The organism is Asticcacaulis sp., assembly GCF_047605585.1.
Classification (GTDB): Bacteria; Pseudomonadota; Alphaproteobacteria; order Caulobacterales; family Caulobacteraceae; genus Asticcacaulis.
Genome location: NZ_JASGFK010000007.1, coordinates 57,672 through 173,014 on the forward strand (window position 1 = coordinate 57,672; position 115,343 = coordinate 173,014).

Annotated in this window: 73 protein-coding genes (2 of these 73 cut by a window edge); 44 read left to right on the forward strand and 29 right to left on the reverse strand. The window is 59.9% G+C overall.

What is annotated here, in order from left to right; translation table 11 throughout:
* From mdoH to QM647_RS15535, 4 genes are all read right to left on the reverse strand, one after another.
* Window positions 1–854 carry the start of a glucans biosynthesis glucosyltransferase MdoH gene (gene mdoH, locus QM647_RS15520; protein WP_414996454.1) on the reverse strand. The gene continues 1,072 nt to the left of window position 1, outside the view, so the window shows 854 of its 1,926 coding nt (coding positions 1–854); it begins with the start codon at window positions 852–854; its stop codon lies beyond the left edge, outside the window.
* The gene (locus QM647_RS15525) at window positions 830–2,356 is read right to left on the reverse strand and encodes a glucan biosynthesis protein (protein WP_414996455.1); all 1,527 of its coding nucleotides are present in this window, start codon (window positions 2,354–2,356) and stop codon (window positions 830–832) included. The genes mdoH and QM647_RS15525 overlap by 25 nt, the downstream gene beginning before the upstream one ends.
* Before the next feature lie 298 nt (window positions 2,357–2,654).
* Window positions 2,655–3,155 carry a hypothetical protein gene (locus QM647_RS15530; protein ID WP_414996456.1) on the reverse strand — a complete coding sequence of 167 codons (501 nt, stop codon included), beginning with the start codon at window positions 3,153–3,155 and terminating at the stop codon, window positions 2,655–2,657.
* A gap of 22 nt (window positions 3,156–3,177) precedes the next feature.
* A complete protein-coding gene (locus QM647_RS15535; protein ID WP_414996457.1) occupies window positions 3,178–3,972 on the reverse strand; it encodes a DUF4198 domain-containing protein in 795 nt (264 codons plus the stop codon).
* A gap of 168 nt (window positions 3,973–4,140) precedes the next feature.
* Here QM647_RS15535 and QM647_RS15540 point away from each other — a divergent pair, with 168 nt between their 5' ends.
* Complete coding sequence (locus QM647_RS15540) at window positions 4,141–6,234, forward strand: TonB-dependent receptor domain-containing protein (RefSeq protein WP_414996458.1); 2,094 nt, start codon at window positions 4,141–4,143, stop codon at window positions 6,232–6,234.
* A 101-nt stretch (window positions 6,235–6,335) separates the two neighbouring features.
* Window positions 6,336–7,019, forward strand: coding sequence for an energy transducer TonB (locus tag QM647_RS15545; protein ID WP_414996459.1), 684 nt, complete (start codon window positions 6,336–6,338; stop codon window positions 7,017–7,019).
* 35 nt (window positions 7,020–7,054) lie between these two features.
* Here the strand turns inward: QM647_RS15545 and QM647_RS15550 are convergent, their stop codons facing one another.
* On the reverse strand, window positions 7,055–7,798 hold the full coding sequence (locus QM647_RS15550; protein WP_414996460.1) for an FCD domain-containing protein: 744 nt from the start codon (window positions 7,796–7,798) through the stop codon (window positions 7,055–7,057).
* A gap of 735 nt (window positions 7,799–8,533) precedes the next feature.
* Between QM647_RS15550 and QM647_RS15555 the strand changes: the two genes are divergently transcribed.
* From QM647_RS15555 to QM647_RS15570, 4 genes are all read left to right on the forward strand, one after another.
* Entirely contained in the window at window positions 8,534–11,557 is a 3,024-nt protein-coding gene (locus QM647_RS15555) for a TonB-dependent receptor (RefSeq protein WP_414996461.1), read from the forward strand.
* Between the two features lie 216 nt (window positions 11,558–11,773).
* Window positions 11,774–13,279 (forward strand): tryptophan halogenase family protein, encoded by a 1,506-nt coding sequence (locus QM647_RS15560; protein ID WP_414996462.1) that lies wholly within the window; start codon window positions 11,774–11,776, stop codon window positions 13,277–13,279.
* Window positions 13,280–13,301: 22 nt separating this feature from the next.
* Window positions 13,302–15,476 carry a GH92 family glycosyl hydrolase gene (locus QM647_RS15565; RefSeq protein ID WP_414996463.1) on the forward strand — a complete coding sequence of 725 codons (2,175 nt, stop codon included), beginning with the start codon at window positions 13,302–13,304 and terminating at the stop codon, window positions 15,474–15,476.
* 112 nt (window positions 15,477–15,588) lie between these two features.
* Window positions 15,589–16,548 carry a family 43 glycosylhydrolase gene (locus QM647_RS15570; RefSeq protein ID WP_414996464.1) on the forward strand — a complete coding sequence of 320 codons (960 nt, stop codon included), beginning with the start codon at window positions 15,589–15,591 and terminating at the stop codon, window positions 16,546–16,548.
* A gap of 39 nt (window positions 16,549–16,587) precedes the next feature.
* Here the strand turns inward: QM647_RS15570 and galA are convergent, their stop codons facing one another.
* Entirely contained in the window at window positions 16,588–19,089 is a 2,502-nt protein-coding gene (gene galA / locus QM647_RS15575; protein ID WP_414996465.1) for a beta-galactosidase GalA, read from the reverse strand.
* Between the two features lie 241 nt (window positions 19,090–19,330).
* Between galA and QM647_RS15580 the strand changes: the two genes are divergently transcribed.
* Window positions 19,331–22,147: a glycosyl hydrolase 115 family protein gene (locus QM647_RS15580; RefSeq protein WP_414996466.1), complete on the forward strand. Its 2,817-nt coding sequence runs from the start codon at window positions 19,331–19,333 to the stop codon at window positions 22,145–22,147.
* Window positions 22,148–22,159: 12 nt separating this feature from the next.
* On the opposite strand, the gene QM647_RS15585 is transcribed toward QM647_RS15580, so the two are convergent.
* The gene (locus QM647_RS15585; protein WP_414996467.1) at window positions 22,160–24,505 is read right to left on the reverse strand and encodes a family 43 glycosylhydrolase; all 2,346 of its coding nucleotides are present in this window, start codon (window positions 24,503–24,505) and stop codon (window positions 22,160–22,162) included.
* Between the two features lie 5 nt (window positions 24,506–24,510).
* A complete protein-coding gene (locus QM647_RS15590) occupies window positions 24,511–25,632 on the reverse strand; it encodes a glycoside hydrolase family 43 protein (RefSeq protein WP_414996468.1) in 1,122 nt (373 codons plus the stop codon).
* Between the two features lie 492 nt (window positions 25,633–26,124).
* Here QM647_RS15590 and QM647_RS15595 point away from each other — a divergent pair, with 492 nt between their 5' ends.
* The 3 genes from QM647_RS15595 to QM647_RS15605 all read left to right on the forward strand — a co-directional run bounded on the left by QM647_RS15595 (window position 26,125) and on the right by QM647_RS15605 (window position 29,939).
* Window positions 26,125–27,315, forward strand: a complete 1,191-nt coding sequence (locus QM647_RS15595; protein ID WP_414996469.1) for a mechanosensitive ion channel family protein — start codon at window positions 26,125–26,127, stop codon at window positions 27,313–27,315.
* A 454-nt stretch (window positions 27,316–27,769) separates the two neighbouring features.
* Entirely contained in the window at window positions 27,770–28,447 is a 678-nt protein-coding gene (locus QM647_RS15600) for a flagellar hook assembly protein FlgD (RefSeq protein ID WP_414996470.1), read from the forward strand.
* 31 nt (window positions 28,448–28,478) lie between these two features.
* Window positions 28,479–29,939 carry a flagellar hook protein FlgE gene (locus tag QM647_RS15605; RefSeq protein ID WP_414996471.1) on the forward strand — a complete coding sequence of 487 codons (1,461 nt, stop codon included), beginning with the start codon at window positions 28,479–28,481 and terminating at the stop codon, window positions 29,937–29,939.
* A 161-nt stretch (window positions 29,940–30,100) separates the two neighbouring features.
* On the opposite strand, the gene QM647_RS15610 is transcribed toward QM647_RS15605, so the two are convergent.
* Window positions 30,101–32,506 (reverse strand): TonB-dependent receptor, encoded by a 2,406-nt coding sequence (locus QM647_RS15610; protein WP_414996472.1) that lies wholly within the window; start codon window positions 32,504–32,506, stop codon window positions 30,101–30,103.
* A 462-nt stretch (window positions 32,507–32,968) separates the two neighbouring features.
* Between QM647_RS15610 and QM647_RS15615 the strand changes: the two genes are divergently transcribed.
* Entirely contained in the window at window positions 32,969–33,184 is a 216-nt protein-coding gene (locus tag QM647_RS15615; RefSeq protein ID WP_414996473.1) for a hypothetical protein, read from the forward strand.
* 34 nt (window positions 33,185–33,218) lie between these two features.
* On the opposite strand, the gene QM647_RS15620 is transcribed toward QM647_RS15615, so the two are convergent.
* Both QM647_RS15620 and QM647_RS15625 read right to left on the reverse strand, forming a co-directional pair.
* Complete coding sequence (locus tag QM647_RS15620; protein ID WP_414996474.1) at window positions 33,219–33,812, reverse strand: FMN-binding negative transcriptional regulator; 594 nt, start codon at window positions 33,810–33,812, stop codon at window positions 33,219–33,221.
* Window positions 33,813–33,844: 32 nt separating this feature from the next.
* The gene (locus tag QM647_RS15625; protein WP_414996475.1) at window positions 33,845–34,051 is read right to left on the reverse strand and encodes a hypothetical protein; all 207 of its coding nucleotides are present in this window, start codon (window positions 34,049–34,051) and stop codon (window positions 33,845–33,847) included.
* A 105-nt stretch (window positions 34,052–34,156) separates the two neighbouring features.
* Here QM647_RS15625 and QM647_RS15630 point away from each other — a divergent pair, with 105 nt between their 5' ends.
* The 11 genes from QM647_RS15630 to QM647_RS15680 all read left to right on the forward strand — a co-directional run bounded on the left by QM647_RS15630 (window position 34,157) and on the right by QM647_RS15680 (window position 47,739).
* A complete protein-coding gene (locus QM647_RS15630) occupies window positions 34,157–35,545 on the forward strand; it encodes a P1 family peptidase (RefSeq protein ID WP_414996476.1) in 1,389 nt (462 codons plus the stop codon).
* Between the two features lie 114 nt (window positions 35,546–35,659).
* Window positions 35,660–37,846: a TonB-dependent receptor gene (locus QM647_RS15635; RefSeq protein ID WP_414996477.1), complete on the forward strand. Its 2,187-nt coding sequence runs from the start codon at window positions 35,660–35,662 to the stop codon at window positions 37,844–37,846.
* A gap of 75 nt (window positions 37,847–37,921) precedes the next feature.
* On the forward strand, window positions 37,922–39,259 hold the full coding sequence (locus tag QM647_RS15640; protein WP_414996478.1) for a peptide MFS transporter: 1,338 nt from the start codon (window positions 37,922–37,924) through the stop codon (window positions 39,257–39,259).
* A 12-nt stretch (window positions 39,260–39,271) separates the two neighbouring features.
* Entirely contained in the window at window positions 39,272–40,261 is a 990-nt protein-coding gene (locus QM647_RS15645; RefSeq protein WP_414996479.1) for a LysR substrate-binding domain-containing protein, read from the forward strand.
* 187 nt (window positions 40,262–40,448) lie between these two features.
* The gene (locus tag QM647_RS15650) at window positions 40,449–41,606 is read left to right on the forward strand and encodes a serine hydrolase domain-containing protein (RefSeq protein WP_414996480.1); all 1,158 of its coding nucleotides are present in this window, start codon (window positions 40,449–40,451) and stop codon (window positions 41,604–41,606) included.
* Window positions 41,606–43,006: an aspartate aminotransferase family protein gene (locus tag QM647_RS15655; protein WP_414996481.1), complete on the forward strand. Its 1,401-nt coding sequence runs from the start codon at window positions 41,606–41,608 to the stop codon at window positions 43,004–43,006. The genes QM647_RS15650 and QM647_RS15655 overlap by 1 nt, the downstream gene beginning before the upstream one ends.
* A gap of 1 nt (window position 43,007) precedes the next feature.
* On the forward strand, window positions 43,008–44,480 hold the full coding sequence (locus tag QM647_RS15660) for an NAD-dependent succinate-semialdehyde dehydrogenase (protein ID WP_414996482.1): 1,473 nt from the start codon (window positions 43,008–43,010) through the stop codon (window positions 44,478–44,480).
* Window positions 44,481–44,516: 36 nt separating this feature from the next.
* Window positions 44,517–44,888 carry a RidA family protein gene (locus tag QM647_RS15665; RefSeq protein ID WP_414996483.1) on the forward strand — a complete coding sequence of 124 codons (372 nt, stop codon included), beginning with the start codon at window positions 44,517–44,519 and terminating at the stop codon, window positions 44,886–44,888.
* 12 nt (window positions 44,889–44,900) lie between these two features.
* Window positions 44,901–46,154, forward strand: a complete 1,254-nt coding sequence (gene gabT / locus QM647_RS15670) for a 4-aminobutyrate--2-oxoglutarate transaminase (RefSeq protein ID WP_414996484.1) — start codon at window positions 44,901–44,903, stop codon at window positions 46,152–46,154.
* The gene (locus tag QM647_RS15675; protein ID WP_414996485.1) at window positions 46,151–47,053 is read left to right on the forward strand and encodes a 3-hydroxyacyl-CoA dehydrogenase NAD-binding domain-containing protein; all 903 of its coding nucleotides are present in this window, start codon (window positions 46,151–46,153) and stop codon (window positions 47,051–47,053) included. The genes gabT and QM647_RS15675 overlap by 4 nt, the downstream gene beginning before the upstream one ends.
* An 11-nt stretch (window positions 47,054–47,064) precedes the next feature.
* Window positions 47,065–47,739 carry an aspartate/glutamate racemase family protein gene (locus QM647_RS15680; protein WP_414996486.1) on the forward strand — a complete coding sequence of 225 codons (675 nt, stop codon included), beginning with the start codon at window positions 47,065–47,067 and terminating at the stop codon, window positions 47,737–47,739.
* Between the two features lie 39 nt (window positions 47,740–47,778).
* Here QM647_RS15680 and QM647_RS15685 read toward each other — a convergent pair whose 3' ends face one another.
* From QM647_RS15685 to QM647_RS15715, 7 genes are all read right to left on the reverse strand, one after another.
* Window positions 47,779–48,579 (reverse strand): hypothetical protein, encoded by an 801-nt coding sequence (locus tag QM647_RS15685; protein ID WP_414996487.1) that lies wholly within the window; start codon window positions 48,577–48,579, stop codon window positions 47,779–47,781.
* Window positions 48,580–48,650: 71 nt separating this feature from the next.
* On the reverse strand, window positions 48,651–49,706 hold the full coding sequence (locus QM647_RS15690; protein WP_414996488.1) for a LacI family DNA-binding transcriptional regulator: 1,056 nt from the start codon (window positions 49,704–49,706) through the stop codon (window positions 48,651–48,653).
* Window positions 49,703–51,280, reverse strand: a complete 1,578-nt coding sequence (locus tag QM647_RS15695; RefSeq protein WP_414996489.1) for a tryptophan halogenase family protein — start codon at window positions 51,278–51,280, stop codon at window positions 49,703–49,705. Before QM647_RS15695 ends, QM647_RS15690 begins: the two co-directional genes overlap by 4 nt.
* Window positions 51,281–52,194: 914 nt before the next feature.
* Entirely contained in the window at window positions 52,195–52,794 is a 600-nt protein-coding gene (locus tag QM647_RS15700) for a hypothetical protein (RefSeq protein WP_414996490.1), read from the reverse strand.
* 366 nt (window positions 52,795–53,160) lie between these two features.
* On the reverse strand, window positions 53,161–54,033 hold the full coding sequence (locus QM647_RS15705) for a family 16 glycosylhydrolase (RefSeq protein ID WP_414996491.1): 873 nt from the start codon (window positions 54,031–54,033) through the stop codon (window positions 53,161–53,163).
* A gap of 108 nt (window positions 54,034–54,141) precedes the next feature.
* Window positions 54,142–56,112, reverse strand: coding sequence for a PAS domain S-box protein (locus tag QM647_RS15710; RefSeq protein ID WP_414996492.1), 1,971 nt, complete (start codon window positions 56,110–56,112; stop codon window positions 54,142–54,144).
* 102 nt (window positions 56,113–56,214) lie between these two features.
* Window positions 56,215–57,825: a sulfotransferase gene (locus QM647_RS15715; protein WP_414996493.1), complete on the reverse strand. Its 1,611-nt coding sequence runs from the start codon at window positions 57,823–57,825 to the stop codon at window positions 56,215–56,217.
* 550 nt (window positions 57,826–58,375) lie between these two features.
* Here QM647_RS15715 and QM647_RS15720 point away from each other — a divergent pair.
* From QM647_RS15720 to QM647_RS15770, 11 genes are all read left to right on the forward strand, one after another.
* Window positions 58,376–61,165, forward strand: coding sequence for a TonB-dependent receptor (locus QM647_RS15720; RefSeq protein ID WP_414996494.1), 2,790 nt, complete (start codon window positions 58,376–58,378; stop codon window positions 61,163–61,165).
* A gap of 374 nt (window positions 61,166–61,539) precedes the next feature.
* A complete protein-coding gene (locus tag QM647_RS15725) occupies window positions 61,540–63,168 on the forward strand; it encodes an alpha-L-fucosidase (protein WP_414996495.1) in 1,629 nt (542 codons plus the stop codon).
* Window positions 63,169–63,231: 63 nt separating this feature from the next.
* Complete coding sequence (locus tag QM647_RS15730) at window positions 63,232–65,880, forward strand: beta-mannosidase (protein ID WP_414996496.1); 2,649 nt, start codon at window positions 63,232–63,234, stop codon at window positions 65,878–65,880.
* A gap of 4 nt (window positions 65,881–65,884) precedes the next feature.
* Complete coding sequence (locus QM647_RS15735) at window positions 65,885–68,473, forward strand: glycoside hydrolase family 3 C-terminal domain-containing protein (protein ID WP_414996497.1); 2,589 nt, start codon at window positions 65,885–65,887, stop codon at window positions 68,471–68,473.
* A gap of 10 nt (window positions 68,474–68,483) precedes the next feature.
* A complete protein-coding gene (locus QM647_RS15740) occupies window positions 68,484–70,349 on the forward strand; it encodes a glycoside hydrolase family 35 protein (RefSeq protein ID WP_414996498.1) in 1,866 nt (621 codons plus the stop codon).
* 2 nt (window positions 70,350–70,351) lie between these two features.
* Entirely contained in the window at window positions 70,352–71,782 is a 1,431-nt protein-coding gene (locus QM647_RS15745; protein ID WP_414996499.1) for a glycoside hydrolase family 125 protein, read from the forward strand.
* Window positions 71,782–74,073, forward strand: coding sequence for a GH92 family glycosyl hydrolase (locus tag QM647_RS15750; protein ID WP_414996500.1), 2,292 nt, complete (start codon window positions 71,782–71,784; stop codon window positions 74,071–74,073). The genes QM647_RS15745 and QM647_RS15750 overlap by 1 nt, the downstream gene beginning before the upstream one ends.
* 10 nt (window positions 74,074–74,083) lie before the next feature.
* Window positions 74,084–75,100 (forward strand): N(4)-(beta-N-acetylglucosaminyl)-L-asparaginase, encoded by a 1,017-nt coding sequence (locus tag QM647_RS15755; protein WP_414996501.1) that lies wholly within the window; start codon window positions 74,084–74,086, stop codon window positions 75,098–75,100.
* 22 nt (window positions 75,101–75,122) lie between these two features.
* The gene (locus tag QM647_RS15760; RefSeq protein WP_414996502.1) at window positions 75,123–76,241 is read left to right on the forward strand and encodes a tetratricopeptide repeat protein; all 1,119 of its coding nucleotides are present in this window, start codon (window positions 75,123–75,125) and stop codon (window positions 76,239–76,241) included.
* A 50-nt stretch (window positions 76,242–76,291) separates the two neighbouring features.
* Window positions 76,292–78,631, forward strand: coding sequence for a hypothetical protein (locus QM647_RS15765; RefSeq protein ID WP_414996503.1), 2,340 nt, complete (start codon window positions 76,292–76,294; stop codon window positions 78,629–78,631).
* 253 nt (window positions 78,632–78,884) lie between these two features.
* Complete coding sequence (locus QM647_RS15770) at window positions 78,885–82,178, forward strand: TonB-dependent receptor (protein ID WP_414996504.1); 3,294 nt, start codon at window positions 78,885–78,887, stop codon at window positions 82,176–82,178.
* Between the two features lie 87 nt (window positions 82,179–82,265).
* On the opposite strand, the gene QM647_RS15775 is transcribed toward QM647_RS15770, so the two are convergent.
* The gene (locus QM647_RS15775; RefSeq protein ID WP_414996505.1) at window positions 82,266–84,632 is read right to left on the reverse strand and encodes a hypothetical protein; all 2,367 of its coding nucleotides are present in this window, start codon (window positions 84,630–84,632) and stop codon (window positions 82,266–82,268) included.
* A gap of 400 nt (window positions 84,633–85,032) precedes the next feature.
* Here QM647_RS15775 and QM647_RS15780 point away from each other — a divergent pair, with 400 nt between their 5' ends.
* From QM647_RS15780 to QM647_RS15805, 6 genes are all read left to right on the forward strand, one after another.
* Window positions 85,033–87,369, forward strand: a complete 2,337-nt coding sequence (locus QM647_RS15780; protein ID WP_414996506.1) for a glycosyl hydrolase family 95 catalytic domain-containing protein — start codon at window positions 85,033–85,035, stop codon at window positions 87,367–87,369.
* A 146-nt stretch (window positions 87,370–87,515) separates the two neighbouring features.
* Window positions 87,516–90,074, forward strand: a complete 2,559-nt coding sequence (locus tag QM647_RS15785) for a TonB-dependent receptor (RefSeq protein ID WP_414996507.1) — start codon at window positions 87,516–87,518, stop codon at window positions 90,072–90,074.
* Between the two features lie 85 nt (window positions 90,075–90,159).
* The gene (locus tag QM647_RS15790; RefSeq protein WP_414996508.1) at window positions 90,160–91,458 is read left to right on the forward strand and encodes a hypothetical protein; all 1,299 of its coding nucleotides are present in this window, start codon (window positions 90,160–90,162) and stop codon (window positions 91,456–91,458) included.
* A gap of 90 nt (window positions 91,459–91,548) precedes the next feature.
* The gene (locus tag QM647_RS15795) at window positions 91,549–92,310 is read left to right on the forward strand and encodes a FadR/GntR family transcriptional regulator (RefSeq protein ID WP_414996509.1); all 762 of its coding nucleotides are present in this window, start codon (window positions 91,549–91,551) and stop codon (window positions 92,308–92,310) included.
* 84 nt (window positions 92,311–92,394) lie between these two features.
* Window positions 92,395–93,657, forward strand: a complete 1,263-nt coding sequence (manD, locus tag QM647_RS15800) for a D-mannonate dehydratase ManD (protein WP_414996510.1) — start codon at window positions 92,395–92,397, stop codon at window positions 93,655–93,657.
* 76 nt (window positions 93,658–93,733) lie between these two features.
* Window positions 93,734–97,186 carry a malectin domain-containing carbohydrate-binding protein gene (locus QM647_RS15805; protein WP_414996511.1) on the forward strand — a complete coding sequence of 1,151 codons (3,453 nt, stop codon included), beginning with the start codon at window positions 93,734–93,736 and terminating at the stop codon, window positions 97,184–97,186.
* Between the two features lie 6 nt (window positions 97,187–97,192).
* Here the strand turns inward: QM647_RS15805 and QM647_RS15810 are convergent, their stop codons facing one another.
* From QM647_RS15810 to QM647_RS15840, 7 genes are all read right to left on the reverse strand, one after another.
* Entirely contained in the window at window positions 97,193–99,409 is a 2,217-nt protein-coding gene (locus QM647_RS15810) for an endo-beta-N-acetylglucosaminidase (protein WP_414996512.1), read from the reverse strand.
* 17 nt (window positions 99,410–99,426) lie between these two features.
* Window positions 99,427–101,514 (reverse strand): alpha-L-fucosidase, encoded by a 2,088-nt coding sequence (locus QM647_RS15815; protein WP_414996513.1) that lies wholly within the window; start codon window positions 101,512–101,514, stop codon window positions 99,427–99,429.
* A 191-nt stretch (window positions 101,515–101,705) separates the two neighbouring features.
* Complete coding sequence (locus QM647_RS15820; RefSeq protein ID WP_414996514.1) at window positions 101,706–102,434, reverse strand: GntR family transcriptional regulator; 729 nt, start codon at window positions 102,432–102,434, stop codon at window positions 101,706–101,708.
* 190 nt (window positions 102,435–102,624) lie between these two features.
* A complete protein-coding gene (locus tag QM647_RS15825; protein ID WP_414996515.1) occupies window positions 102,625–103,365 on the reverse strand; it encodes a GntR family transcriptional regulator in 741 nt (246 codons plus the stop codon).
* 20 nt (window positions 103,366–103,385) lie between these two features.
* On the reverse strand, window positions 103,386–104,156 hold the full coding sequence (locus QM647_RS15830; RefSeq protein WP_414996516.1) for a copper homeostasis protein CutC: 771 nt from the start codon (window positions 104,154–104,156) through the stop codon (window positions 103,386–103,388).
* Window positions 104,153–105,067: a BadF/BadG/BcrA/BcrD ATPase family protein gene (locus QM647_RS15835; RefSeq protein ID WP_414996517.1), complete on the reverse strand. Its 915-nt coding sequence runs from the start codon at window positions 105,065–105,067 to the stop codon at window positions 104,153–104,155. Before QM647_RS15835 ends, QM647_RS15830 begins: the two co-directional genes overlap by 4 nt.
* A 209-nt stretch (window positions 105,068–105,276) precedes the next feature.
* Window positions 105,277–106,884 carry a sodium:solute symporter family transporter gene (locus QM647_RS15840; RefSeq protein WP_414996518.1) on the reverse strand — a complete coding sequence of 536 codons (1,608 nt, stop codon included), beginning with the start codon at window positions 106,882–106,884 and terminating at the stop codon, window positions 105,277–105,279.
* A gap of 529 nt (window positions 106,885–107,413) precedes the next feature.
* On the opposite strand from QM647_RS15840, the gene QM647_RS15845 reads away from it, so the two are divergent.
* Together QM647_RS15845 and QM647_RS15850 are read left to right on the forward strand one after the other, a co-directional pair.
* Window positions 107,414–109,315 (forward strand): S9 family peptidase, encoded by a 1,902-nt coding sequence (locus QM647_RS15845; RefSeq protein ID WP_414996519.1) that lies wholly within the window; start codon window positions 107,414–107,416, stop codon window positions 109,313–109,315.
* Window positions 109,315–109,842 (forward strand): mismatch-specific DNA-glycosylase, encoded by a 528-nt coding sequence (locus QM647_RS15850; RefSeq protein ID WP_414996520.1) that lies wholly within the window; start codon window positions 109,315–109,317, stop codon window positions 109,840–109,842. The genes QM647_RS15845 and QM647_RS15850 overlap by 1 nt, the downstream gene beginning before the upstream one ends.
* 402 nt (window positions 109,843–110,244) lie before the next feature.
* Here the strand turns inward: QM647_RS15850 and QM647_RS15855 are convergent, their stop codons facing one another.
* Window positions 110,245–110,481: a hypothetical protein gene (locus QM647_RS15855; RefSeq protein ID WP_414996521.1), complete on the reverse strand. Its 237-nt coding sequence runs from the start codon at window positions 110,479–110,481 to the stop codon at window positions 110,245–110,247.
* A 181-nt stretch (window positions 110,482–110,662) separates the two neighbouring features.
* On the opposite strand from QM647_RS15855, the gene QM647_RS15860 reads away from it, so the two are divergent.
* The 3 genes from QM647_RS15860 to QM647_RS15870 are packed head-to-tail and all read left to right on the forward strand — an operon-like array spanning window position 110,663 to window position 113,618.
* The gene (locus QM647_RS15860; RefSeq protein ID WP_414996522.1) at window positions 110,663–110,926 is read left to right on the forward strand and encodes a hypothetical protein; all 264 of its coding nucleotides are present in this window, start codon (window positions 110,663–110,665) and stop codon (window positions 110,924–110,926) included.
* Entirely contained in the window at window positions 110,926–112,815 is a 1,890-nt protein-coding gene (locus QM647_RS15865) for a glycine betaine ABC transporter substrate-binding protein (RefSeq protein WP_414996523.1), read from the forward strand. The genes QM647_RS15860 and QM647_RS15865 overlap by 1 nt, the downstream gene beginning before the upstream one ends.
* Entirely contained in the window at window positions 112,812–113,618 is an 807-nt protein-coding gene (locus QM647_RS15870; protein ID WP_414996524.1) for an ATP-binding cassette domain-containing protein, read from the forward strand. Before QM647_RS15865 ends, QM647_RS15870 begins: the two co-directional genes overlap by 4 nt.
* Here QM647_RS15870 and egtD read toward each other — a convergent pair.
* Together egtD and egtB are read right to left on the reverse strand one after the other, a co-directional pair.
* Window positions 113,615–114,802: an L-histidine N(alpha)-methyltransferase gene (gene egtD / locus QM647_RS15875; protein WP_414996525.1), complete on the reverse strand. Its 1,188-nt coding sequence runs from the start codon at window positions 114,800–114,802 to the stop codon at window positions 113,615–113,617. The genes QM647_RS15870 and egtD overlap by 4 nt on opposite strands.
* Window positions 114,803–114,826: 24 nt before the next feature.
* Window positions 114,827–115,343 carry the 3' portion of an ergothioneine biosynthesis protein EgtB gene (egtB, locus tag QM647_RS15880; protein WP_414996526.1) on the reverse strand. The gene runs 416 nt beyond the window's last position, so the window shows 517 of its 933 coding nt (coding positions 417–933); its start codon lies off the right edge, out of view; it ends in the stop codon at window positions 114,827–114,829.

The window sequence follows — 115,343 nt, forward strand, 5'->3', positions numbered from 1 at the left end:
CGCGCAAACAGGGTCTTCTGGTTGATCAGGCGCGGCGCTGTCTGGATCAGGCCCACGCCCGGATGCGCTTCCATGGCGCCGGCCAGCCGGACCAGGGTATCGCCGGTCATCAGGCTGTCGGCATCGAGCAAGACCATGTGGGCATAGGCCCCGCCGAAGCGCGTGACCCAGTCAGCAATATTGCCGGTCTTGCGGTCGGTGTTGACCAGTCGGCGGCGATAATAGACGGGCAGTTCCCTGTCCGTTTTTGAGAATACACGCAATGCGATGCGCTCGGCCTCAAGGGCTTCGGCCTCGCGGGTATCGCTCAGGACGAAGATATCGAACTGGCTGCCCTGACCGGTACGCGACAGCGAGCGGCGCATGATTTCCAGACGTTTCACCACGCCTTCAGCGTCCTCATTGCAGATCGGCATGAGGATGGCGGTCCGGCGCCTCAGGGCTGGAATGGCGGATTGCGGCGTCAGACCAAGATCGTCGGCCTCATAATGCTGTGCCCAAAGACCCAGACAGAAGGACAGGAAAGCGAAGGCCATCCAGGTAAACAGGAAGGCAAACAGGACGATAAAGGCGACTTCAAGCGGCTCCCAGCCATGCCAGCTCAGGGAATCACCAACGATCCACGTGCCCAGCGCGCCGAGGCTTATGGCGGCGCCGAAGATGAAGATACGGCGAAGGTTTATATCGGCGGGCGAGGTCGCCGGCGGGTGGGCATAGAGCTTGCCACTGCCGAAATCCTGCGCGGGCATGAGGCGCGGGGCCTCGGGCGGGAGCCAGGCACCGGCGCTGTCCACGGCTATTGGGGTTGCGCTCGAGATTTCGGCCAGTTTCAGGTCGTCCATCTGAATACCCATGTCTCCGTTACCGCTACGTCATTCCGGCACAGAACCAGACGTAGGTCGGCGTTTTGAACATCTGCCGGCGCACCCGCCGGCGGTGTGAATAGAAATGAGGCCCGGATATGACCGGGTTGATCCTGCGGCTGCAGCCGGACCGGACCGGCGCTCCCCGATGAGACTGTTAATCTAGGGGTCAATTGTGCGGATTCGGTGGCGGGTAAGACAAAGTCGACAACGAACTGGCGCGCCTCGGGCACGTTAACGGCGCGACCTGCCCGTGTTTTAACAACTTTTCCCACTGGCGGCGGAGCAATATTCGGCCCACCCCAGGTAATATTATACTTATAATCGTAGCGCTTTCCGGCCTGCAGGGGTGCCGTCGGTCGCCAAAAAGCCACGATATTATCCGCCGTTTCCTCACGTGTCGGCAGCTCGAAGAGATGGACAGATCCCTTGCCCCAAGATGTGGCGGGCTTGACCCAGGCGCTGGGGCGCAGCTGGTAGCGGGCTTCGTCGTCATCATAGGCTTCTGGGGCTGTTTCACGCTGCATCAGGCCGAAACCGGCCGGGGCCTGATCGGCGAAGGCGCTTTCCTCGACACGGGTGGGGTTTTCCAATTGTCGCCAGATGTATTCACCCTTGCCGGTGGTCATCTGCAGACCGTCGGAATCGTGTACTGCCGCGCGGAAATCGTCGAAGCGGCCCGGACTGGAGGGACCGAAGAGGTACATGCTGGTCAAGGGCGCGATGCCAATCTGGCTGATCAGCTTGCGTGGAAACAAGACCGATTGCACGTCAAAGACCGTGGCCGTTCCGGGTGTGATGCGGAAGCTGAAGGCGCCAGCGATGCTCTGGCTGTCCAGCAGGGCATGAACGCGCATGGCGGTTTCGCCCTGGCCCGGCCGCTCGATCCAGAAGCTGCGGAAGACGGGAAATTCTTCGCCCGCCGGATCGCCGGTGGCAATGGCCAGTCCGCGGGCTGACTGGCCATATTGCTGGCCACGTCCCAAAGAGCGGAAATAGCTGGCGCCGAGAAAGGTGACAATTTCGTCGAGATCGACGCCGTTCTGCGAAATGATGCGGAACCCGGCGAAACCGGTATCGGCGGGCAGGGGTGTTTCCAGGGGCGGGTCGTAGAGGAACTGCTCGGGGCGATAGGTCAGAAGGGTCGCCTGGCCGGCCGCCACTTCATAAAGGTCGATCTTTTGCGTAAAAAGCCCGCCACGATGGAAGAACTCGACGCGGAAAGCCAATCCGTCATTAACCCACAGGGCCTGCGGGTGCAGGAACTGAATACGGCGATAGGCATCATAGCTTAATCCGTCCAGTTCTTTTGGGAGCTTGGTATCTGGGGGAGAAAACGGACGGTCGGCCAAATGCCGCGCCTGATCAATCACCGTGTCGAAAGAGAAGGCGCGCGCCTTTACCGAATTGGCTAAGGCCGATGGGATGTGGCTTATAGAAGCAAGGCCGGCCGCGCCGGCGGCCACAATCAATTTGCGCCGATCCATTTTCATGCGCGGTCGCTGCCTGTATCGATCTTGATGTGTCTGTAAGACAAAAACACCTACCTGCCTGCCTTCTTTGCACCGGCTGTTGATAAATCTCGCACGAGCAATAAATTTTCGATGTTGATTGTGTGCACAGCAACATGTTTCGGCATCGCAAAATAACCGGGAAAGTGTCGGCAATGGGGCAAAGGTTAATTTTGTTTACGCTTTTTAAGAGAAAAACACGCAGGTGAGGCGCCCTTAAAAAGAATAAAGCCCGGTTCGCATGGCGGCGGACCGGGCCTTATTCTTATTCAGATGGCTCTCAGGGTGTGATGAAATCGTCGCCCTTGCCGTCCTTTTCCGCCTGCTCCAGCAGGACGCGATCCTTGTCGGTGACGAAACCATCCTTGTCGCGGTCATGGTGCTCGAACATTTTCACACCGGAGGCCAGGTACTCATTATAGTCGATGAGACCGTTCTTGTCAGTGTCCAGCACACCGAAGCGGACATGAGCCTGGCGCATCTGGCGCTGCTGTTCCTCGGTACGCTTTTCCGGATCGGCGATCTTGCTGAGCTGCAGCATCAGACGGCCCTCATATTCGCTGACATATTCGACCTCTGTCAGGCTGCCGCTTTCATCGAAATCGGCCTTTATGAAGCCGACCTGGCGGCCGGCCTTCAGTTCGGCCATGGAGACCTTGCCGTCACCATTCAGATCCTGCTCTTCGATGAAGGTGGTGATGGAATGCGAGGCCGCCTGGGCCAGGGGGGCGCTTGCCAGAAGCGGCAAGGTAAGGAGGGCCATGGAGATAGAGGGTTTCATTATAAGACCTTGTTTTTGTGGCTTATTGGGGAAGGACTTCGAGGGTGAGGGTGGCGGTATTGCTAAGCCACAGTCCGGGCGTATCCGGTGAGGCGCGACGCACGCGTGTCTGGATCAGATAAAGGCCGGCCCTGGACGGTGTGAAGCTGGTCTGGCCGGAGGCATCGGTCTTCAGTTCAAGATCGGGGGTTTTGCCATTATAGGTTTCGCCGTCGGCGATCACGGTCACCTCGGCCTCTGCTAGCCCCTTGCCGTTTTCACGCACGGCCAGCTTGAAGGGTTCACCGGCATAGGCGTCGTAGGGCGCGGTCACGGGGTGGATTTCGACGCCGGCCTCGGTCGTGATGTCCTTGTAGGCCGGAGCGCCGCGGGTGACATAGACATCGGCGCGGGTGATGCTTCGGACATCGACGGCGGTCTCGCCGGGATTGAGGGCGCCGCCGCCTTCAAGGAAGCGCACCTGTCCGTCTTTCAGGGCCGCCTTGGCTACGCGGCCCTGACGGACACCGGACGTAATCAGCCAGGTACCGTCGGCTGTCAGCGGGACCTCGAGGAAGGTGGCGTCCGAAAGTGTGGCGGCCGGGGTGAGCGGTGTGACCTGGCCATCGGGCGAGACGGCATGGAAGGCGTCGGACTTCATGGCAACATCGGGACGCAGATCGCCTTCGGCGAAGGATGCCTCAACCGTGACGTGGGTGCGTTTGCTGTCCGGCGTGAAGGTGTTGGGTTTCATATAGGGCGAGTGCGCCAGGGCGGGCGCGGCCATAAGAGCGGCTAGTGTCAGGGTAAGCAGGCTGGTCCTCAGATTACGCATCATGTGTGTGACCCTTTTCGGTCTGTGGCGGAAATGTCAGGTTTAAATACTGCGAATGATTCTTATTGGCAATGCTGTTGACATTGTGGCCGCTATCGTGAATGAGAATTATTCTCATATACCGGCCGTTGCCGCCGTAACAAGTTTTATTTTCGATCTGAGGAGTTTTAGATGTCCCCCCTTAAACACGTCCATCTGATGGCAAGTACCGCACTGGTTCTATGCCTGGCATCCGCACCCGTCCTGGCCCAGGAAGATACCAGCCAGACGACGACCACCGACGCGACCACCCAGTTGTCGCTCGGCAAGATTGTCGTTTCGTCCGGCAAGGAAAAGGTAGCCATTGATACGCCGCAATCCGTGACCGTGCTTGATCAGGAAGACATTGATAACGCCCAGGCGGGTACGGTTGGCGACCTGCTCGAAGACGTGGTCGGCGTCGATTCGGCTGGCGGTGTGTCTTCGCTGGGGCAGGGGCTCAACATCCGCGGCATGGGTACGGCCCTGTCAGAATCCGACAGCCGCGTGGTCTTCACCATTGACGGCGTCACCAAGTTCTTCGAAGGCTACCGCATGGGCAGCCTGTTCACCGATCCGGAACTCTATAAGCGTGTGGAAGTGCTGCGCGGGCCGTCGTCCTCGACGATATATGGCACGGGCGCCCTGGCCGGCACAGTCAATTTCACGACCAAGGACGCCTCGGACTTCCTGAAGGGCGATGACCGCTTCGCCCTACGCACCAAGGTCGGTTATGTCAGCAATGGCAATGGCACGCTGGCCTCGCTGATCTCGGCGGTGAAGCCCACCGATAACCTCGACCTCCTGATTATGGCCAACAGCCGGACTTCCGAAGATTATACCGATGGCAATGGAGATACGGTTTCGCCCTCGCAGGCTTCCGGCGCCTCGGCTCTGGTCAAGACGCGTTACTATATTGGCGGCAATCGTAAGCACAGCGTCTGGGCTTCGGCGCAGAAGTGGCGCAGCGATTCCTGGCAGATGTACGACCAGCAGGCCGCCGCTTTCACCAGCATGGTGCGCCGCCAGACCGAGGACACCAACTATGTCATCGGCTATGACAATGACTTTGCCGGCAATGACTGGCTGGACCTGAAGGCCCAGATCGCCTTTGATGAGTCGGCCACTGACCAGACCGACAATGAGTTTGCGCCGACCTCGCTCGGCTACAGTTCGCAGTACATCTATAAAACCGTGCAGGCGAAGATTGAGAATGTCTCGACCTTCAAGACCGGTCCGCTCGATCATTTCCTGACCGTCGGTGTGCAGACCTATGATCAACAGCGCCGGAACCCGCGTTACAGCGCTACCGGCACGGTGACCAACGGCGCCACCACCCACCCGGAAGGCGACATGAACCGCGTCAGCTTCTATGTGCAGGACGAAATCCTGGTCGGCAGCAAGCTGACCCTGATACCCGGCGTGCGCTATGACCATTCCGACCTGAAGCCCGGCGCCGGCACCTATGAATACGGTACGACCGGCACGGCGTCCGAGGTCGAACTGGACGCCTTCTCGCCCAAGCTGGCCGTGCTCTATGCCGTGACGCCGCGCATCAATATCTTCGGCTCGCTGTCGCACACCGAGCGCTTGCCGATCCTCGACGAGATCTATACGCGTGGCACCACCCAGACCATCAGTCTGAACCTTAAACCGGAAGTGTCGGAAAACAAGGAAATCGGCGCCTCCTATGCACACCGGGGGCTGTTTAGCGATAATGACGGCCTGAACCTCAAGCTGACCATCTATCAGAACGACATCACCAACCTGATCACGCGAACCTCGACCACCGCCTCGGCCTATACCAATGTCGGAGAAGCGCGCTATGCTGGTGCCGAACTGGAAGCGGAGTACGCCGCGCGCCGGTACTATACCCGCGCCTCCTGGTCGACGGTCAACGGTTATAACAAGGACACGGGCATCGCCTTCAACACCATTCCGGCCGAACAGCTGAACCTGACGGCCGGCTGGGTCGTGCCGACCTGGAGCCTGTCCTTCGGCTGGCGCGGCGAATTCGCCGGCCGTCAGAATTCCTATTCCTCCACGACCGGCATCGTGTCATCGACGGCGGATTCCTACGATGTGCAGAATCTCTTCCTGACCTGGCGGCCACAAAACGGTGCCCTGGCCGGAGTGGATGTGCGCGTGAACTGGGACAACATCTTCGATGTCTATTACAAGCCGCAGCTCAGCTACCTGCCGGCCGCCGGTGAGACGCTGCGCGTGACCATCGGCAAGACCTTCTAAGCCGAATGGTATCGCCCAAACGACTGATCTGGGCGACCGGGGGCTCCGTTGCGATCAACGGGGCCCTTCTGGCCTTGCTTGTCCTCACCCTTCCCAGGACAGTGGCCCCTGCCGTAGATGATACCCTGTGGGTATCTCTGGAAACGGCCGCCCAGACCCAGACCGCGGGCGAACCGTCCGAGGCACCGCCGGCCCCGAAGCCGGCACCAACTGCGGCCCCAATTCCAGCGAAGAGTGCCGCCTTGGCACCGGCCCCTTCCAGCGCGCCGGCAGCGCCGGCAGCGCCGGCGCAAATGGCCGCCCCGCCGCCGTCAACACCTTCGGAAAACAAGCCTACTCCGCCGGTCAGTCCCGCCAGTTCCGGCGCTGGACCCAACGTGCCTGCCGGCCCGCCGGCAGCGGCTGGATCGATGCAAGGGGGGGCTCGTGCGCCAGCCCAGACCTCCGTTCAGGCAACCGCGTCGCCGCCCGCTGCCTCCGGTGGCGCAAAACAGGCCGCCGGCTATGCCGCCAGGGTGCGCGCCCATATCGAAAGCTTTAAAGTCTATCCGCCCCAGGCCCGCCGCCGTCACCAGACCGGTACGGTCGGTTTTGCCTTCACCATCGATCGGCAGGGCAGGGTCCTTTCAGCGCGCGTGACCAGATCCTCGGGCGTGCCCGCGCTCGACCAGGCCGCGCTTGACATGCTGGCCGCCGCTCAGCCCCTGCCAAAGCCGCCCCCTGACGTACCCGGCGAGCCGATCGGCATGACTTCACTTGCAGAGTTTGGCCTTGCCGAGCAATAAATTATGGGAACGTTGCTGGTATTAGTCTTGAGATCTCAACCGGCTTCGCTGCCGTCATTCATCTGGGATTCCAGGAATTTGCGGACATTTTCGATGTGACGCCACATAGCGACATAGGCCCCCTCGGCATCGCGTCGCAGTAAGGCTTCCACCAGTTCGTTGTGATCCATGACCCAGCGGTCGCGATAGTTCGGGTCGCGGATGCGCTCGCTGAGGCGCGCCCACAAAGGGTTATTTTCCCGGCGATTGCGGAGTTGCTGGACCACAGCCACCAGTTCCATATTCTGGGTGGCGCGCGCGATCGTCAGGTGAAAGCGGATGTCCATGGCTTCTTTGACTTCGCCATAGGGCGCGCGCTGGTGATCTTCGTAGGCTTCGGCAATAGCTTTCAGGTCGAAATCGGTGGCGTAGGTGGCAGCCAAGCGGGCAATGTGACTTTCCAGCCATTGCCGCGCCTGCAGAAGTTCGAAGGGGCCCGCGGCGGGCAAGGCATCCGGCATTTGACTGGCGGGTATGTCATCAAGCTGGAGCGCCTGGGCTTCCCAGGCACGGCGTGTGACGTATATGCCCGAACCTTGACGCACTTCGACCAAGCCCTTGACCTCAAGCATGACCAGGGCGTCGCGGATAACCGCCCGGCCCACATCATAGGCTGCTGCGAGCTCGCGCTCACTTGGCAGACGTTCCACAGCCTTGAACTCACCAGCCATGATGCGTTCAATCAGGTTCTGTCCCACAGCCTGATAAAAGCGGGGTTCCTTTTCGGGTGATGTGATCATTTGTGCCTTTTGCGGGCTTGAAGCGGACTTTCGCCCACGGGCATTTGCCTCTGCCGCAGGTGTCGTTGGCAATATGGCGTGTCCCTCGGGCGCATACAATGGTCTTTTTTGTGAACCGGTCATCCAGTTTTGCCCTGATCAATGCGCGATTTGCGAAACTCATGTGCAGGGCACCGGCAGAATCGTATCGGCATTTCTGAAATTTTTGGTTGAACTGTTATCGCTCACATTGGATTGCGATGCAACAGAGTGGGTGTCTGGATAACCAATTGTCGGAGCGTGTCAAGACTGTGTCAATTTTTTAAAACGACGCTATTTTTCATAATGCATTGAAATATATTATATAAATAATATGTCGTCAACCAATTATGGCTTTTTTGAAATTGAAATTACTGGTTGACCGATTTTTCGAAAATCGTATATTGTGTGACAAAAGAATGAAATGAAACGGGATAGCCAGAAAATGGTCGGAAACAAGTCAGGATAGTCTCTGTAAAATTAAATTTCGGTCGCTTGCGTCATTGTAGCGATCGCTTTGTGGCGCCAAGCATCCAAATTGGTCGATGTATTGCGCTCATTTTTTCAATCAAATCTCCAGCCTTGAGTCTGGCTCTCGGCGGCAAGCATGGTGAAGGCCCTCGCACTGCGACGGGTCAGCGTATTGGCTCAACCTGAATGTCCTTCCGATCTGTTTGGCGGGCACAGTTCAGGGCGAAAAAGAAAAAGGGAACAAAAATGCTCAAGAAACAAATAATCCTGGCGGGTGTAGCGACAACGGCTTTGCTGATCGGCTCCTCTGCCTATGCCCAAACCGATACGAGCGCTCCGGCAGCGACCGCTCAAGCCTCACAATCCGAACCGACGGAAGTTGTGGTAACCGGTTTCCGCAAGTCTTACGCGGACGCGGTCAAATCGAAGCGTAACAATATCGAAATCACCGATGGCGTGTCGTCGGACGGTTTGGGCCGTTTCCCGGACCTGAACGTCGGTGAGGCCCTGCAGCGCGTGCCGGGCGTCCAGATCAACCGCGAAGCCGAAGGCCGTAACGCCACCATCAACCTACGCGGCATGCCGGGCTCCTATGCCCGCACGACGCTCAATGGCGAAGCCTTCGCCGAACCGCCGGCGCTTGATTCGGATTCGAGCGGCCCGCTGGGGGCCTTCAACTCCGATATCTTCAGCGCCTTCGTCGTGGAAAAGTCGCCGATGGCCAATGCCCAGTCCGGTGGCCTGAGCGGCAATATCGACATGCAGATCGCACCAGCCCTGTCACGTAAGGACGGTGGTTTTGCCAAGGCGTCCTATGAATATAATACCTTGGGCGATCTCGGTTCACCGGCGTTTACTGTTGGATATAACAAGCATCTGTCGAGCAATTTCGCCATGTTCGGCACCGTGGCCTATAAGCGCGAAAAGTTCCGCCGCGACACGCTGCGCTTCAACACCTATAGCCGTCTGGAGCCGACTATTACGGGCCTCAGTAACGCCGATTTTGCCTCGACCTATGGTCAGTACTACTCAGCTGACGCTTGTTCCAGTGGCACCTTCTGTCAGTCGCTGGCCAGCGCGCTCGGTATGACGCAGGCGGCGGCCGAAGCCGCCGGCTACATCACAAGCACGACGGGTTCGAAGGGCAATTCCGGCGCCTGGGCTGACAGCGCTATTCGCCAATATAGTCGCATGAACGATGGCACGCTCTGGACCGCCTCGGCGGGTATGGAGTGGAAGCCAAACGACAACACCAAGGTGGGTTTGATCGGTTACTATTCTGATCGCGACCTGCCGAAAACCACTCAGTATTTCCTCATTGACGCGGTCTGGGATGGGGCCGGCATCATGACCCCGAACGGTGATCCGGTGCAGACCTCCGATGGTCGCTGGGTCTATCCGGAAGTGACATATACCAACTATCCGGCCAAGTCCTCGACGCGTCTCTATTCGCAGCACCAACAGTCGAAGGGCTTGATGGCCAATTTCGACTGGCATAACGATCAATGGCACATCACAGCCGTGGCGACGAAGTCGCAAGGCTCGAACTCCTCGACCGAAACCGAACTCGATCTGCAAACCAATTCGACCACGGCTGGCAATGGTCTGACCGCAAGCCTCAACACCGGCCTGGGTGATCTCGATAACTTCTCCTACAGCGTCACGCCTGATCAGCGTAATTTCCTGATGGAAGACTGGACGACCTGGTCGGCCAGCGATCCGGAGAACTGGTACACGACCGACAAGGCCTACACGCTCAACATCTCGGGCAGTGAAAGCTTTGCCACCAATGATGTGACCTCGGCGCGCTTCGATGCCGAACGCTACGTTTCCTGGGGGCCGATCACCAGCATTCAGGGCGGCGTTCGACTGGAGCAAAATCGCTTCAAGTCGACCGGTTTCCGCAACATGGCCTATGGTGCCCAGCTGGATAATCTGACGGCGGATATGCTGATCAATTCGCCAACGGCCAGCAGCTTCATGGAAGGGGATGCCAATATCAGCACGAACTGGCCGGCGATCGATGCTGAGAAGTTCATCGCCGCGGTGACACCGGTCGCAGTCTATAATGGTGGCGGTCTGACGGCGGTCGGCTTCAACATCAAGTATACCGACGGTGCCTTCGCGAACTACAACTACACCAATCAGAATGATTTGACCGAAGCCTACATCCAGGCCAAGTTTGAGACCGCCATGAATGGTCGCCGCATCCGCGGTAACTTCGGCGTGCGTTATGAAGACACCCAGAACAAGATCAATACGCTCGATCAGGTCGTCAACTTCGCCAGCGGCGACGGTGTTGGCTCGCTGGATAACTTCGCGGTCAACAGCCTGACCAACAAGTACCATCAGTGGCTCCCATCGGCGATTTTTGCCGCTGACCTGACGGACGACCTGGTTCTACGCGGTGCCTATTACAAAACCTATGTGCGCCCGCAGGCTCGTCAATATTCACCGGTGTCGCACTTCTACCAGCCGATCTTGAACGGCAGCATGACGACCTCGACCCTGTCCGTTTATGATGCGACGGTGACACTGGGTAACAACAAGCTGCACCCATACCTGGCCGACTCGGTTGACCTGTCACTCGAATGGTACAACCGCCCCAACAGCGTCATGTCGCTGGCATGGTTCAAGAAGAAGATCACCGGTCGTATCGTGGCCACGAGCGATCCCGCGATCCTGTGTCCGTCGGACGGCGGCGGCTGGGGCTATGGCGCTTTGAGCTGGGATGGCACCTATTGTACGGCCACCGAGCTCACCACGGCCAGTTCGGTTACCCACGTGAATGCATCTGGCGCCTATAACCTGGATTCTCCGACCTATGTTGACGGTATCGAGCTGAACATCCAACAGAACCTGGATTTCCTGCCGGGCTTCTGGAAGAATTTCGGCGGTAATTTCAACTACGCCTATACGACCTCGAAGAGTGACGCGATCGCGCCGTTCCCCGGCATCTCGAAGCACGCCGTCAACCTGATCGGTTATTACGAGACGACGAAGTTCGGCATCCGCGCCGTCTATAACTGGCGCTCGGCCTATGATCTGAACGCGAATGGCACCTATACCGGCGGCGCTCGTTCGGTTCGGGCCCGTGGCCAGCTCGACATGTCGGCGTCCTACAATCTCAATGATCGCGTCACAATCTCGCTGGATGGTTACAACCTGACCAACTCTCTGCGTTATGAGTACGAAAACGACGAAGCGATCGTCCGTAACATCGACTATGACGGTCGCACCTACACCCTGACCGTCAAGACGAACTTCTAGTTTCGCGTTTCTTTCGCGGATGGCGCTCCCTGGCATCCGCATATTTGGGACCTCCCAGCCTCAATCCGCCCATCTCCCTGGATTGTTGCTTACCTTCCCAGAAGCCTGGCTCCCTTCCCCAGGGGCCAGGCTCTTTTTTTAGTGTTTAAAGCGACGCTTTTGGTCGTGCTTTGTCTTTGGATGTCGTCCACAGTCGGGAAATCGACAGGAGCCTGAATGCCCGAGCCTATCCGCAAACTTGTGATCGCCGGCGGTGGCACGGCCGGCTGGATGACGGCGGCCTGGTTTGCCCGTCTGCTACACGGTGCGCCGGTTGAAATCGTTCTGGTGGAAAGCGACGAGATCGGCATTGTCGGGGTAGGGGAAGCGACCACGCCCTATATGCACCTGTTCGACAGAGCGCTGGGCATAGACGAGAACGACTTCCTTAAATTTACCGGCGGCACTTTCAAGCTCGGCATCGAGTTTGTCGATTGGGGCCGGATCGGGAACGCCTATCATCATTCCTTCGGCATGCCGGGCCGCGACTACGGCCCCATGCCGTTTCACAGCGTCTGGATGCGGAACGCTCTGTCCGACCCGGCGGACACGCTGGCCGCCTATAACCTGCAAACTCAGGCGGCCCTGCATGGCAAGTTCATGCGGCCCAATGGCGCCAATTCGCCGCTGGCCGATATCACCTACGCCCTCCATTTCGATGCGGCTCTCTATGCCAAATATCTGCGCGGCCTGGCGGAAGACGCGGGTGTCCGGCGCATCGAAGGCCGGATCGAGCAGGTCCGCCTGACGGCTGATGGATCGATTGAAGGCCTCTCCCTGACGGAAGGCCGATCGATCGACGGCGATCTCTTTATCGATTGCACCGGCTTCCGTTCGTTGCTGCTGGGTGAGGCGCTTGGCATAGGCTTCGAGGACTGGTCGCACTGGCTGCCCTGCGATCGGGCCTGGGCCGTACCAACCGCACGCGAAGGGGCGCCGCTGCCGTTCACGCGGTCCACGGCCCGCTCGGCCGGCTGGCAATGGCGTATCCCTTTACAGCACCGCGATGGCAACGGCCTGGTCTTCGCCAGCGCCTTCATGGACGAGGCAGAAGCGGTCGATCAACTGGTGGCCAATCTGGAAGGTCCGCCCCTGGCCGATCCGCGCCTGATCCGCTTCCAGACCGGTCGGCGCAAAAAGGTCTGGGAAAAGAACTGCGTCGCCATTGGTCTCGCCGCAGGTTTCCTTGAGCCGCTGGAATCGACGGCTATCATGCTGATACAGAAGGCCATCACCTATCTGCAGTATCTATTCCCCGATCAGGGTTTTTCCGCCGCGGACCGCGATCTCTATAATGCCGACATGAGTCGCGAATATGAGATCGTGCGCGATTTCCTCATCCTGCATTACCGCGCAAATGAGCGTTCGGATTCTGAGTTCTGGCGTTATTGTTCATCCATGCCCATTCCCGACAGTCTGGAAAACCGCATCGACCTGTTCCGCTCACGTGGCCGCATCCTGGAAGTGCCCGGCGAACAGTTCCGCGTGCCGAGCTGGCTGGCCGTCATGTGGGGGCAAGGGTTGCGTCCAGCGGCGCCCGATCCCCTGGCCATGACCCTCAATGAAACCGAAGTGACGAATTGGCTGGCCGGTATGCGCGATGTCATCGCCCGTTGCCGCGATCACATGCCGGATCATGCTGACTTCATCGCCCGTCACTGCGCGGCGCAAACCGCACACTAAATCCTTGTCTGGAACATCATCTATGAAAACCGCCCTGTTATGTGCCGCCGCTTGTTTGACCTTTTCATGGACGCTGCCGACCTATGCCGGTACCCCGCTCTACACCTATGTCAATCCGATGGTCGGGGTGGGAAATGATAATGAAGGCGACACGGTGCCGGGACCAGCCCTGCCGTCGGGCTCCATCCATCCCAGTCCGGAAACCCTGACGGGCAGTAATGCCGGCTACGATCCGGCGACACAGATCAGCGGGTTCGGTCAGTTGCATACGCAAGGCTCCGGCGGTGTCACCACCTACGGCACCTTCCTGGTGTCGCCGCAGGTGGGGGCGCCGGTCTTCGATGAGGCTGCGCATCTCTCCGATAAGTCGGGCGAGCAGGCCGCCGCCGATCTCTATGCGGTGACGCTCGATCGCTACCAGACGCGGGTAGAGGTCACGCCCTCGCATTACGCCGCCATCTATCGTGTCAGCTTCCCCCAGACGGATCAGGCGCAGCTCGTTTTCGACATTACCCGCAAGATCAAGGGGCTGGTCGCTTCCGACCAGGCCGATGTGACGCTCTATCCAGAGGCAGGCAAGATCATCGGCCATGTGAAGGCCAAGGGCTATTGGAACCCGGCCCTGGTCGATATTTGGTTCTGCGCCGAGGTCGATCAGAAGCCCACGGCCTGGGGTGTTTTCAAGAATGGCGAAACCCTGACCGGTGCGACCTCAGGCGCCACCCCCGCCGATCAGCGGCTTGGCGCCTGGTGGAGCTTCGATACGCAAGGTAAAAAGCCGGTGCTTATGAAGATCGCCGTCTCCTTCATCTCAGCCGAAAAGGCTGAAGCCCTGTTGGATCACGACATCCCCGCCTGGGATTTCGACGGCGTGCGTCAGGCGGCGCAATCGGCATGGGACGCCTCGCTCAGCAAGATCGAAATTTCCGATGTGCCGGAAGCGGACTTGAAGCGCTTCTATACAGCGCTTTATCACACGGCCATCCAGCCGCGTGACCGTTCGCTCGATCAGGCTGATGGCGATCTCGGCACACCGCACTGGGATGACTACTACACCTTGTGGGACACCTACCGCACCGAGTTTCCGCTGATGTCGCTGATCCGCCCGCGTGACTATGCCGGCAATATCGCCTCCATCGTCCATGCCTTTGATCGCTTCGGCGCCTTCGATACCGCCTTTATCGCCGGGCAGAACTATCATGTGGGGCAGGGTGGCGACGAGGTCGATAATGTTATCGGCGAGGGACTGATCCGCGGCGTGCCCGGTGTCAACTGGCAGGACGCCTACCGTGTGACGCACTTTAACGCCTTCCAGCGTCGTAGCCCGCGTTACCTGAGCCATCTCTATTTCGCGGTGGGTGACAAGAGCCCGGAGCCGGATAACCAGCGCGCCCGCTCAGGCTCATCGACCATCGGCTTTGCGCTCAATGACTTCTATGCCGGCAAACTGGCCGAGGTTGCAGGCCACACGAACGAGGCGGCCGTGCTGGCCTCGCGCGCGAAGATGTGGCGCAATGTCTGGAACGCAAAGGCAGAAAGCGACGGCTATACCGGCTTCATCCTGCCGAAACAGGTCGATGGCGCCTTTCAGGATATCGACCCGAAACTCGGTTGGGATGGCAAGACCTATAACAATGTCGGCTTCTACGAAGGCACGGCCTGGATCTATTCCTACGACATGCTGCACGATATCCCCGGCATGGTCACGGCCATGGGCGGACGGGAGATGTTCATCAAGCGCCTCCAGCATGCCCTGTCATCGGGTCTGATCGATATCACCAACGAGCCGTCCTTCTCGACGTCGTGGCTGTTCAGCAATGTCGGCCGTCCCGATCTCAGCGCCTACTGGGCCAATGAAATTTTCAAGAAGTTCCCGGCCAATGCCTATCCGGGTGACGAAGACAATGGCGCCATGAGTTCGCATTACGTCTTCAATCGTATCGGTTTGTTCCCGAAGCTGGGCACGGACCTGTTCTATCTGCACGGACCGCATCAGCCAAAAACCGATATTCATCTGGAGAACGGCAAGACCTTCACGATCATCGCCCATAATGCCGGGCCGGATCAGATCTATATTCAGACAGCCACTCTGAATGGCCGGCCTTTGAACACGCCCTGGATATCGCAGGCTGACATCATGAAGGGGGGGCAACTGGAACTGCGCCTGGGCAGCCAGCCGAGCCACTGGGGGCAATAAGCCTGGCCGCAGCGTCAAATTCATTTGCCAATTTTATCCGGAGAGATAGATTGGTCAGACAATATATCTTGAGGTAGAGCCTATGTTTTCAAAGAAGCGCATATCGGGAAACTTGCGGAAAGCCAGTACCATCGCCCTATTAGGACTGGGTCTGAGCCTTGTTCAGGCCATGACGGCGAACGCCATGATCGGGGCGCCAGTCTCGACGCGCTTCAATGGCGATCCGTCGCCGCATTACTTCAAGGGCCGTTACTATCTTTACGCCACAAACGATCAGGATAATTCAGGCAAGTACTGGGATTCGACCGACTGGCGCGTCTTCAGTTCGAAGGACCTGGAACACTGGCAGGACGATGGTTCTTTCCTGTCGGTGACGGTATTCAAGTGGGCGCGTCCCGATGCCAAGGCCTGGGCGCCGGAAGCCGCCTATCGCAACGGCAAATACTATTATTACGCCCCCGTCGGTGGCGATAAGATCGGCGTGGCGGTATCGAAATCACCGGAAGGCCCGTTTGTCGATGCGCGGACCGATGCCCTGATCGACAAGGCGAGGGACGCCAATGCCGGCGCCGAGCCGATTGACCCAACCGTGCTGATCGACGATGACGGGCAGGCCTATCTCGCCTTTGGCACGCGCGTGCCGAAAATCGTCAAGCTGAAGCGTGACATGATCCATACGGACGGCCCGATCATGGATCTGGTTATCACAGGCTTTCCCACCGACGATCCGAAGAAGAAGTATGGTGAGGCGCCCTTCTTCCACAAACACAACGGGCTCTACTATTTCAGCTTCTCGACCGGCTGGCCCGGCCAAATCGTTTATGCCACGTCAAAATCGCCGATGGGGCCCTATGCCTATCGTGGTGTGATCCTCGATTACCTGCCGATCTCGACCAATCACCAGGCGATCATCGAGCGCAAGGGCAAATCCTGGCTGTTCTATCACAACAGCCTCCTGCCGGGCGGCGGCGACTACAGGCGCTCCATCGCCATCGAGCCCATGACCTATAATCCGGACGGTACGATCAACGAAGTCCATCCGACCGCGCCGGCGGTTACGCCGACCAAATAACGAAAAGCCCCGGTATTTCTACCGGGGCTTTTTTACAGTCTAGAGTTCCGCCGGCAGCGGCACATCCGCCGCCTTGAGTGTCACCCGTCCAGAGACGAGGCCATTGCTGCGCGCGATCACTGTCACCGTGCCGGTGGCCTTGCGCTCTCCCTGAAGGATCGCCTGGGCCAGGCCGTTGAAGGCCATGCGTGAGGTGGCGCGGTCGGGCTCGTGGCTGGTCGGATTGCCATTGCCGACACCGATGATCTGCGCTGGGCCATCGACATCGAAATGGATCAGGTTGTCGGCGCGCGGTACGGGCACGCCGGCGCGGTCGAAGACTTCGGCCTTCAGCATGATGACATCACGCCCATCGGCATTGAGCGCGGTGCGGTCCGCCGTCAAAGTGACGCTATAAGCGGGGCCGGCCGTCTTGCGCGTCTGTTTCATCACGACCTTGCCGTTCTTGTAGCCATAGGCGGTGATCGATCCCGGCGTATAGGGCACCGACCATTCGAGGTGGCGATCCTTCACGACCGTCTTTTGCCCGGCGCTCTTGCCATTGACGAACAGTTCGACGGCATCGAGATTGGAATGGACCCAAACCGCGATATCCTGGCCTTCCTGACCCTCCCAGTTCCAGTGCGGGAAGAGGTGCATGACCGGCGCTGCCTGCCACCAGGACTTGTAGTAATAGTAGATATCCTTCGGAAAGCCGCAGGTATCGAGGATGCCGAAGTGAGAGGAAATTTCCGGCCAGCGGTTGAAGGGGGTCGGCTCGCCGCGATAGTCGAAGCCGGTCCAGACCAGTCCACCGGACAGATAGGGCTTGGAATTATAAAGCGTCCACCAGGCCTCGGCCGTCAGGGCATAGGAGGGGGCGTCGAGGTCGTAGGCACGGACATAGCCCTTGGCCTCGTCGCGGACATATTCGCCGCGCGTCGAAACCGCGCTGGCCGTTTCCGTGCCGACGATCGGCATGTCAGGGTACAGCTTGCGAAAGGGTTCGATATCCGATTCATGATAGTTGAAGCCCATGACATCCAGCGCCGGGGTGATGCCGTGACCCATATAGTGGTTCATGGCGGCGGTGACCGGCCGGGTCGGGTCTAGCGACTTGACCAAGCGGCGCATATCCATCGCGATCTTGAGGCCGCGCTCGGTGCCCTGCTGTGCCGTTTCCTCATTGCCGATCGACCAGAGGATGATGCTCGGATGATTGCGGTCGCGGCGGATCAGGGTTTCCAGCTGTTCGAGCCCGGTCGGCGTCGAGGTCATCAGGCGCGTTTCATCGATCACCATCATGCCGAGTTCATCGCAGGCGTCGAGCAGTTCGGGCGTGGGTGGGTTGTGCGAACAGCGCCAGGTGTTCGAGCCCATATCCTTGAGCTGCTTGACGCGCCAGTATTGCAGGGCATCCGGAATAGCGACGCCGACACCGGCATGGTCCTGGTGGTTGTTGGTGCCCTTGATCTTCATCCACTCGCCATTGAGGAAGAAGCCCTCTTTCGCGTCGAAGCGGATATCGCGCACGCCGAACCGGCTGCTGTAGGTATCGAGGACCGTATCACCGTCCTTGAGTTCGGTGCGCACCGTGTAGAGATGCGGGTCGTCCAGCGACCAAAGCCGCACCGGTGAGAGGGCGCCGGACTGGCTGACGGTGGCGCCCTTGCGCGCTTTCACATCGGTGGCGGCGGTCAGCTGCGCGACCGTCTTACCATCCCGGTCCGTCACGGTTGAGATCACTTGCAGGGTGCGGTCGCCATCGGTGGCATTGGTCAGGTCGGTGTCGATCGACAGCTTGCCGGAGGTGTCGGCGCGAATACAGGCGCCCCACTGATTGATATAGGTCCGTGCCGTCTTGACCAGCCAGACGTGGCGATAGATGCCGCCACCCTCGTAGAACCAGCCCTCGCCCAGGGTGGCGTCGGCGCGCACCAGAAGCACGTTCGGGCCGTCGACATTGATGAAGTTGGAGATATCGACCGTGACAGGGCAATAGCCGCTGTCATGACGCGTGAGGATATAGCCGTTGAAGATGATGGTGGCGTCGCGGAAAATGCCATCGAACTCGATGGTCAGGCGTTTGGCTTCATCGGCCTTGCTGAGGGTAAACACCTTGCGGTACCAGCCGATGCTAGTTTCCGGGAACTTGCGTCCCACGGCCTTGTAGCCATGGCCGGCGGCGGCATCGCCGTCTTCGGGATTGGCTGGCGGAATGAAGTATTCGTTTTTGACGAAAGGCAGATCGATCACCCAGTCGTGCGGTAGGTTCACCGGCTGCCAGGTGCTGTCATCGAAATCGAGCGCCGCGGCGGTGGCGACATTGGCGCCCTGTTTGGCAAAGGTCTTCTGGTTAAGGCCAAAATCGAAGTCGCGATGCACCTCGGTGGCGTGGCCCAGGGCAAAGCGCCAGCCGAAGTCCAGCGATATGCGTTCGCGCGGGCCCAGGTCCAGATTTAACTTTGGCGCTTGCGGCGCGCTTAAGGCCGGGGTGGCAGCCAGCGGCACCGTCAGGGCGGCTGCGGTCTTGAGCAGGGTGCGACGGTTCGGCTGTATCACAGAAGGTCCTTTCGGGCGGTGCTTGACGACTTTTTGACCCTATAACTGGTTGACCAAATGATCAAGATTATAACGTGTCAACTTTGAAAAGCAGAGCATTTTTAATATTATACCTACCAGTTCAGGGTCTTTTGACTTGCGTTTCCAGTCTCTATCTGCTGCTAATTGGTCGATCAGTTTCGGTCGCACAACCGATCTGAAAATAAGATAAGATGGTCGTGACCACGATGAGGAAGCCTTGATGAAACGAAGCCAGCAAATGCTTGTGTCTGCGGTAAGCCTGATGGCCGCCGTAATGGCTGGGAGTGTCTTGGCGCAATCGCCTGATTTTGTTCTTTATGACAACGGACAGATAGCCAGCATCATCCATAGTGAAAAGGGTTCCGGCGCAACCGCCGGGCTGGCGGCCGGTATGCTGGCCTCCGACCTGCAAAAGGTGACGGGGCAAACGCCTGTGGTCTCCACGCGCCTGTCGGCCTGCAAGCCCGACTGCATCGTCATCGGTGATCTGGAAAGCCCGCTGGTCAGGCAATTGGCGAAGGTGAACGGGATCGATCTGGCCGTCCTCGCCGGACAATGGGAGCGCTACGGACGCGTGGTCATCACCACGCCGGCGCACCAGAATATCCTGTTGATTTACGGTTCTGACCGGCGCGGCATGATCTATGGCGTCGTCGATCTGACGCGCGAAATGGGCGTATCGGCCTGGGAATGGTGGGCTGATGTCGCCCCGCGCCGTGTGAACGCCCTGCATGTATCGGGTGCTTCGGTTATATCGAAGGCGCCGTCAGTCACCTATCGCGGTATTTTTCTGAATGACGAAGACTGGGGTCTCAAGCCCTGGGCGGCTGAAACCTACGATCCGCAGACCGGCAATATCGGCCCGAAAACCTATGCGCGGATATATGAGCTGATGTGGCGCTTGAAGGCCAATACCCTGTGGCCGGCGATGCACGATGTCTCGACACCGTTTTACGATATCAAAGCCAATCCAAAACTGGCTAATGACTATGCCATCGTCATGGGCACCTCACATTCCGAAGCGCTGATGCGCAATAATTTCGGTGAATGGAACGCAAAGCAGGACGGCGATTTCAATATCTTCACCAATCAAAGCCGTATGGCCGCCTACTGGCAAAAGCGCGTCTCAGAGGTCAAGGGCTTCGACAATCTCTACACGGTGGGCCTGCGCGGTGTTCATGATACGCCGATGGAGGGCGCGGACACGCTGGATCAGGCGCGCCAGGGCCTGCAGATGGCGCTCGACAGCGAGCGTGGTATCCTGAGCCAGACCTTAAGCAAGCCCGCCGATAAAATTCCCCAGACCATGACGCTCTACAAGGAAGTGCTGGACACCTACCAGTCGGGCTTCAAGGTGCCGGAAGATATCACGCTTCTCTGGCCCGACGACAATTACGGCTATATCCGCCAGTTGCCGACCGGTGCGGAAATCCAGCGCCCCGGCGGCACGGGCGTCTATTATCATCTGTCCTACTGGGGGCAGCCGCACGATTATCTCTGGCTGGCCACCACCCATCCCGGTCTGATCGCCGAGGAAATGAGCAAGGCCTGGGCGCGTCAGTCACGCCGCGAATGGATTTTCAATGTCGGCGATATCAAGCCCGGCGAATTCCTGACCCAATATGCGCTCGACCTGGCCTTTGATGCCGACGGCTTCAACACGTCGCCGCGTGAAGCGCTGCGCCGATGGGCCGCCACCCAGTTCGATGACGGCAAAGCGACCGAAATTGCCGCTATTCTGATGGACTATTACGACCTGGCTTTCGCCCGGCGGCCGGAGTTTCTCGGCTGGAATGGCGTCGAGCCGGTGACCCGGCCGCAGACCGATGGTTTCATTGGCGAGGATGGCTATGAGGCACAAGATCGCCTGAAGGCCTATGCAAGCCTGACCAAGCGTGCCGAAGCGCTTGCCGCTACCCTGCCGGCGGATCGGCAGGCGGCCTATTTCGAGCTGGTGCTCTATCCGGTGCGCAGCGCCGCCAATCTCAACAAGCGTATCCTGTCGCTTGATCTGGCCGCGCTTTATGCGCGTGACGGCCGCGCGGCCGCCAACAGTTATGTCAGTGACGCTCAGGCGGCCCAGACAGGGATTGATGCTGATACCGTCGCCTATAACGCGCTGGAAAACGGCAAGTGGCAGCATATGATGGATGCCCGGCCCAGAGACCTGCCAATCTTTACGCCGCCGGCCTGGCCGCAATATGCGGCTCCCGATCGAACCGGCTGCGATCTGGCCTTCTCCGGCGGACGGGTGATCAATGCCCATGATTTTCCGCACCTGACCTTTGTGCGCGGCGTGCCCGGTGAGCAGGTGATCGAGGTCTATAGCCGCGAGGCCAAAGATACGTCTGTTACGGTTAAGCCGATCGCCGGTATCATCACCGACACGACGAACCTGACGCTTGACGCGGCCTCACGCTGGCAGTCGCGCCTGCCTATCCATTGGAGCGGGCAGGGGCGATCGGGTGAGGTGGCGATCGCTTGCGGCGCGCAGACCTTCAAGGTTCCGGTCGATATCGTGGATGGGCCTGCCACGCCGGTCGATGCCGTCGAGACGGAACGTCGGGTGACGATCCCCGCTGGCGCCGCAACGGCCACCGGCGACTGGGAGGCGATAGACGAACTGGGCAGCCAGGGTCGCGTCCTGCGTTCGCGCCTTGATCTACCGGGCCATCGCCAGCCGCAGGCTGCCAAGCCCCTGAGCTATAGTGTCTTCACTACCAGCGCCGGCGAGGCCGGTCTTGCTGTGGTCGCACTGCCGACCCATCCCCTGTCACCGGAGACGGGGCTTAAGCTCGGTGTTCAGGTCGATGATGGGCCCATTCAGGTTGTCGATTTCAAGACGGTCGGCCGCAGCGATACCTGGAAGCGCAATGTGCTGAGCAATACGGCTCTGGGGCAGGCGGGCAAGGTCGCCTTGTCGCGCGGCCGCCATGAGGTCAGGGTCTATGCCCTCGATCCCGGCGTGATTCTTGACCGCATCGAGCTCACCTTCGCCGGCGCGCCGACGCGTTATGGCGCGGCCTCTCGCCCCTGAGGCGGCCCACCTTTATTGCGGCCGAACAGTCACCGTCAGGGTGACGGCACGGTTTGCGGGGGCGACCTCTTCATCCGGCGTCATGTCCAGCACCGGGTGCTGATCCGCGGCCCAGTGAATACGGCGGACGCGGGTATCGCGGCCGTTCCCGTTCACGCCATTGCCCCAGGTGTGGTAGACATAGAGCGTGTTGCCGTCGTCATCCGTGGTGAACTCACCATGGCCTGGGCCCTGCTCATAATTCAGGTAATCCGTGACACCTTCGGGCATGGGGACGCTCTTCTGCAGCGGCGCGGTCCATTTATGCCAGCTGTTTATATCCGTCAGGTTGGCGCTGGCGTCGGCCCAGATGCCGCTCACCACATAGGTGGGGCTGACCGTCGAGCTGGAATAGATGATATTGATCCGGTTGTTATGCATCACGGCGAAGCCGCCTTCGGCGAGGTTTTCCTCAGACGAACGGTTCGGTGCGATAAGTGGGACCGGTGCTGACAGAAGCCGCGTTGGCGCTGCCGGATCTACTTTGGCGATCCAGGTTAGCGGATCGCCCAGCGGGCCGGATTGCGGGATATAGCGTTGCGACCAGATATAGTAGGCCTGCCCGCCCACTTCAAAATAGGACATGTCCAGGCTGATATTGGGATAGCCGGTGCGGCCAAGTTTCGATCCATCGGCCTGGTGGATCGCGGTGGGTTTCGACCAGTCGTCCGGATTGCCGGGATCACCGCCCTCGCGCAGCTGCATGATATGGGATTCCACCGTCGACCACAGGCCGCCCTCATTCGACAGGTCATTCGTCGGGTTAAAGCACGGTGCGAACAATATGCTCAGGCGCCCGCCAATCTCGTGAATTTCCGGCGCCCAGTAACAACCGGCGATGACGCGCCCCTCGGCCGTCCTGTCCATTCGCGTGCGACGGTTCAGGAGGTCGATTTCACGGGCCTGACCGCCATTCACGTCAGCCAGGTCTGCAAGGCTGTCGGCCACACGCAGGGGCAGGTGCACGGACCCGACATTATCGTTGTTGGTGTCGTCGGTGGCGACAAACAGGTATTTCGTGACGCCATTGCGCACATAACGGTAGATGGTCGGATCGGCCCGGTTGTCGGCGAAGATTTGCGGAAAGGCCTGCTGCCGCACGGTGCCATGAACCTGATAGATGCCGGGGGCTGCGGTATTCAGGCGCTTGAGGTCTTGCGCGCTCCAGTCGACGGCTCGTGTTACCGATGACCCATCGGAATAGACCAGGCGTACGCGTGTGTCTGCCAGTCCGGCGGTTTGTCCGGCCCGGATCGTCTTGGGTTCCACGGTTGCGCCCGTATTGGTGATGCGGTCGAAACGATTGCTGAATGCGGTCGCGATGGCGGGCGTGACCGGCAGATCGGTCGCAATTTCCGCATCGGCGGCTTGTGCGGTGAAACTTGCCGGTACAGGGGTGTCGGTCGTGGCCAGGTGTCCCGAATGCAGCGCGCCGACATTGTTGTTTGTCGCAATCCGTGTGCGATAGCCGCCGTTCTCGGGGAAAAAGGACGTAGAGATTTTTTCCGTGCGCGCCAGATTTTCGACTGTGGTCCAATACGGAGCACCTGACTTATCCTGCCAGGAAACGACATAATGCCGGGCGGATGAATCCCAGACCGCCCTGGGACTGACCACGCCATTTTTGGCGCCGAAATTAATCAGTCCCAGTTCGGTGAAATCGGTCGGGTCTTCGGGACTCGCCTTGAAGATCAGGGCGCCTGAAGCGGATTGCGCGTCTGGCGCTCCCGCCATGGTGACGCGCGTGGCGATTACCCCTAAGCTGCCATCAGCGAAATAAAACAAGGAGGGTGAAGCGATGCCGCGCAGTTCGACCCGGTCGAGCGCGATATATTCACCTATGGCAAACAGCACACCATAGTTGGCATTCAAAGGGCGCGCGTCGGCTTCGCTGCTGCCAAGCGCGAGGTGGAGGCTGCGGGCGATCACCGGTTGGTTGGCCGCGCTGGCCGTGGTCGGGGTACGGGCATAGGCGATCAAGTGTCGGGCGGTTCGGCCGAGCACCTGAATGTGAAATGTCTTGCTCAGCGATTTGCCGTCGGCGAGCCGAATCGTGCCGGTCAGGCGCGTTTTTACGGGAATGTCGCTATCATTGAGGAGAACGTCGTCTTCGAGCGCAGCGCCCGTGGCGCGCCACTTAATGGCACAGGCGGCCGGCGAGGGCAGGTGTGTGCCCGAGGCAATCACCGGCGGGACGACCCAGGCGTCAGTGCATTCGCTGCGAGGCGTGGTTTCGCTTGCAGCACGGGTTTCCGAAGTGGCCAGGGCATTGAAGGCAAGGCAAGCGGCCAGGGTCAGGGCCGTGGTTTTGATCATCATATCTGTCAGTGACCTTTTGAGTGCTCGGGCGCGGGAGATGTTACGGGTTTTGCTGACGGCCGCCGGGATGGCCATCGGGCGATGAGCGCGGCGCGCTCCCTGGCGGTGATGGCAAGGACCGATCCGTGGCGCGGCGAGGCCGGCAGCCGGAAATCGGCCGGATAGGTCCACTGGATATCGCCCTGCAGGGACTGGGTGGCGAGCGGTATATAGCCGACGCCGCCATAGTTATCGACCCATAGGAAATATTTGTACCCGCTGGTGTCGCCCGGATTGGCTTTGAAGGCGCTTGGGCCTTCGATCTCAGGCGTGCCCGCCTGCCGGCCTATGCAGCGACCGACAACCTGCCAGGCGTTTGAATCTCCGGGTGCGCGCAATATCCTCGAATGCTGGGCGATGACGTCGCCCGAGGGGCAGCCTTGCACCTGGGTGACCTTGGTGAAGCGATAATAGTCGTCGCCGTCACGAAGGACGGTTGTGTCGATCATCCCCCTTGCCTTGACCAGCTCTGGCAAGTCCGCCGATTTGAACCAGGGTTGAGGCGGGCTGAACGTGCGGAAGTCGCGGGTGACCGACATCAGAATCTGCGGGCCGTTGCCGTCTTCCTGAGTATGCGCCGCGTCGGTGAATTCGGTCGATGTCCAGTAGACAACATAGGCATCGATCGTCGGGTCGTAGGTGGCTTTGGGCGCCCAGGTCATGCCGGCGCCCGGCGTGTTGACCTTGATGTGCCGCTGTTGGCTCCAGTGCACCAGATCGGTCGATTCCCAGATTTCGAGGTACAGGCTGCCATGGCTGGTGGAGCCATCCCAGCCGGTCCGTCCAACAGATAAATCCGTAGCGAGCAGGAAAAAGCGATCGCCTTCAGGGGAGCGCATGATGAACGGGTCACGCAAACCCTTTGTACCATGTGTGGACGTCAGAATAGGCTGGGCGTCATTCAGCGCCTGCCAGTGCAGGGCATTATTGCCCTCCGAGACAGCAAACCGCAGTTTCTCGCCGTCGACGGTATCGCCGGTGAAGTAGACGAACAGGTAGGCTTCCATGTCCGATGGCTGGATGCCCGGCTTCGCGGGCAAGGTGGCCGAAATAGGCTCCGTTCCGGCCTGAGCGCTTGTGGCGGGCATTCCGAACAGAACGACTGTTGCAAGGAGGGAAGCAATAAGTCTGATGCGCATGGGAAGGATTGGCGCCAATCTTGTGGGTGGCAAAGACAGTCTTTGAATTTTTCGTTTCCTGCTATGGCGCCGGATATCTCATCAATCCGGAAGACTATAAATTCCAAAGTGGTTGATGAGTGTGGCGCGGTTATAAATTATTTGTCGGACTATTTAGCATGCAAATTAAAAATTCAAGTCTGCAGCACTGCTTTTTATGCGGCGGAGGCCTTTTTTCAAAGAATGCACCATTTAGGTAATTTCAAAATTGGTTGACCGAATTGGTGCGCTAATAGCCGTCATTTACCAGATTCTTATGCGCACAAGGGCGGCGCCGATTTTTATCCTTATGGCCGCCTTATCATGGTGGCGCCGTAGAGTATTCCCGAACGGTGACGCCATGCCTGACAATGCTGCCCTATCATCTTTACACTATCGCGCTTTTTTTACCCGGGTGACTGTGTGAGTGCCGCCGTTGCCACGTCTTCCGTGGCTGCCTCAGCCGGCATAGCCACGCCCGAGCAGACCCTGAGCGAGCGCCTGATCGGCGGCGTCACCTCGCTGTGGGAACATCTCAGCCACCTGTCCCTTGAAGCCATAGCGGTCAATGCCGTCCTGAGCGTGGTCGTGGCCCTCGTCTTTTGGGGTGTCGCCTGGGCTGTATCGGCGGGCCTTTATCGGCTGGTCGGCCGAGCGCACATGCCCGGTGAAAACAGTCTTGGCCTGTCCCTTCGGAAGGCCCTTCGCTTTACCCGCACCATAATCGTCTTTGCCGCCGGCGTGGTGGCGATCAGCTGCATCGCCTCGGTCTGGGGCATTGACCTGTTCGCGCTGATGTCGGCCAGCATGGCAAGCAAGCTGACCCATACGCTCCTGGCCCTGCTGATCGTACTCGTCATCACGGCCGTGGCCTTCGAAGCCGCTGGCCTCCTGATCGGCTATTTCCTATCGCGGCTGAAGTCGCGCAAGGATATGGACCTGCGCCGCGGCGCCCAGATCGATACCCTGGGCCCGATCGTTCGCCGCAGTCTGCAGGCAGTCATTCTGGTGCTGGGCGTGATGATGTTCCTCAGCCAATTGGGCGTGCAGATCGCTCCCCTCTTGGCCGGCGCTGGCGTGGTGGGCATTGCCGTTGGCTTCGGCGCCCAGACCCTGGTCAAGGACTTCTTCACCGGCTTTTTCCTGCTGATCGAGGATATCATCGCCGTGGGTGATATCGTCACCATCGGCTCCAGTACCGGCGCGGTCGAGAACATGACCCTGCGCTATATTTCCCTGCGCGATGCCGATGGCACCTTGCATGTCTTTCCCTATGGCGAGGCCCAGATCATTCACAATCAGACCAAGGCCTTCTCGCGCTATGTCTTCGATCTCCCACTCGCGCTAGACACCGACCTCGACAAGGTGGAAGAGATCCTGAGTGCCGCGAGCGCGCGGATTCAGGCCGAAGAGGCATGGAAAGATCTGATTCTGGAGCCGATTGAGATCCTGGGTGTCGATAGTCTGGCAGATTTTGGCCTGATCCTGAAGGCGCGGGTGACGACCCAGGCCAATGCGCGCTGGAAGGTCGGCCGCGAGTTCAATCGCCGGATCAAGGCTGCCTTCGAGGCCGCGGGCATCGCGATCACTCACAAAGGGGCCTATGCCCCCTGATTGTGGCACCTGACCTTATGGCTCTGATTTTACTGACTTATCTATGGTGCGGCCCTACGGCAGGCGCGCCCTTGGGAGCGTGGCTGTATGTCCGTACCGGCATGAGCTTTTTACTGTTAATTACTATATCTACAGTGAAACATAATTTCTACAGTGCAAATGTAGTTTAAAAACATGGTAAACGTAAATTTAACATTAGTAATAAATACAGAAGTGAAATCAAATAAATATTGAACGGATTTTTGAGTAATGTTATTTCAATGTATAAGCCTAGTAATTTCGTTTTATTGTTTCGTATGCGAAATCAATATCGTTGTTACTTGATGGCGGCGCCGATTGCCCGCCTCACGCGCAAAGAAGCATTGCGCCGCTCCTGGTCCTGAAGGACGCCATTTAAGTGACCGGCATTTGGCCGGACGCCTGAAATTTCGTCAATTCGCCTCGGGAATTCGCCATGACCACTGTGTCCAGCACCAGTTCAACAACGTCTACCAGCACGTCGTCATCATCAAGCGCGTCATCCTTAACCTCCGACTACACCACCTTCCTCCAGCTCCTGACCGCTCAGGTCCAGAACCAGGATCCGTTGTCGCCGATGGATACCACCGAGTGGACCAATCAGTTGGTGCAGTACTCCTCGGTCGAGCAGGAGATGGAATCCAACGAATACCTGTCGACCATTGCCGATGCCCTTACGTCATCTGATTCCGATTCAGAGTCCCTGACCGATGCTGTCAGTTATATCGGCAAGACAGTCAGTACGGACGAGGATACGGCGACCGTCACGTCCGGCGGCTCTGCCACCTGGGATTACGACCTGGGCGATGACGCCACAAGCGCTACCCTGACCATCACCGATTCCGATGGCAATACCATTTGGTCCGACTCCGCTGACGATCTCAGCGAGGGCACGCACAGCTTTACCTGGGATGGGACGGACAGTTCCGGCAATGCGGTGTCGGCCGGCGATTATACGCTCAGCATTACAGCCTCCAATAGCTCCGGCTCCGTCGATGCCTCGGTCGGGGTGAGCGGTACCGTGACGGCTGTCCAGGAAGACGATGATGGCGACACCGTTTTGAAGGTCGGCAATTCCACCGTCGCGGTCGATAGCGTCACCAGCGTTTCCTGATGACTATTTCCCTGTTTTGTGAGGTCAGTTTATGAGTATCAACAGCGCCATGCAATCCGGGGTTACCGCGCTCGCCGCGAACGCCACGGCTCTTGCCACTATCTCGAACAATATCGCCAACTCGCAGACCACGGGTTACAAGAGCGTCACCACGAGCTTCACCGACCTGGTCAGTGGCACCAGCAATACCAACTCCTATACGTCGGGAGGGGTGGTCTCGGTCAATCGCCAGAGTGTGACAACTCAAGGCGAGCTGAACAGTGATACATCTGGCTACAGCCTCGGCATCAGCGGCCAGGGCTTTTTTGTCGTGTCGGAAGAATCGGGTGATGTCGATTCCTCCAGCTCGCTTTTGTTTACCCGTGACGGTTCGTTCTCGACGGATACCGAGGGTAACCTGGTTAATTCCGGCGGTTATTACCTGATGGGCTGGGCCGCCGATTCAAGCGGCAATATCACTACGTCGTCGACGGATTCCAGCCTTTTGACGACCATCAATGTCAGTGATCTGGCCAATGCCCCCTCGGCTACCACGGCGGTCACCTTCTCCGCCAATCTGGATTCGGAAACCGAGGTATCGGACGCCGTCACTGACGGGACCTATGATGAGACCACCGCCGTCGCGGCGTCGGACGAATCCACAACACCCGTGACCTATTCGGCCGCCATGTCGATCTACGATGCCACAACAGGCGCGGGCACGAAGCCGGATACCACGATTTCAGCCACTATCTCGGATTCGCTTGGCCAGGAACACACTGTCACCATCTCCCTGAAAAAAGGCGAGGTCGATACGGATACATCGAGTCCGACCTATGGTGAAACCCAGTGGTACTATGAAGTCTCATCCGACGATGTGACGTCCGACAATGGCCTAAACCAGATTACCACGGGATCAATCTATTTCGATTCCGACGGTAATCTTGACACAACCAACTATACCGGTGATCTGCTGTCCGATGGCGGCCTGACGATCGGGGCCTCGTCCGAAACCTCCGGTGTTCACTGGAATACCGATGTTGGCGCTGATGCTCAGACTATCACCATGGGCTTTGGCACAGATGGCGAGAGCAGCATCACGCAATTGGCGGGGGATAGCACAACCTCTTCGGTAACGGCCAACGGCACAGAATTCGGCAGCCTGTCGAGCGTCGATATCAGCAGCGACGGCCTTGTGACGGCCACCTATAGTAACGGTGACACCAAGGTGCTGGCCCAAGTAGCGGTGGCGACCTTCGTCAATGCCAACGGCCTGACATCGGTTAGCGGCAACGCTTATAAGGTCTCAACCGATTCCGGCAGTTATTCCCTAAAGGTGCCTGGAGAAAACGGCGCGGGTACTATTGAGGCGGACACCTTGGAAGCCTCGACGGTTGATATTGCTGAGGAGTTTACCGCTCTGATCACCGTCCAGCGTGCGTATTCAGCGGCTTCCAAGGTCGTCACCACGGCCGACGACATGCTGCAGGAACTCCTCAGCATTAAGAAGTAATCCGTCAGCCCCATAGGTTGGTAAAAATCCACTTTACTGTGTGGCTGGCCAGACGGCGGAGGGGGCACCGTGCCGGAGTGTGCGTGATTTCGAAAACTTCAGGCTAGAGTGCGGCCAGGCGACGGACGACGACTGTCATCCGCCGATTATGGCTATTGACTTCAGAAGCCTGGTCCACCGCCACCACCTCCTGGGCCGCCGCCGCCATCGGGCATCATGCCGGGGCCGCCATCCGGGCCTTCGCCCGGAGGTGGCCCGCGGCGATCACCAGGCGGCGGGCCGTCGGGTGGACCACGCTTGATCGGCTGACCGAAGGTGTAACGCAGACTCATCATGAAGGTAGTACCGGGGTTCTCCATGCGGCTGTAGCCCCAGGTGGTGGAACTATCCGTCACCGTCTTGCTCGTCGGTCCAATAATGGCATTGGACAGGTTGGTAACCAAGACCAGCTTAAACGGAATAATCTGGTGCATCCAGGAGGCGTTCAGTGAGGTCTGCGCCGTGCGGTACCCGTCGACATTGACGCTCTTGCCGCGATAATTAACGCCGAATGTCAGATTGTCCTTGTCGTTGAGACGATAGAAGGTGCGCAAGTTGGCGCTCGAATTCGGGCCCTCGGCGCGCATCAGCTTGTGCGTGCTCGCGTCCATGTAGTTGGAGACGGTATAACCGATATTCGGGCTGAACATGATGCGCAGCTTGCGGTCTGCGGTATGGTAGGTCAGGTTGCCGCTGAAGCCGGCATTACGGGTGCGACCGCTGTTCTGGTAAGTGGTCAGCAGCACGTCCGTGTTGGTGGGAAGGTAGTAACTCACCTGCTCAATGTTGCCGGTGGTCACGTTGTAATAGAGGCTGGCGCTAAAGTCGAATAGGGTCGTATTGCGGTAGTAGTCGAAATCGAACTTGTCCGTCTTGGCGGAACTCAGATTGGCATTGCCGGACCGGGCGGTCAGGCCGTCATCGCTGTAAACGATCGTTGGATCGAGCTGCGAGCCCTGCGGCCGCTGGATCTTGCGTGAATAGATGAATTTCAGCTGCTCCTTGTCGTCCAGTTTGTAGGTGACGAACAGACTGGGACTGTAGTCGGTGGAATTGCGCGTCCAGTTTCGGCCGGTCTCGCTGACGAGATTGGTCGATGTCATGTCCTGCTTCAGGTTCTCGACGCGCAGGCCGGCCTGTATGCCGAGCTTGCCTAATTGGCGCTGGTATGTGCCGTAGATGGCCGATAGAACCTCATCGTCGCTGAATTGGCTGGCGCTCTGTGGCGATTCCGGCGCTTCGACCTCGCTGTCCAGCTCTTGAGACTGGTAATTATAACTGTTGGTTTTCGTGTGCTGGATGCTCCAGCCGAGCTGGAGCTGCTGCTGGGTCTTCTCGTAATCACCGAGCGGATGCGACCAGTCGCCGCTGAACTCATCGATCGTGTTGCGCGACTTATTGGTGCGAGTGGTGTAGGTATCGTCCGTGTCCGGATAATCCGAAGCATTACGTGTGTAGGTTACGCCATTGCTCAGGCTGCCACTGTGAGACAGCATCATCTTGAAATCTTCGGTCGAGCCGACCGCGCCGCGATGATCGAAGGTCAGGCGGGCATCCATGTTCTCGGACGGCGCGCTTGAACGTGTGTAACGCGTGACGTCCTCGGTCAAATTACCGTTGGCGTCATATGTCTGGGTCTGGTTGATGCCGGTGGAGCTCGAGCGCCGGCGCGCATAGTTGAGATCAGCGCTCAGGTCGGTCGTGTCGTTTATGTCGTACTGGGCGTTGAGGTTGGCGGAAGCGTTTTCGTTCTTGGTCCAGCTGGTCGAATGGCTGACATCCTCACGTGTGACGTCGCCCGTATCGGCATCAAGCGTATAGCGATCGCTTTCGGATACGGATTTGTTGCTCGAACCCGAAGGCCCGCCGCCTCCGCCGCCGCGACCATTGCCACCCATGCCGGCCCCGAGGTTGATGCCGCCGTTCAGGCTCAGCTTGCCAAAGTTCTTGCCGGTGCGCAGACCCAGTCCCGCGCGGCCCTGATTGCCCGCCGTGAGGTTGATCGAGGTGTGAGGTTTCAGGGTGCGGCCGCGCTTCATCACAATGTTGATGATGCCGGAGGCCGTATCGGCGCCATAGGCCGCACCGGGATTGGGGATGACCTCGATCGTATCTATGTCGTCCGCCGGCAAGCTTTGCAGGGTGAAGGCGCGGCTATCGCCTTGCATCTGGGCGGATTTCTTGCCGTTGACATAGACCTCGACGCCAGAATTGCCCCGCAAGGACACCGTGCCATCGCTGTCGACCGTGACGGCGGGCACATTGTTAAGCACATCGGCCGCAGAGCCTGTGGCCGACTGCGGGTCCTGCGTCACATCATAGACGTCGCGGTCGATCTTGTGCTGATAGATCGGCTTTTGCGCGGTGACCGTGATGACGGTCGTCCCGTCCTTGTCGGTTACAGGCTTTACATCCGCCTTTGTTGCGGCGGGCTTGTCTGTTGCGGGCGAAGTGGGTGTATCAGCCTGCGCGGACGACGCCTGATCCTGCGAGGCGGCGGCATCCGTAGGGGCTGTTGCTTGCGCCATGGCGACGGCCGGGGCGGCCGCCGCCAGGGCCAATAGGCTTGCGGTGAGAGTGCGGGGCAGGGTATTCAAAATGATTATCGCAAATATTGAGTGGGTGTGCGCAAAAGAAGCATATTGTCGGTCAAAATAATAGTAGATACAAAAATGTTTTATTCATTTCTTTTTTGAAACATTAATATAATGTAATATTTCAAATATACTCAAAAATATACTATGAAAACGAATTTGATAACTTCTTTGTTTCAAAATATATACAAAATATGTCGTATTTTTGCTGCATTTTTGCTGCGTGGCTAATCGATTACAAGCCTTGAGCGCTTTGACTGTCGGGCCTTTGTGCTGGGAATAGAGCTCGGTGCGTCTGCAGGTTTATGACAAACTTATATATCTGACGGCGAGCGGCCGTGATTTTTTGTTGCACCCGATGTTACGCGTGAGACACGCGGCATGTGGGAGGCTCAGATGGCTTATCGTGACTCAGACAGAAACAGGAATGACTATTCGCCATTTATCCTGTGGCCGCAGATCGTGCTGATCGTCATCATCATGTTCTTTGCCTACTGCCTGCTAGATGGGCGCAAAGGCGTGCCGCACTGGGGACGTTACGAGGCTCACCCAGCGGACTATACCCAGGAATATCAGCCCACCGTTGGCCCCGACCCTTACGCAACCAAATAGAGGGTGGCTTCGTTTTTGGAGGCCGGTTGCTTGATCAGGACATCAGACTGGCAACGGTCGGGTAGGAACGTTCTGTCAGACCATCAATGATCCTCTGCCGGTCGCCTTCGGGATGGGTCTGGCTGAGTTTGGTCGTGCCCTCGATGCTATCGATGTGAATGCGGAACGAGCGTATCTTCGGCAGCAGGAAGGCGACGCGGCCTTCCGGTGCCAGGTCGATCGTCCAGGGTTCATCGAAGTCCTGTTCGGACACCTCTATGGTCCGGCGCAGCACCTCGGTCTGGCCGGCATCGTCACTGATGACCTCCAGCGTGCCGCGCACCTGGGCGGCGACATAGTTCCAGGTCGGCACTTCCGGCTTTTCGACATACCAGCGTGGCGAGATATAAGCATGCGGCCCGGCGAAGAGAACCAGCACCCGGTCGCCGGTCTTTAAGGCTTGCGCTTGCGGATTGCGCCAGGCCATGTGTCCGACCAGGGTTTTCACGCTGTGGTCGGTCTCGAAGACTATGGCGGTCGTCGTCGCGGAGAGATCGGGCAGGATCAGGGTGGCGAAGGGATAGGCGCGTACGATGGCAGCCGCATCAGCGGCAATATAGGGTTCGGCGCGGAAGAGGCTGGGGCTCATGTCTGGTCCTGGAAAGGCATCAAATGCCATCATTAGCGTGCTGAAAACACAACAGAATGGCCGTAATCATAGACAAGGGCGTCGTTCACGAACACCTGTAAAAAGCGGAAGGGGTGGTGAGCCTGCGTCACCGCCAGCTCCGGCATTCGCATCCTGACAGTCACAAATCCTTGATCTAGCTTGACTTCATCGGCCAGGACGCCGGACGTATGGGCAGCTTTATGGCGTCCGACGTCCAATTTCCCGGCTCTATTGGTGACTTTGAAGCACCGCACGCGACTTTTTTTGCAATGCGGCATAGTCTGATGCTGCCCCACAGTCCTTTTAGTCCACGAGGATATCAAATGACCAAGTCCTTCCTTTCCCTGGCCCTGGCCCTGGCCATAACCGCCGGTCCCGCGGCCGCCCAAACCCCGGCGCCCACGCCTCCGGACAGCCAGGCGCCGCTGAAGCCTCTAGTCAATACTGGTGGCAAGGCGCTGACCTTCGACTGGCCAATGCTGAAGATCGGCACGGCGGAATATGCCGAGGGACCAACCGGGGTGACGGTCTTCAGCTTCGACAAGAAGGTCATGGCGGCGGTGGATGTGCGTGGCGGGGCACCCGGTACGGTCAACACCGATCTGGCGCGGCTCGGCTATCCGACCTCCGATTTCGATGCCGTGGTTTTCGCCGGTGGTTCAGCCTACGGACTGGAAAGCACGACGGCAGTGGCGAGCGCGCTGAAGGATGACGGCAAGAACACCGGTAACTGGGACTCGATCGCGGTCGCCCTGGGCGCCATCATTTTCGACTATGGGGACCGACGCCTGAACGAAATCTATCCCGATAAGAAGCTGGCCACGGCCGCCTATCACGCTGTCCAGCCAGGCGTCTTCCGCAACGGTGCCGCTGGCGCGGGTCGCATGACGATGACCGGCTATTTCTTCGGCTGCAAGGCGCATTCGGGGCAAGGTGGCGCTTTCCGTCAGATCGGTGACCTGAAGATCGCCGTCTTTACCGTCGTCAATGCCTACGGAGTGGTGGTTGACCGGGATGGTAAGCTGGCAGCCTGCTACAACGATCCAAGCTGGCCCGCCGATCTCAAGGTCAATGACCTGATGAAGAACCTCCCGGAGAGCCGCAAGGCCGGGTGGGGCACGCCGAGTGGCCCGATGCGAAACACCACGATCAGTCTCGTGGTCGTCAACCAGAAGATGGACCCGGCCGACCTGCAACGCCTGGCGATGCAGGTCCATACCTCGATGGCGCGCGGGATCCAGCCCTTCTCGACCATGAGCGATGGTGACGCGCTCTATGCCGTTTCCACCGGCGAGATCGAGGCCGACAAGGGCATCAGCGACAGCGTCGAGATCGGCGCCATCGCCTCGGATCTGATGTGGGACGCCATCCTCAATTCGGTGCCGCCGCAGGACCCGCTGCCTGTCATCACGCCGCAGCCGCCGGTGCCGGAAAAGGCCCTGGCCGGCTATACCGGCGACTACCGCTTCTCCAACTTCGTCACGGTCTCGGTCACTGAAAAGGACGGCAAGCTCTATGGCCAGGCGACGGGCGCGAAGAAGGCCTTCAATGTGCCGCTCGACCAGGCAGTTGAGCTTGAGCCTATGGGAGCGGGCACCTTCGCCGTGCCGGGCCGTTATCCGACCGTGCTCGACTTCAATCAATCCGGCACGCTCGTCATGAACCCTGGACTGTGGAAGCAAACGGGACTCAAGCAGAAGGCGAAGAAATAAGGTGCTCGGTGCGTGAGGCGCACCGGTCTGGACCGGCTACGCGCCTATTCACAGGACCGTCACAAAAACAATCTGATGCCGTGGATACCCACACTCACGAAGGGGATAACAAGAATGACATCGAGATTTTTCCAGACGGCGAAAGGGAGCGTGTCGGCACGCGCGCTCCTGCCGGTCATAATGGTAAGTGGTGTGCTGAGTGGACTGGGCGCGGGGGCACACGCGCAAGAAACGCCAGCACCGGAAGCGGCGGCGGCCAAGCCAAACGTCAAGGAAGACGCCATCGAGATCGTGGTGACGTCACAGAAGCGCCGCCAGCGTCAGATCGACGTGCCGGTGGCGGTCAATGTTCTGAGCGCGGACGCCCTGGAAAAACGTAATATCCAGACGGTGCAGGACCTGTCCTACTCCGTGCCGGGCCTGATCCTGCGCTATGACGGTCCGGGCTCCTCGCAGATCTTCCTGCGCGGCGCCACGAATATCCGCGGCTCGGACGCGCTGGTCTCGTCCTATATGGATGAAGTGCCGGTGACCCTGACTGGCGGGTACCGCCAGATTGATCTGCGCGCGCTCGATCTCGAACGCGTCGAGGTGCTCAAAGGGCCGCAGGGCACGCTTTACGGTCAGGGCGCCATGGCGGGGACGGTGCGCTTTATCACCAAAAATCCGAGCCTCTACAATGTGGATGGCTTCGTTAAGGCGGATGTTTCGGCCATCAATGACGGCGACACCAATACCAAGGTCTCGGGCGCGGTCAGCCTGCCGATCGTCAAGGGCGTCCTCGCCCTACGCCTGGCCGGTGATGTAGAGAGCGGCGGTGGCTGGATCGACCAGCCCGGTCTCGGTATCAAGGACGGCAACAACCAGGATATCTATAACCTGCGCGCCAAGCTTTTGTGGAAGCCGACCGACGATTTCGACATGACGGTCACGGCCACCAGCTATTCGATGAAAAGCCGGTTCGGCCTCGACTACGAAAACGAGGACCGCACTCGTCCGGTGCCGGTCAGCGATGATTACGATCTCCTGCCGTCACGCCGTGACCGTTCGCAGATCCTGAACGTCACGGCCAATTACAAGACCGGTATCGGCCGCCTGACCAGCTCGACCAGCTTTGTCGAACTCGACCGCAATTATGCCACCACCTATATCGCCGGACCGAAGACGACGTCGGCGGGTATCCAGAATGAAGGCTTCGACGGCATCACCGATCGCGCCCAGCAGGTGACGCAGGAAATCCGCCTGACTTCGGAAGGGACGGGGCCGTGGCAATATACCATTGGTGCCTTCTACAAGGATGCGCAGGGCAACCTCGACGACCAGGGTATCTCCTACTATGCAGGCTATACCTACCCGTTTACCTACCGCAAGTATGACACCTCGGAATCGGTATCCGCCTTTGCCGATGTCGGCTACAAGCTGACCGAAAAGCTGCTGATCGGCGCGGGTATCCGCTCCTTCAAGGACGATGAAACAGCGACCGATCTTTATGACAACGTACAGAAGGCGACCTTCAGCTCCACCGATCCGCGCGTCTATTTCACCTATGCCCTGAACCCAAAATGGAACCTCTATGGTAATATTTCCAAGGGCTTCCGCTCGGGCGGATTCAACAGCGCGGGCCTGCCGGCCTACCGCCCGGAAAAGCTGATGAACTATGAGCTGGGCACCAAGGGTATTGCTGCCGGTGGCAAGGTGCGGTTCGATATTGCCGCCTATTACAGCAAGTATGAGGATGCCCTGCGCACCGGTCAGTTCTTCAACTACGATCCGGACACGGGGACCGGCAACTACGTTTCCTACACCCGCAATATTGGCGAGCTGGAGATCAAGGGGCTTGAGGCCACGGTTGACTGGCGCGTCACGGAGGCGCTGACGCTTTCTGCCACCGGCGCCTATATCGACGGCGAAGTGACCAAGCTGGCACTAGGCGAAGGGGAAACGACGAATTTCGAGGTCGGCGACGGTCTCGACTATACGCCGAAATTCTCCTCGACCATTGCGGCGGACTACAGCTTCAACTGGGCGGCCGGCGTACCGGGGTTTGTCCATGTCGATTATGTTTACCGCGACAAGATCTACGCCACGGATAGTTCGATTCTCAATCCGCGCACCCAGTCCTCGGATAGGATCAACCTGCTCAATGCCCGACTGGGCGTCACCTGGTCCGATATTACGGCGGAACTCTACGTCACCAACCTGACGAACGAAAACCTGCTGGTCGACCCGTATGACGCCTGGCAGCAGGCGTCGCGCACCAAGCCGCGCACCATCGGCATCAGCCTGATGCGCAGTTTCTGATAGTCAGTTGCGGCCTGCCGTTTAAGGATGGCAGGCCGTTCTCTTTAATTTGTGGCCAAAAGTTTGGAGTGCCTAATGAGCAAAGACGATTTCATGGGTCATCCCAAGGGCCTGGCCTATATCGCCTTTACCGAAGCCTGGGAGCGGTTCTCCTTCTACGGCATGCAGGCACTGCTGATGCTCTACATGACCGGCCATCTGCTGATGCCGGGTGTGGTCGATCGTGTCTGGGGCTTTGATGCGTTCCGTTCGCTGGTCGAAAGCGTCACTGGACCCCTGAGTGTCCAGGCCCTGGCTGCCCAGATTTTTGGTATCTATGTCGCCCTGGTCTATTTCGGTCCCGTGGTCGGCGGCCTGATCGGGGACCGGATAATGGGCCGTACCCCGGCGGTGCTGACCGGCGCGCTTCTGCTGGCGGCCGGACACTTCCTGATGGCGTTCGAGGCCGCCTTCCTGCCGGCGCTCGGCTGCATCATCTGCGGGGCGGGACTGCTGAAAGGCAATCTGGCGGCGCAGGTGGGCGCGCTATATCCTGAAGGCGACCGACGTGTCGACGATGGCTATACCCTCTATATCACCTCAGTAGTGGTCGGCGCCTTCGCGTCGCCGCTGGTCTGCGGGACGCTCGGTGAAATCTATGGCTGGCACTACGGCTTCGGGGCGGCCGGCATCGGCATGCTGGTCGGCATTGCCATCTATCTGCGCGGCCTGAAGCACCTGAAGGAGCCAGCTCGGAAAACCCAGGCGCTAATGGCAAAGATGACCGGCGTCGAGTGGGGGCGCATCGCCGTTCTTTGCGGGCTGATCCTGATCACCTCCCTGTTCTGGACCGTGCAGTCGCAGATCTGGAACACCTATCCGGTGTGGCTGCGCGACGATGTCAGTCTGGGCATCGGCTTTGGCCTGAGTGTTCCGGTCACCTGGTTCCAGTCGCTCGATGCCTTCGCCGTTCTGGCCCTGACGCCCGTCACCATGTGGATGTGGAGGGCGCTCGGAAAACGCGGACTCGAGCCCTCGGACATTATAAAGCTGGCAATCGGCTGCGCCCTGTTCGGCGGCGGCTGCGTGCTGCTCAGTGTTGGCCAATGGGTGGCGGGGAGCGGAAAGGTGGCCATCGTCTGGCCGCTGGTCTTCCACTTCGTTATCGGCGCGGGCTACCTTCTGTGCTCGCCAGTAGCCCTGGCGGTTGTGGCGCGTAGTGCGCCCGTTCAGGTCAAGTCGATGATGGTCGGCGGCTACTATATCGGCCTCTTCATCGCCGGTATTTTTTCCGGCTGGCTGGGCCGCTTCTACGAACCCTTGCATCCGCCGCTGTTCTGGCTGTTACATGCCGGTATCGGCGTGGCGGGAACGGTGATCCTTCTGGCGCTCTATGCACCACTGCGCCGGATTTTGCTGCCGAAGCCCGAATAGGAGACAGGCCCGATGGATACGCAGGAAGAAGATCGCGGCGCCGCCTATAATCCGCCGTCGCGCAAGACCATCCCCCCGTTCGAGGCGCTGCGGGCCTTCGATGCCGTGGCGCGGCTCGGCGGGGTGCGGCAAGCGGCGCGCAGCCTCGGTCGTGACCACGCGGTCATCAGCCGCCATCTCAAGACCCTGGAGCAATGGACCGGCGCGCGCCTGATCGAGCGCACGGCGCGCGGGGTGGTGTTGACCGAGGACGCCCGGCGCTATCACAAGGAAATCGCCAGCGCCATGGACGCCATCGCCGCCTCGACCATCGACCTGATGCGGCGCGGCTATCACAACCATCTCAATATTGCCTGCTCGCCCGGCTTCGCCTTGCACTGGATGTCGCGTCGCGTCGGCATGTTCGAGAAGCTGCACCCGGATGTCGATATCGAGCTGCGCTCGCTCGACCGCAACGCCCTGTCGGGCCTCAATGAGTCCGATATCGAAATCCGTTTCGTTCCGGCCTATCGCGTGGCCGTCAAGGTGCCGGCGGATATGAAGGCGCAGGAAGTAGCCAGCGTGGCGGTCATGGCCGTGGCCTCGCCGGAATACCTTGCCCAGGCCGGACCTATCGAGACGCCGCGCGACCTGATCCACCAGCGCATGCTGCACGAGATGGATTTTGACAGCTGGGCGCACTGGCTGGCGGCGCACGGGGTTTACGACGAACTCGACCTGACCGGCCCGCGTCTGTGGCAGGGGCACCTGACGCTCGATGCCGCCCTGCACGGACGCGGCGTGGCGCTGGTTAATGCGCTCGTCGGGCAGGCCTTTTTCAAGTCGGGGCAGTTGGTTGAGATCGGCCGCGGAAATCCGGCCTTCCAGCCCTATACCGAGGGCAAGTACCTGATCATCGGCCGCGCTGACCGCTGGGAAACGCCGCTGATCCGGCGCTACCGGCGCTGGCTGATCGATGAGCTGAACAAGGAACTGGCCACCTTCCGCCGCCCGGCCGCGTAAGTGTTTTGACGCGCCTTAAGTGTTTGCATTGTAAGCCATATTGCCGGTCATGGTGTTTAGGGCGCACCGCCTTTTCCGTGGTTCGCACCTTCGCCGCAAGGGGCTTCAGGCGTAGGGATTAGGCGTCAACTTTACCGTACCAAGGGGATTGCTTTTGTCACGCTTACAGACGCCGGGATTGCCGGCGATGGTTTCCCCAATCGAAGAGGGTTTCGCCGACAGCGAGGTCGGCGACATGACCGAACTTTATGCCGGTCAGCTCATGCCGGATTTCCAGGCCCATACGCTGAAGAACACCCATCGTGCCTTCGCTACGCGCGTCATCCGCCGTGGCGGACCGGTGGCGCCCCTGGCTTACGCGTCCCGCCAGATCGAGGACTTCCCGATTCAGGCGAACGGACAGGTCTACGATCTTTACGACTATGTCTCGCGCAATCGTGTGGCTGGTCTGCTGATCATGAAGAACGGCGAGATTGTCCATGAGCGCTACGAGCTGGGCAATGCGCCCTCCGAGCATTGGGTCTCGATGTCGATGGCCAAGTCGGTGGCGACCACGCTCGTTGGTTGCGCCATCCGGGACGGCTACATCAAAAGCGTGGAAGAGCCCCTGACCGCCTATCTGCCGGAACTGATTGGCTCGGCCTATGACGGGGTCTCGATCCGCCAGCTGATGCAGATGACCTCCGGCGTGAAATGGGACGACACCCAGGTCAATGCCGACTCCGAACGCCGGCAGATGCTGGCCCTGCAGGTGGCGCAAAAGCCCGGCGAGATCATGCGCTTCATGACCTCGCTGCCGCGCGTTGCCGAGCCTGGCACCCTGTGGAACTATTCGACCGGCGAAACCCATGTGGTCGGCGCCCTGATCCATGCCGCCACCGGCAAGTGGCTGTCGGATTATCTCTCCGAGCGCATCTGGTCGCGGCTCGGCATGGAGGCCGATGCCTACTGGTGGCTGGAATCGCCGGGTGGACTGGAAGTGGCCGGTTCCGGCCTGTGCGCACCCTTGCGTGACTATGCCCGCTTTGGCCGTTTCATCATGAATGGCGGCGTCATCAATGGCGAGGCTGTCCTGCCCGAGGGCTGGATGGCGGAGGCCGGGGTGTCGCGCATGGTGAGCGGTGAGCGCCTCGACTATGGCTACATGTGGTGGACCGTGCCGGACAGGGACGGCTCCTTGGCTGACGGCGCCTATGCGGCGCGCGGCATTTTCGGCCAGTACATGTACCTCAATCCGGCGCAGGATGTGCTGGTCGCGGTGCTTAGCTCCCGCGCCAAGCCGCGCGGCGCCGAAGCCATTCTCGACAACGATTTCTTCAACTCCACGGTAGAGGCGCTTAAGTGATGGACACTCTGACCGACACTTGGCCGCGCAACGAAGCTGAACGCACCACGTCTGACTGGCAGGCAGCCGATCGCGCCCACCATCTGCATTCTTTCACCGATCCGGCCGTGATCCGCGACAAAGGTTCACGCATCATTACCAGCGGCGAAGGCTGCTACGTCATTGACAGCGACGGCCGCCGTATCCTCGACGGCATGGCCGGGCTGTGGTGCGTCAATATCGGCTATGGCCGGCCGGAACTGGCGGACGCGGCGCATAGCCAGATGACCGCCTTGCCCTATTATAACAACCACTTCCAGAGCGCCACGCCATCGATGATCGCGCTGGCGGAGACCCTGGCGGAACTGACGCCGAAAGGCATCAATCACTTCACCTTCGCCAATTCGGGCTCGGAGGCCAATGAGGTTATCATCCGCCTGGTGCGCTATTACTGGCAGCTGATGGGCAAGCCTGAAAAGCGCACGATCATCAGCCGGACCCTGGCCTATCATGGCTCGACGGTGGCGACCTCCAGCCTCGGCGGCATGCCGCTGATGCACGCTAATGATGGCGGAGTCCTGCCGCAGATCACCCATATCGAGCATCCCCACTGGTATGTGAATGGCGGCGAACTGACGCCTGCCGAATACGGGCTGAAGGCGGCGCAGGCCCTGGAGGCGCGCATTCTTGAACTGGGTGCACATACGGTGGCGGCCTTTATCGGCGAGCCGGTGCAGGGAGCGGGCGGTGTAATCGTGCCGCCTGAAACCTACTGGCCGGAAATCCAGCGAATCTGCCGCAAGTACGATGTGCTGCTGATCGCCGATGAAGTCATCTGCGGCTTCGGCCGCACCGGATCATGGTTCGGCTCGCAGACCTTCGGCATCGAACCCGACTTTATGCCGATGGCCAAGGGCCTGTCCTCCGGCTACATCCCGGTGGCGGCGGTGGGTGTCCATGACCGCATCTTCAACGCCATCGAGCAAGGCGGCCTGTGGCCGCACGGCTATACCTACTCGGGACATCCGGTCGCCTGCGCCGTGGCGCTGGCCAATATCGACATTATCCGGCGCGAAGGCCTGGTCGAGCGCGTGCGCGACGACATTGGGCCCTATTTTCAGTCGCGTTTGCAAGAGCTCGCCGAGCGCCATCCGCTGGTCGGCGAGAGGCGCGGCATCGGTCTGATGGCCGCCCTGCAACTGGTGCGTAACAGGGCCACCCGCGAGGTTTGCACCCCGGAAGACAATGCGGCCATCCTCTGCCGCGAGACCTGTTACGACAACCGGCTCATCGCCCGCGCCGTCGGGCAATCCATGGTGATGAGCCCGCCCCTGACCATCAGCCGGTCCGAGATCGACGAGATGGTCGCCATCCTGACGCGTGCGCTCGATGCTACCGCCCAAAAGCTTGGATATATCTGATATGACTACGCATAATCTTTCCGCCGCCGGCGCTAAGCTTCTGTTTGAAACCTCGGCCTTTGCCGAAGGGTTGGGCCTGCGTAATCGGACTGCCGCTACCTTCGCGGTGACCAATCCGGCGGATGGCAGTCATATTGCCGACGTGCCTGATATGGGAGCAGTCGAGACCGAAGCGGCCGTAGCGGCCGCGAAAGCGGCTTTTGCCGGCTGGGCTAGCCTGACTGCCCGCGCCCGCGCCGAAACTTTACGGCGCTGGTATGAGCTGATCCTGGCCAACAAGGACGCCCTTGCCGAACTGCTGACGCTCGAACAGGGCAAGCCGCTGGCCGAGGCCCTGGGCGAGATCGTTTTCGGTGCGCAGTTCATCGAGTGGTTCGCCGAGGAGGGCAAGCGCCTCTATGGCGACATTATCCCAAGCCATGCGCCCGATAAGCGCTGCCTGGTGCTGAAGCAGCCGATCGGCGTGGTCGGCGCCATTACGCCGTGGAATTTCCCAAGCTCGATGATTACCCGCAAGGTGTCACCGGCGCTGGCGGCGGGTTGCACCATCGTCATCAAGCCGGCCGAGGATACGCCGCTGTCGGCATTGGCCCTGCAGATGCTGGCTGAACAGGCTGGCTTTCCGCCGGGTGTCATGACGGTCGTCACCGCCAAACGCGCCGAGGCCGTGGCCGGGGTGCTGACCACGCACCCGGATGTGCGCAAGATCTCCTTCACCGGCTCGACCCGCGTCGGCAAGCTGTTGATGCAGCAATGTGCCGGCACGGTGAAGAAGCTGTCGCTTGAACTGGGCGGCAATTCCCCCTTCATCGTGTTTGACGATGCCGATCTCGATGCGGCGGTGGCAGGTGCTATTATCACCAAGTTTCGCAATGCCGGACAGGCCTGCGTGGCGGCCAACCGTATCTATGTCCAGTCGGGCGTCATGGCGGAGTTCGCCGCGCGCCTGAAGGCGGCCATTGCCGAAATGCCGGTGGGGCCAGGCCTCGAAGCCGGCACGCGTATCGGTCCGCTGATCAATGCGGCGGCGGTCGAAAAGGTCGACGGGCTGGTGAAGGACGCGGTCGAAAAGGGCGCCTATCTGGCGCTGGGCGGCGGTTTGCATGAACGCGGCGGCCAGTATTTCGCCCCGACGCTGCTGACCGGCGCCACAAGTGAGATGGAGATCTTCAGCACCGAAATTTTCGGGCCAGTGGCCGCCCTTTATCCCTTTGAGACCGAGGCGGAGGTCATCCAGCTTGCCAATGACACGCCCTATGGTCTGGCGGCCTATTACTGGACGCGCGATATCGGCCGGGTGTTCCGTGTCGGCGAAGCGCTGGAATATGGCCTGCTTGGCGCCAACGAAGTCCTGACCTCCAACCCGGCCACGCCCTTTGGCGGCATGAAGGAATCCGGCCTCGGTCGCGAAGGCTCTAAATACGGCCTCGAAGACTTTGTCGAGATCAAATACCTCGCCCTGGGTGGAATTTAGGGCGGCATCTAACTTCCTAAAAAATGGAAATTTATAATGAAAAAGACTCCGATCAATCCAAGTGGGACGGGGTGGGCTCAAGCCTGCGCCGTCGATCAGGCCGAACGCCTCGTATTCATCGCCGGCCAGGTGCCGCAGGGTAAGGATGGCGTGATCCCTACAGATATCAGCGAGCAATGCCGGCTGGCCTGGGCGAATGTCGTCCATCAGCTCGATACGGCCGGGCTTAAGCTGGAAAACCTGGTCAGCGTGCGCGTCTACCTGACCGACAGGCAGTACATCCCCGAGATGATCGCCGTGCGCAATGAGGTGCTGGGCATGCGCGCTGAACCGGCCTTCACTGTCGTGCTGGCCGGGCTTTACGACGCCCGCTGGTGCATCGAGATCGAAACCGTAGCGGCGGCTTAAAAGGAGCTTTTCATGACCACCAATGCCGAACTCTACGCCCGCCGTATCGCTGCCATCCCTAAGGGGGTGATCAATGGCCTCCAGGTCTTCGCCGCGCGCGCCGAAAACGCCGAGCTGTGGGATATCGAGGGCCGCCGCTATATCGATTTCGCCGCCGGCATCGCCGTCTGCAATACTGGCCATCGCCATCCCAAGGTGGTCGCTGCGGTCGAAGCCCAGTTGAAGGCCTTCACCCACACCGCCTTCCAGGTCATGCCCTATGAGGGATATATCGCACTGGCCGAACGGCTGAACGCCCTGGCGCCGATCGATGGCCCGGCCAAGACCATCTTCTTCAATACCGGCGCCGAGGCGGTGGAGAACGCGGTCAAGATCGCCCGCGCCGCCACCGGCCGCACCGGCATCATCGCCTTTTCCGGCGCATTCCATGGCCGCACCCTGATGACCACGGCCCTGACCGGCAAGGTGGCGCCCTACAAGAAACTGTTCGGCACCCTGCCGGGCGAGATCTGGCGCGTGCCCTTCCCGGTGCCGCAATATGGCGTGAGTGTCGAGGACAGCCTGAAGATGCTCGACAGTATCCTGCGCACCGATGCCGATCCTGAGCGCGTCGCGGCGATCATCGTCGAGCCTGTGCAGGGCGAGGGTGGTTTCCACATTGCCCCGCCGGAACTGCTGAAGGCCCTGCGCAAGGTCTGCGACACGCATGGCATCCTCCTGATCGCCGACGAGGTCCAGACCGGCTTTGCCCGTACCGGCAAGATGTTCGCCGTCGAACACAGCGGCATTGCCCCCGACCTGATGACCATGGCCAAGGCCCTAGGTGGCGGCTTCCCGATTGCGGGGGTCGTTGGCCGGGCGGAGATCATGGATTCGGTCGATGGTGGCGGCTTAGGCTCGACCTATGGCGGCGCGCCCTTAAGCTGCGCGGCGTCCCTGGCCGTGCTTGATGTTATCGCCGAAGAAGGGTTGGTGGCGCGCGCGGCGGCTATAGGTGAACGAATGCGCAGCCGCTTCACCCAATGGTCCCAGCGCAATGACCTGCTGCCGGTGACGAATGTGCGCGGCCTGGGCGCCATGAATGCCTTCGATCTGCCGGATGCGGCCGCCGTCAAGGCCGTCACCACCAAGGCTTTCGAGGGGGGGCTGATCCTGATTTCCTGCGGCGTGTACGGCGAAAGCTTACGCTTTCTGCCGCCGCTGACCATTTCCGACGCCCTGATCGATGAGGGTCTGGACGTGCTGGAAAAGGCATTGGTGCTATGACGGAACGGGTCGCCCTTATCGGCTGTGGCCTGATTGGGGATAGCTGGGCGGCCCTGATGACCGCCCATGGCCACGACGTCATCGCCTGGGACCCGTCTCCGGCGGTGCTGGACGACTTTGCAGCCAGGGTTGAAAAAGCGCGCGCGCAGGTTTGGCAACTGATGCCGCAGAAGCCCGAGACTGGGTGCCTGACCATCGCGGCGACATTGGAAGACGCGCTTGCAGGCGCCAACTGGGTGCAGGAAAACGCGCCGGAAAAGCTGGCGTTGAAGCAGGACCTCTATGCTCAGATCGAGGCCGTTGTCGGTGACGCGGTGATCATCGCCAGCAGTACCTCGTCCCTGACCTGGTCGGAACTGTCGGTTGGCATGAAACGGCCGGACCGCCTGATCACGGCGCATCCGTTCAATCCACCGCATCTGATGCCGCTGGTCGAAATCTACGCCCGTGACCAAGCTATCCGTGCCCGCAGCGTTGCCTTTTATGCCGGCATGGACCGCCAGCCGGTGGTTCTGAAACGCGATGCCGTCGGCCATATCGCCAACCGCCTGGCCTCGGCCCTGTGGCGCGAAGCTGTCAATATCGTCGCCGAGGACATCGCCGATGTCAGCGCGGTCGATGCCGCCCTGGTGCATGGGCCAGGCCTGCGCTGGTCAGTGATTGGTGCGCACATGGCTTATCATCTCGGTGGCGGGGAGGGCGGCATAGAGGCCTATCTCAAGCATCTCGGTCCCAGTCAGGAACGGCGTTGGTTTACTCTGGGCTCGCCCAAGCTGACCCCTGAGGTGTGCGCGAAGCTGGTGGCGGGGGTCGCCGAAGAAGCCGCCGGACGTTCCATCGACACTTTGGCCAATGCGCGCGATGTGGCCCTGATCCGTATCCTCCAGACCAATTCATGAGCGGGTCGGTCATGAGCGAACCGGTTCGCATCGCCCTGATCCACGCACTGGAAGAGTCGGTCCTGCCGATCCGCCAGGCCTTCGTGAAACTGTGGCCGGAGGCGTATGTATTTGATCTGCTCGATACCTCGCTGGCGGTCGATCTGGCGCATGAGGGCCAGCTGGATGCCGCCATGAAGGATCGCTTCCGAACCCTGGCCGATTATGCCTTGGGAAGCCAAGGTAAGGGCGGGCGGACGCAAGGGATTCTCTTCACCTGTTCGGCCTTCGGCCCTGCGATCGCGGCGGTCAAGGCGAGGGTTTCCGCACCTGTGCTGCGGCCGAATGAAGCCGCCTTCGAAGCGGCGCTGGCGGCGGGTGACAAGATTGGCCTGGTCGTGACCTTTGGCCCTTCGCTGGAGGCTCTGAAACAGGAACTGTTCGACATGGCGGTGGTACGCGACCGGCGGATCGAGGTCCAGGCCATACTGGCTGAGGGGGCGCTTGAGGCGCTCAAATCCGGCGACGGTGAGAGCCATGACCGGTTGGCCGCCGAGGCTGCGGCAAAACTGACGAATGTCGATGTGATTGTGCTGGGCCAGTTCTCGTTGGCCCGCGCCCGTCAGGCCGTTGAAGATCGCACCACCCGTCCGGTGATCACCACACCGGAAAGCGCGGTTATCGCCCTGCGCGATCGGCTTATGTGATCGCGTCAGGCTATCGCTGAAAGCGCGGCTTGTCGGTCTTTATTCGAAAACGGCGGCCGCGACGTCGGGCGTTGCCTTTTCGCGGGATTGGCGCAGGCAGACATAGATGGCAACGACGAAGATCTGGGTCAGGAGGCTGCTGATGCCATTCAACACAGCACTTACCAGCAGATAAGCCGGGTTGTTGGGGTCGACATTGGCCGCCGAACCGCTGGTCATGGCCTGCATCATCGGCGCGAGGGTAATGGGGGCGCTGATCGCACCTTCGACGGCGGTCAGGGCGATACCGCCGACCAGAAACAGGGCGAAGATGCTCCAGCGGTGCCCCTTGGTTAGCTCGTAGGATTTCTGCACAGCGCCCATGAGGCCAACACCGGGTTGTCCAACATAGGCGGGGACGGCAACGCAGGAGGCGATGGCATACATGATGCCGGGGATGGCCAGAAGCAGGAAGCACAGGCCCGTCAGGAGGCCGACGATCAGGCTGATGACAAAGATCGGTACGATATTGCCGAGCGCATGCGCCAGGATGGAGCCGAGCTCCGCCTTTTTACCGACGCTGCGCAGGATGGCGATTTCGGTTATGGCCGCCATGCTGAACAGGTTGAGCACCCCGACCGCCAGGGTGAAGCCGATCCCTATGGCCCAGCTCTGGGTGGTGAAGGTGTAGGCTTTTGCCGTCCAGGTTTCCTGGGTCGCGCCGACCAGGTGCAGGAGGGCGTAATTGGCGCCAATCACCGGCGCAATATTGAGTAGCAGGCCAAGGACGACAAACAGGGCGAAATTCTCGCCGATGAGCTTGAAAAAACGCCCGAAAACGCCGCCGAATGTAAATGGCATGTGGTGTCCCCCCTCAGCCGTGACGCGAAAACTCTATGACAGGAACCGGCGCTTGCCAAGCCGGTATCTTTTTATCTTTTCAGGGGCGCGGTCGAACCGCGCAGGACGATGTCGTGCGGCAGGACCTGATGCGGCACGGGGCTTGGCCAGTCGGAGGTGCCGAGCGGCGACAGACGGGTGAACAGGATATCGCCGGCGGCGGCGCCCAGCCTGGGCACAGGCTGTCGCACGGTTGTCAGCGACGGCCACATCATTTCCGAAGTCGGGATATCGTCGAAACCGACGACCGAGCAATCCTGCGGTACCCGCAAGCCCATTTCATGGACCACCTTGATGACCGCCGTCGCCATTTCGTCATTGCTGGCGAAGATGGCGGTTGGACGATCCTCGCGCTCCATCAGCCGGCGGGCGCACGGTACGGCGGCGTAATAGCGAAACTCGCCGTCCTCGATCAGGCTGTCGTCAAGCGGGATGCCGGCCTCTTCGAGCGCCTGGCAATAGCCTTCGAAACGCAATTCGGTGGCCGAATGGTTGGCCAGGCCTCGGATGAAACCGATGCGCGTATGACCATAGGTGATCAGGTGCTGCGTCATCTGGTAGGCCGCACGCTTTTCGTCGATCGAGATGCTGGGCAGGTGACGGGCCTCGGTGACCGGCGAAATGCGGACATAGGGTACGCCCGCTTCATCGAGTACGCCCAGGACGATTTCGTTGTCGGTGAGGGGAGCGGTCAGGACAGCGCCATCGAGCTTCAGGCGCCGGACCAGGTCCTTGGCGCGACGTTCGATATCTGGTGACTGGTAGTCGAGTTCCTCGACCACCAAGTGATAACCGAAATAGCGACAGCGCTCCATCAGCCCGAGCTGGATGTCGTGCGTATAGAGGCCTCCGGAGTCGCCGTAGAGATGCGCCACGACATAGGATTTTTCCGGCGCCTGACCGCGCATGCCGCGCGCCGATTCATTGGCCTCGAAGCCCAGCTCGACCACGGCGGCCTGAACGCGTGTGCGCATGTCCGCTGAAACGTGGCGTTCGTTGTTGATGACGCGCGAAACGGTCTTGATAGAGACGCCGGCCAAGCTGGCGACGTCGATAATGGTAGGCTTTCTGGGGGGAGTCTGGGTCATTGAATCTTCAGGGCACGGGGCGCTGCTGGCGTCGAAAAGCCGCGGGCATAGACCTGTTCGATCAGGTCGCGATGCAGGGGCAGGTCGCGCACGGCGCCCTCGGTAAAGGCAAGGATACGGGCAAAGGTCTGTTCTGCCGCTGCGATGCGTGAATGCACGCCCGCTTGGGCGGACAGGTCGGTCGGATAGTTCAGACCGTAGAGAATGTACTGGTAGGATGAGACCGGGAATATATCGATATCGCTTAAAGTGTCAAAGCGTGACGGCGGGCGGGATCTCCACATATCGAGCAGGCGTTTCAGGTTGTCCGGCAGGGTGGCCGGATCGGCATTGGCGCGCCAGAAGGGTTCCGGCCGTTTTGACAGGCAATAATGCAACTTCAAGAATTCGGCGGTCTTCTCGTAGCGCTGGCGCATCCGCTCATTGAACAGGTCCGCGGCGGCATCAAGCGGACCGTCATGAGGGAAGAGATCGACCAACAGGCCGATGGCCACTTCAATCATCATGATGCCGGTGGCTTCCAGCGGTTCATAGAAGCCGGCCGAAAGCCCGATGGCGCAACAGTTCTTCACCCATTGCTGTGTGCGGTAGCCGGTATCGAAGCGGATCAGGCGCGCCTGGGCGTTGTCAGCCTTGTCACCCAGATAACGCCGCAGATAGCCACGCAAAATCTCCAATGCCCGTTCATCCGAACTGTGGGCGCTCGAATAGACATAGCCAACGCCACGCCGGCTATCGAGACCGATGTCCCAGGTCCAGCCAGCTTCGTGGGCCGTGGCGAGGGTATGGCTGGGGATCGCCTCTTTCCCATCGGCATAGGGCAACTGGATCGCCACTGCGGAATCGGTGAGCAGGATATCCTTGACCGACAGGAAGGGCGCGCCCAGCGCCTGGCCGATAAGGAGCGCCGAAAAGCCGGTGCAGTCTATGTAAAAATCGGCGGAGAGTTCGCCGTGTTCGGGCGAAACTAGGCTGCTAATGCCGTGGGAACCGGTTTTGACCTCAGTAATGCGACCTTCCAGATGGGTGACGCCGTATGCCCTGGCGTAGCGGGCCAGCAGCCGACCGAACTTGCCGGCATCGAAATGGTAGGCATAGTTCATCCGGCCGCCGAAATAGCCGCCTTCGTGGATGCGTTTGGGTGCGCGTCCGGCATTAGCCACGCCGGTTTGCAGGGTGACAGCCTCGGCGAAAGGCCGGCGTGTGGCCTTATCCTGCAGCAGCCAGTAGGGCGCAAGGCCCGCGCCATCGGTGAAATAGGGGGCCTCGAACGGATGGCTGTAGGCCGAGCCTTCAGCCTCCCAGTCGACAAACCGGATGCCCTGCTTGAAGGTGGCCGAGCATTCGCGCAGGAATTCCGCCTCGTCTATGCCCAGGGTTTGCAGGGTGGTGCGGATCGTCGGGATGCTGCCTTCCCCAACGCCGATCGTGCCAATATCAGGGGACTCGATCAGTGTGATGCGCGGACTGGTGGGGCCGTGGCCGAAGACCTTGGCCAGATAACAGGCCGCAAGCCACCCGGCCGTGCCGCCGCCGGCAATAAGGATCGAACGAGGAGGTTTTTCAGGGGTCATGCGCCGCCGTGTGCAATGAGGTCCGATGTGACGCTAACACGCAGTCTGATATCCGACAAGCGTGAGGCAAACAGCAAGTATGGGTTAAGTGGCTGAACAAGTGCAGAAAATTCGCAGACTATACGATGGCGTGGATGAGGCGAGTTTTAGAAGCGACTTCCTGAAGGACTGCCGGAACGTTATTGACTAGCAGACACTGTCGGCGGCGGGGGAGCAAAAACTACCCGAGGCGGCAGTCGCCTATGGCTGCGCCCTCCTCACAGTAGCGGGCACGGCTGAACAGGGGCCTCTTGTCGAACCCAAGGGTTTGCTGCCACGGCTGGATTTTAAGAAGTCGTCGCAGGAATTACACCGGCAGAGCAGTATATTGTTCGCGCCGCGTGCACTGGTTCGTCTTCTGGGGCGAGCGCGGTCATCCTGTCCGGGCATCTTTTTAAGCAGGCCTGACCAGGCATCCATTCCGCCTTTGGTACACCCGCATGTAATAGATACGAAACGGCCAGGGCGTGGTGCTGTCATAGACGCCTGTCTTGCCACCGAACGTGCCGCTCACTGCTAGCTTCAGAATCAGGCGGTTCTTCCGGTCGAAGGGGAGGGCGTTGAAGTCCTTATCTTGGCGATAGACAAGCTGCCGCTGTTAATTGTCGAGAGCGTTGCGAAGGCCTATCCTCATCTCAATTTCAAGGGGGCGTTCCGAACTGACTATTGTTAACCCCATAGTGAGCGCCCTTGTGTAAGATGAGTGCTTGGCTGATAAAGGCCGTCACCAACCCAATCGTCAGGCCATCGCCGACCACTTTACGCTTTTCCATTTAGGATCGTTGGCAAGGCTCAAGCTGAGCAAATGGGCGGCAATGAACAAGCTGACGATATTTCATACGTTTTACTCTTCACGCCTCGAAACACTCGACAAATTAGGGATGCGCCGCTTTCTCACAAAACGGACCGCCGTCGCCTTTCTTGCTCAAACACCAGGCTGTAATAGCCCGTTGGCCCATCTTGCCTGTCTTCGTGACCGAATGCACGAGGTTGAGGGTATTAATCTCGTTCATAACTGACCAGTCCGGCGCAGTCAGGTCGGAAATGAGGTAGGTCAAATTGTAGGCAGGCGTTTCGGTCTCATGCCCCGGATTGTCGAGACCGCTCACCGAATATCTAAGTTCGACGGCCGATAGTCCTGCAACGGATGATGGGTTTTGCTGTATCTTCTTTCCAAGAGAAGAAATGTCGGTTGACGAATTGTACAGGTTGAGGTCGACTCCTTGCTGTGACGGTAGAAAACCGGTCAACACAAGTTTATCTCCTTCAATAAGGGCCGATGAGATGTATCCGAAGTGGTTGTATACCGAGGGATCGGATCGCTTGGCAGACGCGGAACTCGAGAGTTTTACACTCGACGACGCGCTTGATATGTTTTTCCCGCCGAATAATGAGCCAAATGTCAGCACAAAAAGCAAAATGCCCGGTACTACGATGCCAAGGCTGATTTTATTTTTTCGCGTACTTTCCGTCATTTTGACCCCTCTTGTGTTGCTTATACTTTTACACAAAAGGCCGGAATAACTAAACCCATTTCTACATTCTCGATTTTGGCGAGGCAGGTGATCGTGCGAATGTCGCTATGGAGCGTCTATTTGGCGGTTTCGGGGTTTTACGGAAAGCATCCGTCACCATCCGGCCGATAAAGGCCGCGATTTGCAGGAGACGGGCAATCAGGGCCGGTATGGAGCCGGGGGGCGCCACATAGGCAAAGGGTGAGGTTGAAGCTGAAGCGGCCCAGCCCCATCGCCACAAACGTCGTTGTCATTCGCTATCCTATCCGGCCAACGATAAACTGGTAGCGGAGTATTTTGGTAAGCCATGCTTGCAAAGATTAGTGCCTATTCCGGCTTCTGGTAGACCCGCACATAATCGATACGGAACTGCCAGGGCATGGTGCTGTCATCGACGCCGGTCTTGCCGCCGAACGTACCCCCCACCGCCAGATTCAGGATCAGGTGGTTTGGCCGGTCGAAGGGCCAGGCGCCCTTGCCGGTATGCTCGTTCACAAAGCGGAAATAGTCTCGCCCGTCTATGCCTTCACGGATTTCATCCGGGGTCCAGGTCAGGCTGTAGGTATGCCATTGGCCGCAAACGGCGGGCATGTGCTTCAGCACGCCTTTCTGGGTATGCTTGACGTGGTTGTAGAGGCCGGTGTGAACGGTGTGATAGATGGTGTCCTGGTCCCAGCCGACATATTCCATGATGTCGATCTCGCCATCGTCGGGCCACATCATATGGTCCGTGGTGGGTAGTTGCCAGATGGCCGGCCAGACGCCGAGGCCGCAAGGCAGTTGAGCCCTTACCTCGATATAGCCATACTGGTAGCTGTTCTTCGACAGCAGGCGCGCGGATGTATAGTGCTGGCCGCCCCAGTCCGGCTTGTTTTTCAGGTCTTCCTTGCGCGCTTCGATGATCAGTTGGCCATCCTCGACGCGTGAATTCTCCCGCCGGGCGAGGCTGTAATATTGCCGCTCTTCGTTGGCCCAGCCGTGTTTATTGGCCTTTGTGTCATAGGCCCACAGCTTCGGGTCCGGCAGTCCGGGTTTATCGAACTCGTCGGACCATTTGAGCACATAGCCGGCGGGCACGCCACCTGGCTCGTCTATCTCCAGCGAATCCTTTGCTGGCGCGACGGAGGGATCGGCCAGGGCAGTGAGAGGAAGCGTCGCCAGGGCGGCGGCAAGAATGAAAGGGCGCGTGAAAGACGTCATGGGGCGGTTCCTGAATGTTTCCGGTTCTGTGTTTCGCGCAAGCCTTTTCGGCATTTTGATCACGCTAACAGAAGCCGGAACGCTTCGCAAACCGTCTCGCTTTTTCCCTTAGGCCGCCTGCCGCATCTCCTCGACAAAGCGCAGGCCGATCTCGCTCTTGCCGCGGCGCACGATGCGGCAATTGCGCAGGGTGCCGTCATCCGTGATGACCAGGCGGAAGGTATCCGGCACCATCTTAGGCTCAGCGATCATCAGCTTGGCGCCGCCCTTGGAAACATTGCGCAGGGTGCAGGCCATGCGCGTGCCGTCGGACCGGATGATTTCGGCCGGTCGAGAGGTGCGCACACGCTGGTCGAAGCGTCGCTCCTCCATGCCGATGATCCAGTCATCGAGGCTGCGGCCGATATCAGCCACACCGCTGGCGGCCACATGCATATTGGCCGAAATCTCCTGGGTGACGATGCTCTGTTCCTGCATCGAGCCGGATGCCGCGCCCACGAAGCTCTGGACCTCGTCGACGGCGACCGTGATCGAATGCAGGGCATCGGCCACTTCATCGGCCAGGCTCTGCATGCCGGTGATTTCGGAAGAGATGCGTTTGGTGGCGGCGCTGGTTTGGGAGGCCAGCTGCTTGACTTCGTTGGCGACAACCGCGAAGCCTTTCCCGGCTTCACCGGCGCGGGCGGATTCGATGGTGGCGTTGAGCGCCAGCAGGTTGATCTGGCCAGCTACCTGGGCGATGAGCTGGACGACGCCGTCCATGGCCTGAGCGGCATTGCGCATTTCGGAGGTGGAATGACCGGCGGCGCCGGTGCGGGTATGAATCTTGTCTACGGCTTCCTTGGTCATCATCATGCTGTCAGCGATCTGGCCTACGCTGGCATTCATTTCCTCGGCGGCGGAGGCGACGAGTTCGACATTGTTCAGTGTGTCTTCCGCGGCTTCGATGGCGCGTGAGCGGGCGCTCATGCTAGCAGTGATATCGGTGGCGTATTTGACAATTTTTACCGGCCGGCCGTTGGAATCGAAGATCGGATTATAGCTCGCCTGCAGCCAGATCAGCTTTCCGCCCTTGCCGAAGCGCTGGTAGATTGCCGACATGGCGTCACCGCGTCCCAGGCGTTCCCAGAAGTCGTGATAATCATCGCTGCGGGCATAGGATTCGGCTACGAACATACGGTGATGCTGGCCTTTGATTTCGTCGAGGCGATAGCCGGTGGCCGCCAGGAAATTATCGTTGGCGTCAAGAATCTGGCCGTCGAGCGTAAAGGAAATCACTGCCTGGATGCGATTGATCGCGGTGATCTGGCCTTGGTAGTCCGCGTTGCGCTGCTTTTCGGCGGTGACGTCTACGGCGAACTTCACGACCTTGACGGGGGATCCGTCGCTACCGAGTATCGGATTGTAGGTGGCGCGAATCCACACCTCGCGACCACCCTTGGCAATGCGGCGGTATTCGGCCGACTGAAATTCACCTCGTTGCAGGCTTTTCCAGAAAGCGGCATATTCCGGTGATGCTGCGTCTTCCGGCGGTACGAACATACGGTGAGGCTTGCCGACGATTTCGGCCAAACTATAGCCCATCACGGACAGGAAATTGGCATTGGCGTCGAGGATGGTGCCGTCGAGTGCAAACGAAATCACCGCCTGCGAACGCTGGATGGCCTCGATCTGGCCCTCTGCGTCGATCGCGGCGTGCTTTTCCTTTGTAATGTCTGAAGCGATCTTGACGATGCGGCTGACGCGGCCCTTGTCGTCCATCACCGGATTATAGGTGGCCTGCAGCCAGATTTCGCGACCGCCCTTGGCGACACGACGGAACTCGCCCTCCTGGTATTGACCGGCGCGTAACGCTGACCAGAACGCGCGGTAGTCATCCTGATTGGCGGCGCCATCCGGCATGAACATCGCGTGCGGCTGGCCGATCACTTCGCTGGCGGCATAACCCATTGCGGCCAGAAAGTTGTCATTGACCTCCAGAATTCGGCCTTCCGTATCGAAACTGACGACCGCGAGAGACCGATCGATGGCACGACGCAGGGTTGAGTTGCTGGTGGCAACGGTTTTCCAGAATGGCATGGGCGAATACTCCGGGGGACGCTCATTCGGAGTTTCCGACCGTGTGGTAAATTTCAGTTTAACAGAACGCCGATATCGAAATGAGCATTGTTAAAAAAGATGTTACCCGTTGGAAGGTGATAAAAATCCCATTTTTTCAAGTCTTTGCTTCAATGGCTCCAGTTCGGCCTCGTATTTTTTCCAGGCGCCGACCCCCTTGGAATTGATTGGGGCGCGCACCTGTACCGCGCTGGCTGTGGAGACGGCGCCCTTGGCCTCGTGGGGTTTCAGGCAGGCGTCTTCGAAGGGCAGACCACAGGCATCGATAAGGCGGCGAATCTCGGTTTCGGGGTCCTGGATGACCGCTTCGAGCGAAACCTCGACCAGACTGTCGCCCAGCACCGATTTCCAGTAAGCCATGAGATCACGGAAATGACCGTAGTGATCGGCCAGGTCGTCCTGGGTGTAGGACCAGCCATAGGCGCCGGTGAACAGCACCTTGTACGAGCCGAACAGGGCATCCATCGGATTGCGGTCGAGGGTAACGATGGTGGCGTCCGGGAAGGCCAGCTTGATCAGGCCGATATATTCATGATTGGCCGGCAGCTTGTCGATCACATAGGGGCGGCCGTCGTGCAGGAAGGCGGATTCACGCTGGTAAAGCTCTGCAATGGCCAGGGGATCGATCTTTGCGGCCGCTTCGATCACTTCAGGCGACAGGCGGCGGGTGTCGCTGACACCACTGAGTTTGTGCGTGGCGATGCCGAACGTTTTCAGTTCCCCGACGGCTTGAACCTGGCTGTGTGCCGCCAATACGCGCTCGATCAGGGTTGTGCCGGAACGCGGCAGTCCGACGATGAAGATGCGCTTAGGCCCCGAACGCGGCCGCTCATCGATGGCTTCAAAGCGTGTCGCCGGGAAATACTGTTTCCAGGCAGCGACCGTGGCGGCCTCTTCATCGGAGGACCAGGGCTCCTCCTTCCGCGCCAGGCCGGCTCCGACCTGCAGACAGTCCCAGGCATTGGCCCGGTCACCCATGTCATCATATTCCTTGAACAAGGTATAGGCGACACGACAGGCCTCCAGTCTGGTCTGGCAGGTCAGGTTCTCCAGTATGGAGACATGGTTGTCGTCTGGTGTCCACCGACGCAGATAGGCCAGGTTGAAATAGGCGGCGACCGGCGGGGTGGGGGAGAGGGCGATGGCCTGTTTGAAGGCGGCTTCCGAGGCGTTGATGTCGCCCAGCGCGCGGTGAACGCTGCCCAGGCTGTACCACGCCTCGGCATGGTGCGGGTTTCTTGCGGTGGCCTTCAGCACAAGCGTTAAGGCCTCGTTCGGCAGCCCGGCATGGGTGAAGGTATAACTGGCTCTGACCAGGCTCGGCACGTCTTCCAGCCCCAGCCGGACGGCTGCGCGGGTGGCTTCGACCGCCTCGATGACGCGGCCGTCGGCCATGAGGGGTTTGCCACGTAAGACAAGCATCTGAGCGCGCACCGGTGAACCCTCAGGCGCCCAACGGGCAGCTTCGGCATAGGCCATTTCAGCGCTGATGATATCCTCAAGCCTGTCAGCAGCTGTGCCTAACAGCCACCAGGCTTCCGCCGCCTTCTGAGGCGGCGGCGCATTTGGACTATTCAGCAAGGCCGTGGCCTGGCGCGCATTTGCCAGAGCAGTTTCGTCATCGCCGCGTCGCAACGCCTCGTGGGCGGCCTGAAGGGCCTCAGGAAAACGCATTATTTCCAAACTCCTTGGCAGAATAGAGACGAACTGTGTGTAATGCCAATTTGGAGAGAAATCTGAGTCATTGTCTGTTCACTGAAATGTGTCATGACCTTTTGCACAGAGAGACTAAACCAGGATGGCGAAATAGCGTCAAGTGCGCGTAATTCAGGTTATTTGCCCCGCTTTTGCACGCCAGTGGCGTCATATATGTGATGCAAAAGCAACATCTTCCTGTCTAAATTTACTTTAACGGCGACAATGATAGAAGTCCAGTTTTTGGTGATTTTTCAAGGTCCTTTCATATAAACGCTTGAATCCCTTTGTGATTGAGGATGAAGGCGTGACTTAAATGGATATGACAACCTTACGATTTGGTTCCTTCTTGGCCGAAAATATGACAGTATGACTAAACTAGGATTTGACGCATTTCAGATTTTATATGTAAGAATTATTTCACCAGTGGCTATTTACCGGGGAATTTTTGGTACTGAAAAGGTATTAGCGGTGGTTTGGCGGACCGTCCGAAAGCGCGGCTTTCGGCACTAGATTGGAGAAATAGGGAATGAAGTTTAAATCATACGCACTGATCACGACCGCTCTTGCGGGGGTCGTAGTCACCGGGGGCGCCTATGCCCAAGACACGACGTCAACGACGTCGGCCAGCGATAGCAGCTCCGCTCAGGAAGTCGTCGTCGTCGGTGTCCGTAAGTCGCTGCAGAAGTCACTCAGCGTTAAGCGCAAGGCTTCGGCCCACATCGACGTCATCACGGCTGAAGACGTCAGCAAGTTCCCGGATGTCAACGTGGCGGAATCGTTGTCGCGCCTGCCGGGCGTCACGGTCGACCGCTCAGGCGGCGGTGAAGGCGAAAAGATCGCCATCAACGGTATCGATTCGCGTCTGATCAATGTGTCGCTGAACGGCAACCCGCTGGCTTCGGCCCAGGCCGGCGCCAATGACACCGACTCCGGCCGTAGTTTCAACTTCGCCAACCTGTCGCCGCAACTGATCGGTAACGTGGAGGTCTACAAGACCACGGAAGCGCGCCTCGACGAAGGCGGCGTTGGTGGTACGGTTATCGTCAATTCGCGCAAGCCGCTGTCGCTGCCGAAGAACACGTTCACGGTCAGCTATAGCTATAACTATAATGAGCGCAACAAGGAACAGGACCCGCGTTATTCGCTGTTCTACAGCACCAAGGACGACAGCGGCCGCTTTGGTTTGCTGTTCAGCTACGATTATAATAAGCGCGTTCTTGGCAGTGGCTCGATCAGCACGGCTTATCAGAATGTCTGTAACGCTGCGCACTGGGGCGGTTGTGAAGACGATGGCAGCTTCAGCGATAGTTCATCGCTGCCGACCGTAACCAGCGGTCCGGCTCTGACGTCGGATATGCTGGTGCCGACCTATATCGCCCTGTCGTCTTCCCTGGAGCAACGTGAGAGCAAGACCTATCAACTGGCCTTGCAGTTCAAGCCGAGCGACGATCTGGAATTCAACCTGACCGGCACGCGTATCGAGAGTGATTTCTCCAGCTATTCGCAATGGTTCGAGACGGACCTCAGCGTTAACTGGAACGAAAACAACGCTTATACCGGTAACGCCGAAACCTATATGAACACGGTCACCACCAATGAATATGGTGTTACCGGCGGTTCCGGCTCCTTCGCGGTGCGCATGGATGAATATTACAAGCACTCGATCCTGAACACGAACAGCTATAACCTGCAAGGCAAGTGGACGCCTGGCATGTGGACCATCGAGTCTAATATCGGTACGACTAAGGCTACCGGCGGTTCGGACCCTGAGTATTACCTGAGCTTCTACGGTAACACGACCGGTTCCTGGTCGATGACCTCGGATGGCGCGACCCTCAATCTGGATACCTCCGCCACGGACCCGTCGCTGTTCAAAACCCGCGCGGCCGGCAAACAGGCTGGCTTCGTCAAGACGGCTGTGACCACTGATCAGATCGACTATGGCAAGTTCGACTTCAAGCGCGAAGTCACCTGGGGTCCGGTCAACGAGATTCTGTTCGGCTACAAGTATCAGCGCCATATCAACATCAACAATCCGCACTTCTACAACACGACCTTCAACCTGACCGGGTCTATGGCCGACTTCGAGACGAGCGTGAGTGATGCGGATCTCGTAAGCGGTCTTGGCGCCAGCGGCGACCTGTTGAGCTTTGTCTCGATGACGCAGGAAGCTGTTGCGGCCTATTCGATCGCTAACCGTAGCTCGGCCAATGCGGCCAGCGGCGATTATCGCGATGCCGGCAATTTCTGGAATACGGCTGAGCGGGACAATGCGGCCTACGTGCAAGCCAATTTCCGCGCCGGTAAGTGGCACGGCGATTTTGGCGTCCGTTACGCCAAGACCGATAATAAGCAGACCTACCGCTCGACCATGGATTACTATCCGTGGGACGAGGAAATGATCACGCTCAACAAGAGCTATGATGACGTCCTGCCGTCGTTCAACGCGGCTTACGATCTGACCGATGACATGATGATCCGCTTCTCGGCGGGTAAGGTGATGTCGCGCCCGACCTTTGCCGACATGTCCGGCCAGGTTGAATACAGTCTCGATCGTTACAGCACCGTCGCGACCAGCGCCGGCACCCAGGTCTTCGGGGGCACGGGCGGTAATCCGGATCTGCAACCTTATCGCGCCACCAACTACAGCGCGTCCTACGAGTGGTACTTCGCACCGAACAGCCTGTTCAACGTCGATCTGACCTACAAGGACGTCGAATCCTATATCGTCAAGAAGTACACCTTCATTGACGTGACCCTGCCGGAATCCGCCCTGGATTACTGCCTGGGTACGGTCGGCCGTGAATGTAACCGCGTCGAAAACATGCTGATCTACGCGCCATTCAACGGTTCAAACGCCAAGATCCCCGGCATCTCGGTCGGTTATCAGGGCAACCTGCCTTGGGGCTTCGGTATCCAGGCGAACATCACCTACCTCGACCAGCAATACGGTTCGTATACCGACGCGTATAACGCAACCTCCGGCAAGCTGCCGATGCCATACCTGTCGCGCTGGAGCTACACGGTCTCGCCCTATTATGAAAAGGGTCCGATCCAGGCGCGTGTCTCCTATACGTACCGCAGCAAGTATACCACCGATGTGGGTAGCGAAACGACCGCACCGTCCTATATCGATGGCTGGGGTCAGCTGGATGCGTCCGCTTCCTATAACCTGAACGATCGTATTTCGTTCAACCTGGCGGCGCAGAACATCCTGGATAACATGCAGCATCCTTACACCACTGGCGGCCTGCCGCTGTCGTGGAGCAAGTACGGCACCCGCGTGACTTTCGGTGTGACCTACAAGATGAACTAATGCGTAACCCGGGAGGCGCCCGCGCCTTCCGGGTCTTTCATGTGTAAAGCGTAAGCGCCGGTACGAGGTCCTCATCGGACCGGCGTCAGCCTGCCGCCTTCGGTCTTTATATCCCAGGGGCCGGGGAGGCTTTCTGTTCCGGTTCGGGCTTTTCCCCCGAGCGTCTTGCTGGCCGATGACCGCCGCCGGTCCGTCTCCCTGACCTCCGGCCCTGTGCTTTCCATCGCGCCATTCCGGTCGTTTTTTGTGTGTGACCGGAATTGAGAAGACGTGGCCCTGACCGGATCATTGCACTGCATTCGAAGACCGGGCATGGTCCCGTCTTCGAATGCTTTGCTGCCTTTGCTAATCTTGATTGTCTGCCGGAGACTGCCATGACCGCCAAACACCCCTCGATGTCCCGCCGTGGTCTGTTGCTGGGAGGGGCGGGACTGGGTGTCGCCCTTGGGCTTAACAGCGTCTTGGTCGGCCGGGTTTTTGCAGCCTCGAATGACAACACCACGCCCGATGAGCGTGATGCGCAGTGGCTGAAGGCCACGCAGAAATATGCCCCCGAACGCAAGCGCTGGCTCAGCACCGTCGATGCGGGCGATAGTGACGGGCCGTTTCGCCCGGACTGGGCGTCTCTGCAAGATTACAAGGTGCCGCAATGGTATGCCGACGCCAAGTTCGGCATTTTTGTCCATTGGGGCCTCTATTCCATTCCAGCCTTTGTCGGCGAATGGTATTCGCGCAATATGTATATCCAGGGCAGCCCGGAATACGAGCACCATATAAAGACCTACGGGCCGCATACTAAGTTCGGCTACAAAGACTTTATCCCGCAATTTACGGCGTCCGCCTTCGATCCGGCAAATTGGGCGCAGCTCTTTGCCGATGCTGGCGCGCGTTATGTCGTGCCGGTGGCCGAGCACCACGACGGCTTTTCGATGTATGACAGCCACCTGTCGGACTACACGGCCGTGAAGATGGGGCCGAAGCGCGACTTGCTGGGCGAAATCAAAAAGGCTGTGAAAGACAAGGGCCTGCACTTCGCCCTGTCGTCGCACCGCGCCGAACATGACTGGTTCTTCGATGGTGGCCGCCAGTTTCCGTCTGACGTTTCCGATCCTGCCAATGCCGGGCTTTACGGTCCGGCGCAGGACCGCATGGCTGGCAAGGACGATCAGGACCTGTTCGGTGATTACACCCATGTGTCGCAAGCCTGGCTCGATGACTGGCTGGCGCGGCAGGCCGAACTGGTTTCCGCCTATAATCCGGACCTCATCTATTTTGACTGGTGGATCGGCCAGCCGTCCTTCCGGAACACCCTGCCGAAGTTCCTCGCCTGGTATTACAACAAGGCGGTGAAAGAAGGCGGTTCGGCCATCGTCAATTACAAGCTGGGCGAATTTGCCGATGGCGCCGGTGTGCTCGATATCGAGCGCGGCCAGGCGCCGGGCATTCGCAATGATGTTTGGCAGACCTGCACCTCGATCAGCGACAAGGCCTGGGGCTATATCGAAAACGATACCTATAAGTCACCGGCGCAACTGATCCATCTGCTGGCCGATGTTGTCTCGAAAAACGGCAACCTGCTGCTCAATGTCGGGCCCCATGCCGATGGCCGCATCCCCGAAGCGGCCCGCGACAGCCTGATGCAGATGGGCGCGTGGCTGAAGATCAATGGCGAGGCCATCTATGGCACGCGGCCGTGGATCGTCTTCGGCGAAGGGCCGACCGAAACCGCCTCTGGCACCTTTGCTGAAACGAAGGCGCAGCCCTATACGGCGCAGGATTTCCGCTTCACGGTCAAGGACGATGTGTTGCACGCCATCGAAATGGCGCGGCCTGAAGGGGAGGTGACCATCACCTCGGTCCGCAGTGATTACCGGGTGAAAAATGTGCGCCTGCTCGGGACCGATACGCCGGTGACTTTCCGTCAGGATGCGCACGGCCTGACCATCACCCTTCCAGCCGGTGCGCCGGAACAACTGGCCTATGTGTGGCGCATCGAGACCTGAACCACACACCTTTTTAAGGCGCCGGACGGCCGGCGCGAAATTCAGACTAAACCGGAGTAAGACATGAAGACGTTGCGAACCGCCAGGGGCCTGATCACCACTTTTGGCGCGATCGCCGCTTTATGTACGGCCATGCCCGCCCTGGCCGCGGCGCCTGTGGCGCAGGTGCTGGACCAGAACTGGACCTTCCGTCTGTCACCCGAAGATGCCGGTGCCCATCCCGAAGCCGCCGGCTGGCTCAAGGCCACCGTGCCGGGCACGGCCCAGACCGATCTGATGGCGCTGAAGAAGCTGCCTGATCCCTACATGGGTGACAACGAAGGCAAGGTGCAATGGGTTGGTCTGTCGGACTGGCAATACCGTACCGAGGTGACGGTTTCGACCGAAACACTGGCGCGGGGCCATGTCGAGATGGTGTTCGAAGGCCTCGATACCTTTGCCGAGGTGCGCGTTAATGGTACGCCCATCCTCAATGCCGACAATATGTTCCGTACCTGGCGCGCCGATGTGAAGGCGCTGCTGAAGCCGGGCGTCAATGTGGTCGAGGTCGACCTGAAATCGCCGCTGAAAAAGATGAAGCCTCTGGTCGCCGACATGCCTTACGTCATGCCGGGCGCCTACGATTCGCTGTGGGGCGACGAACCCCTGGGCCGCAATTCCTCGACCTATGTGCGCAAGGCCGGTTACCAGTATGGCTGGGACTGGGGCCCACGCGTGGTCGCCATCGGTATTTGGAGGCCCGTGAAAATCGAGGCCTGGGATGACGCTCGAGTGGCTGATTTCCATGTCGAACAGGTGCATCTCGATGATCAGGTCGCGGCGGTCAATGCCGTGGTCGATATCCAGTCGAGCGCAGTCACCCCGGCCACTGTACGTGTCGATATCACTGCGCCCGATGGCACGACGCAGACGACAACTGAGGATATCAGCCTCTTTGCCGGCACCAATCCGGTCAGTCTGCCGATGCAGATCAAGAACCCGCAGCGCTGGTGGCCGGCAGGCTATGGCAAGCCGAACCTCTACACGGTCAAGGCGACGGTAACGCAGGGCGGTGATGTCATCGGCGAATGGACGCGGAAAATCGGCCTGCGCACGACGGAAATCCGCCGCGAAAAGGATCAGTGGGGCAAGAGCTTCGAGATTGTCGTCAATGGCGTGCCGATTTTCGCCAAGGGCGCCAACATGATCCCCTTCGACATGTTCCCGACGCGCGTGACCCCCGCCGAACAGGACCGCATGCTGCAATCGGCGGTCGACGCCAATATGAACATCCTGCGTATCTGGGGCGGCGGCACCTATCAGGACGATCATGTTTATGACAAGGCCGACGAACTGGGCTTGATGGTCTGGCAGGACTTCATGTTCGGGGGGGCCATCATCCCCTATGACCGCGATTTCCGCGAGAGCACGCGTGTCGAGGCGGTGGAGCAGGTCAAGCGCTTGCGCAATCACCCGTCGATCGTGCTGTGGGCGGGCAATAACGAGGTCCAGACCGACTGGGAAAACTGGGGCGGCAGCACCGACGCCCTGAAAACCGGCGTCTCGCCGGAGGAGCGTGACCGCGTCGTCATCGGCATGGTGCGTATGTTCGACCAGGTGCTGCGCGGGGCCGTCGATCAGAATTCGCCGGGCACGCCTTATTGGGCGTCGTCGCCCTCGACGGATTATGACGGTCCGGCCGATCAGGACAATGATGGTGACCGCCATTACTGGAAGGTTTGGGGTGGCAAGCCGGTCGAGGAATATCTCAATGTCACGCCGCGTTTCATGAGCGAATACGGCCTGCAGTCCTTCCCCGACATGGCGACAATCAAGGCCTTTGCTTCGGAAAAGGATATGGCGCCGGAAAGTCCGGTCATGCGCGGCCATCAGAAATACGACAAGGGCAATGGCAATAAGCGCCTGCTGCTATACATCCACAATAACTACGGCGAGCCGAAGACCTTTGCCGATTTCGTCTATCTCAGCCAGCTGATGCAGGCCGATGGCATCGAACTGGCGGCAACCCATTTGCGTAGCCGTAGGCCGCAGACCATGGGCTCGATGTATTGGCAGCTAAACGATGTCTGGCCGGGCGCTTCGTGGGCCAGTGTCGATTATTACGGCCGCTGGAAGGCCCTGCAATTCCGCGCCAAGCGCTTCTATGCGCCGTTGTCGGTCAGCCTGATCCACAAAGATGGCGCCATGGAAGCGCATGTGTTGTCCGATCTGACGACCGAAAAGGCCCTGACCTGGCGCCTGCGCATGCGCGATCTGTCTGGCAAGGTTTTGAGCGAAAAGACCGGTAACCTGACCGTGGCGCCGTTGTCGAGCCCGTCTATCGGCACCTTCAGCGATACCGATCTACTGGCCGGGGCTGAGGCCAAGACGAGCCAGGTTGAGCTGGCGCTGCTTGAGGGCGATGTCGTCGTCGCCAAGGTCTTCAACTATGTCGGGGTTAGCAAGGACGTCGCCTGGACCGATCCGAAGCTGAAGACGGCCATCGTCGCTGCCAAAGGCGGTTATGACCTTACCGTTTCGACGTCCGCTGCGGCACGAGGCGTGTGGATCGATGTCGGCGGGCTGAAAGCCGACCTGTCGGACAACAGCTTCGATATGGCGGGCGGCGAAAGCGTGACTGTTCATATCACGACCAATGTGTCTTTAGCCCAGTTGAAAAAGGCGCTTAAGGTGCGCTCCTATTTCGGTTCCGCCACGCCGTTCAAGGGGTAGGATGATGCGCGCTTCTTTCAAGGCTGGCCTGCTGCTGAGCTGTATCCTGGGCCTGCCGGCAATGGCCAATGCCAAACCGGCAGCCAAAACCAATCCCCCCTCGGTTGTCGCGCAAATGACCCTGGATGAAAAGGTCGGTCAGTTGCAGGCGGCGGCGCCCGCCATCCCGCGGCTTGGTGTCACCGGCTATAACTGGTGGAACGAAGGCCTGCACGGTATCGCCCGCATCGGTGAAGCGACCGTCTTCCCGCAGGCCATCGGTCTGGCGGCGACGTGGGACATCGACCTGTTGCATAGCGTCGGTGATACGGTCTCTACCGAAGCGCGCGCCAAGTTCAATGGCGTCGGCGCGGATAAGGATCATGGCCGCTATGAGGGCCTGACCATCTGGTCGCCCAATATCAATATCTTCCGCGATCCACGCTGGGGTCGGGGGCAGGAGACCTATGGCGAGGACCCGTACCTGACCGGCCATCTGGCAACCGCCTTCGTGCAGGGGCTGGAAGGCCCCGACTTGGCGCACCCCAAGACCATCGCCTCGGTCAAGCACTTTGCCGTCCATTCCGGCCCGGAAGCCGGCCGCCACGGCTTCGATGTCGATGCCTCGCCCTATGACCGCGAAGCGACCTACCTGCCGGCCTTCCGCCAGGTGGTGACGGTGGCCAAACCCGGCTCGGTGATGTGCGCCTATAATTCGATCCATGGCACCCCAGCCTGCGCCTCGGACGACCTGCTAAATATCCGTCTGCGTAAGGACTGGGGTTTCAAGGGTTATGTGGTGACCGACTGCGACGCGGTCGAGGACATGTACGCCTTCCACTTCTACCGCAATACCCCGGAAGAAAACGCCGCCGAGGCGCTGAAAGCCGGGACGGAACTGAACTGTGGCACCTATTTCAAATATCTGAAGACCGCCGTCGATAAGAAGCTCGTCACGACCGCCGAGATTGACACTGCCGCGACCCGCCTTTGGGATGCCCGCCGCAAACTCGGCATTGATGGCGCCCCAAGCCCCTACAGCACGATTTCGCCATCTGCGATCCACACGCCCGAGGCCGCCGCTCTGGCGCTGAAGGCGGCACGGGAATCGATTGTCCTGTTGAAAAACGACGGCGTCCTGCCGTTGAAATCCACCGCGAAGATCGCCGTCATTGGTCCCAATGCCGATGCGTTGGAAATCCTGCAGGCCAATTATCACGGCACGGCCATCGATCCGGTGACACCCCTGACGGGGCTGCGTACCGCACTGGGTGCCGACCGAGTGTCGTACGCGCAGGGCAGTAATATCGCAGACGGTGTGGCGATCCCCATTCCCGAAACTGCCCTCAGCTCAGGTGGCCAGAGCGGGCTCAAGGGCGAATATTTCGATAATCCAGACTTCACCGGTCAACCGGTGCTGACTCGTACCGACAAGACGGTCAATCTCGACCTCTATAATGTCGCGCCGGTTAAAGGATTTGAGAAGGGGCCTTATAGTGTGCGCTGGACCGGGGAACTGAGGCCGCCCGCCGCTGGTGATTATCAGCTCAAAATCTATACTGAACGCTGCTGGGAATGTAACAACCAGCATGACGCCATCACTCTCTATCTCGATGGCAAGCCGGTGATAACCGATAACGGCGACGGCCAGTCGCTGGAAGCCAGCCTACATTTCGGTGATGCCAAGCCGCACCCGATACGGCTGGAGTTCCGCCATGTCGGCCAGGACTGGGGGGTACGCCTGCAGTGGCAGACCCCAGCGGAGGCTCAGGTGGCCGAAGCGCTGAAGGCGGCGCAATCCGCCGATGCCATCGTTGCCTTCGTTGGCCTATCGCCGGATATCGAGGGCGAGGAATTGCAAATCCTAGTCGAAGGCTTCGATCGCGGTGACCGCACGAACCTGGCCCTGCCGGTGCGTCAGGAAGCCTTGCTCAAGGCGCTGAAAACCACAGGCAAGCCGTTGATCGTGGTCAATCTCTCCGGCGGCGCGGTGGCGCTGAACTGGGCCAAGGACAATGCTGATGCCTTGCTGCAAGGCTGGTATCCGGGCGAATCCGGCGGCACCGCGATCGCCGAAACCCTGCTGGGCCAGAATAACCCGTCCGGTCGTCTGCCGGTGACATTCTACAAGTCCGTGCAGGACTTGCCGCCCTTTATCGACTATCGCATGGAAGGCCGCACCTATCGCTATTTCAAGGGTGAGCCGCTCTATAGCTTCGGTTATGGCCTGAGCTATACCACCTTCGGCTACAGCGATATCCGCCTGTCCAGCCCAACACTTGCTGCCGGTAAAAATCTGACTGTGACGGCGACCGTCACCAATACCGGCGTGGTCGAGGGCGACGAGGTGGCGCAAGCCTATCTGACGCCGCCCGCCAATGATCAGGGCCTGAAATACAGCCTGGTTGGTTTCAAACGCGTCCACCTCAAGCCAGGCGAAAGCACAGAGGTGTCTTTCGAACTGACCCCGCGTGACCTGAGCACGGTCGACCGCGTTGGCAATCGTACGCAAGTTCCTGGCGACTACGGCCTGTTTGTCGGGGGTGGCCAGCCAATGACCGGCGGTGTGAGCCACAATCTGACCCTGACGGGTAATTATAAACTGCCGAAATAGAGTGAGTGAAATGACAAATCCCCCCCAAACGTCGCGCCGGGAATTTTTGACCGCCCTGACTGCCGCTGGCATCGCCACCAGCGGACTTGTGCCAGCCGGTGCGGCGTTGGCCGCAGATGCACGTTTCACTATTAAAGGCGATGATTTCCTGCTCGATGGCCAGCCGTTTCACATCATGGCCGGCGAGATGCATTATCCACGCATTCCCCGCGAACTCTGGCGTGACCGGCTGAAAAAGCTGAAATCACTCGGTCTAAATACGCTGTGCACCTACATGTTCTGGAACGCCCATGAAAAGCGTCCGGGTCAATACGATTTCACCGGTAATCTCGATATCGTCGCCTGGATCAAGATGGCGCAGGAAGAGGGGCTGTGGGTACTGCTGCGCCCCGGTCCTTATGTCTGTGGCGAATGGGACAATGGCGGCTATCCGGCCTGGTTTCTCAATGACCCGACCATAAAGCCGCGCTCGCTCGATCCCCGATATATGGGCCCTTCGGGCGAATGGCTGAAACGCCTGGGTCAGGAAATCGCCCATCTCGAAATCGACAAGGGCGGCCCGATCCTGATGACCCAGGTCGAGAACGAATATGGCTCTTACGGCAATGACCTGACCTATATGCGTGCGGTAAAGGACCAGGTGCGTGCCGCCGGTTTCAGTGGCGCCCTCTATACGGTCGATGGCGCCGCGGTGATCGAGAATGGCGCTATCCCGGAGTTGTTCAACGGTATCAATTTCGGCACCTATGACAAGGCTGAGAAAGAGTTCGCCCGCTACGACCAGTTCAAAAAATCCGGCCCGCGCATGTGCACCGAGCTGTGGGGGGGCTGGTTCGACCATTTCGGCGAGATGCACTCGTCCATGCCGATACCGCCGCTGATCGAGAGCCTGAAATGGATGCTCGACCAGAAGATTTCCTTAAGTTTCTACATGGTGCACGGCGGCACCTCGTTCGGCTTCGACGCCGGCGCCAATTTCGACAAGAATAGCCAGACCTATCAGCCGGATATTTCGAGCTACGACTATGACGCCATGCTCGATGAGGCCGGCCGGCCAACGCCAAAGTTCGAGGCGGCCAGAGCCCTGTTCCAGCAATATATTCCGGCCGATCGTTTCGCGCCGCTGCCGGAGCCGGAAAAGGCGCTGGAGATCAAGCGCTTCCGCCTGACCGAAAGTGCTTCGCTCAGCCAACTTCTGGGCAAGCCGGTTGTGGCCACGTCGCCGAAGACCCTGGAACAACTGGGCCAGCCGCATGGGCTTTTGCTCTATCGTCATAAGGCAAAAACCGCGCTTTCGGGTTTGTTGTCTTTTGGTGAAGTGCGTGACTATGCTCTGGTGTCGGTCGCAGGCGTACCCACGGGCACGCTCGATCGTCGCAATCATGAAACCGGGCTTACGATCGCCGCGAAAAAGGGGGCGGCCATAGATGTGCTGGTCGATACTATGGGCCGTATCAATTATGGCGATCAGATCGGTCTCGACCAGAAAGGCCTGATCGGCGAGGCGAAGCTGGGAGAGGCTTCGCTGACCGGCTGGGAGCACTACGGCCTCACCCTTGAAGATCTGAGCGGTCTGAAATTCGCCAAGGCCCATGTGGAGGGCCCGGCCTTCTATCGCGGCACGTTCGAGGTCAGCGAAGCAGGCTATACCTTCCTCGATATGCGCGGCTGGGGGAAGGGCTATGTCTGGGTCAATGGCCATAACTTAGGTCGTCACTGGTCGGTCGGCCCGCAGCACGCTCTGTTTGTGCCGGCACCGTGGCTGAAGATAGGCAGCAACGAAATCATCGTGCTCGATCTGCATGAAGGTGCCGAGCGCACGCTGGCCGGCGGCAAAAACCAGATCTGGGATCGCCCCGGCCTGGTGGAGGCGTGAGCATGGATCGTCGCGAATGGCTCTTAGGGGTGACGGCGTTGGGCGCCCTGATGGCGTCACGCGTCTCGGCGGATATTCCGGCGATGTCACCGGAAGTCGCATCGGGCACGCGCCTGCCCGTGGGACAGCGCAAGTTCACCAGCTCGGCGGTCGAGGCGGTCATCAAAAAGACCACAAAAGCGCTGAAGGACCCGGAGCTGGCGCGTCTGTTCGCCAACTGCTACCCTAATACACTCGATACCACGGTCGAGACGGGAACGGTGGATGGCCAGCCCGACAGCTTCGTGATTACCGGCGATATCAAGGCGCTGTGGCTGCGCGATTCCTCAGCCCAGGTCTCGCCCTACCTGCCGCTGGCGGCTAAGGATGCTGGTCTGAAGAGCCTGTTTCAGGGGCTGATCCGGCGGCATGCGCGCTGCATTTTGATCGATCCCTACGCCAACGCCTATATGCACGATCCGAAGGCAATGACGGACCTGTCGTGGTCACAGACCGACCAGACCGATATGAAGCCCGGCGTGGCCGAGCGCAAATGGGAGATCGACAGCCTGTGCTATCCGATCCGGCTGGCGCATGGCTATCTGGCGGCGACTGACGATCTGTCGGCCTTCGACGATACTTGGCGCGCCGCCATGCGCACCATCGTCCAGACTTTCCGCGATCAGCAAAGGAAGGATGGCGACGGACCCTACAAGTTCAACCGCACGGCGTCCGAACCGACCGAAACCCTGGCGCACGGCTATGGCTGGCCCACCAAGGTCACCGGCATGATCCATTCCGGCTTCCGTCCCTCGGATGACGCCTGCACCTATCCCTACTTCATTCCCGGCAATGCCTTTGCGGTCGTTTCCTTGCGTCAGCTGGCGGAGATGACTGAAAAAACCGGTCTGGATGCGGATTTCAAGGCGGAGTGCCTGGCCTTGGCCACCGAAGTTGAAAGTGGCATGTATACCTATGGCCGGATGAAGGATGCGAACGGCAACGACATCTGGGCCTATGAGGTTGATGGCTATGGCAATGCGCTCTTCATGGACGACGCCAATGTGCCGAGCCTGCTGAGCCTGCCGTTTCTTGGGTTTTGCGCCAAGGATGATCCGCTGTACCTGCGCACCCGCGCGGCGGTTTTGAGCGCCCGCAATCCCTACTATTATGAAGGTAGGGTGCTGCGTGGCGTCGGCTCCCCGCATTCGGGCCTGAACACGATCTGGCCGATTGCGCTGATGATCCAGGCCCTGACCAGCACGGACGATGCCGAAATCCGCGCCTGTCTTGTCGAACTGAAGGCGGCCGCCGCACCGCGTGGTTTCATGAACGAGTCGGTGGGCAAGGACGACGCCTCGCTCTTTACGCGCTCGTGGTTTGCCTGGGCCAACAGCCTGTTCGGCGAACTGATCCTGACCTTGATAAACGAAAAGCCAGGCCTGCTAACCTGATGACTATGCTTTCCAAACGCAGCTTCCTGACCGGCACGGCTGCCGCCGCGCTTCTGCCAGCCACCGGCTTTGCGGCGGGTGTCAGCCCCTGTGAATACGTCAATCCGTTTATCGGATCGGGCGGTCACGGCCATACCTATCCCGGCGCAACCATGCCCTTCGGCATGGTCCAGGTGTCGCCGGATACCTATAATCTCGGCTGGGATTCATGCTCGGGCTATCACATCAAGGATGGCTCGATCATGGGGTTTTCACACACCCATCTGAGCGGCACGGGCTGTCCGGATCTGCTCGACCTGCTGGTGGTGCCGCGCACCGGGCCGGTGGTCCTCAATCCCGGCACGCCGGATAATCTCGAAGGCAGCTACCGGTCGCGCTACGCCAATGAAACGGCGACACCGGGCTATTATCGTGTCGACCTGACTGACTGCCGTATTCACGCCGAACTGACCGCCACCACGCGGGTGGGCCTGCATCGTTACCAGTTCCCCGAGGGCGAGACCGGACACCTGCTGATCGACTGGCAGCACAGCAACATGCCGTGGTGGAAGCATCCGACCCCGACCGGTGTTGTCGAGGCCTCGCTTCAGGTCATAGGCAATGATACGCTGGTCGGGGGGCGCCGGCTGGACCTGTGGGCCAAGGACCGCTGGGTGTTCTTCGCCCTGAAAGCCTCTCGCCCGTTCCGCGCGGCGCAGCTCTATAGTGATGATGCGGCGGTCGATGGTACAAATGTGTCCGGCACCGGCCTGAAATGCGCCCTGCATTTCGATGAGGCGGGGCAGGGGCCGCTGCTGGTAAAGGCGGCGATCTCCGCCGTCGATATCGAAGGCGCGCTGCGTAATCTAGCCGAGCTGCCGGATTTCGATTTCGACCGGGTGCGCACCGCCGCCCATCTCGCCTGGGAAGCCGAACTGAATCACGTTCGCATCGAGGCGATCAGCGAAACTGACAGCCGGATCTTCCAGACGGCGCACTATCATACCCTGCTGGCGCCGACGGTTTTCAGCGATGCCGATGGCCGCTATCGCGGCATGGACAATCAGGTGCACGCGCTACCGGCGGGCGAGACCGCCTATACGACCTTCAGCCTGTGGGACACCTATCGCGCCTCGCATCCTTTCTTCAACCTGACCCAGGCGGCGCGCGTGCCGGATATGCTGCGCAGCCTGGTGCGCATGGGGCAGGAAAGCCCCGACGGCGTGCCGATCTGGCCGCTCTATGGCCGCGAAACCGATACCATGGTCGGTTACCACTATGCCGCCATCCTGGCCGAGGCCTGCCGCAAGGGGGTTAAAGGCGTCGATTACCGCGCGGCCTATGTGGTGGCGCGGCAACGCGCCTTCGATGACCAAACCCATGATATGCCGCTCTATCGCAAAATGGGATATCTTCCGGCCGATCAGGTTCAGGAGTCGGTCTCGAAAACGCTGGAGAATGCCTATAGCGACTGGTGTACCTCGCGTCTGGCCGAAGCCATCGGCGCGCACGAGGAGGCGAAAGCGTTGAAAGCGCGTTCGCTGAACTATCGCAACCTGTTCGACCGCTATACCACCTTTATGCGTGGCCGCTTGGCCAATGGCGAATGGGCAACGCCCTATAATCCGCATGCATTAGGTCATGACACAGCAAAATGGCGTGATTTCACCGAGACCAATGGCTGGCAGGCGACCTTCCTGAACCAGCATGACACCTACGGCTATATGGCGCTGTTCGGCGGCGAGAAAGCCTTTGAGGCCAAGCTTGATGCCCTGTTCGTCGAGCCGACAGATACCAGCGTAGAGAGCCTGGACGATATCAGCGGCCTGATTGGTCAATATGCCCATGGCAATGAACCCAGCCACCACGTGGCCTACCTCTATGCCTATACCGGTTCACCGTGGAAGACCCAGATGCGGGTGCGCGAGATTATGGCCACCCTGTACCGCAACGCGCCCGATGGTCTGGAAGGCAATGAGGATTGCGGCCAGATGAGCGCCTGGTATCTGATGAGTGCCCTGGGTTTTTATGCGGTCGATCCGGTCAGCACCAATTATGTCTTCGGCTCGCCTCTGGTGAAACATGCCGAGGTCGCGCTCGGTGGCGGGCGCCGGCTGGTCATTGACGCAGCCGGCAACAGCGCCGAGAATATCTATGTGCAGGCCATAGAGTGGAACGGCAAGCCCTGGCACAAAAGCTGGATCAGCCATGCCGAACTAATACGCGGCGGACGCCTGACCTTCAAAATGGGCCCCAAGCCCAACATGTCCTTCGGCGCGGCTCAGTCCGCCAGACCCCCTTCCTTTGTTTAAGGCGTTTCTCATGCAAAATCGTCGCGATATCTTCAAAACCACCCTGGCCCTTTCCTCGCTTGCCGGACTGGCGACCACAGGCGCCAGCGCCGCCTCGACCGGTAAGCCCATCGTCGTCTCGACTTGGGACTTTGGCGTAGCAGCCAATCAGGCGGCGTGGGACGTGCTGAAAACCGGCGGCCATGCGCTCGATGCTGTCGAAGCCGGGGCGCGCGTGCCGGAAATGGATATGAAGAACCACAGCGTCGGACGCGCCGGTTACCCGGATCGCGACGGCCACGTTTCGCTCGATGCCAGCATCATGGACGAGCAGTGGCGCTGCGGCGCCGTGGCGGCTCTGGAGCATATCGATCATCCGATCTCGGTGGCGCGCCTCGTCATGGAAAAGACGCCGCACGTCCTGCTGGTCGGAGCCGGTGCGCTTCAGTTTGCCATCGAGCAGGGCTTCAAACCGCAGGAACTGCTGACGCCTGAATCCGAGGCCGCCTGGAAGGACTGGCTGAAGACGGCGAAGTACGAGCCGGTGGCCAACAGCGAAATGTCGACCTATGGCCATGCGCCCGGCAGCAAGGTGCCGGGTGATGTCCATAACCACGACACGCTGGGCATGCTGGCGCTCGATGCGCAAGGCCGGCTTTCGGGCGCCTGCACCACCTCCGGCATGGCGTGGAAGCTCCGCGGCCGGGTGGGGGATAGCCCGATCATCGGCGCCGGGCTCTATGTCGATGGCGAGATCGGCGCGGCCACATCGACCGGGGTCGGTGAGGAAGTCATCCGCAATGCCGGCAGCTTCCTGGTCGTCGAGCTGATGCGTCAGGGACGCACACCGCAACAGGCCTGTGAGGAGGCGGTGATGCGGATCGTCAAGCGCCGTCCGGAAGCCGCCAAGACCCTCCAGGTCGGTTTCCTGGCACTGAACACCAAGGGTGATGTGGGCGCCTTCGCCATTCAGCCGGGATTTGTTTACGCGCAGTGCGATGGTACGAAGACCGACTTGGTTGTGCCGTCGAAAAGCGTCTTTGCCTAAGCTCAATGATCAGGGGGATGGGATGACTGGATTTCGCCGTGTTTTATGGGTGGTCGTGGCCTGCCTCGGGATATCCGCGACGCAGGCGCGATCGGCAGATACAAGCGACAAACCCGCCGTAAACAGCGGGAGTACGCTGACCGCCCGCACCGAGGCGCTTCATGAGACCCTCTACAGGCGTTCGCAGTCGGGTGACGCCGAGGCCATGACCAATCTGGCCACCCTCATGGAGCAGGGAGACGAGATCGCACCCATTGATCTGAAGATCGCCTACGATCTCTATGAGCCAGCTGCCAGGCTTGGCAATCCGGTTGCCGTCAAGAAAATGTGCCTGGCTTATCTGCTCGGAGAAGGACGGCCAAAGGACGTAATTAAAGCCTCGGGCTTTTGCAATAAGGTCGATGCCACGGATGCCGTGACCTATTTCTGGGGTGGTTATGACTATCAGTACGGTGTTACAGGACCGGCCGACCTGGACTCTGCCAGGGCTTCCTATCAGGTGGCGGTGGAACGCGGCAGCGGCGAGGCCGCTGATGCCATAGGTCAAATGGCATTCAATGGCGGCCATTTCGATGTGGCGCGCGGCTGGTATCGCAAGGGCGCCACACTGGGATCGGCAGATGCCATGGATCATCTGGCGGGTATGGCCGAACAGGGGCAGGGCGGCGGAAAGGACAGTATCGAGGCGGCCTGGCTTTACGGGTATGCGGGCCAGCGCGGCAACAGCCACGCGCAGGATTGGCTCAGGGCACATCCCGGTCTTGAGGTATCGTCCGATAATCTCGGCAAGGGGGCTTCCGAGATTACCCTGACCCATATATTTGGCCAGGGCGCAGCCCAAAAGACCGAGCCGCTTACCGTCAGCCGGCTGTCGACCCTGATGCACAGGCGACTGGACGGCGTCATATCGAACAGCCCCGATCACTACTATTATTTCGCCTATTTCGATTGCTATGTGGGGCTTTCAAGGGAGGTGGACCTGTGCGTGACAAGCCGGGAATACCCGCTTGGGTTTAACATGGGGGATATTCTGCGCGCGGTGTGGGGCGGCCGGATTTCCCTGCCGGAACGGGATGCCGACGGCAATCCGACGGCGCAATCGCATTTCAAATTCGGCCTCAGCCTCGTTTCTGCGGATTGAGCATGGGAAGGGTACGGCGAAAAGGCCGGATGCGGCTTCAGCACATCTGGATGACTGGCCTGTTCCGACTCGGCCTGTTCTGCTTCGGCCTGCTCTGGCTGGCCCCCATAGCCGGAGCCATGGACCTGACAACCGCCAGGCTCGTCACTGCCGAAAGGATGACACCGCAGGCCGAGGCCGCCGTGACCCTGCTGAAGGACGAGGTCGCCCGGCGCTCAGGAACGACCTTTTCCGGACAGGGGCTATCCCTGGTGATTGCGCGCCGGGACGAGATTGCCGGGCTTCTGCCTGCGGGTGAGCGGGCGCTTTGGCGGTACAGACTGCGGTCCGTGCCGGCGGTGCAGGCCGAGGCCTATGAGGTGGCCACCATCGGGCAGACCCTGATCATAGCGGGGGATGACGACCGCGGCATTCTGTTCGGCATAGGTTATCTGTTGCGCAAGGCAGAGCTGTCGGCCGGTCATGCGGTCCTGCCGGACACCGTCGATACCTATGCCGCGCCTCAGATGCCCTGGCGGGCGCACCAGATCGGCTACCGTTTCAAGAACAACAGCTATGACGCCTTCACGCTTGATATGTTCGAGCCGCAGGTGCGTGATCTGGCGGTGTTCGGCGCCAATGGCGTGCAGTGGATCGCGCCGATATCCGACGATGCGGCCGAAAGTCCGCTGTTTCATGCAAAGCCCCTCGATATGGCCATAGCGGTATCGGGCCTGATGGCGAAATATGGACTCGATTTCGATCTGTATTACCCGCAGATGGCTGATGACTACCGAAAGCCCGATACGCGTGCGGCTGAACTGGCGCGCTTCGAGGATCTGGTGAAGCGGCTGCCGAGGATAGATGCGCTCTATGTGCCCGGCGGCGATCCCGGCCATACCGAGCCGGATGTCCTGTTTCCGCTGGTGGCGGCGGAAGTGGCTATCCTGCATCGTTATCACCCCGGGGCGACGGTGTGGATTTCCGGGCAGGGGTTCGACGCCGCGCAGTACGAGCGGTTTTATACCCTGCTGGCCAGGAAACCCGCTTGGCTGACCGGCGTCTTCTTCGGACCGCAGTCGCGCGATCCCTTACCCGTGCAGCGCGCCCGCATCCCGAAGCGCTATCCGATCATATTCTACCCGGATATCGCCCACACGATGCATTCGCAGTTCCCGGTGCCGCAATGGGATCCGGCCTTCGCCCTGACCGAGGGCCGCGAACCCATCAACCCGCAGCCGCGCGCGCAGAGCCAGATCATCCGTCACTTCGCGAATGATTATGCGGGCTTCGCCACCTATTCGGAAGGCGTGAATGATGACGTCAACAAGATGCTGTGGTCGCAGCTCGGCTGGGATGTGAATGCGCGCACGGACGATGTTCTGGCTGATTATGCCCGCTATTTTATTGGCGATGCGCGCTTCGCTGAAGGCTTGAAAGCGCTGGAGCACAACTGGGACGGGCCTGTTGCGCTCAATACGGATATCGGGCCGACCCTCATGCGCTTCGAAGACATGGCACGTGACCATACTGGCAACTGGCGCTTCGATATGGCCTTCTATCGCGCCACCTTTGATGCCTATGTGCAGAAGCGCTATATGGCTGAAAAGGCCCGCGAGACCCTGGCTTACAAAGCGATCGGCATGGGTGATGTTTCGGCGGCGCGACGCGCTCTGGCGGAGCGCGATGGCGCTGATATCACCGCTTTACGTCAGCGCCTGTTCGATCTGGCGGAGCAACTTTACCGGGAAATCGGCCTGCAACTGAGCGTCAAACTCTATGGTGCGTCGGGCATCGAACGCGGCGCCAATCTCGACCGAGTGGATGTGTCCCTGAATGACCGTATCTGGCTGGAACGCCAGCTGGATGAAGTGGAGCACCTCGAGGCACCGTTAAGGACGCTGCGGCTGAAAGCGCTGGCAAACGGTGACACGTCGCCACCGGGCGGGTTTTATGATGACCTGGGAGATCCGCAGAACGAACCGCATCTGGTGCGCGGGACGGGCTTTGGCGGAGACCCTGAGGCCTATGACAGCGCCATAGATGGCATTGCCGACACGATACCGGATGACGGCTGGCGTATAGCGTGGGTGACCTATGCCGAGACCCTCTACGAGGGACCGATTACCCTGCAATACAACAGGCTCGATCCAAAAATGTCCTATCGCCTGAAGATTGTCTATGCCGGGGAGGGCTATGCCCTGCCGATAAAACTGACAGGCAATGGTATGATTTTGCAGGATTTTGCCGAACGCACACACAACCCGATGACAGTCGAACTCGACATACCGCAAGGCCTTATCCGTGATGGCACTTTACGGCTGGAATGGGTGCGCCCGGCCGGGCTTGGTGGCAGCGGACGCGGGCACCAGGTGGCACAGGTCTGGTTGTTGCCTGTAGCCAAACCCTGATAATTTCATGGTTACCGGAAAGGGATGGAGAATTGGTCCTTACGGTATTTTTACATTGATGCATAATTGCAACAAATTAGACAGCGCTGTCATTTCATCTATGCATTGTTTTTTATAATCAAAACGTCGTTATTTCTACAATAAAGCAATTTAAAATATTTATTTGAAACATTATTGCGCGAGGGATATATCGCACAAATCAGCGGCGCTTGTGATCGCTGGCAATTTTATAAAATGTTGTAGGGAGATACCCATGATTGCGAACAAGGCCAGGACCCTGGTCCTGCTTTCCGCCGTTTCCGGCCTGGCGCTCGCCGCGGGCGGCGCCTTTGCCCAGGATACTCAACCGGCAGCCCAGACAACGGCTGCGGCGCCGGCCGATCAGGAACCGGTCATCGTCGTTAGCGGTCAGCGCCGGGCGCTGCAGACCGCCGAGCAACGCAAGAAGAACACCGATCAGATCGTCGATTCGATCACCGCCGTCGATATTGGCGCCTTGCCCGACCGTTCGATCACCGAAGCCCTGCAACGCATCGCCGGTGTCACCATCGGCCGTACCAATGAACCGCGTGACATCGACCGCCTGAACGTCGAAGGCTCGGGCGTCATGATCCGCGGCCTGACATGGGTCCGCTCGGAAATCAATGGCCGCGATTCGTTCGGCGCCAAGAACGGTCGCTCGATCGGCTGGGAAGAAGTGACGCCGGAACTGGCGGCGGGCGTGGACGTCTACAAGAACCCGTCGGCGGAAATCGTCGAAGGCGGTCTGGGTGGCACGGTCAACCTGCGCACCTGGATGCCGTTCGATTCCAAGAGCGACAAGGTCGCCTTCTCGGCGGACGCCACCTATGGCGACCTGCGCAAGGAATGGACGCCGTCGGCCTCGGTTCTGCTATCCAAGCGTTTCGACACCAAGATCGGTGAAATGGGGCTGCTGCTCGACGTCGCGCACTCGGAGCTGAAGAGCCGCCTGAACGCGCTGGAAGTCGACCCCTACGACGCCCACAGCTCGAGCACCGAAACCTCGTATGACGGCGGGCAGACGATAACCACCTACAACAACGCGATCGCCGGTCAGGCCGACGGCACCACTGTCATGGTGCCGGTCGGTGTGGAATATCGTCTGGAAGACCGCGACAAGACCCGCGACGGCCTCTATGGCGCCTTCCAGTGGAAGCCGACCGAGAATAGCGAATTCTATGCCACCTATTTCAAGACCAAGTCGCGCCTGATCAGCCAGGACCATTTCCTGCAAACCTCGGCCTGCTGCTCGGCAACCAACAACCAGAACTTCATGAACCAGCCGGCGACCGGCACCGATTTCACCTTCGATGACGAGGGCAACTTCGTCAGCGGCTATATCCTGGACGGTGGCGGCGGCGGCGATCCGGTGTCGAACGCCATGATGTTCAACCTCGGCACCCGCTACGGCATCGACGACAGCCAGACTGGCGATTTCTCGACGGGTTTCAAGTGGCATACCGATCGCTGGGCGTTCAACCTCGACTTCCAGCACATCGATTCGCTGCGCACAAACTACGACATGACCGTCTACAACTACTTCACGGCGGTTGGCGGCGTTGGCCTCGATGTATCGGGCGATCTGCCCAAGATCACCCTGCCAGATACGTCGGATTCGGCCAGCAGCACCGTGCTTTACGCGGCGATGGATCACCAGGAAATCGACAAGGCTCGTCAGAACACGGTCAAGTTCGACGCCAGCTACGATTTCGACAGCGGCTTCTTCAAGTCGTTCAAGTTCGGCTACCGCGCCACCCAGCGCAGCGCGACCGTGATGGACAGCGGCTATAACTGGGGTGCCATTGGTGCGCCGTGGCTGTTTGCCGGTCAGACCGCCAATGCGGCGGACTATTCGGAAAACCAGCAAGTTGTGAACTTCTCGAACTTCTTCGGCGGTGATGCCTCGGTGCCTTCGCTGTGGATGCCGACCATGAATCTGGCCAAGAGCACGAGCGCGACCACGGACTACATCACCAAGCTGATGTTTACACCGAACACCGTCAAGAACGCGGCGCTTGAGAACACCTTCGCCTACTATTGCGACACCTGCGGCCATGGCACCATTCCGTCGTGGGCATCGTATGGTGGTCAGTACAATCCGTTCCCGGCCGGCAGCCTGGCCAGCTACATGTACATCTGGTACGGCGCCACGCCGAACGGTGCGACGCCTTCGGCCGGCAATTTCTGGAGCGCCTTCAACGGCAATTACGACTACGCCCCGACCTCCACCTCGGGGATCGGCACCAACCTGCAAGGGGAAAAGACTCAGGCCCTCTACGGCATGCTGCGCTTCGGCCAGGATGATCTGTTCGGTGCCACTATTCCCTGGGATGGCAACTTCGGTATCCGTGTCGTCCGTACAGACACGACCTCCAGCGGCCGCGGCACCATCGTGGCTATGACCGGCGCGACCAATCCGTCGACCATGTCGGCAGCGGCTGAACTGGCCACCCAGTTTGCCAACGGTGCCAGCACGCGGACGAAGGATTCGAACCACTACACCAACGTCCTGCCTAGCCTGAACCTGCGCTTCAAACCGACCGACAGCCAGTTCATTCGCTTCGCGGTGGCCTCGTCGATCGTGCGTCCGGATTTCAACCAGCTGCAGCCGTCCTTCACCGTCTACGGCACCTACCAAAGCCGTAATGCCGTGGAAGCCGATGGTGTCGTCGACCAGACCAGTGGTGAAGCCTATACCCAGGCACAACTGGATGCCCTGGCCGCTTCCGGCGCGCCGGTGCTCTACAACACGGGCGCCAGCTTCTCCTTCAGCACGGGTAACCCCAACCTGAAGCCGATGAAGGCGATGTCCTACGATCTGGCCTACGAATGGTACATCAAGCCGGGCTCGATGCTGTCGGTCGGCCTGTTCGACAAGGAGCTCTACGACTACATTCAGAGCGACTCGGTCAGCATTCAGCTTACCAACAACGGCGTCAGCGAGACGGTCGTCGGCAACATGCCGCAGAACCACGGCCATGGTCAGATCCGCGGTATCGAGTTCCAGAATACCTTCTTCTACGACATGCTGCCTGGCTGGCTCAGCGGCTTCGGCACGGACGTGAACTTCACGATCCTGGAAACGCACGGCACGCAGAACACTTCGGGCAGCGTCTATGACTCGGTCCAGGTCAGCTCGTCCAAGCTTGACCTGCCACTGGAACAGCTGTCGCGCTATTCCTACAACGCGACCATTATGTACGCAAAGTATGGCATCGACGCCCGCCTGGCCTACAACTGGCGTTCGCGCTACCTGATGGCCGCGTCGGCTTCCAACGTTCAGGCCCCGGCTTACATGGAAGACTACGGTCAGCTCGATGGTTCGGTCATGTATAATCTGAACAAGAACTACAAGATCGGCATCCAGGCGGTGAACATCCTCGGCGCCAAGAACATCATCGACATCGATGAGCGCGACAACTGGTACTACGGCACCCAGGGCATGACCAGCGACTCGCTGATCTATCGCCACAACTGGACGCAAGCCGACAAGCGCGTGTCCATCGTGCTGCGCGGTAGCTTCTAAGCCGCGATCGGCCGCTTCCCGAGAGGCGGCCAGACTTTCTTCTCTGAACTTGCCCCGCTGGTCGTCACCGGCGGGGCTTTTTTAATTTCAGAAACTTTTGCGCAGTGTAAGCGTCACCGTGCGTCCCATCGGATCAATCAATCCGCGCTGATAAAGCCTCGGCGTATGGCCGGTTTCGTCGGTGACGGCTTGATAGTCGTCGAACAGATTGTCAACAGTCAGGCTCAGCCGCAGGCCTTGTGCCCAAGCTTGACCGGCTATCTCCTTCAGGTGGCCGAGATTGGCGAAAATGCGTAGCTTGGCGATCGTTGCGGAGGAGAAGGTGAGGTTGCTTTCGGCACTGCCGCCCAGCGCAAGGGCGCCAGCCTGCCACTGGCCGGAAAACCACACGCCGCCGATTGGGGCGGTGAGGCCGATATTCCACTCCAGTTGTGAAGGCGATTGTGGCGTACCCGGTGTGGTTATGCCGCCTTTCAGCCGGTCGATTTCCCTCAGGCCAGCGCGGATCAGGACGGTATCGCGCAGGTATTTTGTATGATCGATCTCGACCGACAGGCGGCTTTCCGGCAGATGGAAAATTTTCATCCAGGCGCAGCTGGCCAAGGTGCAGCTATAGTCCAAGGTTGACTTGAGCTGATCCGATTGCTGGCGGGCATAACTGACAGGGCGGGCATCGATGCGAACCAGCTGGCCTTCAGCATCGCGGATATAGCGATCGGGGAAAGCCAGTTCCGCTTCACGCGTGGCCGCTGGCAACTCGCCTGTGGCATCTGCCGTCAATGACAGATTGAGGCCTGCGGAAAGCCGCAGATTGGTCTTCGGCGAGGGCGTGATGAAGAGATTTATCATCGTAGTATCCGTCCGGCTGGCGGGCAGGGCGGCATTTCCACCGTAAACCTGTGTAACCACAGCGTTTTCCCCGCGCACATAATCGAAGACGTCCACATTGGGCGTCTCAGTGGTGTCAGAGGCCATGGAGGCGGCTGCAGGCGCTATTTCAATACGAGACTGATTGACCATTAGAACGATTGGGGACACCGGCACCCAGATGAAGCCATAATTGAAGCCCGCCGTATCCTTGAAACCGGACGCGCGATTGGCGCTGAGGCCGGCCCCCAAAACGAATGTGCCCAGACCGGGCAGATGGCTTTTGGCCTCCTCACTGAGGGGAATGTTCACGTTTATCTGCGAGTTCAGGCCGCTCTGACGCACCTGGCTCGTTTGCGGCGTATCGTCTCCTTGCGTTCTTGAGGCGAAGGCACTGTTATTGCCGCCGAGATTTAGGGAGAGGTTCAAGGGGCCAGCTGGTAACTGAATCAGATCGCTCGATGCCATCACCATGAACATATATTGATCGGATACCGATCTCTGGTCGCTGACGGTCTTTGTCACGGAAGTCAGGGGCGTATACGGATCAAGGCTGGCATCATTCCGATTGATCGTTGACTGCACATCGATCAAATCGATTCCTGTTTCCGTGCGACTGCGGCTGACCACATGATCGGCGCTGGCGATCAGATTCCACCGCCAGGTCGTGATTTGACCGTCTAGGCTGAGACCGGAATGACTGCTCCAGTCGCTGGAACTCTGGCGCAAGGTGCCGGCCTCCGGAAAATATCGGTCGATCTGCACGCCTTCGGCGGAAATCGCGAATGGGTTTGACGCGGGAACAGTCAGACTGCCCTTGGCCAGCCCAAGTCGGCTGTCCGTTCGCCCGCCCTTGATCGAGGCTTCGAGCATGACTTCGACGGAGTCGAACAGTGTGCGGCTGACGCTCAGATTGCCTTCGACCTGCCGGTTGTCGGGTACAGCGTTTCGCCCAGGCGCCAGATTTGTCTCGTTGACCTCAGTTACGACATCACGGTCCGATTCCAAGGCGTGGCGCGTGTCCCTGTAATCGAGGGACAGGTTGACGCGTTGGTTATTGTCGATATGCAGATGAGAATATTTGAGGACCGACTTGGCGCCGGCATCACGGACGTCTCCGGTTTGGGAGGCTTCGACGGTACGCCCCTTGAAATCCGGCGCCAGTACGATATTCAGCACCATCTGGTCGGCAGGATACCCATAGGCCAGCGCGGTAGCTTCCGTAAAGGTGTCTATCCGGACGAGTGCTTCGGGTGGAATATCCTTGAGGACACTGAAACCTGACACACGGTGGCCATTCAACAGCACGATGGGTGCCTTGCCTGAGGCGCTCTGTGTCTGCGGTTTAAGGATATTCAGCAACTCTTCGACATTATCCGCTCCAAAGGCCTGGATGTCTGCGACTTTGAGGCTGCGGCGCGGCGGTGCCAGATCGATGGTCAGACCGCGTTTCTTGCCGACCACGACCACGGTTTTGACGGCCGGATCAGCGGTGACTTGCGCTGACGCAGATTGCGCAAATGCCGAGGTCCCGGCCAAGGCCGCAAGGACAGCCAATGAACAGATCAGCTTTTGCCGTTTTGACATGGTCTGATAGTTCCCTCCCGCTCAGGTTTATGCTGAAGGGGAATCGCCTTTAAGGCAAGTATGCGCGGTGTAAAGACACCGGCTTAAACAAGACTTGCAGAAACAGGCAGCAGAAAAGCCTCCGCGTCTTGGGAAAGCAGACGCGGAGGCAGTAAGGAAGGGCTTTCCGGGGACAGCGGGAAGCTGATAAATTTTGGAAAGCTATCAGACTAATATATCGATCTATTCTGCATTGCAACCGCTCAATTGGGGCCGAGATATGCCGTCATAATGCAATCCTGCATTGTGATGAGGTTTTCCTTGCCAGATCTGATGGCTTGCCGATCAAAAAATGATGTGCCATTTAAACATAATACATCAGACCTCTTGGAATTGAGGCGATATCAGCGAGGACATGGCAATGACATTGACGCGGCGCGCTTTGATGGAAGCCGGCCTGGCCGGCATGCTACTTGCGGCTGCCGGTCGGTCGGTGGCCCAAACGTTAGACACGCAGGACGCAGTTGGGCCCTTGCTCTGGTATGACAAGCCCGCTGGTGAATGGGTGGAGGCCAATCCGGTGGGGAATGGCCGGCTAGGCGCGATGGTATTTGGCGGGATCAAGCGCGAAAGATTGCAACTGAACGAAGACACATTGTGGTCGGGCGGCCCCTATAACAACGTCAACCCGGCGGCACGTGAGGCCTTGCCGGTCATCCGCCAGATGATTTTCGACGGCAGATACGCTGAGGCAGAAGCCTATGCCGAGGCGCATGTGCAGTCCATTCCCATGCGCGAAATGGCTTACCAGTGCGCGGGCGATCTGTGGCTGGACCTATGCGATGTCGATGAGACCTCGGCGGTAGATTATCGGCGCGAACTGGATATCGGTACTGCCATCAGCCGGGTCAGCTTCTCGGCGGGCGGTGTCGGTTATGTGCGCGAGGTCATTGCCTCGCATCCGGACAACCTGCTGATCATCTCCGTGCGTGCCGAGGGCGGACCGCTGGCGCTTAACCTGTCCCTGGCGTCCGGCCTGCGTGCAGACATAATGGCGAAAGGCGATAGTCTCGTCTTGTCCGGCGTCAGTAATGCCGACCGCGGTGTCCCCGGCGCACTGCGTTTTGAAGCGCGGGTGCAGGTCAGCGTGCAAGGCGGCGCGATTGCCGCCAATGGCCCGCAGCTGGAGGTGCGTGGCGCGTCGGCCGTGGTGATCCGGGTGGCCATGGCGACGAGTTATCGGGGGCCGGACGATATTGGCGGCGATCCAAATGCCCTGACCCGTTCGCATCTGGCAGCGACGCAGGACAAGGATTATCCAGCCCTCTTGGCCGCGCACCGGGCCGATCATACGGCCCTGTTCAACCGGGTGACGCTTGATCTTCCGGCGGGTCGACGCGACGCTCAGGTGACCAGCAATCGCATCGAGCATGGCGGAGAGGGGGATGATCCATCCCTGGCGGCCCTCTATTTCCAGTTCGGGCGTTATCTGCTGATCGCGTCGTCGCGTAGCAGTCAGCCCGCCAATCTGCAAGGCTTGTGGAACGTCAGCAATACGCCGCCATGGGGTAGCAAATACACCCTCAATATCAACACCGAGATGAATTACTGGCCGGCTGATGTGGCCAATCTCGGTGAATGCCTGGCGCCGCTGGTCGGTATGGTCGAAGAACTGGCGCAGTCGGGGGCGCGTACAGCCAGGGATATGTATGGCGCCCGTGGTTGGGTGGCGCATCACAATACCGACCTGTGGCGTGCGTCAGGGCCGGTCGATCACATGCAGACGGGGCTTTGGCCCACTGGCGGTGCGTGGCTTTGTACTCATCTGTGGGATCATTACGACTACAGCCGGGACGAGGCGTTTCTGGCGCGGGCCTATCCGCTGATGCGCGGAGCCAGCCTGTTCTTCCTCGATACGCTTGTGAAAGACCCGGCCACAGGCTTCATGGTCACCAACCCCTCGCTGTCGCCAGAGAACCAGCACGGCCACGGTAGCACCCTGTGCGCCGGCCCGGCGCTGGACAGCCAATTGCTGAGAGACCTCTTCGGCCAAACGATCCAAGCAGCGGAAATTCTGAAGCTTGATAAGCGTTTACGGGCGGAAATCACCGCCATGCGCGGACGCCTGGCGCCTGACCGGATCGGCGCACAGGGACAGCTCCAGGAATGGCAGGCGGACTGGGACGCCGGCGCGCCGGACATCCATCATCGCCACGTCTCACACCTCTATGGCCTGTTCCCGAGTCAGCAGATCAATCTTGAAGACACGCCGGCACTGGCGCGGGCGGCGCAGGTGTCTCTGGAAACCCGTGGCGACGAAGCCACCGGCTGGGGCCTGGGCTGGCGGCTTAATCTGTGGGCGCATCTGGGCAATGGCGCGCATGCCCACAAGATCCTGACCGGACTTCTCAGTGCCGAGCGCACCTATCCGAACCTGTTCGATGCCCATCCGCCTTTCCAGATCGACGGCAATTTCGGTGGCGTGCGCGGGATTGCCGAAATGCTGGTCCAGAGCAGGGGCGACCGGATTCATCTGTTGCCGGCTCTGCCACCCGCCTGGACGGAAGGGGCGGTTAAGGGGCTGCGCCTGCGCGGCGGGGCAGAAGTGGATATCACCTGGGCGGATGGAAAACTTAAGGACGCCTCGATCCGCAGCCAGTTTGCCGGCGCCAGGACCGTTCATTACGATGGTCGTCAACGGGCTGTTTCGCTGAAGGCGGGCGATACTTTGAAACTATCTGCCGTCGAGTTTGTCTGATCGAAAAATAGATCATACGTAACCCATCATACAAATTATTTGACAAAGCTGTCTGATAACTGTAGGTCGATAACCAGACGGCGAATTCAGCGCCGCACACACAGGGCCTGTGCCACGGCAGGTAACCAGGGAAAAGGAAAACACTCATGTCGATCAAAGCCAGTCTTATGGCTTCTGGCGCCGTTCTGGCGCTTCTCGCCACTTCCACGCCGAGCTTCGCGCAGGACGCGGCCCCGGCTCAGGCCGCCGCGAGCTCCGCGTCCTCGGATGAGGTGGTTGTGGTTGTCACCGGTCTGCGCAAGAGCCTGCAGAATGCCACGACCGTGAAGCGCAATGCGTCACAGATCGTCGATTCGATCGTCGCCGAGGATATCGGCAAGATGCCGGACACCAATATCGCCGAGACGCTGCAGCGTATTCCGGGGGTGCAGATTTCCCGAAATACGCGCGGCGAAGGCAATGCCTATGTGCTTCACGGCCTGAGCCAGGTCATGACTACGGTCAACGGTCGGACCCTTTTCACCACGAGCAACCGCAGCGCCAACCTGCTCGATTTCTCGGCCGATATTCTCTCCGGCGTCGATGTCTACAAGACCGCGACCGCCGATCAGATCGAAGGCGGCCTGGGTGGCCTGATCAACATCCATGCCGCGCGCCCCTTCGATTACAAGGGCCTGCATATGACCGGCACGGTCTCGGCCAATTACAGTGATATCCACAGCGCGGTCACCCCGCGCGTTTCGGCGCTGGTGAGCAATACCTGGGAGACGGGGGTCGGCAAGATCGGCTGGCTGGTCGGTTTTCAGCACGAAGACATCGATTCCGGGGGCTATAAGGCCTCGACCAATGGCTATACCAGTCAGACCCTGTCCAGCGGCGACGTTATCTACTCCCCGAGCTCGGTTACCATGCAATATGAACTGGGCGAACGCACCCGCGAGGCCTATTATACCTCCGTCCAATGGCGGCCGCATGACGGTTTGACCTTCTTCGCCGACGCCCTTTACACCTATTCCGGCGGGCATTCCTTCACCCAGGATCTCGTGGTCAAGACCAATGCCAGCGGTCATGACATCACCTATGCCGGCGACAGCGGCATTCCTTCCACCGCCACCTATGATAATGCCACGGTGCAGTCCGCAACCAGTGCCTCGGATAACCCCTATCGCAACTACGATTTCGCCATTGGCGGCGACTGGAGCGTCGGGCATCTGACCACGCACGGCGAAATCGACTTCGAACGCAGCGTCGGCCCCTTCTTCTATCGCACCCTGACCCTGAACACGACCGCGCCGAGCGCCACGATCGATCTGTCCGGCCGCGCGCCCGACGTATCGATCTCCGGCGTCGACCTGAACAGTGCCGCCAACTATACCTACGGCAGCTATTACGACCTTGCCAACAATGCCTATGGCAAGGAAACGGCTGCACGACTCGACTTCACCTACACACTCGACAAGGGGCCTTTCACCGACATCAAAGCCGGTGCGCGCTACAGCGACCATCGCACCATCTATGATGTCTACGGCATCACCTACACCACAGCGAACAGCGGGCTGACGACCGACCTGTCGGGTGTCAGCGAAACGACCCACGACGATCTGTTCCGTGGCATTACCCTCACGACGAATCAGTGGCTGGCGATTCAGCGCGACATCATGCTCGACTACGGTGCCTCCCGCGCCCTGGCCGGCCTGTCGCCGAACCACGCCGACTGGCCCTTGAGCGGCCATTACGATTATCGCGAAAAGGTCAGCGCCGCCTATATCGAGGGAGATTTCTCATTCACGCTCGGCAAGCTGCCACTGGACGGTAATATTGGCCTGCGAAACGTCCATACCGAGGGCAACCAGCGCGTCTATGTCAATAACGCACCGGTCACCGGTGGCGGCGCCTATGACAATCTGCTGCCGAGCCTCAATCTGCGCGCCAAGCTGACAGACGACCTCTTCCTGCGCCTGGCGACCTCGAAGTCCATCGCGCGGCCGGATTACGGCAACCTGTCGCCCGCCTTGGTGCTGAACACCACCTCCATGACCGGCAGCGGTGGCAACAAAGATTTGCAACCGGTCAAGTCGGATAACTACGATGCCTCGCTGGAATATTATTTCGGCCGCTCGAACTATGCGGCTTTCAGCCTGTTCCGCAAGAATGTCGATGGTTTCGTCCAGACCTTCTCGGCCAACGAGACGGTCGACGGCCAGACCTACCTGATCAGTCGTCCGCGCAACTCCGGCACCGGCACCCTGCAGGGCGGTGAAATCGGCTATCAGCAGTTCTTCGACTTCCTGCCATCGCTGTGGTCGGGCCTCGGCGTGCAGGCCAACTATACCTATATCGACAGTGCCCTGACGCTGGCCAACAGCACGCGCACGGCCCCTGCCCAGAATGTGTCTAAGAACAGCTACAATATCACCGGCATCTATGAAAAGGGGCCATTGTCGTTGCACCTGTCCTATAACTGGCGCGATAAGTACGTGGTGTCGACCTCGGCGGACGCGGCGGGTCACATGAGCTGGGAAGCACCGCTTAAGTCCCTCGACTTCTCGGCCACCTATAACATCACGCGGCATCTGTCGTTTAAGCTCGACGCTGTGAACCTGCTGTTCGACAAGCAGGTGGTCTATTACGGTACGCCGAACCAGCCCTACTATGTCGACCAGCTGGACCGCAGCATCGAAGCCGGGCTGCACTTTACCTACTAGACCAGGGCGCGATTAAGCGGGGCGGTCTTTCCGATAAGGGTTGACCGCCCCTTTTGCGCATCAAAAACGCAGCAGGGAAATCGTCATGCGGTGGAAATTGTTCGGAGCGCTCAGTGGCGCGCTTTTCTGTCTGCTCCTGGCCCTGTCCGTGCCCGCGGCCACGCCAGCAACCAGCGGCTTGGATGGCAATTTCGATGAGGCGCAGGTGGCGCCCTACACCTTGCCGGCCCCCTTGATCCTGCAGGACGGCCGGCCGGTGACCTCGGCAAAGATGTGGCAGAAGGAGCGCCGGCCTGAGCTGCTGAAACTGTTCCGGGAAAGCATTTTCGGCGTGTCGCCGCCGGCCCCAACCCATATGCGTTTTGTCGTGACCGACAATGACGGTCAGGCGCTGGACGGGCTGGCCACGCGCCGGCAGATCACCCTCTATCTCGACGGTCGCGATCAGGGGCCGCAGATGCACGTCTTGCTCTACCTGCCTAATGGCGTGGCGGCGGCGCCCGTCTTTGTCGGTCTCAATTTCCACGGTAATCAGTCGATCGATCCAGACCCGGCCATTGCGCTGACCACCACCTGGCTGACTGATTATCAGTCGCCGGGCATCGTCAAACATCACGCCACGGCGGCCTCGCGCGGGCAAGATGCGGCAGAATGCCCGCTGCGGCAAATTCTGGCAGCAGGCTATGGCGTGGCGACTTTCGCACCCGGAGACCTCTATCCGGATGGCGATGGCATGATCGCCGAAAGCATACATCCCTATTACGGCACGCAGAGCGCCGCGCCAGATCACTGGGGCGCCATCGCCACATGGGCCTGGGGACTGAGCCGTGTCTATGATTATCTGGCGACCGATCGTCAGGTCGACGCGAAACGCGTCATTGTTTTCGGTCACTCGCGCTATGGCAAGGCGGCCCTGTGGGCCGGTGCCAGCGATCCACGTTTCGCCATGGTGATATCGAATGACTCAGGCGAGGGCGGTGCCAAGCTCTATCGACGTAATTTCGGCGAAACCATCCGGGTGATGAATACCTACTGGTTCGCGCCGCGCTTCAATAGCTATGCGTCGCGTGAGCAGGACCTGCCCATCGATGCTCATGAACTGATCGCTCTGGTCGCGCCGCGCCCGGTTTATATCGCCACGGCGACGCAAGACCTGTGGGGCGACCCCAAAGGGCAGTTTCTGGCCGCCAGGGCCGCCGATCCGGTCTATCGTCTGCTGGGCACCGATGGCATGGGCGTCTCCGACATGCCGCCGCCCGATACGCCGGTACTAAGCACGATCGGCTTCCATAATCGCACGGGGGCACATGAGATTACGACCTATGACTGGGCCCAGTATATCCGGTTTGCTGATCTCCATCTGCATCGGCCGGTTGTGAAATGAACCGGACTGCATTACACAGGTTAGTCTGATATATTTCAGGTGCGACTGGACAACCGGCGTGCCTGAATTGAGCGTAACTGTGGAGACGGAATGTCCATCGCGGCGGATAACCAGAAGCTGTACCAGAATATCATCGCGGCCCTGCAGGCAGATATAGCCGAGGGACGGTTTCGCGAAGGCGACCGCCTGCCGCCCGAGCGCGTGCTGGTGGAGCGGTTTCAAGTCAGCCGCCTGACGATTCGAGAGGCCATGATCGGTATGGAAATTTTAGGTCTGGTCTCGGCGCGGCGCGGGTCTGGTGTCTATGTCACCGCCCCGCCGCCGGGCGGACTGGCGACCAACGAACTCGATATCGGCGCCTTCGAACTGACGGCGGCGCGCCGGGTGGTCGAGGGCGAAACCGCGGCTCTGGCGGCCAGTATGGCCACCGATGAGGAAATCGCCGAACTGGAAGCAATTCTAGGCCGGATGATCGATGAGAACAATGAGGGTGAAACCCTGACACATGATGAGGCCGCCGACCGCGAATTCCATCTGGGAATCGCGCGCGCCACGCAGAACGATGCCCTGGTCCTGGTGGTTGAGACGCTGTGGCAGGTGCGCGAGCGCTCGCCTCTGGCCATGGAAATGCTGCGGCGGTCGCGTTCGGCGGGTGTGAAGCCACTGATCGATGATCACCGCGCCATTGTCGACGCGATTTCCGCCCGCGATTCAGATGCGGCGCGCAACGCCATGCGCGATCACCTGGGGCGCGTCATTGAAAACCTGCTGGTCGTGACCGAGATGGACGCGATCAACCGGGTACGTCGCGAGACGGCGCGCCTGCGCGGTCGCGCTGGTCTGGCCGGTTGAGGATCATTGTCGAAATCCGGCTTGTCATTTATCGGGCACGCGTATATTAATCAGATAACTTTATCAGACAAAAGTCAGTAACCTATGCAACTCAATAAGATAGCGCCCATTCAGGGCGAGCAAGCTCATACAGGGGCGGTTCTCATTCGTTCGGCCAAGGTGATTGTCACATCGCCGGGTCGTAACTTCGTCACCCTGAAGATCGAGACGGATCAAGGCGTATATGGCATCGGTGACGCCACCCTGAATGGTCGTGAGCTCTCGGTCGTGTCCTATCTCGAAGATCACGTGATCCCGAACCTGATCGGCAGGGACGCCCAGCGTATCGAGGATATCTGGCAGTTTCTCTATCGCGGCGCCTACTGGCGGCGCGGGCCGGTCACCATGTCGGCGATTGCCGCGGTCGACACCGCTCTTTGGGACATCAAGGCCAAGCTGGCGGGCATGCCGCTCTATCAGCTGCTGGGCGGGCGCTCGCGCGACGGGGTTCTGGTCTACGGCCATGCCAATGGCACCGATATCGAACATACGGTCGAGCAGGTCGGCCGGTACAAGGAAATGGGCTACCGCGCGATCCGCGCCCAGTCTGGCATTCCCGGCGTCAAGGGCGCTTATGGCGTTGGCCGCGGCGACATGTATTACGAACCCGCCGACGGGACGCTGCCGACAGAGACCCTGTGGAATACGCCAGCCTATCTCAATCATGCGCCGAAGCTGTTCGAAAAACTGCGCGACACCTATGGTTTCGAAGTGGAACTGTTGCACGATGTTCATCACCGCCTGACCCCGATCGAGGCGGCGCGACTGGGCAAGGATCTGGAACCTTATCGTCTGTTCTGGATGGAAGACGCCACGCCGGCGGAAAACCAGGAAGCCTTCAAACTGATCCGCCAGCATACCACCACGCCACTGGCCGTCGGTGAGATCTTCAATACCATCTGGGACTGCAAGGACCTGATCCAAAACCAGTTGATCGACTATATTCGCACCACTGTGGTCCATGCGGGTGGCATTACCCATCTGCGCCGCATCGCTGATTTGGCGGCGATGTACCAGGTGCGCACCGGTTCGCACGGCGCCACCGATCTCTCGCCCGTGTGCATGGGCGCAGCCCTGCATTTCGATACCTGGGTGCCTAATTTCGGCATTCAGGAATATATGCGTCACTCCGAAGCCACCGATGCGGTCTTCCCGCACGATTACAGCTTCGCCGATGGTTATCTCAAGGTCGGCGATACGCCTGGCCACGGCGTCGATATCGACGAGACACTGGCGGCTAAATACCCCTACCAGCCCATGCAATTGCCGGTGGCCCGTCTTCAGGACGGCACACTGTGGAACTGGTAAGCTAAACGGATGACGGCGCGGGCACGTATCCGCGCCGCATCGCCAAACGGGCATGTTGTGGAAAGGGTCACGGCTGATGTCGGCGTCTCGCCTGTTTGCGCGTCTGTTTATCCTGTTACTGCTGGTGGCTTTCCCGGCGGCGGCTTCCGATCATGAAATCACTGGCCCGTGGCGGTCGGCGTTGTACGAGACGGGCCACGCCGGTGAAAGTGGCGCCTATCAGGCGCCGAATTTCGATGATTCACGCTGGACGGCGGTATCGGTGCCGCATAACTGGCAGGGTTATGCCTATGCTCGGCAGGTGGTCAATGGCAGCCTGCACGGCACTGCCTGGTATCGCAAGGCCATCGATATTCCCGCTTACGGACGTGACGAACATGTCTTCCTGATGTTCGAGGGCGTTAATGCCTATGCCACGATCTGGCTGAACGGCCGGCCGGTCGGACAGCACGGCGGCGGCCTGACCAGTTTCACTCTCGATGTTACAAAGGCTGTGCGTAAAGGCCGGAACCTGCTGGCGGTGCGGGTCGATAATCCGGCCGGCATCAAGGACCTGCCTTGGGCGCCCGGTGATGACAGCCCGGTCAACGGCTTTGCCGAGGGCTCGCAACCGTTCGGAATTTTCCGGCCGGTCCATGTCATTGTCAGGTCTGCCCTGCGCCTGCAGCCCTTCGGCCTCTATGCCTGGGGCACGAAGGACACGATCACGGCCGACAGCGCTACGCTTACTGTGCGCAGTGAGCTGGAAAATCTGTCGGACCGCCGGCGAGACTTTCAACTCGTCAATGAGCTGGTAGACAAGGAGGGGCATGTCGTTGCCCGTGCGATGCGGACAAGCCAGCTTGCTGCCGGTGAAAAGGCCAGGATCGACCAGGTCTTTCCTGCCATCGCCCGCCCGCATCTTTGGTCGCCGGAAACGCCCTATCTCTACACCCTGCGGGGGCGACTGACCGAAAACGGCAAGGTCATAGACGAGAGTGAGGCGCCCTACGGTATCCGCTATCTGGAAATCGCCACCCAAGCCGACGGCAGCCGGCAACTGATGGTCAATGGCCGGCCGGTCTTCATTCACGGCATCGCCGAATACGAGCACCTGCTGGGCGGGTCACACGCGTTTTCACCGCAAGAGATAAGGGCCCGGGTCGAACAGGTGAAGGCAGGCGGCTTCAACGCCTTCCGTGACGCCCACTATCCGCACAACCTGCGTTATCAGACCCTGTTTGAACAAGAAGGCCTGCTGTGGTGGCCGCAATTCAGCGCCCATAACTGGAACGACACACCGGCGTTCCGGTCCAATTTCCTCAGCCTGCTGGCCGACTGGGTGCGCGAGCGCCGCAACAACCCCGCCAATTTCCTATGGGGGCTGCAAAACGAAAGCATCCTGCCGGAAGACTTTGTTGCCGAGGCCATGGCGGTGATCCGCGATGCCGATCCGACCGCCTCGATTCAGCGCCTCATCGTCACCTGCAATGGTGGCAAGGGATCTGACTGGAACGTGCCGCAGAACTGGTCCGGCACCTATGGCGGCGATCCGGAGAAATACGGTGAGGAACTGAAAAAACAGGGACTGGTCGGGGAATATGGCGCCTGGCGTTCGCTGGGCCAGCATTCGGAGCAGCCCTATCCAGCGTCCGGCGTCTATGATGAAAACACGATGAGCCAGATCATCGAAACCAAATCGCGGCTGGCGCGATCGGTCAGCGATCAGACCGTCGGCGATTTTGTCTGGTTGCTCAATACGCACGAAAACCCCGGCCGGCCGATGCGCATTGACGGCACGCAGATTTTCGACGGCATCCGCCCGCTGGAGCATGTCGGCCCCGCCAATAACAAGGGGCTGATGACACTGTGGGGCGAACCGCTCGATGCCTATTATCTGCTCCGGGCCCGCCAGATTCCCGTGTCGCAGACGCCCGTGATCTATATCGTGTCGCACACCTGGCCGGACCGCTGGACTACTCCGGGTATTAAGTCCGGCATCGAGGTTTATTCCAATTGCGATCGCGTGGAACTGTTCAACGATATTACCGGCAAACTGTCCCTGGGCGTCAAGGACAGGTCCGCGGATGGGCGGCCGCTAGTGTGGGATGCGGTCGATATCCGCTATAATGCCCTGTCGGCATCCTGTATGGTCGGTGGCAAGACCGTGACGCGGGATGTGGTGACGCTTGGTAATCTGCCGCCAGCGCCTGACGCCGTCTCGCTAGTGACGGACCAAACCGACATCACCAAGGGTGTGGCAGACACCAGCTATCTTTATCGCATCAATGCTGGCGGTCCGGACTATACAGATGGGGATGGTCAGCTCTGGTTGGGCGATCGTCACCTGATAAGCGGGGCGGCCTGGGGCTGGACCAGCTGGGCCGACGCCTATCCCGATCTCGATCCCGCGCTTGGCAGCCGCCGGGTGCAATACGATGCCATAGAGGGCACAGCGGAACAGGGCCTGTTCAACACCTATCGCTTTGGCCGCGAGCGCCTGAGTTACAGCTTTGCCGCGCCGAAAGGTGATTATGAGATCGAGCTCTATTTCGTGGAGCCCTGGTATGGCCGCACCGGCATTGATGCCACCGGCTGGCGGCTGTTCGATGTAGCGGTCAACGGCCGGACCTTGCTTAAGGATATCGATCTCTACAAGACCGCCGGTTTCGAACATGCCGTGAAAACCGTTGTCAGGGCGGCGTCGGTTGACGGGCGGATCGTGATAAGCTTCCCGCGTGTGGCCGCCGGACAGGCGGTGATTTCCGCTATCGCCATCCGCACCGCCGGAAAAGGCGTCACGCACACGTCTGACGGCACCGACCTGATCGCCGCTCCGCAGGCGCGTAGTTTCCTCGATAATGGTGACCGCGTGGGTCAGGGCGATCTGAGCTGGAGCCGGCTGCCGGCGGAACTGCTCGATAGCGACAGCGCGTCAGGGGCTTTTCATACACGCCTGGACAGCGATCTTTATTTGCCGCTCCGTGCGGCGGATATCACGCCTTCGGGTTGGTCGGATACCCCGCTCAAGGCCTTGTGGCTTGGGACGGGCGGGGGAGAGGTGCGTTTTGCCACGCGCCGCGCTACTGCCGGCGAGGCGGTGACGGTGGAGGGGCCGGTGCTGGTTCGGCGCCATCTGCCGTCTCCGTACGCGCCGGGTGTGTTCAGCTTGTCCAAAACAGTCGGACTTTATGAGGCGGAAGCCGCGAAGCTCGACAGGGCCGTTGTGGCGTCCGATCTGAAGGGCTATGGCGGACAGGGCTATGTCGCGACACAGCCGGACGCGACCCTGACCTGGTCAATCAGCTTTGGTGCTGCGGCCAAGCACGGTTTCCGGCTGCGTTACCAGGGCGCCCTGACCGGGCAGCTGACCTTGACCAATGAGAGCGGCATTGTCGATGCCGAGATACCGCTTGATCTGCCGGCGGGTGAGGCCGGGGCCTGGCAGGAGGCAAGCGTGGAGACGCCGACTCTTGTCAATGCCGGCACCTACACGCTCAAACTGACCGCTGGCAACGACCTGCGCCTGGATTCGCTGAAGGTGCAGTAAGCCGGGCTATGCCCAGTCGAAAACGACCCTGGCTGGGGATTGGCTTGTGCCGTCCGGCGTGACCGGGATCAGCGAGAGACGGCTTTGCGGCTGGCCTTTCGGGCGCGGCAGGGCGCTGACATAGTAGGCATCGCCGGAGATGCGGCCAAGCCAGGCCTTGTCGTCATAGAGATCGTAATGGCTGACGGCCGGGTCGAACGTCCAGCCCAGGCGCAACTCGGCCGACTGGCCGTCAGCCGCGATGCGACTGGCGATTACGCGGAAATCGGCGGGGGGCGCGACGGTCGCCTTGCCGCCATCGGTCAGGGACAGTTGCCCGATATGCAGGCTGTAGGGTTTCGCGGATTTTTCCGCCTCGACAGCAAGCGAGATCGCGGCCAGTGTGCGGCCGGCATAGGGTCGCAGCGATTGCTGCCAGCGATGCCAGGTCTTTGCGGTGCCCTTGACGCTGATCCATTCGGTGACCTCCGGTGCCTCCTCGAAGATGAGGCCGACCGAGAGATGACCGGTCTGTCCGCCCTTGAGGATCAGGCCGAGCGTGGTGTCTTTGGCGATCGGCAGTTTCGTCTTATAGAGGCGGACCTCGGTGGCGTTTTCGGCGGCGAGCGTGCCGGAAATGTGCAACGAGGCACCGCCATCCCAGGCATCGTCGAAATCGTAATCGACGGTGAGCAGACCGGCCGTATCTTGATCCCTATCAAAGCCGCCATGTAGGGGCTTGGTCCACCAGGTCCAGGTCGGCAGCACGTCCTGGATGCCGAGATTGAACCACGGCAGGGACGACACCTCGACACCTTCGCGGAAGAAACGATCGCCTTCACCGGTGTTGAAGCGGGTAACGAAAGGCAGTGTGCCGATCATCGAACGCTCGGCAATGAAGTTGGCCACGCCGTAAGTGATCGGCAGGCGGAGCTGGTCGGTTGGCTTGCCGGGCGCTTCGTAATCCGTATAGACCTTTTTCACGTCCGCCGGACCGTAGATGGCCGCCTGTTCGGCTGTCGGCGTGTTATTGCGCGCCGGATTGCCCGACTGGCCAGACCAGAAGCGGTCGTGCAAGCGATACCACGAGGCGCGTGTGCGCTGCGGATCGGTCAGATCGGCCAGGTCTTCCTTGTCCTGTACCGACAGGCTGGTCGTGGCCTGGAGCTGGTCGAGCCTGGCACGGCGCATCTTTCGCAGTCCATCCTCGGCGCTATAGACCTGAAGGCCGCCGAGCGTCTTTTCGCCACTGTTGGGCGAGATGACCGTGGGAGCGACCAGGCCGAGATAACCGGGGCCAGGATAGAGCTGCAGACCGTAATAGACCTGCATCGGATCGTAGCTTTGGCCGAGATCGGTCGGCAAGGGCAGGGCATCCAGCGGCAGGCCAGAGCAGCAGCCGCGGGTCAGGCCGTAATGGCTCCAGCCCTGATCGATCATCATCGAATTGGCGCGCGGCGCACCGGCTTCGCGCGCGGTGCCGTCGACATGGGGCGAGCCCGGCCATACGGCGCGGGCATCGGTATAGCCGTTGTAATACTGGATATGAAAATCGCTCAGCCCCTGCTTCGCGGCCTCGACCTGCATCAGGCCAATGAGATCCTGGACGGCGCGGGCGTCTTCCGGCGTGTAGCTCTCAAAATTGACGAAATAGCCATCGAAACCGAAGTACTTGGCGAGGCCAACCAGCTTGACAGCCACCGTCTCGCGCGGCAGGTCCGAACCGTCGAACAGGCGCTTGTCGGGCTGGAACATCGTGCCGAGGATGCGCGCGCCATTGCGGTGAACGGCGTCGATCAAGGCGGCATTAGGCACGAGGCCGGTCGTGTTCCATGCCACCACCACATCTTGGTACTGCCAAGCGCGCTCAACATGGACGCGGCTGCGCGCACCGGTCTCGTAGCGCGTACGGTTGAGGTCTTCGTCTGGTCCGGAAAGGGTGAGGTAGGCAGCCAGAAGCGTGCCGCCAGGCACGTCCGGTTTCAGTTCCGGATGCGCTTGCGTGGCGGCAAAGGGCGCTACCCGGGTGGCGCGTTTGACTTTCGAACGGAAGAAGGGGGCATCCGGATTGGTTTCCGGATCATAGGCCTTGAAGGCATCCCAGATGTCGACGCCGCTTAAAGGATATGTGGGAGCAATGCCTTTTGGTGTCTGGGCCAGGCTCAGGCTGGCGGGGGCAAAGGCGGCGGCTGTCGCGGCGGTGGTCAAGGTGAGGAACTGGCGGCGGGACGGGGAAACGGACATGAAATATGACTCTGAAATTAGCGGGTGAGAATACCGAGGCCGCCGATCATGATGATCGACTTGTCCTGCACGGCGCGCGGCAGGCGCAGGCGCAGGAAGCGCCCGGCATGGGGCGCATCGAAGCGGATCTTCTGCTCGGCACGGCTGGCGGCGATATTGGAGAATTCACCTGTGGCGACGGGTGTGTTCCAGTTCTGGCCATCATTGCTGAGCCACAGCTCATAGCCGGCGGGTGGTCCCATCCGCGTGATTTCATCAACCGTCAGATTCTGACCGACGGGTTTAACCGTAAAGCCGGTCAGGGTGTAAACCTGTGCCAGATCTAGTACGATTTCCACGGGCTCGCCGACAGGACCGATAAACTTGCCGCCCGCCAGCAGGTCGGTTGCGTTCTCGCCATTGCTGGAAACAACCCTCCAACGGGCCGGCGAAACATCGAACTCACGCGTGACAACGGTACTCATGATGCCGGTGGCGGCCCGGCGAGTCACTGCCTTGACTGTACCTGTGTCGGGCAGGGCAAACGGTGTGGAGTAAAGGAGGGAGGCAGCAGAGGGCTGCGAGCCATCGAGTGTGTAACGCACCTCCAGTCCCTCTGCCGGGCTTTTGAGCGTCACCAGGCCTTGCGCATCGCGGCGGATGGCGGGTTCTTCCAGGATATCTGGCAACCGGAACAGGCCGATATTGCGGATAACCGGGGCGGCGGCGGCGCTGATAATGCGCAGGCGCACAGCCTTGGCGCTCACCGGTTGATCGAGGCGGATCAGGCGTTCATAGCCGATGGCGGTATGGCGGGCGATTTCGCGCCACTGGCTGGCATCTTTAATATCGACAGCATAGTCATCGACCCGCACGCCTTTGGTGATGTCTTCCGCAAGACGGATGACATCGAAGGTGACGGGTTTGGGCAGATCAAGCTGCAGCCAGGCGCCGGCGCGATCGCCGGAGCGGGCCGCCCAGGCGGTGGTCTGCGATAGGGCGTTCTTTGGAGCATAGGCGCGTCCCCGTTCGCTCGAAGCCGTAACGGTAGCGCCGGCCGCCAGATTGGTGGCGGAGCCCTGGTCGCGGATCGCCTTCCATGCTTTAAGGGAAGCTACGTCCTCATCCGGAATTCGGCCGCGACGATCAGGCGCGATATTGAGCAACAGATTGCCACCGCGTCCGACGGAAACAAACCACAGGTTCAAAAGGTTGGCCGGCGTGCGAGGGGCTTCATCGGCGTGCCAGAACCAGCCGGGACGAATGGAGACGTCGACCTCGGCCGGGTTCCAGATCGGTCCGCCGCGCACGCCGGCATTGGCCTTTTCCAGGCTGTAGGGCGTGGTGTAATCCCAGGTCGGCCAGCACGGATCGCCGGCTATGCCTTCCTCATTACCGACCCAGCGGACATCCATGTCGGAATCGGCGAACATGACGGCATTGGGCTGGTTTTTACGTACGATCTCGCGCACCTTATCCCACTGATAATAGGTGTGACCATCGATCTTGCGCCGTTCACGCGCCCCGCCATAATAACCGTCGCCGCCGTTAGCGCCGTCGAACCAGACCTCGACCAGCGGGCCGTACTGGGTGGTCAGCTCCTGAAGCTGGTTGTGGTAGTATTCGACATAGGCGGGCCGGCCGTATTCGGCGTGGTTGCGGTCCCAAGGTGAGAGGTAGAGCCCGAACTCGAGTCCGTGACGGCGGCAAGCCTCGGACATTTCGCGCACGATATCACCCTTGCCGTCCTTGTAAGGACTATATTTGACCGAATGCTCTGTATAGCGGCTCGGCCACAGGCAGAAGCCGTCATGGTGCTTGGCGGTCAGGATGATCGCCTTCAGTCCGCCGGATTTTGCCGCCTCGACGATCTGATCGGCGCTGAAATCGGTAGGGTTGAAGAGGGAGACGGATTCGTCGCCATAGCCCCATTCGCGGTCCGTGAAGGTATTGATGGTGAAATGAACAAACGCATAGGCCTGACGCTTATGCCAGGCAAGTTGACGTGGGGCAGGGGTCGCGCCATGAGCGGCCGGGCCCGTCTGACTGGCTGCCATGGCCGGCATTGCCGTCAAACCCAGTCCCGCTCCGCTCAGGAGAAGCCCACGGCGTGTCGATGCGGTCATATCCGTTCCTTCCGTCAGTCTTGAAGCGGCGGGTATGGTCGATTAGCGGCCGCAAATCAGCCTCGCGCTAATCATCATTGAACGGAACGCTTCCAACCCAAACCGCTTGTCATTGGTCATGACAACTTTATATCCACTTCGTGGATTGGCAACGGTAAAAATACTTTTCCTGATAAAAAAGTCTTGAGGGTTTACGGATTGTGGCTCAGCTCGGACATCAGGTCGTAGGCATCGCCACGATAATAGGATTGTGTGAATTCGGCCGGGCGGCCATCAGCCAGGAAGCCGCGCCGTTCGATCAGCAGGCCGGGCGAGCCTGTCGGGATGTCCAGCAGTTTGGCCTGTTCGGCATTGAAAGCCACGGCGCGCAGGCGCTGCAGGGCGCGGACCGGGCGGGTGCCGAAGCGTTCCAGCGCCTCGTAAAGCGAATCCTCGACCGCCTCGAGCGAAGGCAGGCAATCGCCCGGCACGGTGGCGTAATCGAGTCCCATCGAGGTACCGTCGGCGAAGCGCATGCGGTTGAAGCGATAGACGAGCGTGCCGGGCGACAGGCCCATCGACAGGGACTCTTCCGGATTGACCAGGCCGGCGGTTTTCGACAGCCATTTGCTGCTCGGCACACGGCCGCGCGATTGCATGTCCTCGGTGAACGAGGTCATTTTCGAATAGCTTTTCTCGACGCGCGTGGCGACAAAGGTGCCGGCGCCTTGGCGGCGCGTCAGCAGGCCTTCATAGACGAGACCGTCCACCGCCTTGCGGACGGTGATGCGCGAGACGTTGAATTCCTCGGCCAGTTCGCGTTCCGTAGGGATGGCGTCGTTGGGCGACAGCTTGCGGCTGGTGATCGCCTCGCGCAGGGAATTCTGCAATTGCAGATAAAGGCTTTCGGATTTGACCGCTGTCTGCTTCGCTGGAGCCATGTGTCCTGCCATTCCCCCGACTGAACTTACTGATAGGTTAGCGCATGATGGCAGACTTGTAATAACAAAACGTACAACTGCGATTTTTTATATATGGTATTGGTATTGTGCCGTCAAATCCAATATTGACGCAAGCGAAAGCCGCTGCCGTCACGGAGTGGCAGCAGAGTCAGACTGTATTTGAACGTTTTCAGGCTTGCGGGACGGCGATTTCAGCGATGAGGTCGGAGGCGTCGCCACGGTACCAGGCGCGGGTCAGTTCGGCCGTGCGGCCATCGCGCAGGAAGCCCCGCCGTTCGACGTAAAGGCCAGGCGAACCCGCCTCCACCTTCAGCAGTTCGGCCTCTTCCGGCGTCAGGGCGACGGCGCGTAAGCGCTGCAGGGCGCGGACGACCGGTGTGCCGCCCGCCTGAAGCGCCGCATAAAGTGACTCGTCGGCGTCCAGTTCGCCCAGGGTGCAGTAGTGCGGCACGACCGACAGCTCGATGGCCACCGGCGTATCATCTGTATAGCGCAGGCGTTTCAGTCGGTGGACCTGCGCTCCCGGCGCCAGGCCGAGTTGCATGGATTCATCGGCCGAAACCCCATCGATTTCGCGCTCGACCCAGGCGCTGTGCGTCGTGCGCCCGCCCGCCAGGACATCAGCGCTGAAGGAGGGCAGGCCCGAAAAGCGGCGTTCCTCGCGCGGTGCCACGAAGGTGCCGGCGCCGCGGCGGCGTGTCAGGAGGCCTTCGCGCTGCAGATCCGTCAGGGCCTTGCGCACGGTAATGCGCGAGATGTTGTAACGCTCGGCCAGTTCGCGCTCGGTCGGCAGGGGCTCGCTCTGAGTCAGGGAGCCATCGAGAATGGCTTCGCGCAGAATGCGCTCAAGCTGGATATAGAGCGGGCCGTGATGCGCCTTGAAGGCGGGAATGACCGAGAAAAACGACATTTGCGAACTTCTCCTTACCGTTACTTGGCGCCTACGGCCCAGTCGGGTGTCTGGGCCAGGGCCAGGCGTAATTGCGTGACGAGTGTGACATCCGTACGACGATGGCCGGGCACGGCAAAACCGAAGCGCACCGCATCGTTGTCAGGCTGTGCGGCAACGCGGCTGCACGAACCATGGACAGCGGTGACGTGGGTGCGGCGCAGGATCTCGCCAACCGTGCGATGGCTGACGCCGACACCGGCCATGATCTCAATCGGATTGCCGGGTTCGGTGCGCACGGCCTCGACCAGACGAGCGATGACCTGCGTACCTTCGATGGCGGATTGCGCGCAGCCGGAGGTCAGGATCGAATCGATCTCGAGCCGGCGAGCCAAGGCCAGGGCCGCCAGCGGATCAGGCACCAGGTCGAAACTGCGATGCAGGGTGACTTTCAAACCGGCTGCCTTGGCATGCGCCGTCAGTTCGGCCAGGGCGGCGGCATCGAGTTCGCCGGTCTCCGTATTGGCGCCCAACACTACCCCTTCCAGGCCGGTTTCAGCGACGGCGTCAATATCATGGCGCATCATTTCCAGTTCGGCGGGACTGTAGGTGAAATCGCCTTGGCGTGGACGGATCATGACGCGCGTCGGCCGGTTTATGGCGGCCGACAGCCGCATCATGCCCAGGCTGGGTGTCAAGCCACCGATGCCCAGGCTGGCGCACAATTCGATGCGGTCAGCGCCATGCCTGGCGGCAATTTCTAGTCCCTCAGCGGTATCGACGCAGATTTCAAGCAGCACAGGGCGGGTCATACGGGCGCCCCCGAACGCAAGGCAATGGATGCGGCATCCCCCTGGTGCGCCATCAGAATAGCGCCGTCGAGTATATCCATTTGGGGTTGGGCGAGGCGGTCGATCGTGCTTTCAGACAACCAAGGCAGGATGTGCGGGGCCAGACCGCCAGTGAGGCAGACCTTAGGGGCGCCTAAACCGGTCAGATGCGCGATGAAACGGTCGAGATCGGCCGCCACCTGCCGGACCAGGCCTTGCGCCACCGCGTCGCCTTCGTCAGCAAATTCGAAAACCAACGGGGATAGCGCGCCGTAATCGCTTGGGCGAGCCGTTTCCGACCAGTCGATTATGGCGGCTGGCGTGCCAAACCGGACGATAATGGCTTCGGTCAGGGGGGTGCGTATTGCCAAGCCGTCATGGGCCTCCAGAGCGGCGCGAATGGCGTCACGGCCTATTGCGGCAGCGGAGCCTTTTTCAGACAGCAGGAAACCCCAGCCGCCGACAGGCTGGCCCTCGCCGCCGACAATGGCATAGCCGGAGCTGCCGGTGCCGGCGATCTGGATCGCGCCGTCCGCGCCGCCAAAGGCACCGAAACAGGCGACGTGATAATCGGCGGCGGCGCAGATGCGACCAAAGGCAACGGGGCAGGCGCGCGCGGTGCGAGTGCAATCGTCCGGCGTTACTACACCTGCCAGGCCCAGGCCGAGCGCCGTTTTGGCCAGAATGTCACGGTTCAGCGCGGCGGCGCCAAGCGCCCCATCAATAGACGTCATGATATTCGCCCACGCGACATCTAGCCCCAGGCGGATATTGGCCGGCCCGCTCGTCGATTCGCCCAGTGTCCGACCCTTGGTATCTTGTAACCGTGCCCGGCAGCAGGTGCCGCCGCCATCAATGCCGATCAGATAGGTAGGCGAAAAGGTATCAGTCATTACAGTAGGTTTTGACTTCATGAAGGTGAGGGACGGGCAAGGCACACATGCCGAAAGGCATTAATGCTGACCAATATACAATGTTGTCATATCAAATAATAGCGAATTGAGCGATTTGTCTATAAAAACCTTCTCGGATTTAAAAAATGATGCGTTGCGAAAGGGTGGTATGAGGCGCTCCGAGCCGTACCCAATAGAGGCTGTACTGTTTAGGCAAACCACAGAACGACCGCACCGGTCAGCAGCAAGAGGGCAATCGAGAGGTAGCGGTAGTTCTGATACCACTTCACCGTTTTCAGATGTGCCGTTTCCACCCGCCAGATATCCTTCGCAAACATCAGGGGGGCAATGACGGCCGGATCGGGCGCCGGCGCCGTCAGGCTGCCGATAAGAAGCGCGGCCAGGGCAATGGCGAAAATCAACACGGCCGCGACGAGGAAGTGGATCGGAAAAACGTGGAAGGCGAAGGCGTCGATAAACAGGACCAGACTTGAGGCCGTTCCCACAATCAATCCAGCCGCCGCCCCCGCCCGGTTGACGCGTTTGATAAAAAGGCCGGCAAGGAAGACAGCGGCGATAGGCGGTACGAAATAGCACAGCACCGCCTGCAGGTATTTCCACAACGTATCCTGGAAATGGACGATCTGCGGTGTCCACAGTACGGAAATCACCATGACCAGGACCGTGATGACCTGCCCGGTGCGGATGAGCTGCGCATCCGTCATTCCGGGCCTCAAGCGGCGCACGAAATCCATGGTGAGTAGGGTAGAAGTCGAGTTGTAGATGCCCGACAGGTTGGCCAGAATTGAGATCAGGCAGGCGGCAACGATCAGACCGACCAGGCCTGACGGCATGATATCGAAAACGATATGCGAAAAGACGCGGTCGGGTTGGGGCAGATTGGGAAAGAGCAGCAGGGCCGCGGCACCGGGCAGGATGACCAGGAAGAGGTTGGTTAGTTTGAGCGCCCCGCCCATTAGCGAGCCCCAGCGGCCATGATCGAGCGATCTGGCCGCCAGAACGCGCTGCACCATGATCTGGTTGGTGCACCAGAAATAGAAACCGATCAGGGGCACGCCGGTCAGAAGGCCGGTCCACGGCATATCGGGATCACTGGCCGGCATGACCAGTTTCAGGTGAGCCGGATCGAGGCGGTTCATCATCTGCGACCAACCGGCCAGCACATCCCCATTGCCGACGGCGCGGAAGGTAAAGAAGGCGATGCCGGAGGTGACGATGACCATGACCAGGCCCTGGATGCCCTCCACCATCAGGACGGCGCGCAGCCCGCCAGCCAGCAGGAAGCCGCCGGAGAGCACGGCCAGCAGGGTACAGACCTGCCATAGCGGCCAGTCCGGCACCAGAATCTGGAAGAGGACGGCGCCAGCGAACAGCCCGCCCGCAGCGTCGAGAAAGACGCCTAGCACGATGGAGAGAGCTGAGACATAGGTGCGCACGAACTTGCCGTAACGCAGTTCGAGGAACTCCGGCACGGTGAAGACCTGGGACTTGATATAGGTCGGCAGGACAAAGGCGCAGAAGATGGTCAGGACGACCGCCGCCATCCATTCGTAATTGAAGACGGAAATGCCGTGCGAATAGGCGGCACCGGTCAGGCCGACCAGCGAGGTGGCCGAAATGGTAGAGGCATAGAGCGCGAAGCCGATGCGCGGCCATGAGGCCGAATTGCCGGCCAGAAAATGCTCGCGCGCTTTCAGTTGTCGGCGGCGGTCATGAATGCCAAGCGCCAGCAAGCCTATGAGATAGCCGCCAAAGACGGCCAGGTCCAGCCAGCTCAAGGAGTGCGCCAGAGGCATGATGTCCGTTTCCCCATATGTCGTTACGGGCAGCCTAGCGCAATTCGCGCGCGCTGCAAGCCTACCGGTTATTGACCGCTAGTCTTTCATCGGCATACGGTAGGCAACAACCATGGAGGGTAGGGTGAAATAGAGACTGACTGGCCTGTTGGCCCTGATAATGGCCTGTCCGCTATTGCGGAAACACCAGCGAGTCCGCATATCGATGCGGTCGTCAATGGTCTGCTGCCCATGGTGGCGGCGACTGGGCGCCGGAAACTCTGACCTTGCAGGATGACATGGCGGGGCTGCATGTCCCATGTCTCACCATCGCTGTGATTCATAAATGGCCGGATCGAGTGGGCGCAGGCTTTGGCCTAACCCAGGGCGCGGTGTACACTTCAATTCAGCCGAAGATACCAGCGGCGGGACGGTCGATGCCGGCAGTTTTTATTCCGCTTTAACCCGGGTCGAACAGGCGGGCGTCGATATCGCTTGAAACTATCCGTAGTCTGATTATGGTCCGGCACATCGTCATTCGGAGTATCTCATGAGCCTCGTCGCCGCCCTTGCTATCGCCGCTAGTCTCTCGGGCGATGCCCCCCCTCTGCATAAGTATGACGGACTGGCCCTGTCGCCCGACGGCAAGACTATCGCCACTTTCGAGTCGGCGGTTCAGATCGGTGCGGTGAGCCTGCCCCATGCGGTGATCACCTTGCGCGACGGCAAGGGGAGCGTGATCGGCAGCAATGATCCATGCGCAGATTGCCGCTACGATGCCTTCGCCTGGTCGCCGGACAGCCGCAAGCTGGCCTTCCTGGGTTCCGATCGCAAGACCGGCGTGACGGCGCTTTACGTGCTGGAGGGACAGACGGCTAAGGTGGTCACCACGATTAAGGGTACGGCCGGCCGGCCGCGCTGGTCGCCCGATGGCCAGACGATCGCGCTGCTGGTCGTGCCAGATGCGCATAAGGAAACCGGCGCCACCCAGGCCGGCGCAGCCCTGGTCGGTGAGATCGGCGTGGCCGGGTCGATCGACGAGCAGCGCATCGCCACCGTATCCGCCGCGAGCGGCGAGTTCAGCCTTGTGTCTCCGGGCGATACCTGGGTCTACGAATATGACTGGACCCCGGACGGGACCGGTTTCGTCGCCACGGCCGCCAAGGGTGATGGCGACAACAACTGGTGGACGGCGAAGCTGGAGGCCTTTGGCCGCGATGGCTCGGAGCGTGTCATTGCCGCGCCGAAAATGCAGATAAACATGCCCAAGGTGTCGCCGGACGGCAAGAGCGTGCTGTTCATCGGCGGGCTGATGAGCGACTTCGGTGCCATTGGTGGTGACGTCTTCTCGGTGCCGCTGGCGGGCGGTGAGCCACAGAACCTGACGCCAGGCTACAAGGCGAGCTTTACCAGCCTGTCGGTGACGAAGACCGGTATTTTGGCCTCGATGATCGTTGGCGGCGATACCGGCCTGGCGCATATAGATCCGGTCAAGGGCGTGACGGTGCTGTCGCAGGATGCGGTGTCGACCTCAGCGGGTGACGGGCGGGTTTCGCTCTCGGCCGATGGCAAGATGGCCGCGGCCGTGACCGAGAGCTTCACGACTGCCCCGCGCATTACCATAGGTGTGCCCGACAAGCTGCTGCCGGTGACACATGACAATGATGGCGTTTCGGTCACCTTTACTGCCAAAAGCGTGAGCTGGACGCATGACGGCTACGAGGTCCAGGGCTGGCTGATGACGCCGGCCAAGATCGAGGACGGCAAGACCTATCCGATGGTGACGGTCGTCCATGGCGGTCCGGCCTCGGCGGTGACGCCGCGTTTTACGGCCTCAGGCTCGATCTATGACCTGCTTGAAGCCGGCTATTATGTCTTCCAGCCCAATCCGCGTGGCTCCTACGGCCAGGGTGAGGCCTTCACCCAAGCCAATAAGCGCGATTTTGGTGGGGCGGACCTCGGGGATATCCTCGGCGGCATCGACGCTGTGGAAAAAATCACACCAGTCGACGACAATCGCCTCGGCATCTTCGGCCATTCCTATGGTGGCTTCATGACCATGTGGACTGTAACCCATTCCAAGCGTTTCAAGGCCGCCGTGGCCGGCGCCGGTATCGCCAACTGGATCAGCTATTACGGTCAGAACGGCATTGACCAGTGGATGATCCCGTTCTTCGGCGCCTCGGCCTATGACGATCCGGCAATCTACGACAAGCTGTCGCCGATCCGCTATATCAAGGACGCGGTGACGCCGACCTTCATCTATGTCGGCGAACGCGATGTCGAATGCCCCCCGGTCCAGTCCATGGAGATGTGGCATGGCCTGAAGGCGCAGGGCGTGCCGGTCTCGCTGGTTATCTATGAAGGCGAGGGCCATGGTATCCGCAAGCCCGAACACATCAGCGACCTGAAGAGCCGGACGGTGGGCTGGTTCGACAAATACCTGAAGTAATGGAACGGTTCGGCGCCCTGCCGGAAGACCATGTGCCCGACCTGCTGACGCCGGGCCTGAAGGTGGTTTTCTGTGGCACTGCCCTGGGCCGGGTCTCTGCCGAGCGCCGGGCTTATTATGCCAATCCCGGCAATTTCTTCTGGCGGACCCTGCACAATACCGGCCTCACGCCTGAACGGCTGGCGCCGGAAGACTATGCAAGGCTTCTGGATTACGGCATCGGCCTGACCGACCTCAGCAAGGGGTATTTCGGCAATGACAACCAGTTGCCGGCCGATGCCTTCGATACGCTCGCTTTGCGCGCCAAGATCGAACGCTTTCAGCCTGAGGTTCTCGCCTTTACCAGCAAGACCGGCGCGAGTGTTTTTCTCGGCAAACCGACCGGGGCCCTGCCGCTGGGTTTTCAGCCGGAAACGGTTGGTAATACACGCATCTTTGTTCTGCCATCACCCTCCGGGCAGGCGCGCATATTCTGGGACCAGGCGACCTGGCAGGGCCTGGCCGATGCTGTAAATGGCATCACCTGAGTCGGCGAGGAGCCTAGGTCGGTGTGCGATCCCCCGATAGGTGTTCCATCACTTATGTGGGCTGGCAGGACGACCCGGTTGCTTCGCCAGACGACAATTATTGGCAGGACCCTCTTGTCTATTTTACTGATTTGAAGGACTTATAGCTGCGTCGTCATAATGATAGAGCGCGTGGCAGAAACCCGATCCTGCCGCGACAATATCGCCAGCCAACCTCGCTGGTTGTTGTCTGCTAAAGGGGCAGGCCTTCGCTGGAGTCGAAGATCAGTGTCCAGCCGCCCGACACGGGAGATACGATACTGAAATGTTGGCCGGTATCGCCCTAGCACTTAGTACTGACGTCCGAGACCATAACCTCGGGCTTGCAGAGCCGTTAAGATCGGAGGATAGGGCGATTGCTACTTAATTGATCAGCCTCGACAGTTTCACCTCGCTGGTGCCATCACAACCAGTGTACTTGCCGGATATGCGTTTAAAGCCGGCCGTGGTCGAAATAGTAGTCAGATCATCTGGCGAGACGGCGCCCAGTGTGTGAGGCTTTGCCCATTCTGCCGTAGGCAGGTATTGGCCGGTCTTGGGCGTGCCGGGCATAAAAAGAATTTTCGCTTCGGGCGCAAACTTGACTTGAGGTAAGCTCATGGTGCGAATGCCATAGTCAGTTAAGGCATGTAAGGGCAAGCGCTCCGACTAAGGACTCGGCTCACCTCCAGGAAAATGCCGTCCGGTTCTTCAGGCCTCAGATTATGTCAAGGCCCAGGAGACTTTAGAGTGACGGCTGATCTAAACAGTGCAATAACTTCACCAGGCAGAAAAAGAAGATATGGCTAAGCCGTCTCACAGCGCCCGCGATGACAACTGGATTCGACTGACGTGCATCCAGGCGTTGAAACTGTGCTTTATGAACAGGTCGACTGTCAATGTCCGCTCGCCCGATCTTCAGCGAGCGATTAATGAATCACGCTTGCCGCGGGGGGCCTCCATTGACGCCGTCCAGGCCGCCTTCCATGTCGCGGTTATCATCTGCGCCGAGGTCGGCATTGCCGTCTCGGCCAGTATTCGTCTGCTCTCGTCCTGGGGACCGTAATGATCCGACGTTTCGGCCTGGTCGGCCTAGCAGGCCTTAACCTGTTCTGCCTGTGCATAAGCCTAGGGGTTACCGATGCCGCCGCTGCCACTAAATCGCCCTTCTGCCAATCCGGTCGGACCATAACCTTCGCGGGGCTGAACTGGGAAAGCGGCGAGTTCCTGACCGCCCTCATGCGCGAAATCCTGGAACGGGGCTACGGCTGCAAGACGGATAGCGTGCCCGGCAATACCGTTACCCTGGAACAAGCCTTGGCAGATGATAATATCCAGGTCATTGCGGAAGAATGGGTGAGCCGCAGCGATACATGGAAGAAGGCGGCCGACTCCGGCAAGGTGCAGGCCATCGGTCATCCCTTCACCGGCGCCACCGAAGGCTGGTATATCCCCGATTATCTGAAGGCCACCGTGCCTGACCTGCACGATGTGTCGCAACTGGCGGATCCGAAATACGCGACTCTGTTCCGCGATCCGGAGCAGCCCGGCAAGGGACGCTTCCTCAACTGTCCCTCCGGTTGGACCTGCGAGGGTGTCAATACAGCCAAGCTGGCCGCTTATGGCCTGGACGAGCGCTATGTCGATTTTCGGCCGGGGACTGGTCCGGCCATGGATGCCGCCATTGTTTCGGCCTACCAGCAAAAGCAACCCCTGCTATTTTACTATTGGTCGCCCAGTGCCATCGCCGGCAAGCTGAAACTTTTCAATCTTCAGGAACCAGCCTATTCGGATGCTTGCTGGAAAGCGCTGACCAGCAAGTCCGCTCGTCATGCTCAGGGCTGTGCAGCGCCGGAAGCCGATATTGCTTGGGGTGTGTCCGCCGACTTTGCTAGGCATGCGCCAGAGCTGGTTGAACTCCTCGACAAGGCGACGGTACCGCTCGACCTGTTAAACGCCAATTTAGTGACTATTGGCGACAATCAAATCGATCCTCGTGCACAGGCCGTTGCCTTCCTGAAACATCACCCGGAGGTTTGGCATCTTTGGGTCGATGCGCCGACCGCGGCCCAGATCGATGCAAGTCTGGACATGACTGTAACCAAGGCGAAATCCGTTTTTCCGAACCGACTAACGATTTCCATCCGCCAGCCAGTCAATACGGCAATCGATCAATTGGTCAAACAGCATGGCAGTGCCTTCCGGGCCATCTCCGGCGCAGTTCTGAGCATCGTATTGGCGTTCGATGGTCTGCTCGGCGCGATGCCGTGGTGGCTCTTGATTGCCACCTTCATGGGATTGGCCTGGTGGAGCAGTCGGCGGTGGCTTTTAACGCTTGTGGTCGGCGCGCTGATGTTCGCCATAGGCGCGCTCGGCTTGTGGGACCTGATGGTCCAGACGCTCAGCCTGATGTTGATCTCAAGCATGCTCGGCGTGCTGGTTGGCGTACCTACCGGGCTCGGGGCGGCGAAATCGCGCAAGGTCAAGGCCGCGCTAATGCCGTTGCTCGATATCATGCAAACCATGCCGGGCTTCGTCTACCTCATTCCCGCCTTGATGCTTTTCGGCCTTGGCAAGGTGCCGGCGATCCTCGCGACCGTTATCTTCTGCCTGCCCCCCATGATCCGCCTAACTCAGCTCGGCATCGAACAGATCGACCGCGACATTCGCGAAGCCGGGGAGGCGTTTGGGTTGACGCCGCTTCAAATGCTGTGGCGAGTTGAGCTGCCATTGGCACGGCCATCGCTAATGGCCGGCCTTAACCAGATGATCATGCTGGCCCTGTCGATGGTAGTCGTCGCCTCCATGATCGGCGCGCGCGGGCTGGGCGAGCAGGTTCTTAACGGCATCCAGACGCTTGATGTCGGGCAGGGGCTCGAAGCCGGCATCGGAATTGTCATCTTAGCTTTTGTGCTCGATCGCATTACCCAAGGGTTCTGGAGGCGCCGGCCGTGACCATTTCGATACGCAAGGTCTCCAAGGTATTCGGCGGGCGTGAAAAGGAAGCCCTGACCTTGATGCGCACAGGCGTTTCGAGCAAGGATATTCTGACACGGACCGGTAGCACACTAGCCTTGCGAGATATCACGCTCGATATTCCGGCCGGCGGCATCTTTGTCCTTATGGGACTATCGGGCTCCGGGAAGTCAACCCTGGTCCGGCACCTCAACCGCCTGATCGAACCATCGGAAGGCGATATCCTTGTGGGTGACCAAGACCTCCGGTCACTCGATGCCAAGGCGCTGCGCGACTTTCGCCGCATCAGGATTAGTATGGTGTTCCAAGGCTTCGGCCTATTGCCACACCTGACCGTGCTCGACAATGTCGCCTTTGGTTTGGTCGCGCGTGGCGAACCGAAAGCCGAAGCGACGGAAAAGGCAATGGGGTGGATTAGGACCGTCGCCCTTGAAGGCTATGAGCGAGCCCGGCCTGACACTTTGTCTGGAGGCATGAAGCAGCGCGTAGGTCTCGCCCGAGCGCTGGCGACCGATACGGATGTCATCCTAATGGATGAGGCTTTCAGCGCGCTCGATCCGCTGATGCGCGCCGATATGCAGGATTTGTTGCTTGGCTTGCAAAAGCGGCTCGGCAAGACGATCGTTTTCGTGACCCACGATTTATCCGAGGCGACGCGTCTGGGCGATACCATCGCCATTATGAAGGATGGGGAGATCGTCCAACTAGGGACGCCGACGCACATCCTGGAGAATCCGGCAGATGATTATGTCGCGCGTTTCGTTCAAATCCAAACGCGTTAAGTTGTCAGACTGAACACCGCAAATGCCGGCGCCGGACTGACCCAGTGGCGACGCACTGTCAGGCCGGCGTCGACTGCCAAGGCTGTGAAGGTCTCACTCGTGAACTTGTGCGAATTTTCTGTATGCAACCTTTCGCCGGCCTTGAAAGCGAAAGTGTGGCCCGCTGCATGGACGATCTGATCGTGACGGCTAACCAGGTGCATTTCCATGCGCGCATATTCGCTGTTCCAGATCGCCAGATGGTCGAAGGCATTGAGATCGAACGTGCCCGACAGTTCGCGATTGATCCGGCGGAGCAGATTCTTGTTGAACTCGGCGGTCACGCCGACCGTATCGTCATAGGCGGCGACGAGAGTGGCCTCGTCCTTGACCATGTCCGCGCCGATGATCAGCCGGGCATCCGGACCCAACATGGCACGCATTGTCTTCAGTAACTGGCAGCCTTCGGGCGGGCTGAAGTTGCCGATGGTCGAACCAGGGAAAAAACCTATCAACGGTCGACACGCCAGAGCGCGCGGCAATTCGACCGCCGTAGTGAAGTCACCCACGACAGGGGTTACGGTCAAAGACGAATAGTCGCGGGTCAGGCGCCGAGTGGCCTGACGTAGCGCATCGTCGCTGATATCGATTGGCACGTAAGCCGTGATCTGCGGCGCGGCATTCAGTAGCAGGCGGGTCTTCTCGCTGGCGCCACTACCGAACTCAATGAGTACGGCATCGGCCGGAATATCGGCGACCAATTCGGATGCAATCGTGGCCAGCAATGCGGTTTCGGTGCGCGTCGGGTAATATTCCGGCGTGCGGCAAATAGCCTCGAACAGGTCCGAGCCGGTGGCGTCGTAGAAATATTTCGGCGACAGGCTCTTCTGCCGCATCGACAGTCCGGCGACGACGTCGGCGGCAAAGCTGGCGTCGTTCGTCTTTTGCCATGCCATGTCTGCGGTCAGGTCTCTGGCGAGCCTGACGCCTGAGCGCAACCAGCGTTGTTCCGGTTTGAAGAAGTTACGATAGGTCGGACGAGCATGACCGATAGGCGTAAAGGCGCAGCCGCCGCGCAACACCATCTGACCGCTCATGAACTTACCATTATATTCGCCGGCTGCACCGGCGCTGGCACGAAAGCCTGGATAGGGTAGATAGGCACTTGAGGTCCATTGCCAGGCGATCGTGTCGCTTTGCTCCAAGACGCCATCGCTGGCGGCAGCCTCTCACTCGGCCTCGGTCGGCAGGCGGGCGCCGGCCCAGCGCGCGTAGGCGTCGGCTTCGTAGAAGCTGACATGAGTGACTGGCGTGGAAGGGGTAACGGGATGGAGCCCTCGCAGACTCATTTCGGCCCAGCCTTCCTTCGTTTCTCGCCAGTAGAACGGTGCTTGCCAACCATTGTTCTGAACCTGCGCCCAGCCATCGGAGAGCCACAGATCGGCGCGGCTGTAGCCGCCATCGGCAATAAAGTCCAGCCATTCGCCATTGGTCACCAACCGGTCGCTGATCTCGAAGGGTTGCAGCCAGACCTTGTGGCGCGGGGACTCATTGTCAAAGGCAAAACGACTACCCGTGTGGCCGATCTCTACCAGGCCGCCGGGACGCAGCTGGAAATAACCGCGGCGTCCCGCCGGGTCTGACGGTGCACTCGCGTCATAGGCGGGGGCGACGGGCGACTGGTCTAACAGATGGAGGATATCCATAAGCAGGAGTTCCTGATGCTGCTCCTCATGCGCTAGGCCC

Bases quoted from the DNA above. Each gene is read 5' to 3' on its own strand.
- QM647_RS15540 (WP_414996458.1), top strand. From the start codon at position 4,141: ATGTCCCCCCTTAAACACGTCCATCTGATGGCAAGTACCGCACTGGTT.
- QM647_RS15620 (WP_414996474.1), bottom strand. From the start codon at position 33,812: ATGAGCCCCAGCCTCTTCCGCGCCGAACCCTATATTGCCGCTGATGCG.
- QM647_RS15555 (WP_414996461.1), top strand. From the start codon at position 8,534: ATGCTCAAGAAACAAATAATCCTGGCGGGTGTAGCGACAACGGCTTTG.
- QM647_RS15855 (WP_414996521.1), bottom strand. From the start codon at position 110,481: ATGAGCTTACCTCAAGTCAAGTTTGCGCCCGAAGCGAAAATTCTTTTT.
- QM647_RS15825 (WP_414996515.1), bottom strand. From the start codon at position 103,365: ATGTCGTTTTTCTCGGTCATTCCCGCCTTCAAGGCGCATCACGGCCCG.
- QM647_RS15700 (WP_414996490.1), bottom strand. From the start codon at position 52,794: ATGACGGAAAGTACGCGAAAAAATAAAATCAGCCTTGGCATCGTAGTA.
- QM647_RS15725 (WP_414996495.1), top strand. From the start codon at position 61,540: ATGACCGCCAAACACCCCTCGATGTCCCGCCGTGGTCTGTTGCTGGGA.
- QM647_RS15600 (WP_414996470.1), top strand. From the start codon at position 27,770: ATGACCACTGTGTCCAGCACCAGTTCAACAACGTCTACCAGCACGTCG.
- QM647_RS15865 (WP_414996523.1), top strand. From the start codon at position 110,926: ATGATCCGACGTTTCGGCCTGGTCGGCCTAGCAGGCCTTAACCTGTTC.
- QM647_RS15640 (WP_414996478.1), top strand. From the start codon at position 37,922: ATGAGCAAAGACGATTTCATGGGTCATCCCAAGGGCCTGGCCTATATC.
- QM647_RS15590 (WP_414996468.1), bottom strand. From the start codon at position 25,632: ATGCCCGCCACAAGCGCTCAGGCCGGAACGGAGCCTATTTCGGCCACC.
- QM647_RS15755 (WP_414996501.1), top strand. From the start codon at position 74,084: ATGCAAAATCGTCGCGATATCTTCAAAACCACCCTGGCCCTTTCCTCG.
- QM647_RS15635 (WP_414996477.1), top strand. From the start codon at position 35,660: ATGACATCGAGATTTTTCCAGACGGCGAAAGGGAGCGTGTCGGCACGC.
- QM647_RS15610 (WP_414996472.1), bottom strand. From the start codon at position 32,506: ATGGCGCAAGCAACAGCCCCTACGGATGCCGCCGCCTCGCAGGATCAG.
- QM647_RS15790 (WP_414996508.1), top strand. From the start codon at position 90,160: ATGCGGTGGAAATTGTTCGGAGCGCTCAGTGGCGCGCTTTTCTGTCTG.
- QM647_RS15535 (WP_414996457.1), bottom strand. From the start codon at position 3,972: ATGATGCGTAATCTGAGGACCAGCCTGCTTACCCTGACACTAGCCGCT.
- QM647_RS15630 (WP_414996476.1), top strand. From the start codon at position 34,157: ATGACCAAGTCCTTCCTTTCCCTGGCCCTGGCCCTGGCCATAACCGCC.
- QM647_RS15660 (WP_414996482.1), top strand. From the start codon at position 43,008: ATGACTACGCATAATCTTTCCGCCGCCGGCGCTAAGCTTCTGTTTGAA.
- QM647_RS15695 (WP_414996489.1), bottom strand. From the start codon at position 51,280: ATGACCCCTGAAAAACCTCCTCGTTCGATCCTTATTGCCGGCGGCGGC.
- QM647_RS15760 (WP_414996502.1), top strand. From the start codon at position 75,123: ATGACTGGATTTCGCCGTGTTTTATGGGTGGTCGTGGCCTGCCTCGGG.
- QM647_RS15680 (WP_414996486.1), top strand. From the start codon at position 47,065: ATGAGCGAACCGGTTCGCATCGCCCTGATCCACGCACTGGAAGAGTCG.
- QM647_RS15615 (WP_414996473.1), top strand. From the start codon at position 32,969: ATGGCTTATCGTGACTCAGACAGAAACAGGAATGACTATTCGCCATTT.
- QM647_RS15685 (WP_414996487.1), bottom strand. From the start codon at position 48,579: ATGCCATTTACATTCGGCGGCGTTTTCGGGCGTTTTTTCAAGCTCATC.
- QM647_RS15715 (WP_414996493.1), bottom strand. From the start codon at position 57,825: ATGCGTTTTCCTGAGGCCCTTCAGGCCGCCCACGAGGCGTTGCGACGC.
- QM647_RS15830 (WP_414996516.1), bottom strand. From the start codon at position 104,156: ATGACCCGCCCTGTGCTGCTTGAAATCTGCGTCGATACCGCTGAGGGA.
- QM647_RS15550 (WP_414996460.1), bottom strand. From the start codon at position 7,798: ATGATCACATCACCCGAAAAGGAACCCCGCTTTTATCAGGCTGTGGGA.
- QM647_RS15525 (WP_414996455.1), bottom strand. From the start codon at position 2,356: ATGAAAATGGATCGGCGCAAATTGATTGTGGCCGCCGGCGCGGCCGGC.
- QM647_RS15530 (WP_414996456.1), bottom strand. From the start codon at position 3,155: ATGAAACCCTCTATCTCCATGGCCCTCCTTACCTTGCCGCTTCTGGCA.
- QM647_RS15815 (WP_414996513.1), bottom strand. From the start codon at position 101,514: ATGACCGCATCGACACGCCGTGGGCTTCTCCTGAGCGGAGCGGGACTG.
- QM647_RS15645 (WP_414996479.1), top strand. From the start codon at position 39,272: ATGGATACGCAGGAAGAAGATCGCGGCGCCGCCTATAATCCGCCGTCG.
- QM647_RS15820 (WP_414996514.1), bottom strand. From the start codon at position 102,434: ATGGCTCCAGCGAAGCAGACAGCGGTCAAATCCGAAAGCCTTTATCTG.
- QM647_RS15785 (WP_414996507.1), top strand. From the start codon at position 87,516: ATGTCGATCAAAGCCAGTCTTATGGCTTCTGGCGCCGTTCTGGCGCTT.
- manD (WP_414996510.1), top strand. From the start codon at position 92,395: ATGCAACTCAATAAGATAGCGCCCATTCAGGGCGAGCAAGCTCATACA.
- QM647_RS15565 (WP_414996463.1), top strand. From the start codon at position 13,302: ATGAAAACCGCCCTGTTATGTGCCGCCGCTTGTTTGACCTTTTCATGG.
- QM647_RS15585 (WP_414996467.1), bottom strand. From the start codon at position 24,505: ATGATGATCAAAACCACGGCCCTGACCCTGGCCGCTTGCCTTGCCTTC.
- QM647_RS15835 (WP_414996517.1), bottom strand. From the start codon at position 105,067: ATGACTGATACCTTTTCGCCTACCTATCTGATCGGCATTGATGGCGGC.
- QM647_RS15775 (WP_414996505.1), bottom strand. From the start codon at position 84,632: ATGTCAAAACGGCAAAAGCTGATCTGTTCATTGGCTGTCCTTGCGGCC.
- QM647_RS15580 (WP_414996466.1), top strand. From the start codon at position 19,331: ATGAAACGAAGCCAGCAAATGCTTGTGTCTGCGGTAAGCCTGATGGCC.
- QM647_RS15675 (WP_414996485.1), top strand. From the start codon at position 46,151: ATGACGGAACGGGTCGCCCTTATCGGCTGTGGCCTGATTGGGGATAGC.
- QM647_RS15750 (WP_414996500.1), top strand. From the start codon at position 71,782: ATGACTATGCTTTCCAAACGCAGCTTCCTGACCGGCACGGCTGCCGCC.
- QM647_RS15805 (WP_414996511.1), top strand. From the start codon at position 93,734: ATGTCGGCGTCTCGCCTGTTTGCGCGTCTGTTTATCCTGTTACTGCTG.
- QM647_RS15665 (WP_414996483.1), top strand. From the start codon at position 44,517: ATGAAAAAGACTCCGATCAATCCAAGTGGGACGGGGTGGGCTCAAGCC.
- QM647_RS15735 (WP_414996497.1), top strand. From the start codon at position 65,885: ATGCGCGCTTCTTTCAAGGCTGGCCTGCTGCTGAGCTGTATCCTGGGC.
- QM647_RS15840 (WP_414996518.1), bottom strand. From the start codon at position 106,884: ATGCCTCTGGCGCACTCCTTGAGCTGGCTGGACCTGGCCGTCTTTGGC.
- QM647_RS15605 (WP_414996471.1), top strand. From the start codon at position 28,479: ATGAGTATCAACAGCGCCATGCAATCCGGGGTTACCGCGCTCGCCGCG.
- QM647_RS15765 (WP_414996503.1), top strand. From the start codon at position 76,292: ATGACTGGCCTGTTCCGACTCGGCCTGTTCTGCTTCGGCCTGCTCTGG.
- QM647_RS15705 (WP_414996491.1), bottom strand. From the start codon at position 54,033: ATGACGTCTTTCACGCGCCCTTTCATTCTTGCCGCCGCCCTGGCGACG.
- QM647_RS15845 (WP_414996519.1), top strand. From the start codon at position 107,414: ATGAGCCTCGTCGCCGCCCTTGCTATCGCCGCTAGTCTCTCGGGCGAT.
- QM647_RS15745 (WP_414996499.1), top strand. From the start codon at position 70,352: ATGGATCGTCGCGAATGGCTCTTAGGGGTGACGGCGTTGGGCGCCCTG.
- QM647_RS15710 (WP_414996492.1), bottom strand. From the start codon at position 56,112: ATGCCATTCTGGAAAACCGTTGCCACCAGCAACTCAACCCTGCGTCGT.
- QM647_RS15795 (WP_414996509.1), top strand. From the start codon at position 91,549: ATGTCCATCGCGGCGGATAACCAGAAGCTGTACCAGAATATCATCGCG.
- QM647_RS15690 (WP_414996488.1), bottom strand. From the start codon at position 49,706: ATGACCCAGACTCCCCCCAGAAAGCCTACCATTATCGACGTCGCCAGC.
- QM647_RS15810 (WP_414996512.1), bottom strand. From the start codon at position 99,409: ATGTCCGTTTCCCCGTCCCGCCGCCAGTTCCTCACCTTGACCACCGCC.
- QM647_RS15780 (WP_414996506.1), top strand. From the start codon at position 85,033: ATGACATTGACGCGGCGCGCTTTGATGGAAGCCGGCCTGGCCGGCATG.
- QM647_RS15560 (WP_414996462.1), top strand. From the start codon at position 11,774: ATGCCCGAGCCTATCCGCAAACTTGTGATCGCCGGCGGTGGCACGGCC.
- QM647_RS15730 (WP_414996496.1), top strand. From the start codon at position 63,232: ATGAAGACGTTGCGAACCGCCAGGGGCCTGATCACCACTTTTGGCGCG.
- QM647_RS15770 (WP_414996504.1), top strand. From the start codon at position 78,885: ATGATTGCGAACAAGGCCAGGACCCTGGTCCTGCTTTCCGCCGTTTCC.
- QM647_RS15720 (WP_414996494.1), top strand. From the start codon at position 58,376: ATGAAGTTTAAATCATACGCACTGATCACGACCGCTCTTGCGGGGGTC.
- QM647_RS15860 (WP_414996522.1), top strand. From the start codon at position 110,663: ATGGCTAAGCCGTCTCACAGCGCCCGCGATGACAACTGGATTCGACTG.
- QM647_RS15650 (WP_414996480.1), top strand. From the start codon at position 40,449: ATGGTTTCCCCAATCGAAGAGGGTTTCGCCGACAGCGAGGTCGGCGAC.
- QM647_RS15740 (WP_414996498.1), top strand. From the start codon at position 68,484: ATGACAAATCCCCCCCAAACGTCGCGCCGGGAATTTTTGACCGCCCTG.
- QM647_RS15655 (WP_414996481.1), top strand. From the start codon at position 41,606: ATGGACACTCTGACCGACACTTGGCCGCGCAACGAAGCTGAACGCACC.
- QM647_RS15850 (WP_414996520.1), top strand. From the start codon at position 109,315: ATGGAACGGTTCGGCGCCCTGCCGGAAGACCATGTGCCCGACCTGCTG.
- gabT (WP_414996484.1), top strand. From the start codon at position 44,901: ATGACCACCAATGCCGAACTCTACGCCCGCCGTATCGCTGCCATCCCT.